The following is a 93,241-nucleotide window of genomic DNA, read 5'->3' as shown; positions in this document are numbered from 1 at the left end:
GAATTTGAAGTTCGTCCCGATAAATAAGCGAAAATAGTGGGCTGCGTGATCGGATTTCAGTGAACGAGATCCACCCCGCGCGGCAAACCGCCATCCAATCCCAATGTTTTTGAAAGGTTTTTTCGATGAATAAACTTCTGATCGCTGCAATCGCCGGCACGCTGGCCACGACGAGCGTCCTCGTCAGCGCCGACGCCTTCGCTGCGACGACGACCGATGCGAGCAAGACCAAGGCCACGTCCACGGCCAAGCGACCCGCTCCGGCTCGCCGCCTGATCAAGCGCAGCCCCAAGGCCGAAGCGGCTGCGGCGGCTAAGACTGATCCGATTCCAGAAGGTGCAGTGAAGTGGGCCTGTAAGGACGGTAACGCTTTCTATCTGAAAGGCGACATGAAGCGCGACGCCATCATCACCGTGAACTGGGCCAAGAAGGACTACAAGCTGCCGCGCCAGGACACGACGACCGGTGCGGACCGCTTCCACGATCCGGCCTCGGGCATGGATCTCGTCGTCATTCCGTCGAAGGCGATGCTGTTCTCGGACAAGGACTCGTCGCGCCTCGCCGATGAGTGCATGACGCCCGAAATGGCTGCGGGCGGCGCAGCGCCGACCCAATCGAACGCGCTGATCAAGAACGCGGAGTAAATTAGCTCAGCACTTAAATCAGGAATCGCTCGATGTCCGCACCGATCTCCAATGTCCGGCCCGATCCGGACAAGGTACTCGTCGAAATAGTCGACTACGTGCTCGGCTACAGCGTCGACAGCAAGCTTGCGCTCGAAACGGCGCGCAACTGTCTGATCGACACGCTCGGCTGCGGACTCGAAGCCCTCTCATACCCCGCCTGCACCAAGCTGCTGGGACCGATCGTGCCGGGCACGATCGTCCCCAACGGCGCGAAGGTGCCCGGCACCCGGTTTCAGCTCGACCCGGTTCAGGCCGCGTTCAACATCGGCGCGATGATCCGCTGGCTCGACTTCAACGACACCTGGCTCGCCGCCGAATGGGGCCATCCGTCGGACAACCTCGGCGGGATTCTTGCAACGGCCGACTGGCTTTCGCGCGATGCGATCGCGTCGGGCAAGCAACCGCTGAACATGAAAGACGTCTTGATCGCCATGGTCAAGGCGCACGAAATTCAAGGCTGCATCGCGATCGAGAACTCGTTCAACAAGGTCGGTCTCGATCACGTGCTGCTCGTAAAACTGGCTTCCACCGCGGTCGTCGGGCAAATGATCGGCCTCACGCGCGACGAGCTGATCAATGCGGTATCACTGGCTTTCGTCGACGGTCATGCGCTGCGCACGTATCGTCACGCCCCGAACACGGGTTCGCGCAAATCGTGGGCGGCCGGCGATGCGACCTCGCGCGCCGTACGTCTCGCGCTGATCGCGAAGACGGGCGAGATGGGCTATCCGTCGGTATTGACCGCCACGACCTGGGGCTTCTACGACGTGCTCTTCAAGGGCAACGCGTTCAGGTTTCAGCGCCCGTATGGCACGTACGTGATGGAAAACGTGCTGTTCAAGATCTCGTTCCCCGCGGAATTCCATGCGCAAACCGCGGTCGAAGCGGCCATGACGCTGCACGACACGCTGAAGCACGCCGGCAAGTCCGTCGATGACATCCGCAAGATCACGATCCGCACGCACGAAGCGGCGATTCGCATCATCGACAAGAAGGGGCCGCTCAATAATCCCGCGGACCGCGATCATTGCATTCAGTACATGATCGCCGTGCCGCTGATTTACGGCCGTCTCACCGCGGCGGATTATGAAGATTCCATCGCGCAGGACCCGCGCATCGACTTGCTGCGCGCGAAAATGACCTGCGTGGAAGACCCGCAATACACGAAGGATTATCACGATCCGGACAAGCGCTCGATCGCGAATGCATTGACCGTCGAATTCGAAGACGGATCGAAGCTCGACGAAATCGCGGTCGACTATCCGATCGGTCACAAGCGTCGGCGCGCGGACGGCATTCCTCTGCTCGTCGAGAAGTTCAGGACGAATCTGGCACGCCGGTTCCCGCAGAAGCAGCAGCAGGCTATTCTCGCGGTATCGCTCGATCAGGCAAAGCTCGAAGCGATGCCGGTCAATGAATACGTCGATCTGTACGTGATTTAAGCAGAGCAATTTCCTCGTCTTAGTCCAAGGAAAATAACCATGGCCCACAATCTCCACAACACGCTCAAGGAATTCGACAGCGGTTCCGGCAAAGGCAAGTTCTACTCGCTGCCGCAACTCGGCGACGCGTTGAAGGTCAAGATCCAGCGCCTGCCGGTCTCGATTCGTCTGGTGCTGGAATCGGTGCTGCGCAACTACGACGGAAAGAAGATTTCCGAGGAGCACATCGAGCAACTCGCGAACTGGAAGCCGAATGCCGCTCGCGTCGATGAAATTCCGTTCGTCGTCGCTCGTGTCGTGCTGCAGGATTTCACGGGTGTGCCGCTGCTTGCCGACATCGCGGCGATGCGTGGCGTCGCGAAGCGCGCGGGCAAGGATCCGAAGGCGATCGAGCCGCTCGTGCCGGTCGACCTGGTCGTCGATCATTCGGTGCAGATCGACCACTTCCGCGAGCCGAACGCGCTCGACCTGAACATGAAGCTGGAATTCCAGCGCAACAACGAGCGCTACCAGTTCATGAAGTGGGGCATGCAGGCGTTCGACACGTTCAAGGTCGTGCCGCCGGGCATCGGCATCGTGCACCAGGTGAATCTGGAATACCTCGCGCGCGGCGTGCACAAGAAGACCGAAGGCAAGGACACGGTCTACTACCCGGACACGCTCGTCGGCACGGACTCGCACACGACGATGATCAACGGCATCGGCGTGGTGGGCTGGGGCGTCGGCGGCATCGAGGCGGAAGCGGGCATGCTCGGCCAGCCGGTGTACTTCCTGACGCCGGACGTCGTCGGCGTCGAGCTGAAGGGCAAGCTGCGCGAAGGCTGCACGGCGACCGACCTCGTGCTGACCATCACCGAAATGCTGCGCAAGGAGAAGGTCGTCGGCAAGTTCGTCGAGTTCTTCGGCGAAGGCACGGCGTCGATCGGCGTGCCGGACCGCGCGACCATCGGCAACATGGCGCCCGAGTACGGCGCGACCATGGGCTTTTTCCCGGTCGATGAAAAGACCATCGACTACTTCAAGGGCACGGGCCGCACCGACGCCGAAATCGCCGCGTTCGAGCAGTATTTCAAGGCGCAAAAGCTGTGGGGCGTGCCGAAGGCCGGCGAGATCGACTACACCAAGACGCTCACGCTGGATCTGGGCACGGTCGCGCCCTCGCTCGCGGGCCCGAAGCGTCCGCAGGACCGCATCGAAATCGGCAACGTGAAGAGCACGTTCGTCGACCTGTTCTCGAAGCCGGTCGGCGAAAACGGCTTCAACAAGAAGGCCGCCGAGCTCGAAACGAACTACACGACGGCCGATGGCGTGAACCTGAAAAACGGCGATGTGCTGATCGCCGCGATCACGTCCTGCACGAACACGTCGAACCCGAGCGTGCTGCTCGCCGCCGGCCTGCTCGCGAAGAAGGCGGTCGAAGCGGGTTTGACGGTTGCGCCGCACATCAAGACGTCGCTCGCGCCGGGATCGCGCATCGTCACCGAGTATCTGACGAAGACCGGTCTCCTGCCCTACCTCGACAAGCTCGGCTTCACGCTCGCCGCTTATGGCTGCACGACGTGTATCGGCAACGCGGGCGATCTGACGCCGGAACTGAACGACGCGATCACGAAGAACGACGTCGTCGCGGCAGCGGTGCTGTCGGGCAACCGCAACTTCGAGGCGCGCATTCACCCGAACATCCGCGCGAACTTCCTGGCATCGCCGCCGCTGGTCGTCGCCTACGCGATCGCGGGCAATATCACGCGCGATCTGATGACCGAGCCGGTGGGAAAAGGCACGGACGGCCACGACGTCTATCTCGGCGACATCTGGCCGACGAGCGACGAAGTCCACGCGCTGCTCAAGTTCGCGCTCGACGCGAAGGCGTTCCGCGAGAACTACGCGCATCTCACCAAGGACGGCGACCTGTGGAGCAAGATCGCGGGCGAAAGCGGTCAGGTCTATGACTGGCCGAAGTCGACCTACATCGCCGAGCCGCCGTTCTTCGGCAGCGATTTCTCGATGCAGCCGGCAGACTCGATTCCGGCGGTCAAGGACGCGCGCGCGCTCGGCATCTTCGGCGACTCGGTGACGACCGACCACATCAGCCCGGCGGGCTCGATCAAGGAAACGTCGCCGGCGGGCGTGTGGCTGAAGGCGAACGGCGTGCAGAAGGCCGACTTCAACAGCTACGGCTCGCGCCGCGGCAACCACGACGTGATGATGCGCGGCACCTTCGCGAACGTGCGCATAAAGAACCTGATGATCCCGGCGAAGGAAGACGGCACGCGCGTCGAAGGCGGCCTGACGATCCATCAGCCGAGCGGCGAACAACTGTCGATCTACGACGCCGCAATGAAGTACATCGACGCCGGTACGCCGACCATCGTGTTCGCGGGCGAAGAGTACGGCACCGGCTCGTCGCGCGACTGGGCGGCGAAGGGCACGCAACTGCTCGGCGTGAAGGCCGTGGTCGCGCGCAGCTTCGAGCGTATCCATCGCTCGAACCTCGTCGGCATGGGCGTGCTGCCGCTGCAGTTCAAGGGCTCGGACAGCGTGCAGTCGCTGAACATCACGGGTGAAGAGACCTATGACATCGAAGGTCTCGGCGACAACTTCAAGCCGCAGCAGGAAGTCACGCTCGTGATTCATCGCAAGGACGGCAAGGAAGATCGCGTGCAGGTGCTGCTGCGTATCGACACGCCGATCGAAGTCGACTACTACAAGCACGGCGGAATTCTGCCGTTCGTGCTGCGCTCGCTGCTCGCGGCGTAAGACGACTTCGGTAATTTTGCAGGTGACCGCGCTCGCGAGAGCGCGGGAACATTGGACCCGGCCACGGCCGGGTTTTTTTTCGCCCTTACGCCTTGAACGTCGCGATGCGCAGCGGCGCCGTGGCGCGGCGCGCGAACCATGCGCGCGCGATTTCGCCCAGTCTGCGTGCGCCGGCTCGCGACGAATCGGATGACAGCGAAAACCAGCTTGCGTCTGCCGTCGCGCTGACCCAGATCGTCGTGTAAGGCTTCAGTTCGACGGACGCGCCCGCGTCCAGCCAATAGTCGTCGGCCGCCCCTTCGACGGTCAGCCAGATCCGCCCGCGCGTCACGCGCAGGGTCTGGGGCCGATCGATCACCCAGCGCGTCGGCGCGTCGTGCCCATCGAGTTCGAATGTCCGGATTTCACGCATGATGCCGCTCCTTCAGATCGTCTAACTGGAAGGCCGCCCGATGCAAAGGCAAAAGCAGCCGTTGATCCTATTATTCGACCGTTTCCGAACAGCTTGAATGAACACTTGTGAACACTTCCACCGAAACTGTTAAGCTGAATCGACCGAACAGTTCATCCCGATCTGACACTTGAAAAACACTTCGTCTAGCCGTTCGGCCAGTCTTGACGCGGCTTTTCAGATGCGTTCGAATGACAAGACGACACTGGCGAACAGCGAAATCCAACTGTTCGCCGGAATTCACCGAACAGTTCCGAACATCATGAACGCACTTCCGCTCCATATCGACGGTGGCACCGGCGTGCCGCTGACCGAGCAGATCGTCAGTCAGATCGAGGCGATGATCCGCTCGCGTCGCGTGCTCGCGGGCGCGAAGCTGCCGTCGATTCGCCAGCTCGCCGCCGAGCAGCGCATCAGCCGCTTTCCGGTGATCGAAGCCTACGATCGCCTCGCCTCGCGCGGGCTGATTCAGCCGAAGCACGGTTCCGGCTTCTATGTGGCGAATCACGTCGATGAGCGCGACAGCAACGCCGGCAATTGCGACCCGCGCCTCGCGGAAGAGGAATCGAACCAGATCCTCCAGCAGTTCAACTACCCCGGCGAGACGCTGAAGCTGTCGAGCGGCTTCATCCCCGAGGCGTGGCGCGACGTCGATGGCCTCACGCAGGCGATCCGCCAGGCGTCGCGCGTCGACGTGTCGAGCGTGATCGATTACGCGATTCCACACGGCGACACCGATCTGCGCCAGCAAGTCGCAATGCGCATCAACGCGCTCGGCATCGACGCCGATCTGCCGAACGTGATGATCACGAACGGCGCGAGCCAGGCGCTCGATCTGGTGGTGCGCTACATGCTGAAGCCGGGCGATACGGTATTCGTCGAGGACCCCGGTTATTACAACCTCTTCGGGCTTCTGAAGCTGCAGGGCGTGCGGCTCGTCGGCGTGCCGCGGCTCGCGAACGGGCCCGATATTGACGTCGCGGAAGAATTGCTCAAGCATCATCAGCCGAAGCTCTTCTTCATCAATACCGTGTTCCAGAACCCGACCGCGACGAACGTCGCGCCGCAGGTCGCGTTCAGGCTGCTGCAACTCGCGACGCAACACGGCTTCGGCATCGTCGAAGACGATATCTACGCAGACTTCCAGGCCGTGCCGACGCAGCGGCTCGCGTCGCTCGATCAGCTCGATCGGGTGATTTACGTGGGCGGACTGTCGAAGACCTTGTCGTCGTCGCTGCGTATCGGCTATCTCGCGGCGAATCGCGAACTCGTGAAAAATCTCGTCGACGTCAAGGTGCTGACGAGCCTGGGCGGCACGCGCTTCGCGGAGAGCGTCGCGGCGAGCCTGCTGGAACGCGGCACGTATCGCAAGTATCTGGAACGCTTGCGCAAGCGCGTACGCGATTCGCTGTCGAGCGCGGTGCAGACACTCGAAAGCTATGGCTGGGACGTATTCGACGAACCGAGCGGCGGCAACTTCGTGTGGGCCAAGGTACCGGGCATCGACGATTCGTCCGTCCTCGTCGACGAAGCCGTGAAGTTCGGCGTGACGCTCGCGCCCGGCAACTACTATCGCCCGAGCGGCGAGCCGTGTCCGTGGGTGCGCATCAATTCGGCGTATGCGGGCGACCGGCGCGCGGCGCGCTTTTTCGAGTTCATGACGGAAGCCGCGGCCGCGCGCGCCTAGCGCCGTGCGTCGAAGAAGCGTTCGAGCGCGTCCGTCGCGGCCTTGTCGTCGGCAAGCCGCGCGTAAAGTCCTGCCGCGCCTTCATAGATGCGATGCTCGGCAAAATCATCGCCGATGAACTCCGCGATTTCTTCCATCTCCGCGACCCAGCGATACGCCTTCGGCGGCATGCGCGGCACATTGCTCGCGAGCCACGCGGTCAGCACGGGCTGACTCTCGGCGAGTTCGCTCAGCAGCGCGTCGCCCGCGCCGTTGCGCATCGCGGCGAGCGCCATGGCTGAGCCGAGCGCCGTTAGCCCCTTCGTGATGCCCGCATACGACATCTTGAGCGCCGACGCGGCGCCGAGCGGCCCATCCAGCACGCGCACGACGAGACCGTGACCGGCGAGCGGCAGCGCGTGCGCGGCATGCGGCCCCGACATGTAGAACTTCGGCGACGAAGGCTGCCCGATAATCGACGCATCGACGAACGGCGCGCCTGAGGACTCGAGTACGCGTCCGATCTCCCCGACGGTATCGGGATTGATCGCATTGCAGTCGATATAGAGCGGCAGCACGCTCGCGCGTTCGAGCACAGGCGCGAGGCGTCGCGCGGTATCGACGGCGACCGATGGCGGCACGATAGAAAGAATGAAGCCGCACGCCACGAGATTCTCGAGGCTTGCGTCTTCCATGCCGGCGTCGCGCGCCCGCGCCGCGCTGGCTGCGCTGCGGCCTTCGAGCGATGTCAGCACGCGCGCCCCGCCCTGCTTCAACGTGCGAGCGATGGCCGAGCCCATGCTGCCCGCGCCCAGAATCGCGATCGTCGATTGTTTCGATTGAGTCACTTGCCGGCTCCGTGTTTTCGCGAACGAAACACAGAATACGCTTGCGAGCGTCAACGCGCTCGGCCTATTCGCTGGCTTCGGCTTCGTTCGAGCGCAGCTTCCACAGCGCGTCGAGTCGTTTCAGCACGTCTTGTCCCTTTTGCGTGAGAAGCGGCATCGGCACGCCTGTCGGCAGCCGCGTGATCTCGACGAGCGCCTCCTGCCGCAAGCGCGCCGCAAGCTGACCGAAGACTTCGACCTGATGAGGCGAGCGCTGGACCAGCAACAGCGTGGAAATTTCGTGTGGACTCAGCATTCGATTCTCCATGCGTCGGATGATCAGAATCACATGCTAGACAGGCAAGCTGGCAATTCGGCTACGGCCATTTTTCCGCGTGTTACCGAGTTACATTCTTGAAACGGTCCCTATTACGCCCTGATTTCAAGCGTCTTTCGAACCATTTATTCGGTTTCCTTATTATTTATTGAAGCGGACAAACGGCCCTTAGAAGGGCCGCTTGCCGCACTAGCCTTCCGACTCGCGAATCAACGATGCTCGGTCACGAACTTCGTGACGAGATACGCTTCCATCGCCTCGCTGCCGCCCTCGGAACCGTAGCCCGAATCCTTCACGCCGCCGAACGGCGTCTCCGGCAAGGCGAGTCCGTGATGATTGATGGAGAGCATGCCGCTTTCGATATCGTCCGACACCGCCGCCGACGTCGCCGCCGAGCGCGTGTAAGCGTAAGCCGCGAGCCCGTAAGGCAGGCGATTCGCCTCCGCGATCACCTCGTCGTACGATTTGAACGACGCGATCGGCGCGATCGGGCCGAACGGCTCTTCGGTCATGATGCGCGCTGCGAGCGGCACATCGGTAAGCACGGTCGGTGCGAAGAAGTAGCCTTCGCGTCCGATGCGCTCGCCGCCCGTCAACACTTTCGCCCCATGCTCGCGCGCATCGGCGACGAGGCGTTCCATCGCTTCGAGACGGCGGCCGTTCGCGAGCGGACCCATCTGCACGCCATCGTCGAGGCCGTTGCCGACCTTCACGGCGTTCGCGGTGGCGACGAAGTGCTGCACGAACTCGTCGTATGCGGCTTCTTCGACGAGAAAGCGCGTCGGCGAAATGCACACCTGACCCGCATTGCGGAATTTCGCCGACGCGAGCATCTTCGCGGCGCGAGGAATGTCGGCGTCCTTGAACACGATGGCCGGCGCGTGGCCGCCCAGCTCCATCGTGACGCGCTTCATGTGCTCGCCCGCGAGCGACGCGAGCAGCTTGCCGACCGGCGTCGAACCGGTGAACGAAATCTTGCGGATCGCGGGATGCGCGATCAGATACTTCGAGACATCGGCGGGCACGCCGAAAACCAGATTCAGCACGCCGGCGGGCAAACCCGCATCGGCATAGGCCTGCACGAGCGCCGCGCAGCTCGCGGGCGTTTCTTCGGGGCCTTTCAGCACGACCGAGCAGCCCGACGCGAGCGCGGCCGAAACCTTGCGCACTGCCTGATTGATGGGGAAATTCCACGGTGTGAAGGCGGCGACCGGACCGACCGGCTCACGCGTGACGATCTGGCGCACTGCATCCGTGCGCGACGGAATCACACGGCCATACGTGCGGCGCCCTTCTTCCGCGAACCATTCGATGATGTCCGCGGCCGACAGCGTTTCGATGCGCGCCTCGCCGAACGGCTTGCCCTGTTCCATCGTCATGATGGCGGCGATCTGCTCCGCGCGTTCGCGGATATTCTGCGCCGCGCGGCGCATCAGCTTGCTGCGCTCGTAGGGCGAAACCTTGCGCCATTCCTTGAAACCGCGTGCGGCGGCCTCGGCTGCGAGCGAAAGCTCGGCTTCGCCCGCGAGCGCGAGACGGCCGATCTCGGCTTCGTTCGCCGGATTGATCACGGCGGTGTCGCGAGAGCCGTCGCGCCAGGCGCCGTCGATATAAAGCCGGGTATTCGGATAGGCGGGAAGGTCGGAACGAGTGATACTCATGCATGTCTCCTTACGAGGGGCGTGGCCTTACGTTACGTTGCGCACGGTCAACTGACGCAAACGGGCATGTTATCCCGAACGCGCACAATCTGCCGATACGCGATGTTCAATCGATACTCGCAGATCGAATGGCATGACATGATGGCAAGCCGTATGTTCGGGCACATCCGCAGGTCGCTGAAATGACGAAAGCCCGCGGTCGACGACCCGCGGGCGCGTGCATGGCTTCGCCGCGTTGCGCTTACATCGGCGGCGCGACGCCATCCTTCTCCACGACGATACGCTGCGCCGCGAAGTCCGACCCCGCCGGACTCGCGACGACGAACACCTTCTTGCCCGGCTTCAGGTCGTCATGCGTCGCGGGCGCGAAGGTCACGACGGGCACGTTTTCCGGCACCGTCACCGAGTTCGATCCGCCTTTGTACGACAGCTTCAGGTCGCGCCCGCTCGTGCCTTGCACGACCTGATCCACGTTCGCGTTGGTCATCGAGCTTGCCGGGCCGAGGTCCCACGCATAGTGGCCTTCGCCCGTGCCGCGCGCGGACTCCGGGAACACGAGCACTTCGGTCGCGGTGAGCTTGCCGTCCGTGCCAGTGGTCGCCGCCGTGCCGACGAACGAGCCCGGCTTGATGTCCTGCAGCTTGATGTTCCTCAACGCGGTGACGGGCGTGTCCGATTTGACCGCGATCTTCACGGTGTCGCCGCTGCGTCGATGGACGGTGAGCGTATCGCCCGACAGCGAAACGATATCGCCGCGAATGCGCGCGGGTTTGGCGGCGGGCGTCTGAGCCAGGGCCGCGGATGCGAGTACGAGCGTCATGACGCTCACGCCGAGTTTGATTCGAATCGACATGCAATCTCCTTCGAGTGATGAAAGCAAAGGCTCAGGACCCACCGAACCAGTTATAGCCCTGGTTCTCCCAATAGCCGCCGGGGTATTCGTTCGTCACGGTGATCGCGACGATGTGCTTCGGGTTCTTGTAGCCGAGCTTGGTCGGCATGCGCAGCTTCATCGGAAAGCCGTATTTCGGTGGCAGGATCTGGCCGTCATACGTGAGCGTGAGCAGCGTCTGTGCGTGCAGCGCGGTCGGCATGTCGATGCTCGTCGAGTAGTTGTCCGCGCAATGGAAGGCCACGTACTTCGCGCTCGTATCGGCGCCCGCGCGGGCGAGAAAATGCGCGAAGCGCACGCCGCCCCATTTGCCGATCGCGCTCCAGCCTTCGATGCAGATATGCCGTGTCACCTGGCTCTCCTGCGGCATCGCGTGCAACTCGTCGAGCGTCCAGACGCGCTTGCCCTTGACGAGTCCGCCGATCTCCAGCTTGTACGTCGACGGATCGACCTCGGGCACTTCATCGATGTCATAGAACGCGTTGAACGGAAACGGGCGCGTGATCATCGACTCGGGATACGTCGGCGCGAGCTTGTTCGGGTCGAACAGAAGCGCCTGCACATCGTCGTTGAAGAACGAGATGCGGCGCAACATGGCGTTGACCGATTTGTCGTCGGTGATGTTGCAGCCGGACAGCATCGCCAGGCCTCCGAGCGAAAGAATGCGCTTGCCGAATAAACGACGCGCAGGCGCCTTTAATTCCTTCGCCGCTTCCTTGATGATGAGATCGGCATCGGGTCTCGGTTTGAATAGCTTCAGCGACATGGCTCAACGACCTCGAATCATCAGCACGAGCGAGCGCGGCACGAGCGCGACCATCGCGACATGCACCACGAAGAACGCGGCCAGAAAGCTCATGCCGAAGAAATGCACGACGCGAGCGTTGTCGTAGCCGCCCATCAGCGTGCGAAACAACGGAAACTGCACCGACTTCCACACGGCGAGTCCCGACAGGATCACGATCACGATGTCCACGATCACCGCGAGATACGCGAGCTTCTGGACGGCGTTGTAATGCGTGAGATCGTCGTGCCCGAGCTTGCCGCGCAACGCGGCAAGAGCATCCGTGACGATGCTCCTGACGGAAAGCGGAAGCATGCGGCGGTGCAACCGGCCCGTCAGGAGATTCATCGCGACATACACGAAGAAGTTCGCGACCAGCAGCCACATCGCCGCGAAATGCCATTGCAGCGCGCCGCCGAGCCAGCCGCCCAGCGTGAGCGCGGACGAGAAAGTCAGGGACTTGAAAATCGGCGATGCGTTGTAGATCTGCCAGCCGCTCGTCACCATGATCAACACGGCGAGCGCGTTGAGCCAGTGCGTGATGCGCAGCCATAAAGGGTGTACTTGCACGTCGTCGAGCCTCGCGCTTCCGTTGAACATTTGCTCGGCATGGTAGCGACGCGCCGCTGATCGATCGATGACCTCTCGATGACTTTTTTGTCATCTTTGGCGAGGGACGCGCACGCTCTGGCTAGAATGTCGTCAATCCATCGAATGCAGCACCAGCATGACCATCCTCGTTATCGAAGACGATCGCAAGACCGGCGACTACCTGAAAAAAGGGCTCATCGAGTCCGGTTATCAGGTCGAGCTCGTGCGCAACGGCACGGACGGACTGCATCAGGCGCTCGCGAACCCCTACGAGCTGATCGTGCTCGACGTGATGCTGCCCGGCATCGACGGCTGGCAGGTGATGTCGGCGTTGCGCGCGAAGCGTGACCTGCCTGTCATTTTTCTCACCGCGCGCGATCACGTGACGGATCGCATTCACGGACTCGAACTCGGCGCGGACGATTATCTCGTCAAGCCGTTTTCCTTCACCGAACTCGTGCTGCGCATCCGCACGCTGCTGCGGCGCGGCGTGATGCGCGAATCGGACACGTTTCAGGTCGCGGACCTGCATGTCGACGTCCTGCGCCGCAAGGTGACGCGCAAGGGCATCGACATCGTGCTGACGAACAAGGAGTTCGCGCTTCTGCATCTCTTTTGCAAGCATCAGGGCGAGGCGCTGTCGCGCACGCTGATCGCGTCGGAAGTATGGGACATGAACTTCGACAGCGACACCAATGTCGTCGATGTCGCGGTGAAGCGGCTGCGCGCGAAGATCGACAACCCGTTCGATCTGAAGCTGATCCATACCGTGCGCAGCATCGGCTATTCGTTCGGGGAGAATCCTTGAACCGGGCTTCGCGTTCGCTGGCGGTACGTATTGCGCTTTCGTTCGCGGTGATCGTGTGCGTCGTGGTCGGCATGGTCGGCGCGTCGCTCTATCACGCGACGAATCGCGCGTTGTCCACGCGCGCGGACTATCAGTTGATAGGACGTGTCGAGCACTTCCGCTCGCTGCTGCACGATCTCTACACGATCAAGGAAATCGAAGCGCGCCCCAAGCTGTTCGAAACGATGCTCGGCGACCGTCAGGACGTCATTCTGTTTCGACGCGCCGGCGCCGCGCCGTTCATCAACGTCAATCCGGAACAGATGCCGCTACCGCCGCTGGAGATCGTGCCGGTCACGCGGCCCATCGGACTCGACGATCTCTACGAAGGCTCGCGTGCCGATGGCGTGCGCATGCGCTGGGTCGGCGCGCAGGCGCGCATCGGCGAGAACGGCGAAGTCGTGGAGATCATCGCGGCACACGTGATGACGCAGGAAGCGATCGTGCTGTCGGTGTATCTGCAACGCGTGTGGATCAACGTGATCGGCGCGGTGCTCGTCACGCTGGTGCTCGCTTACTGGGTCACGAGCCGCGGCCTCATGCCGCTCAGATCGATGGCCGACAAGGCCGCCGAAATCACGCCGAATCGATTGTCCGCGCGGCTCGATGTCGCGCAGGCGCCCGCCGAATTGCAGAGCCTCGCGGCATCGTTCAATGCGATGCTCGATCGATTGGAGCACGGCTACGAACGCCTGCTGCAATTCTCCGCCGACCTCGCGCATGAACTGCGCACGCCGATCGGCGTGTTGATCGGCGAAACGCAGGTCACGCTCGCGCACGAGCGCAGCGTCGCGGAGTATCGCAGCGTGCTCGAATCGAATCTCGAAGAACTGGAGCGGCTCGCGCGCATCGCGCAGAACATCCTGTTTCTGGCGCAGGCGGATCACGAGCGGCAACCCATCGAGCGCGAACGGCTCGATATTCGCGAGGAACTCGAGACCATCGGCGCTTACTTCGAAGGCATCGCCGATGAGCGCCGCATCACGTTCGATATCGACGCCGACGGCACGATGGCGGCGAACGCAATCATGTGCCGGAGGGCGATCGGCAATGTCGTCGTGAATGCGGTCCGCTATGCGACGGCGGGCACGGTGGTGCGACTCTCCGGACACGCGGATGAGCAAGGCGCGCGCATCGTCGTGGGCAATCGCGGCGCGCGCATCGAAGACGAAGAGCTCGCGAAGCTTTTCGACCGCTTCTATCGCGGCGATGCGGCGCGCAGCGAGTTCACCGAATCGAGCGGGCTCGGCCTGTCGATCGTTCACGCGATCATGCGTTTGCATGGCGGCAGCGCATCCGCCACCTGCACGCACGATGGATGGATCGAATTCACCTTGCGCTTTCCCGATGAGGCGCAGCCCGCTCGCGATCGCCGCACAACCACGCCCTGAATTCCGGCTGAAGCAGATAGTCGACGCACCATGCTCTCACCTTGCCGACACCGTCCGAACGATGCGCGAGGAAGAGGCGCGTCGCATGCTTCTGCTCCTGGATCGACTTACTGACGAGCTCTGCGTCGCCGAATGCCGCGCGGATGTGGGCAGGCACATAGCCGATCGCGACGTTGCGCGCGATGATTCTCACGGCCGTCGAGAAGTCCGGAACGAAGATCGGCTTCTGTCCTTCGAGAAGCCAAGCATGCATCGAATCGAGATCGATCGACGTGTCCTTGATGCATACCGCCGGGTACTTGCGCAGTTCCGCGCTTTGCAGGATATGTCGGGCGTCCGCGAGCGGATGACCCGTGCCCACGAGAAAGTCCCACGCGAGATTGCCGAGCGCAACGCTGGTGATGCCGTCTGTCTTCGGCACGAAGTGCGGCGCGCCGACGACGATATCCGCCTTGTTGGCGTAGAGCGCATCCCAGCATCCGTTGTAGACCTCCTGCCGGATCGTGACGCGCGTCGTCGGATACGCCTGCTCCAGATCGCACACAAACTGGATGAGCGCATCGCGCGGCACGATGTTGTTGACGGCTACCGTGAGCTCCGGCTCGATGCCGCCTTGAACGATGGCGAGATTGCATTTGAGCGCCTGCAGATCGTCGAGAATCGCCTTGCTGTGCGCGATGAAATACTCGCCGGCCTCGGTGAGCCGGATATAGCAGCCGCGGCGCTCGAACAGCTTCGCGCCGAACGACTCTTCGAGCTTTCTGACTGTGTAGCTGACCGCCGACGGCACCTTGTTCAAGCGTTCGGCAGCGGCCGTGATGCTTTGATGCTGCGCGACCAACCGGACTATCCGGATGCTTTCGTCCGAAGTGAACATCGAGCCTGATTCCACATGAATGTTTTTCTCCCGCACGAATCAGGCGCACGGCGACGCCGCGCGCCTCGCTCACGTCTTCGCGTCAATGGCCCGAGTGCTTGACCGTGCCGCTCGCCGGCGCGATCCGGCTCAGGATCATGTAGCCGATGCACGCAACGAGAATCGAATCGAGCGACGGTATCGACGTGACCGTGAACATGCCCTTCACCGTCGCGAAACCCGTCAGCGATCCGAGGATCCATGCAACGAACGTCATGAACTTGACCTGCGGCTCGCGAGCGAGCGCCGCGGCATCGTATCCGGCGCGTCGGTACATCACGAAATCCGCGATATAGATGCCCGCGACAGGCGGCGTCGCGATGCCGAGGAAAAGCAGGAACGGAATGAACCACGACATGATGTTCATGCTGCCGACGATCGCCGCCAGCACGCCCAGCGCAACCGTGATCTGCCACTTCGGAAAGCGCGTGAGCAGCGTCGATGTGACGAGCGTGCCCTGGAACATGTTTCCCGCATTGCCGGTGACGGTCGCGAAAATGAGCAGCAATGCCGCGGGCAAGGTCGCGCCGAACACGGCCATCGCGGTGAGCAGCGAGCTCTTGCCGGTCAGCACGCTTGGCGTCGCGCCGGCCCAGTAGAGCAGCGGATACGCGATCAGAAACGCGAGCAGCGCGCCGCCCACCGCATGCTTGCGGTCATGTGTGAAGCTGCCGAAGTCGGGCAAGGTCGCGACCAGCACGATGATCGTGCCGACGACCGTCGACACCGCCACGCCCATCGGCATGCCGGTCGTCATGTCGAAGCCCGGCGCCTGACCGGTGAGCGCGACGCGCACGATATAGCACAGCATCAGCGCGATGACCGGCACGGCGAACTGCGCGACCTTGCCGAGCACTTCGAAGCCGAACGCGGTGGACGCGACGAAGATCACGCAGCCGAGCGCGACGAGCAGCGGCACGGGCACATGCAGGCCATGTTGCGCAAGCAGATCGGCGACCGAATGGCCGAACATGTTCGCAGTGACGGCGATCCATCCGAACAGACTGATCGCCAGCAGCACGTTGATCGCGATCGCGCCCTTCTCGCCGAACGGATACTTCACGATGCCATACGTCGGCAGACGCGCCTTCTCGCCGACCGAAATCGTGACCGACGCGAGGATCGCGAGAATCAGGCTGCCGATGCCGACGACCTTGATGAGGTCGCCGTTCGACATCTGGTTGCCGAGACTCGACGAAGACAGCAACACCGGCGTGACGGCGATGCCGAGCAGAATCATCGCGATGCGGTAGCCCGGCGCGGTGCCGGACGCAGCGCTTGCCCGGCTCTCGTTTGAATTGCTCATGACAGTTCCTTTGACTGATGCCCGGACCGATTCAGGGCGAGTAGTAGTGACCGGTGTATTCGCGCCATCCGCCGGACGCGGTGATTTCCTTCTGTCCTTCGACGAGCCACGGTTCGGCGAGCACGCCGAGCACTTCGCTGCCGTCGGCGAGCACGACCTTGCCGATCGAAAGGCCCGCGGGTTCGCTCAACAGCAGCGCGCCGAGATTGGCCATCGGCAATTCCCAGACTTCGAGCGATACGGCCACGCCGCCGCTCTTCACGCGCAACATGCCGGGATGGCGATCGCCGATGCTCCAGATGCGATAGCACGCGTCCGTGCGGTCCTCGCGCACGAATTCACCTTGCGCGGCGATCATGTTGTGATTCAGCCCGAGACCGCGCATCAGCGTGCCGTTCACCGCGAGCAGGGTTTTATCGTTCATGTGAATCGTTCTCCTAAATTGTCTTTGGATTGTTGCGCGATCACGGCGTGATCCATGTTCCCGTGCGATGTTCGAGCGCCGGCTTGATCGCCGCCGGACTCGTGATGAGCCCTTCGCCCGTGTGCCCGTCCGGCCCTGTGTGCGATACGAAGCGCAGGATCGCCTCCACCTTCGGCAGCATGCTGCCCGCGCCGAACTGTCCTTGCGCGATGAGATCGCGCGCTTCGCTCACGCTCATCGTGTCGAGCCAGCGCTGCTGCGGCGTGCCGAAGTTCACCGCGACCTGCTCGACGCCGGTCGGAATGAGCAGGAGGTCCGCTTTCAGTTGCTGGGCCAGCAATGCCGACGCAAGATCCTTGTCGATCACCGCTTCGACGCCCGACAGCGTGCCATTCTTGCGCACCACCGGAATGCCGCCGCCGCCGCAGGCGATCACGATGCAGCCCTGCGCGAGCAAGTTCGCGATGACATCGCGCTCGATGATCTCGAGCGGCTCCGGCGACGGCACCGTGCGCCGCCAGCCCCGTCCCGCGTCTTCCATCAGGGTCCAGCCGAGCTCGTCCTCGCGCTTCCTCGCGGTCGCTTCGTCGAGAAACGCGCCGACCGGCTTGCTCGGATTGCCGAACGCGGGATCGTCGTCGCTGACGCGCGTCTGCGTCACCACGGCGACGACGCGCCGCGCGATCCCGCGCCGGCTCAGTTCGTTGGTGAGCGCCTTCTGGAACATGTAGCCGATCGCGCCTTGCGTATCGCCCACCGCATAGTCGAGCGGCACGGGCGCGACTTCCTGTGCGGCCAGTTCGGAGCGCCGCAGGATGAAGCCGACTTGCGGACCGTTGCCATGCGTGAGCACGACGTTCCATCCCGCCTCGATCATGTCCGCGATGTGCGTCGCGCTCTCGGTCACCGCTTCGTACTGGTCGGGAATGCTCAGATGACGATCGTCGCGAATGAGCGCATTGCCGCCCACGGCGACCACTGCCAGAGGTTTTCGATTTGTCATGATGCTTGTCCGCTGTGTTGTTTCACTGTTCCGGCCAGCGCGCGGATGGCTTCGACGAAGCACTCCATCGGCGCTGTCGTGATGCCCGCGCCGATCTGACCGACGCCCGCGTCCTTGTGCGCGATGCCCGTATTGATGACCGGCAGGATGCCGCGATCGGCCACCTTGCGCGCGTCGATGCCCGCGGCGGTCGGCGCGAAATTGAGCGCGGGCAGCGTGAACGCCGGATTGCCGCCGAGCGTGATGGCCTGCATGCGGCGGCTGTTCGCGGTCGCATCGGCGGGCGTGCCGCCGACGAACTTCACGATCGCCGGCGAGGACGCCATCGCGAAGCCGCCCACGCCGGCCGTCTCCGTGATCGCGCTGTCGCCGAGATCCGCGGCTGCATCGGCCACGCCATAGCCCGGGAAGAACAGGCCCTCGACAGGATTGGCCTTCGCCTGAAACCATTGATCGCCGGTGCCCGACACGCGGATACCGAAGTTCACGCCGTTGCGCGCCATCACCGTGACCATCGAGCTGAAGGGCACGCCGGCGGCGGCGTCCATCATGGCCTTGCACGCGGCCATCGAAATGTTGAGGAAGAAGTGATCGTTGGCGATGATCGCCGCGCTCACATCCCGGATCTGCGCGAGCGGCAACGGCGTGCCGAGCAGCGCCGGCACGATGCGCTTGATGAAGAGCCCGGTGGCCGCGCTGTTGCGGTTGTGGACTTCATCGCCCATGTGCAGCGCCTGCGCCATCAGCGGCTTCAGCTCGATCTCGCCGGAAACCGCGAGCGCCGCCTTCAGCGCGGGCGCGAGCGTCGACTTCATCCAGCGCAGGCGATCGAGCACTTCGGTACTGTTCGCGCCGAAGCGCAACACCTTGCCGAGGCCTTCGTTCAGGTTGCTGTATGTCCGATGCCCGCTGGTCTTGTTCTCGACGACGAAAAGCGGCATCGACGGGCTGATGATCCCGGCCATCGGACCGACCGCATGATGGTGATGGCACGGTTCCAGTTCGACCTTGCCGTCGAGAATCAGGCGCTCGGCCGCGCCGTGATCCGCCGCCCAGCCTTCGAGCATCACCGCGCCGATGATCGCGCCCTTCACCGGCCCGCACATGTTCGCCCACGCGATCGGCGGACCGGAGTGGAGAATCAGCTTGCGCGCGCTCATCGCGCTGATCGCATCGGACGCCGTGACGACATCGGCGAGCACGGGCTGCGCTTCGAGATAGCGCGCGAAGGCGGTTTCGTTGGCCTGCTCGACGAGCGGATGACGCATCAGCCAGGCGAGATCCAGTCCCGCGGCGACATCGCCGAGGGCGGGCGGCTGCCAGTTGACGTGACTGACCTCGCCGCCCGCGAGACGCAGATTGTCGGCGAAGCTCGCGAGCCCGCAGTTCACCACTTTCAGTGGCTGCCCAAACAATCGGTTCATTCTTTTGCTCCTTGTTTATGCGTGGCGTCGAGCCTGAAGGCTGGCGACGCGGCTCGCCCACAACGCGGCCTCGGCGTTGCAGCCGGCGACCATCACGCCGGCCTCGGAGAGCGCATCGATCTGTCGGCTTCTGACTTGCGGATCGGCCTGCGTGCCGCACACATGCGCGATGAGGAGCGGAAGATCGCGCCCCGGCGCCTGCGCGCGGACTTGCGCGAGCATCGAGATGAGGCCGTGCGCCGGTTCGTCCGCCGCGCCGTAGCCGAGCACGAGATCGAACAGGACGACGGCCGTCTCGGGGTCGAGCATCTCGGCCTGCACGCGCTCGTCGCGCAAGGTCGGATCGATCATCGGATGGGGACGGCCGCGCGTGAAATCGTCATCGCCCATGTCGACGATCGTGTGGCCCGTGCTCGTCCAGATATCCGCGAGCTTCGCGTTGCCTTTCACCGGCGTGTTCGAACTGGCGGCGAAGCCTTGCGCCTTGCACAGCAACTGGCTCTCGTAGCAGAACGTGCCGCCCGCGAATACGCCGCGAATGAACTTGCGGCGCGCACCGAGCGTTTCGCTTGCTTTGGCGAGCGCCGCCTCGTCTCGCGGGTCCACGCGCGCGATGCTCGCGGGCAGCGGCGCGCCGTTCAGCAACGCGACGGCGAATTGCGCGGCATCGGCGAGCGTGAACGCGGGCGTGATGCCCGGCACGCGCACGTCGTCTTCGGCGGCGCCCAGAAAATTCACGACGACGGGCTTGCCCGCCTTCTGCGCGCGCTCGAGAATGCGCTCCGCCACCGCGCGCGCCGGCGGCTTCGAGATGAGCACGATCACGCGCGTGTCCTGATCTTCCGCGAGCGCGTCGAGGCCGAATTGCATCGAGATGCCGCCGATGTCCTCGTGCAGATCGTGTCCGCCCGTGCCGAGCGCCTGCGAGATGCCCGCGCCGAGCTGGTCGATGCGGCAGGTGACTTCCTGCAGACCCGTGCCCGATGCGCCGACGACGCCGATGCCGCCGCGCCGCACCACGTTGGCGAAGCCGAGCGGCATGCCGTTGACGATGGCCGTGCCACAGTCCGGGCCCATCACGATGAGGCGCTTCTCGCGCGCGAGCGTCTTGATGGCCTTTTCCTGCTCCATACCGACGTTGTCGCTGAAAAGCATGACGTTCATGCCGAGTTGCAGCGCCTTGATGGCTTCGGCCGCCGCGTAATCGCCCGGCACCGAGATGAGCGCGAGGTTCGAAGCCGGCTCCTCTTCGCAGGCCATCGCGAGGCTGCTGGCCTTGAGCGCTTCGCTCGTCTGCGTGTCGGGGCTCGCCGCGCGCGCGCTCAGGCGCTCGTTCGCGAGCTTCAGCGCTTCCGCGCAGGCGGTGTCGTCGCCGCGCACGGCGATGACCAGATCGTTCGGGCTTGCCTTTACTTCGTCGCCGAGCCCGGCGTCCGCGAGCTGCGCAAGATTGGACGGCGTGCCCATGACGACGGACGCCTGTTCGACGCCGGGCAGCTTGCCGATTTGCGCCGAAATCTGCATCAGGGAAACCGAGTCCTGATACAGATTCTTGAATATTTCGATTTTGATGGCCATTGCGCCTCTCCATGCTTCAAATGTGATTCGACGCCTCGTCGGCGTCATTGCCGGCGCCTGAAAACGAAATCGCGATTACTGTCAGGCCGATGCGCCGAATAATCATTTCGCTTCGCGCATTCGAAACAATTCCTGCGATGCGCGCATGCCGTGCAAAATGCCGCCGGGACCATGCACGCCCAATGACGCGCGCGGGCGCATCACGGCATCGGCGGCTTTTTCGCTATCCGCTTTATCGTCCGCATTCGATGTCATCGCGATAATTCGATCGACCGGCACGGAGAAATGTCCGTCGAGCGTGCGTGACGAGATCGAGCGCGTGATTGAAACTGCCGCGCGCCGCGTACTTCCCGGCGCGCGATGAGCCCGGCTGCGTCAGATGGCCGATGCTCGGGCCCGCAGCACAATCGGGCTCATGCCCACGCTCAGCCGCGCAGCGCCTCGACGACCGCGCCGGCGTCGCTGACCCAGCCGAAAATCGCGCCTTGCGCCTTGATCATCTCCAGCGCGGACTTCTGGAACGCCGGGAAATACGAACCCACGCAGTCCTGCGGCACGATGCATTCGAAGCCGCGATCGTTGGCTTCGCGCACCGTCGTCGTCACGCACACTTCGGTCGTCACGCCGCACACGATCAGCGTGCGGATGCCGCGATTCTTCAGGATGAGATGCAGGTCGGTTTCATAGAATGCGCCCTTGCCCGGCTTGTCGATGACCGGCTCGCCCGCGACCGGATACAGTTCCGGAATCAGGTTGTGACCCTTCTCGCCGCGCACGAGGATCCGGCCCATCGGGCCGTCGGTGCCGATGAACGTCTTGCCGCCGCGCGTGAGCTTCGCCGGCGGGCAATCGGTCAGATCGGCGCGATGCCCCTCGCGGGTATGAATGACGAGCATGCCCGCTTCGCGCGCCGCCGCCAGCACGCGCTTGCATGGCTCGATCGCCGTGCGCACGAGCGATACGTCGTTGCCCAGCGCCTCGCCGAATCCGCCGGGCTCGACGAAGTCGCGTTGCATGTCGATCATGACGAGCGCAGTGCGCTGCGGCTCGAAAGCCAGATCGAAAGGTTCGGCACGAAAATGTTTTTGATTCACGGCATACTCCTCTTCTTCGTCAAATTAATCGAATCGATTCGCCATGCTAAATACGCGCGATCCCATGAGGAATTCGAAATAATCCAATTCCACCATTCAAACAATCATTGAATTTCCACTACCTGAAATCAGCCTGCGCCGGTATTCAACTGAGCTTCCAACCGATTATAGGCACGGGCAAGTCAAACACGACGAAATGATTGAATGCGGAGGGTCAAATTTCTTGAAGCTCAATAATGGCCGCCGAAAACACCAATACCGGCGCGGCTTTAAACACTATTTTGCAACTGAGGCGGAATGTCGCGCGAATCGCGAGACACCGGAAATAAAGACGGCCACTATCGAGTGGCCGCCTTCGTTCTCCGGCACATCGCGCATCTATCGCACCGGCACGCCCAACGCCTCGCGCTTCGCGAGCAACCCGTGAATCTGCGAGACGACCGCCGCGCCCTCGCCCACCGCCGCCGCGACGCGCTTGGTGGAACTCGAACGCACGTCGCCGATGGCGAACACGCCCGGCACGCTCGTTTCCAGCGCCATGACGCCCTCGGTGCGGCCTTCATGCGCCTCGGGCCCGGTCAGCACGAAGCCCTTGCCATCGACATTCACATTGCAGTTGCGCAGCCAGTCGGTATTCGGATCGGCGCCGGTGAAGAGAAACAGATGCCGTGAATCGATCTTGAGCGGCCCGTCGGGCGACTGGCAATTGACGGCGGTGAGCGCGCGGCCGTCGCCGTCGAGCGAGGTGATCTGCGTATGCGTGCGTACCGTGACGTTCGGCAACGAGCCGATGCGCTCGACCAGATAATGCGACATGCTCGCCGAGAGCCCCGCGCCGCGAATCAGCACGTGCACGTGCTTCGCATGCGTCGCGAGATACACGATTGCCTGCCCGGCGGAATTGCCGCCGCCCACGAGCACGACTTCCGAGTTCTTGCACAGCTTCGCCTCGACCGGCGAGGCCCAGTAATACGTGCCGTGCCCCTCGTAACGCTCGAGTCCGGCAATGCCCGGCCGCCGATACGCCGCGCCCGACGCGATCACGACCGTCTGCGACGTCACGCGCGTGCCGTTTTCGAGTTCGATCTGGATCGGACTGCAATCGCAATGCAGCGCCTTGATTTTGGTCGGAATCGCGATGTGCGCGCCGAATTTCTGCGCCTGCACGAACGCGCGACCGGCGAGCGCCTGACCGGAGATGCCGGTCGGAAAGCCGAGATAGTTTTCGATGCGCGAGCTCGCGCCCGCCTGCCCGCCCGGCGCGCGGCAATCGAACACGGCGACCGACAGGCCCTCGGACGCCGCGTACACCGCCGTCGCGAGACCGGCCGGTCCCGCGCCGACGATCGCGACATCGTAGACATGCGCCGGATCGAACTCGGGCAGCCAGCCGAGTTGCGTCGCGACCTGATTTTCGTCGGGGGCGCGCAGCACCGTGCCGTCCGGGCAGATCACGAGCGGGAAATCGGATGTCGATGCCGAAATGCGTTCGAGCAGCGAAATCGCATCGGGATCGGTGCAGGCGTCGATCACCGTGTGCGGATAACCATTGCGGCGCAAGAAGCCTTGCAGCGAAACGAGACGGCCATCGTCCGACTGGCCGAGCAGCACCGGCCCGCTGCCTTTTTCGATCAGCCCGACGCGCCGCAGAATCAGCGCGCGCATGATGCGCTCGCCCAGCTCCGCTTCGGCGACGAGCAATGCACGCAGACGCTCCGGCGGAATCACGATGCCGTCGACATCGTCGGCGGCGATGCCATCGACGAGACACGGCTTGCCCGAAAGCTGCGCCACTTCCGCGAGAAAATGCCCCGGCCCGTGCTCGACGACGAGATGCTCCTGCCCGAGCGCGTTGCGCCGCGTCACGCGAACGAGCCCTTTCAGGACGATGACCATGCCGCGCCCGGTCTCGCCCATGCGGAACATCCACTCGCCCCGACGCCAGTGGGCAGCCGTGCCGAAGCGGCTCATGCGCTCGATCTCGTTGTCCGTCAGGCGCGGAAACATCTGATGCGCACGCGTTTCCAGCGGGGAAAACGGCGCATTGTCGTCGCTCGTCACGGGCGCGGCGGCGGAGGTCGGCACCACGTTCGGATTCGGGTTCTCCAGCGGCTCGCGGGCGCTCCATGCGACGACATTCGGCATGCCTTGACCAGACTCGTTGAGCGGCGTTGTGCTCATGCGCGATCTCCGTGTGGAAAACCAGCTTCATGCAGGGATGCCGGACCCGCGGACGAAGCCGCCGCCGATTTCACGGGCCAGGGGCACATCGCCGCCATTTCCGCGACTTCCTCGGGCGAACTCGCCGCGAGCTCGCCGAATTCGGTCAGCGTCGTGACATGAAAACCGGCGAGCCGCCACGCGTCGAGTCCGCCGGTGAGCGGCACCACATCGCGAAAGCCCGCGTTGCGCATGGTCTTCGCCATCCATGCAGCCGACACTTCGTTCGGGCACGAGCAGTAGATGACGACCTTGCGCGACTTGTCGTAGTTCTCGATGATCTTCGCAAGATCGCGCTCGTCGGCGAAGAGCGACCCGGGAATCGCGGCCGGATCGAGCATGCGCTTTTCCGGCGAGCGGATATCGAAGATCACCGGAAGCGGCTCGTCGTTCATCAGCGCGTACAGCTCGTCCACGGTGATGCGCGCTTTCTCCAGCGTCGCCATGAGCGCGCGGCGGCGCCACCAGCGGTAGGTGACGTAGATCGCGAGCAGCACCGCGATGACGACCACCGCCTGCCGCCCGAGCTGCGAAATCATCGCGAAGACCATTTCGAGCTGCGCCGCGAAGATGACGCCGACCGTCAGCCCGACCGCGCTCCACAGTGCGATGCCCGCGCCGTCGTGCGCGACGAAGCTGCGCAGTTTCACGCCCATCGCGCCCGCGAGCGGCACGGAAACGAGCGAAAGGCCGGGGATGAACTTCGCGACGAGCAGAATGCGCACGCCCCAGCGTCCGAAAAAGCGCTCGGTCTTCTTCACGCAGGTATCGCGTGAAAGGGACAGCTTGCAGATGGTCTTGAGCGTCTTGTCGCCGTACCTGCGTCCGCCCTGGAACCAGACGAGATCGCCGAGCACGCCGCCCGCCACCGCGACGCACAGCACGCCCACGAGCGGCGGCCAGAACGCGCCGCCGTTGACGGCCATCAGCGCGATGGACGCGCCGACGATGATCATCGTCGGCATGGCGGGCACGGGCAGCCCGAGCGCCGAGCCCATCACGTTGACGAAAACGATCGCCGGGCCGAATCGATCGACTAGCTGATGCAACAACATGGGAATCTCCCGCGCGGGAAGGGATGGTCACGGGACGACGGACGCGCGCCGCGAAACCGGCGCTGCGAAGGCGCAAAAAGCACGAAAGCGAAGGAGATACGAGCTTGCGGCCGCTCGTGGTTCAACGCGGTGCACGCGGCGCCGGGCCGACGTTCGTCACATTTAAGAGATAAGTGTAGCCCGGAAATGCACATGTAAGCATGACAGGCTGGCGGGACGCGGGCATCGCGCGCGCGACGCCCGGTTGATGACACAGAGTGTGGGATTCAGCGGCGTCAGTCGGCGCGCGTTTCCTCGCGCGTTTCCTCGATATAGGCGCGGATCACGTCGGCGAAATTTTTGTCGCCCGAAAGCCCGAGCTGATCGGCGCGCGCCGTGTTCCACGCCCCCGGCCAGCTGCACACGATCTTTTCGATGCGCTCGTCGCGCTGCCAGTCGATGCGTTGCACGGCTTCCTCGCCCGCCACCTCGCGCAGCGCCGCGACCATCTCGTTCACGCTGACCGACAATCCCGGCAGATTGATCACCGGCCTCAATCCGAGCTTCTCGCGCTCGATCTCGCAGCCTGCGATCAGCGCTTCGACCGCGCTCTTCGGCGAAAGGAGCCACAGGCGCGTGTCGCCGTCGACGGGGCACGTCGAGCGCTCGCCGTTGAGCGGCTCCCGGATGATGCCGCTCGCGAACGACGAAGCCGCCGCGTTCGGCTTGCCCGGCCGCACGCTGATGGTCGGCAGGCGCAGCACGCGGCCATCGACGAAACCGCGCCGCGCGTAGTCCGATAGCAGCAGTTCGGCGATCGCCTTCTGCGTTCCGTAAGACGATTGCGGATTGAGGGCCGTGTCGTCCTGCACGACATCGGGCAGCGCGCCGCCGTACACCGCGACCGAGCTCGTGAACACGACGCGCGGCTTGTGGCCCGCCGCGCGGCACACTTCGAGCAGCGCGCGCGACGCATCGAGGTTGATCTTCATCCCGAGATCGAAGTCCGCCTCGGCCTGGCCGCTCACGATCGCCGCGAGATGGAAGATGGCTTCGGTCTGCGTGTCGATATGGCGTCGCAGCACGGCGGGATCGGAGATGTCGCCGGTTTCGGCGCGCACGCGCTCGTCGCTCAAAAGGCGTTCGTCGTGCGGACGCGCGACGTCGAGCAGCACCAGTTCAGTGACGGGCTTGCCGTTGAGTTCGTTGCGTTCGAGGAGACGCTTCGCGAGACGCTGACCGATGAAACCCGCGCCGCCGGTGATGAGAATCTTCATGGAGTCGCTTCCTTTCCTGTTCACAGATAGGGTTTGAGCCAGCCGAGGCCTTCGGACGTGCCTGCCTTCGGCTTGTATTCACAACCGATATAGCCTTCGTAGCCGAGCGAATCGATCAGCTCGAAGAGATACGGATAGTTGAGCTCGCCGATGCTCGGCTCGTGACGCTCCGGCACGCCCGCGATCTGGATGTGCCCGATGCCGGCGTTCGGGCGCTTCATGTCGCGCTTCAACTTCGTCGCGATATCGCCCTCGACGATCTGGCAGTGGTAGATGTCGAACTGCACCTGCAGGTTCGGCGCGCCGATTTCGTCGCAGATGGCTTGTGCGTCGTCCTGACGGTTCAGGAAGAAGCCGGGAATGTCGCGGGTGTTGATCGGCTCGATCACGATGCCCATGTTGGCTTTCTGCGCTTCTTTCGCTGCGTATTCGAGGTTCTTCAAATACACCGCGCGATGTCGCTCTCTCGGCTGATCCGGTGCGATCAGGCCGGCCATCACGTGCAGCTTCTTGTTGCCCAGCACGGCGGCGTATTCGAGGCCCTTTGCGACGCTCTCCTTGAACTCTGCTTCGCGTCCCGGCAGCGAGGCGATGCCGCGCTCGCCCTTGGACCAGTCGCCCGGCGGGGCGTTGAAAAGCGCTTGCGTCAGAGCGTTGTCGGTCAGGCGCTGCTCGATTTCGTTCGCTGAATAGTCGTAGGGGAACAGGAATTCCACCGCCTTGAAGCCGTCTTTCGCCGCGGCGGCGAAGCGGTCGAGGAACGCGTGTTCCGGGTACATCATCGTCAGGTTTGCGGCGAATTTTGGCATTTGCGGTTTGCTCCTGGTTTCTGTCGGGCTTCTGCGAAATCCTGTTTTCGTGTCGGTCTATTGGTGCTGCCCCTGTGCGGGGCGGCAGTCACTTTCTTTGCTGCTGCAAAGAAAGTAACCAAAGAAAGCAGCTATCCCCATCCAAAGTACTTCACACCGGCCCCGGCACAGGCGATTGGCCTAATGGTCCGCCTGTAGCGAGTGCCCCCGCAAGCAGAACAGGGCTTGGATCGCGCACGGTCTGACTCGCCTGTCACTTCAGGGCGCTGGTTCAGCAATCATTCATCCGGCACCGCGCTGCGCGCTGCCGTTCGGTGCTTTTTGTTTCTTGTTACCAGTTCGCGCCGAACGTCTTCCTCAAATCCTCGATCGCCTCCTCCGGCAGTGGCTCCGGGCGCGGCATCATCGACAGATATAGCTGCGCCGTCTCCTCCAGTTCCTCCAGCGCATAGCTCGCCTGCGACACCGACTTCTCCCAGACGACCGGCCCCAGGCGGTCCAGCAGCACCGCGCGCACCTTCGACGCCAGCGCCGCCACCTCCTCCGCGACTGCCGCATCGCCGGGACGGCGGTACGCGATCAGCGGCACATGGCCAACCTTCATCACGTAGTACGGGGTGATCGGCGGAAGCACGTCGTCGTTCTTCCAGACACCCGCGAGCGTCAGCGCGACGAGATGCGTCGAATGCGTATGCACCACGCCGCGCGCCTCGGCGTTGTTCTCGTAGATGCGGCGATGCAGCGCCAACGTCTTCGACGGCCGCGAGCCCGACACGTGATTGCCCTCGAGATCGACCTTCGCGATGTCGTTCGGATCGAGACGCCCGAGGCACGCGTCGGTCGGCGTGATCAGCCAGCCGTCATCGAGCCGCGCGCTGATGTTGCCCGCGCTGCCGACCGTGTAGCGGCGCGCGTAGAGGCTCTCGCCGGTGACGCAAATCTCTTCGCGAATGGAGTTTTCGTTCGATGCCATCACAGTGCCTTCAACGCCTTCTCGAAGAAATCGGTCGTGCCGAAGTTGCCGGACTTGAGCGCGAGGCCGAGCGGCGCTTCGTCTTTCGCACCGATCGATTGCGTCGCCGGCACGCCCGGATCGATCTGCGGGCCGATGCGCAAGCTGCGCACGTCGAGCGCCTGCACCACCGCGCCGGACGTCTCGCCTCCCGCCACGACGAACTTGCGCACGCCGTCATCGCGCAACGTCCGCGCGATCGATGCAAGCGCGTCTTCGACCAGATGCCCCGCCTTCTCGACGCCCAGTTCCTTCTGCACCGCCTTCACTTCGTCAGGCGATGAAGTCGCGTAGATCAGCACGGGCTCGTCATGTCGGCGCGCGAATTCGACGGCGCTCTGCACGACCGGCTCGCCGCGCGACAACGCCATCGGATCGATGCGAAAGCTCGGCTTCGACTCGCGCCACAACGCGACCTGCGCGTTCGTCGCCTTCGATGCGCTGCCCGCCAGCACAACCGATTTGCCTTCGATCTTCGGCAGATCGGCGGCGTGTTCCGCATGGGCGAGCAGGTTCGACGCGCGGAAATTCTGCGGCAAGCCGAGCGCGATGCCCGATCCGCCCGTGATGAGCTTCAGGTCGCGGCATGCATCGCCGAGCACGTACAAATCGGCATCCGACACCGCGTCCGCGATCGCGAGACGCACGCCCTCCCGCTTCAACTCGTCGATGCGCGCGCGGATCGCGTCGGCGCCCTTGGCAATCGTGTCGTAGCGAATCAGTCCGACTTTCGATCGGGTCTGACGCTGCAGCACGCGCACGAGGTTCGGATCGGACATCGGCGTGAGCGGATGATTCTCCATGCCCGATTCGTTCAGCAGCACGTCGCCGACGAACAGGTTGCCGCGAAAGATCGTGCGGCCGTTCTCGGGGAACGCGGGGCACGCGATCGTGAATTCGTCCTTCAGCGCATCGAGCAAGGCGTCCGCGACCGGCCCGATGTTGCCTTGGTCGGTGGAATCGAAGGTCGAGCAGTATTTGAAGAAGAACTGACGGCAACCCTGCGCACGCAGCCATTCGAGCGCGTCGAGCGACTGGCGCACGGCGTCATCCGCGGCAATCGTGCGCGACTTCAGCGCGACGACGATCGCGTCCGTGTCGATCCGCGTTCCCGCTTCCGGAATGCCGATGGTCTGCACCGTGCGCATGCCGCCGCGCACGAGCATGTTCGCGAGATCGGTCGCGCCGGTGAAATCGTCGGCGATACAGCCGAGCAGTGCCTGCGCCGCTTGCGTCATTCCTTCGCTCCCTTCGGGACTTCGATGCCCGGAAAAATCTTGATGACCGCGGAGTCGTCCTCGCCGCCGTGACCGGCGGTGGACGCCATCATGAACATCTGATGCGCCGCCGCCGACAGCGGCAACGGGAATTTCGACGTGCGCGCCGTGTCGAGCACGAGGCCCAGATCCTTCACGAAAATATCGACGGCCGAGAGCGGCGTGTAATCGCCCGCGAGAATATGCGGCACGCGGTTCTCGAACATCCACGAATTGCCCGCGCTGTGCGTGATGACCTCGTACAGCGCGTCCGGATCGACGCCTTCGCGCAAGCCGAGCGCCATCGCCTCGGCCGCCGCCGCGATATGCACGCCCGCGAGCAACTGGTTGATGATCTTGACCTTCGAGCCCGCGCCGTGCGCGTCGCCGAGCCGGTAGACCTTGCCCGCGATCGCATCGAGCACGTCCTCGCAGGCGGCGTACGCGTCGGCGGGACCGGAGGTCATCATCGTCATGTCGCCGGAACTGGCTTTCGCCGCGCCGCCGGACAAGGGCGCGTCGAGCATGTGCACGCCCTTCTCGCCGATGCGCTTGCCGAGATCGGCGGCGAATTGCGGCGACACGGTCGCGCACGCGAGCACGACGGCGCCGGGCTTCATCGCGGTCACGGCGCCGCTCTCGCCGAACAGCACGGTCTCCGTCTGCGCCGCATTGACGACGACCGTCAACACGACCTCGCACTTGCCGCCCAGTTCCGCCGGCGATGCGCACGCGATGCCGCCCTCGGCGGCGAACGCATCGAGCACGGGCTTCCTCACGTCGCACGCATGCACCGCGAAGCCCGCGCGCAACAACGAGCGCGCGACGCCCATGCCCATTGCGCCCAGGCCGATGACTCCCACGTTTCGTGTCATATCAGATCCTTAACAGATGCCCGCTTCCGCCAGACGGCGCGCGGCGTTGATGAGATGCGTCTGCGCGGCGCCGCGCGCGGCTTCGGGATCGCGCGCGCGGATCGCCTCGACGATCGCCGCGTGCTCCTCGCGCACCTGTCGCATGAAGTCTTCTCGAAGCGCTTCGTTGCCGCGCGTGACGAGCGTGCCGGCTTCGAGATATTGATTCAGAAAGGTGAGGGTTTTCAGGAAGTAGGGATTGCCGGTCGCATTCGCGATTTCCCGATGGAACGCGACATCCTCCTCGACGCCGTCCCGGCCCTCGCGCACGGCTTCGTCGATACGCGCGAGCGCGTCATCGATGGCGGCGAGGTGTTCGTCGGTGCGCCGCAGCGCGGCTTCGGACGCCACCTCGGCTTCGATCGCCCGGCGCAGCGCGAGAATCTGCACGACCGCGCCCGGCTCGACGGCCTGCGCGTAATCGATGCGCAACGGCCGGATACCCGCCCGCTCGACGATGAACACGCCGCTGCCCTGCCGCGGCTCGACCATGCCTTCGTTCTTCAGCCGCGAGACGGCCTCGCGGATCACCGTGCGGCTCACGCCGAATTCCTGCGCGAGCACGGCTTCGGTCGGCAGCTTGCCGGTCACGGCGAAACTGCCCTTCTCGATCAACTGCTGCAATCGCTGCGCGACGGTATCGCTCAACGCGCGCGACGGAATCTTTTCGAACATGTGACTCGATGAGACTCGTAAGGTCATCGGGTCATCATACAAATTTTGAGGTAGGCATTCACCGAGGAATAACCCTCGGTTCGGGGCTTACTGCGCGAGCGGTTCGTCGATGAGCGCGAGCGCGTCGCGGATTTCGCCGACATCGCCGGGGCGCACGAGGCGCGCAACTTCCTTGCCGCCGAGCATGAAAACGAGCGTCGGCCAGAGCTTCACGCGGAACGAACGGCCGAGCGGGCGGCCGCTGCCGTCTTCGATCTTCATGTGCTTCACCGCGCGATGCCCCTGAAACGCCTGCGCGATCAGCGGTTGCGCGGCGCGGCAGAAGCCGCACCAGTCGGTGCCGAACTCGACGACCGTCGGGCCGCTCAGTGCGTCGATTTCCGCGCGCTCGGGCGCGGTCTTCGCGTATTCGATATTCATGCTCATGGCGTGCGTACCTTGCTCCTTTTCGGTGTCGACGAGTTCAGCAGAAACTCTGCCCGCCTGCCGCGACAGGCGGTGCGAGAACACAGATATTACGATCCGACCGCGATCGCCGTCACTTCGTGATGCAGTCCGCCGCTCACGGTCACCGCCATATTGGTCCGCAAAGCCATCATGAAAAGAACATTTCGATTGTCGAAGGTATCCTGGTTCGGCCACATGTTGACGCAGTAGCGCGCGCCGTCCTCCGTCTGGAGCACGTAAGTGATCGCGGCGCCCTGATTCTTGTCGACTATTCTCACCACCATTCCGGTGCGGCTGTCCTGGAGCTTCAAAAATCCGCAATTCAAGGACGGCAGCGGCGCATTGCTGCGCGCGACGGCCAGGCCGGTGATATTGCCGTTTTCATCGCCGGAGAGCGTAACGGGCAGGCCGTAATCGAATGCCATCATTAAAAGATTGTTTCTGTTTTCATAGACGGCGATATCCAGTTGACAGCAATACAAGGAACCGTCCTCGCATCTGAGAACGTAGTTGACCGCTTCGAATTCGTTGGAATCGATAATTCGAGTAAGAAACCCGCCTCTGACATCCTTGAGGAGCACGCCCCCGCGGACGAGCGGAACATTTGATGAAGCATTTTTTCTTTGCACGGGGCCTTCCTGTTTTTGAAAAAGATCACGACATCAATGCAGGCCGCTGTCACTGGCGAGCATATGAGGATCCATGCCGATGACCGCGGTTCGCACATAGCTATTGATTCCGCTGATCAGCATCACGGTCCGCCCGGATTCAAGCGCCATGCGCAAGAGCGCGTTTCTGTTGCGCCGCCGCCGCGCGTCCATCTGGGCGCAGTATCGGGGCCCTTCCCGCGTCTGAATGACGAAATTGACATACACCGATGCATCGGAATCCACGATCTTCATGACGGCGCCGATGCGAAGACCGTCGAGCGGAGTGCCCGGACATATGAGCGACGGAACCACCGACAAGCTTCCGATTTTCATTTCCTTGCTCCAGTTGCGGCATGACGCGACGCCTGAGTCAATGGGGACAGTTTCGCAAGAAAGGTAAAGGCCATTGAAAACATCTCCTCAGTTTCAACGCGCAGATATATCAGAGGATTTAGGCAGACTTTTAAAATTTCAGCAAAGAACCGATTTTTACCAAAAATAATAGTCATCCTAATTAGATTGGAAAACGATTAATCGATGTATTTTCTCCGAATGACAGGAGCGTAAATCTACGTAATCAAAATCCGATCAGTCAACAGCATGAATTGTCATATTTTGAGATCGGTATGACGAATGTCATTAGGACGGACGTCGGGATATTGTGAAAAAACGCAAAGCGCGCTTGTGCGAGGCCTATTGCCCGAAACCGGTCAATCCGACGAGCGCGCCGCCTGCGAGCAGCCACAGCGGATGCAGCCGCGTCTTATACGAGACCAGCGCGACGAGCACCGTGATGCCCGTCAAAGCCCAGGTTCCGTCCGACGCCTCCGCGATCAGCAGTGCGCTCGCGGCGACGAGGCCCGCCGTGATCGGCACGAGCCCGAGTTGGATGAAGCGCCGCCACGGACGATCCTTGAAGCGCTCCCACGCGTGCATCGCGCAGATGGTCACGAGCGACGACGGCCCGAACTTCGCCAGCGACGTGACGAGCACGCCGGGCCAGCCTGCCACATGCCAGCCGATCAGCGTGACGACCATCATGTTCGGACCGGGCGCGGCTTGCGCAAGCGCGAAGAGCGCCGAGAAATCCGCTTTCGACATCCATTCGTGAACCTGCACGACCTGGCGCTGCATCTCCGGCAGGATCGAATTGCCGCCGCCGAATGCGAGCAGCGACAGTTGGCTGAAGATCGCGGCGAGCGAAAGCAGATCGTTTTTCATCGGCGCATCTTCCACGCGATCAACACCGAAATCGGCGTGAAGACGAGCATCGTCGGCAGAAGCGGCGTGCGCAGAATCGCGATCGCCGCGAACATCAGCAGCGCGACCATCGCTGCTTCCGGCTTGCGGCGCAACGGCCACATGATCTTCACGGCCATTGCGACGAGCAGGCCCGCCGCCGCGGCCGCGAGCCCCGCGAACAGATGCGCGACGCGCGGATCCTGATGCGTGCGTTGATAGATCACGCCGAGCCCGATCACGACCAGCGACGGCCCGACGAGCAGCCCGAGCAGCCCCGCGAGCGCGCCCGGCACGCCGCGAAAACGCATGCCGATAGCCACCGACAGATTGATCACGTTGCCGCCGGGCAGAAATTGACAGAGACCGAGGAGATCGGTGAACGCGTCGGCGTCGAGCCATTTGCGGCGCTCGACGATCTCGCGCCGCGCGAGCGGCAGCGCGCCGCCGAACGCCGTCAGCCCGAGCGTCAGAAAGCCGATGAAGATTTCGGCGACCGTGGGCCGGGGCGCTTGATCGCTGGACATGTCGCTCAGGCCCGCGCCCGGCGCGCTTCGTAAGCCTTCAGATGCGTGTAGGCCACCGCCAGCGCCGACACGCCCTGGATCGGCGTGCGCCGCCGCGACAGCAAATCGCCGACAATATGATCCGCCTCGATCGGCGCGCCATTCTCCAGGTCGCGCAGCATCGACGCGGTCATCAGCGAGCCGCGCTCCGAGAAGAACGCCCGCGCTCGCGCGATGACCGCCTCGCCGGGCGCGTGCGCGTGGTCGCCGGCGATGCCGCAGCATTCGTCGAAAAGCTGAAAGAGCAGCGCCTCGCCGCCCGGCGCCGCGAGAATATCGCCGATGGGCGCGCGCATCAGGCACGTGCCCGTCGCGAGTGTCGCGAGAAACACCCATTTGTCCCACATCGACTGCAGGATGTTCTCGCTCACATTCAGCTCGAAGCCCGCGCCGCCGAGTCGCGCAGCGATCGCCTCGATGCGCGGCGAGCGGCCGCCCGCGCGCTCGCCGATGGTTATCGAATGCAGGTTGTTCAGGTGCAGGATCTCGCCTTCGGCGTCGAGCGTCGCGGCGATCACGCATTGGCCGCCGAGCACGTTCGCCGGGTCGAAGCGCGCGTCGAGCGCGTCCAGATGGCCCATGCCGTTCAGGAGCGGCAGGATCGCGGTGTCGGGACCGACGGCCGGCGCGAACGAATCGATCGCGCCTTGCAGGTCGTAGGCCTTGCAGCTCAGCAGCACGAGATCGTAAGGACGGTCGATGTCCTTCGCGAGCACCATCGGCGGACACGCGAATGCGAGATCGCCTTCCGGGCTCTTCACTTTCAGGCCGCACTGGCGCAGCCGCTCGGCCCGACGCTCGCGCACGAGAAAGGTGACGTCCCGGCCCGCTTCGAGCAGCCGCGCACCGAAATATCCGCCGATGGCCCCCGCGCCCACTACCAGAATCCGCATGTCCAGCTCCCTTTGATTGAATGCACCTTTGCACGCCTGCTCAAGACTTGCTTCACGCCTGCCAGACGCCGTAGCCCGCTTCCCGCAAGCCGATGGCGAGTTCGACTTCCATGTCGCGCGCGCCGTCGTAGGGCATCGGGTTGTACATCTCGTACAGATTCGGCAAGAGCCGCAACCCGAACTCGCGCACATAGCGATTCGACTGAATGCCTGCCTTGTGCTTGTCGAACCGCACGTCGGGATCGATGCCCGTCATGCCCACATAGACGAACGGCATGCCGGGCACGTAGTCCGGATTCGCGCGCCGGAAACGCGCCTGGTTCCAGACCGTGCCCGACAGTTCGACCACGTAGACGGAGTAATGATGGCTGCGCGCGCGCCGGGCGGACGGCATGTTTCGGATGGCCTTCGCGGCGTGCTCGTTGCGGGCGTCCATTCTATGACGGCGACGCGCTCAGCGCTCGATCGCACGGCGTGCCCCCTGCCGGATGCGCCTCAAAGTGGTAAATTCGGGCGGTCTGCGCTCGCGCAAAACGATCGGACTACGGCACGGCCCATCGCGCCGCCGATCGAATCCGGAGACGATCTCTCGCGCGCGGGCGCCGCCCCATCGACACGTTTTCATCCCGAAGCCGCGCGCCACGAGCCGCGCGACGCTTCGGTCATCCGGAGATCAAGCATGAGCAAACAAGCTATCGGCGTGGTAGGCCTCGCCGTCATGGGCCGCAATCTGGCCTTGAACATCGAGAGCCGCGGTCACGCCGTTTCGGTCTATAACCGCAGCCGCGCCAAAACCGACGAACTGATGGCCGAGCATCCCGACAAGAAGCTCGTGCCGACCTACACGCTCGAAGAGTTCGTCGCGTCGCTCGAAAAGCCGCGCCGCATTCTGATGATGGTGAAGGCCGGCGCCGGCACCGACGACACCATCGCTTCGCTGCGTCCGCTGCTGGAAAAGGGCGACATTCTCATCGACGGTGGCAACACGCATTTCACCGACACCATCCGCCGCAACCAGGATCTCGCGAAGTCGGGCCTGCATTTCATCGGCACGGGCGTGTCGGGCGGCGAGGAAGGCGCGCTGAAGGGCCCGTCGATCATGCCGGGCGGTCAGAAGGAAGCCTACGAGCTCGTCGCGCCGATCCTGACCGAGATCGCCGCGAAGGCGCCGGACGGCGAGCCGTGCGTCGCGTACATGGGCCCGGACGGCGCGGGCCATTTCGTGAAGATGGTGCACAACGGCATCGAGTACGGCGACATGCAACTGATCGCCGAGAGCTATGACGTGCTGAAGCGCGTCGCCGGTCTGTCGAACGAAGAGCTGGGCAAGGTCTATGTCGAGTGGAATCAGGGCGAACTGGATAGCTACCTGATCGAGATCACGTCGAAGATCTTTTCGAAGAAAGACGAAGAAACCGGCAAGGATCTCGTCGATGTGATTCTCGATCGCGCCGCGCAAAAAGGCACGGGCAAGTGGACGAGCCAGAACGCGCTCGATCTCGGCGCGCCGCTGCCTTTGATCACCGAAGCGGTGTTCGCGCGCGTGCTGTCGTCGCTGAAGGATCAGCGCGTGGCGGCGAGCAAGGTGTTGAGCGGCCCGACGCCGAAGTTCGACGGCGACCGCGCGGCGTTCGTCGAGTCGGTGCGGCGCGCGTTGTATCTGTCGAAGATCGTGTCGTATGCGCAGGGTTTCGCGCAACTGCGCGCGGCGTCGGAAGAGTACAAGTGGGATCTGCATTACGGCGAGATCGCGAAGATCTTCCGGGCGGGCTGCATCATCCGCGCGCGCTTCCTGCAGAAGATCACCGATGCGTACAAGACGAATCCGCAGCTCGCGAATCTGCTGCTCGATCCGTATTTCAGCGACATCGCGGCGAAGTATCAGGATGCATTGCGCGATGTCGTCGTCGCAGCGGTGAAGGCGGGCATTCCGGTGCCGGCGTTCTCGTCGGCGATCGCTTATTTCGACGCGTATCGGTCGGAGCGGCTGCCCGCGAATCTCGTGCAGGCGCAGCGCGATTTCTTCGGCGCGCATACGTTCGAGCGCACGGACAAGGCGGGAAGCTTTCACGCGAACTGGGCGTGAGGATTCGAGCGGATTCGATCTGGTAGTGAGAGACGCGGCTCCTGTGGGAGCCGCGTTTTTTATTGCCGCCGGGCCGCGACAAGTCTGCTTAATCGCAAGCGTCGATTGATTAGTTATACGAAATATAATATTTCGATGTTTCGAATGACCTGCGGATAAATATGACCAATCGCTATACATACGGCTTACACACGGCTCTGGAACCCGCCGAACTATTCCTTCTGATCACGGTCGATGAAACCTATAGGCAAACCGGCCTGGACGATCTGACGGGAATTGCGATGGTCCTGCTCGGGCAGCCATTCGTTCCGACTCGCGGGAAATTCAGAGACGCGGTCAAGGGCACGTCGGTCGCATCGATCGTCTCAAGAACGATGCTCCCTATCGATATCAAATACAGGATTTTGCCGACTGTAACGTCGATCTCGAGCCTCTTCATGCTGCGCATCAAGTTCACTCGTAACTTAGGCGCATTCGTTGGACGAGCGATTCCCGGCGTTGGTTGGGTGCTTCTCGCCTCGGATGTGTCGACGATTCTGTTTCGCTCCGTACATCTCTATAACGACATAGTGGAACCGGAGGATCGTCTATAAATGGTCGCCAAATCGCAAGACTGGGAGCGGCTCGTCGACTACTTTGAAGCCAGGATCGGCAAGCCGCTCTTGGGCCGGAATCGCTTCACGCCCGAGACCGACCTGTATCACGACCTCGACTTGAATCCACCCGAGATTTCGGCGCTGCTCAACGACTGGGGAACGACGTTCGGCGTCGACATGAGCGAGTTCGAGATCGGCCATTACTATCCCTTCATCCGGCTCAACAGGCCCGCGTTTCTATGGGCGCTGCTCACATCGCCCTTCAGCCGAAAAGCCCGGGAAACACTCGGCGGCTGGCAACTGACCCTTGGCATGCTCGAGGATGCGATGACGCGAGGAAAGTGGGTGATCGACTAACGCATCCGCTTCAATCCACGCCCACCCACTCCCCATTCCTCCCGCTGCTCCTCAACACCGCCGCGACGAACCTCAACCCCGCGACTCCGTCCTCGACGGTCGTCAGCCAGTCATCCCCCTGTGTCGTCCCGCTCGCGATACACGCCGCCGCATCCGTATAAACCTGCGCGAACGCTTCGAGATACCCTTCCGGATGCCCCGCCGGCACGCGCGTCGCGTGCAGCGCTTCGGCACTCTGCACGCGGCCGCGCGTGATGCGCTCCGACGCGCCGCCTATCGGCGTGAACCACAATTCGTTCGGCTTCTGCTGATCGAATGCGATACCCGCCTTCGTCCCATACACGCGCAGCCGCAACGCGTTCTCTTCACCAGCGGCGACCTGACTCGCCCACAACATGCCGCGCGCGCCGCTCTCGTAGCGCAACATCGCCTGCACGTGATCGTCCACGCGACGGTTCGGCACGAAGGTCGTCACCTCCGCCGATAACTCCGCGGGCCGCATTCCCGTCACGTACTCGGCGAGCTGATACGCATGCGTGCCGATATCGCCGAGACAGCCCGCGGGGCCCGCCAGAGCCGGATCGGTGCGCCACGCCGCTTGCCGGTTGTCCTGCGTCTCCACTGGCAACGACAGCCAGTCCTGCGCGTACTCGACCTGCACGACGCGAATGTCGCCGAGCAGGCCGCGCCGCACCATGCCGCGCGCGTGCCGCACGAGCGGATAGCCCGTATAGGTATAAGTCACCGCGAACACGCGATCCTTCTCGCGCGCGAGTTTCGCGAGCGCCTCGCCTTCATCGAGCGACACCGCCAGCGGCTTGTCGCAGATCACGTGGATGCCCGCCTCGAGGAACGCGGTGGCGATCGGCGCATGCAGATGATTCGGCGTGACGATCACCACGGCCTCGATGCCGTCCGAGCGTCCCGCCTCGACGCGCGCCATCTCGCGATAATCGTCGTAGCTGCGCGCGAGGCCGATCGCCGCCGCGCTCGATGCCGCGCGCCGCGCATCCGAAGACAACGCGCCCGCGACCAGCTCATACCGGTCATCGAGACGCGCCGCGATCCGATGCACCGCGCCGATGAACGCGCCCTCGCCGCCGCCGACCATGCCGAGCCGCACACGATTCATCGCTTCTCTCCGATGCCGAGCACGCCGCGCATCTGCTCGCGGCTCGCGCCGCTGCCGGCGAAGTCATCGAAGGCGCGCTCAGCCACGCGGATGATGTGATCGCGGATGAACACCGCGCCTTCTCGCGCGCCGTCTTCCGGATGCTTCAACGCGCATTCCCATTCGAGCACGGCCCAGCCGGGGAAATCGTATTGCGCCATCTTCGAGAAGATCGCCTTGAAGTCGATCTGGCCATCGCCGAGCGAACGGAAGCGTCCCGCGCGATCGACCCATCCGGAATAGCTGCCGTACACGCCCTGCCTCCCGTTCGGCCGGAACTCCGCGTCCTTCACATGAAACGCCTTGATGCGCGAATGATAGATATCGATGAACGCGAGGTAATCGAGCTGCTGCAGCACGAAGTGGCTCGGATCGAACAGGATGTTCGCGCGCGGATGATCGTCCACCGCCGCGAGAAAGCGCTCGAACGTGACGCCGTCGTGCAGATCTTCGCCCGGATGAAGTTCGTAGCACACGTCGATGCCCGCGCGATCGAACTCGTCGAGAATCGGACGCCAGCGCTTCGCGAGTTCGTCGAACGCGGCTTCGACGAGGCCCGCCGGACGCTGCGGCCACGGATAGATATAAGGCCACGCGAGCGCGCCCGAGAACGTCACGTGCGCGGCGAGGCCCAGCCGCTTCGACGCGGCCGCCGCGAGCTTCAACTGCGCGATCGCCCACCCGGTGCGCGCCGCGGGATCGCCGCGCACATGCGGCGCGGCGAAGCCATCGAACAGCGTGTCGTAAGCGGGATGCACCGCGATCAACTGGCCTTGCAGATGCGTCGACAACTCGGTGATCGCGACGCCCGCATCGTCGACGGTGCGCAGGATGTCATCGCAATACGCATCGCTCGATGCGGCCTTTTCCAGATCGATCAGACGCGGATCGGCCGGCACCTGAATGCCCTCATAGCCGAGCGAAGCCGCCCATGACGCGAGATTTTCGAGCGTATCGAACGGCGCCTGATCGCCCATGAACTGCGCGAGGAATATCGCCGGGCCTTTGATGGTTTTCATCTTTCGCCTCTAGGGAAGGAAGGCCGGATGAACGGCCTTCGCACATCAGAACGGCGAGTTCGGGAAATAGAACTGCTTGGCGTTGTCCTTCGTGATGAGCACCGACGGGATGATCGTCGTCGGCGGCAGCTTGTCGCCCTTGAGGCGCGCTTCGGCGGTGAGCTTGATCGCGTCGTAGATGAACTTCGGCGAATACGAGACATCGGCCTTCACGCGCGGATCGTCGTCGATGATGCGCTTCACCGCTTCCTTCGATCCCGCGCCGCCGAAGACGATCTTCACGTCCGTGCGCTTCGCCTGATCGATGGCCTTCAGCACGCCGACCATCATGTCGTCATCGGCGGCCCACACGGCATCGATATGCTTGAAGCGCGTCAGATAGTCCTGCATCACCTTGAAGGCGTCGTCGCGATTCCAGTTGGCGTATTTCGCATCGAGAATCTTGATGTCGGGATATTGCTTCATCACGCCTTCGAACGCGTTCCAGCGCTCGTTGTCGAGCGTCGTCGGAATGCCGCGCAGCGCGACGATATCGCCCTTGCCGTTCAGCGCCTTCGCGAGATATTCGGCAGGTATCTTGCCGAACGCAGTGTTGTCGCCGGCGACGTAAGCATCTTGCGCGCTGGTGTCGGTCAGGCCGCGATCGACCACCGTCACGTAGACGCCCTTCTTCTTCACCTGCGCGACAGGTTGCGTAAGCGACGCCGATTCCTGCGGGAAGATCACGAGCGCGTTGATCTTGTTGACGGTCACGAGATCCTGCAACTGATTTGCCTGTTCGGGCGCGGTGCCCGCTGTCTTCACGATCACCTTCAGGTCCGGATGCGCCTTCTCCAGTTCCTTCTTCGCTTCGTTGGCCCACCACACGATGCCGCCCGTGAAGCCGTGATCCGCGGTCGGAATGGCGACGCCCAGCACGACCTTGTCGGCGGCGAAGGCGGACGACGAAGCAGCGGCGAGCGCACTGGCCGCGAGCGTGAGCGCGCCGAGCGCGCGAAGCATGTTCTTCATGACACTGTCTCCTTAGTCTTGTGAAATGACCGGCTAACGACGACCGCGCTGCAAGAAAGCGACGAGGATGATCACGGCGCCCTGCACCGCCGCGTTCAGATACACGCTGATGATGCTCGTGAGATTCAGGATGTTGTTGATGACCGAAAGCAGAATCGCACCGATGACCGTGCCGATCACGCGCCCTTCGCCGCCTTTCAGCGCGGTGCCGCCGACCACGACCGACGCGATCGCTTCGAGCTCCCACAGGAGACCCGTCGTCGGCGTGGCCGACCCTAAACGCGGCACATACAGGATCGTCGCAACGGCGACGCACAGACCGAGCAACACATACGTGACGATCTTCACGCGATCCACGCGAATCGCCGCATAGCGCGCGACTTGTTCGCTCGAACCGATCGCCTGGACATGTCGTCCATACACGGTGCGATTCAGCACGAGCGCGCCGCCCGCCGCGACGATGAGAAAGATCCAGATCGGCACCGGCACATGCAGCAGGCTTGCGTAGTACACCGGTCCATACAGGTCGACGAGCGAGTTGTCGAGCGTGAGCGCGCCGCCATCCGCGAGCCATGTGAGCAGCGCACGAAAGATGCCGAGCGTGCCGAGCGTCACGATGAACGGCTCGATGCGCCCTTTGGTCACCAGCACGCCGTGCGCGAAGCCGAACAGCGCACCGAGCACGAGCGCGAGCACGATGCCGAACGCGATGATCAGAAGCGGCGGCACCGCGTGGCCATGAAAGCCCTGCATGAGCGCGTTCATCATGTAGATCATGCTGCCCGCGATCAGCGCGGCCATCGAGCCGACCGACAGATCGATGCCGCCGGAGATGATCACGAAGGTCATTCCCACCGCGATGATGCCGATGAACGACGTGCGCGTGAGCACGTTCATCGCGTTGTCGACGGTGGCGAAGTCGCTGTTGAGCAAGGTGCCGCCGATACACAGCGCGATCAGCCCGATCAGTGGCCCGACGCCGAACAGAAAGCGCGCGAACGCGGAGAGTCGGCTCTCGCTTTCGGTGTCTTCAGTGTGTGCCGGTCGCATGCGCGATCAACCTCTCTTCGGTCAAAAGATCCATGCCGAGCGTCGCGACCAGTTCGCCGGCGCGCATCACCGCGACGCGATGACACAAGCCGATCAGCTCGATCAGTTCGGACGAAATCACGATCACCGCGCGGCCTTGCGCGGCCAGCCGATGAATCAGGAAATAGATATCGCGTTTCGCGCCGACATCGACGCCGCGTGTCGGTTCATCGAGCACGATCACGCGCGGATCGGGATCGAGAAACTTCGCGAGCGCGAGCTTCTGCTGATTGCCGCCCGATAACATGCGCGCGCGAATCGACGTGTTGCCCGTGCGAATGCCGAAATCCTTCACCGCGCTCTTCAACGCGTCGCGTTCCGCGCGCACATCGATGAGCGGATGCGCGTAGCGCTCCAGCGTCATCATCGTGAGGTTGTCCTTGAGCGCCATGTCGACGTGCAGGCCACGGCCTTTCCTGTCCTCGCTCAGGTACGTGAGGCCGTGCTTCATCGCTTCGCGCGGACTTTTGAGCCTGACCGTTTCGCCGTCGATCGCGACGCGCCCGGCGCTCAACGGACGCAAGCCGACGAGCGCTTCGAAGAGCTCCGTGCGCCCCGCGCCGACGAGTCCCGCGAAGCCGAACACTTCGCCCTTGCGCACCGAAAAGCCGATGCCGTCCGCCCAGCCGGGAACCGATGCGCCTTCTACTTCGAACGCGACCGGCGCGTCGTCGGGCAACAGGGGTTTGTCGGGGAACATGTCCGAGACTTCGCGGCCGACCATCAGATTCGCCATCTGCTGGCGCGTGAGTTCGTCGGTCGGCGCGCGCGCGACGAAGCGGCCGTCGCGCATCACGATCACTTCGTCGGTCACGCGCTCCACTTCGTCGAGCTTGTGCGAGATGTAGACGATGGTCGTGCCCGCAGCCTTCAGACGCGCCATCAGACCGAAGAGCCGCTGCGTCTCGGAAGGCGTCAGCGTCGCGGTCGGCTCGTCCATGATGAGCAGGCGCGCGTCGCGCAGCATCGCTTTCGCGATCTCGACGAGCTGCTTCTCCGCGACGATCAGATCGCGCACCTTCGTGTCCGGATTCTTGTGCAGTCCGACTTCGGTCAGTCGCGCGCGCGCGGCGTCGCGCATCGCGGGTTCATCGAGAAAGAAGCCCTTCTGCAACTCGTGCCCGAGGAACATGTTCTGCGTGATGCTCAGGTGATCCGCGAGATTCAGTTCCTGGTGAATCAGCACGATGCCCGCATGTTCGGCGTCGCGCGAACTCGTGAAGCCGCGCTCACGCTCGTCGATGAAAATCTCGCCCGCGTTCGCGCGTTCATAGCCCGCGAGAATCTTCATCAGCGTGGACTTGCCCGCGCCGTTCTCGCCGAGCAATCCATAGATGCGGCCCGGCGCGAGATCGAAGGTGACGCCGTGCAGCACGCGCACCGGCCCGAACTGCTTTTCGATGCCCTGAAAGCGCACGGCGAGGCTCATCGTCACGCGCTCCTTCGGCATATCAGCCGATGCGGCAGCAGCACGCCCGGCACATGCGCGCGCGGATCGCGCAGGCGCTTGAGCAGCAGGTCGGCGGCGGTTTCGCCGAGCAGTTGCATCGGCTGGGAGACGGTCGTGAGCGGCGGATCGACGTGCGCGGCCACGGCAATATCGTCGAAGCCGACGACGGCGACATCGTCCGGCACGGCGAAGCCCGCGCCGCGAAAGCCGTTCATCACGCCGATGGCGAGCGTGTCGGAGACGGCGAAGGCGGCGGTCGGGCGCGCATCGCCCAGCGAAGCGAGTTGCGCGGCTGCGCGCTCTCCGGCGTCGTAGTCGAGACTGTCGAGCTCGATCAGCCACTCGGAACGCGGCTCGATGCCCGCGTGCATCAGCGCATCGCGATAGCCCGCGAGCCGCTGACGTCCATACAGATAGCCCTGCCCCGAGTTGATCAGCGCGATGCGCCGATGCCCCTTGCCAACCAGATAGCGCACCACGTCGCCCGCCGCGAGATGGTTGTCGATGCCGACGTAGGGCACGCCCGCCGCCGGATCGAACTCGCAGCACGCGACCCACGGCAGCGTCGAGGCTTCTTCGGCGAGCGCCTTTTGCACGGCGGCGGGATCGAGACAGATGGCGCCGTCGGCGCGGCGTCCGCGCAGAAGATCGAAATAGCTTCGCTCGCGCAGCGGGTCCGCGCCGGTATCGCACAGCAGCATGAAGTAGCCGTTCTGACGCGCGACGCTGTCGATGCCGCGCACGATCGCCGCATAGAACGGATTGCCGAAGTCGGGGACCATCGTGAGCAGCAGGCGGCTTTCCGCCGTGCGCAGATTGCGCGCAAGCTCGTTGATGCGATAGCCGCTCGTCGCGACCGCTTCGAGCACTCTTTCGCGCGTGGTCTCGCGAACGTTCGTGTGCCCGTTGAGCACGCGCGAAACCGTGGCGACCGACACGCCCGCGCGCTCGGCGACGTCGGCAATCGATACTTCATCGCGTGATCGAACCGTATCTGACATCGCCTGGTCGCTTGCCGCGATCGAGATGTAATGGATTACATTATTTGGTCGTACGGGTCGCGAAGGCAACAGCAATCGACTAGGGAGAAACGCTTAAGGGCGGGCATGTCGATCTCGTGTCATGTTGCTCGTCGTGAGGTGTGAGCGTACCGATCACGCTCGATAAATACACGAACTTCAAGGAGCAATCCACATGCGATTCATGATGCTGATGATCCCGCGCGGCTACGAGAGCGCGGAACCGGGCGCGATGCCGAGCGCGGAGGCCGTCGCCTCGATGATGAAATACAACGAGGAACTGCAGAAGGCCGGCGTGCTGCTCGCGCTCGACGGACTGCATCCGCCGTCGATGGGCGCGCGCGTCACCTTCGAAGGTGGCAAGCCGCGCGTCACCGACGGACCGTTCGCCGAAGCGAAGGAAGTGCTCGGCGGCTACTGGATGCTCCAGGTGAAATCGCGCGAGGAGGCGATCGAATGGGCGAAGCGCTGCCCGGCATCTGACACGGAGATGATCGAGGTGAGGCAGGTCATGGAGATGGACGACTTCCCGCCGGACGTGCAGCAGGCCGCGGCGGGATTCGATGAAATGCAGAAGGCGTCGAAGAACTGACGCGAACGTCTACGCGAGCGCCTCCAGCGCGAGCGCGATCCCCTGTCCGCCGCCGATGCACAGCGTCACGATGGCGCGCTTCACGCCGTCGCGGCGCATCGCGTGAGCGAGGCGCGTCGTGAGGACCGCGCCGGTCGCGCCGATCGGATGCCCGTGCGCGATCGCGCCGCCCTCCACGTTGACGATCTCCTCGGGCACGCCGAGCGATTTCGCCACCGCGATCGGCACCGCCGCGAACGCTTCGTTGATCTCGAAGCGCTCGACATCGCCGAGCGACCATCCCGCGCGCTGCAACGCCTGCTGGACGGCGGGCACCGGACCGAGGCCGAACATGCCCGGCTCGACCGCCGCGACGCCGAACGCCGCCAGCCGCACGAACGGCTCGATGCCGCGCGCGTCCGCCTCCTTGCGGCTCGTCACCAGCATCGCCGACGCGCCGCTGTTCAGCCCCGGCGCATTGCCGGCCGTGATCGTGCCGTCGGGACGGAACGCCGGACGCAGCTTCGCGAGCGTGGCGAGCGTGGTATCGGGACGCGGCTGTTCGTCACGCGCGAACGCGACGGTTTCCCTGCCCTGCTTCACATCGATGCCGACGATTTCCGCATCGAACACGCCATCTCGCTGCGCCGCCGAAAAGAGCTGCTGCGAACGCTCGGCCCAGCGGTCCTGCGCTTCGCGCGTGATGTCGAGCTTCGTCACGAGATCTTCCGTGTGCCAGCCCGAATGCTCGCCGGAAAACGCATCGACGAGACCGTCGCGCAGCATGCTGTCGTAGATCTGCGCGTTGCCCATTCGATAACCGCGCCGGCCGCCATCGAGCAGATACGGCGCGCGATCCATGTTCTCCATGCCGCCCGCGATGGCGAGTCGCGCCACGCCCGCCGCGATGTCGGTGGCCGCCGTCGCGATGGCCTGCGCGCCCGAGCCGCACACGCGATTGACCGCCATCGCGGGCACCGAAACCGGCACGCCGCCGCCGACCGACGCCTGCCGCGCGGGATTCATGCGGTTGCCCGCCTGGATCACGTTGCCGAACACGACGGAATCGATCGAGGCCGGATCGAGCGCCGAGCCCGCGCGCGCCAACGTCCCGGCGATGGCCGCCGCGCCCAGATCGACCGCCGGCGTATCCTTCAGCGAGCCGCCGAACGCGCCGATCGCCGTGCGCACCGGATGACACAATACGATTTCTTGCGCAAACATCACTTCCCTCCCGATCAGCGCGGAATGCCGGTGAGATACAGCGGCTTTTCAGTGGACAGCGACTGCTTGACGGCGCGGCCGGTGTCGTCGACGAGCACTTCTTCCTGATTCTTCTCCACCGCCGCGAGCACTTCGCTCACGACATGCGCAGGCGTCGATTTCGGCGCGGTGACCTGCGCGGTCATGTCGGTATCGATGTAGCCGGGGTGCGCCGCCACGACGAGTGTGCCCTGCTCGCGCAGTTCCTCGCGCAGCGCGTTGGTGGCCGCCCACGCCGCCGCCTTCGAGATGTGATACGCGCCGCCCGCGGGCAGCGAAATCCAGCTCAGCACCGAGAGAATGTTGATCACCGCGCCGCCGCCGTTCTGCTTCAGCACGGGCGCGAACGCCTGCGTCAGCGCGATCGGGCCGAAGGTGTTGATCTCGAGCAGATCGCGGATGCCTTGCGTCGATGCCGGATCGACGAGCAGGCCGCGCGTCGTCACCCCTGCGTTGTTGACGATCACTTGCACGTCGGTGTAGGTCGCGGCCGCTTCCGCGATATCGGCGGGGCTCGTCACGTCCAGCCGGATCGCTTCGACGCCGGGAATGTCGACGCTGCCGGGTTCGCGCGCGGCGGCATAGACCTTCGACGCACCCGCTTCGAGCAACGACTTCGCGAATTGTCTGCCGAGACCGCGATTCGCGCCGGTGACAAGTACCACTTTTCCTTTGATCTGCATGAACTGCTCCGACTAATTGTGCATATACACTAATATCCATGAACAAAAGGCCCGCGCGCGGCGAGCCTGCCCGATGCCGCTCACTCCATCGTCGTCAGTTCGAATAGCGACTGGCGCAACGCCTTAGCGCGCTTTTCGCCGAACTTCGCTTCGAATTCCGCCTGCGCCACGCGCCATTGCGCCGATGCCTTCACGAGCGTTTCCTTGCCGGATGCCGTGAGACGCAGCCCGACGGCGCGCGAACTGGCCGATTCCTGCGCCGCTTCGACGAGGCCATCGCGCTGCAAAGGCTTGAGCGCACGAACGAGCGTGGTGCGGTCCATCACCATGTAGTCGGAGAGTTCGATCATCTGCACGCCGGGCTTGCGCCCGATCGCCGCGAGAATGGTGAACTGCGCCGCCGTGATGCCGACCACGTTCAAATGCCGCTCGTACAGTTGCGACACATAACGCGCCGCCTGACGAATCGCGAAACAGTTGCAGTCGAGAGGAGAAGAGCTGGAAGTCATGCTTCGAAGGATATTTGTGCATATGCACTTTGTCAAGCGAGGGATTTCGATCGACCGGCAGGCGCGGCCCGGAGATGGTCGTGAATCGTCGCGCGCGGCGTCGCGGCGAAACGCGCAAAGCCGCCCCGGACGGGCGATCGCGGCTTTTCGGGCCTATGCCGAAATCCGCATCGGACGCGCAACTAAACACCAAGACGCGGAGAAATTGGTTTTCTACATTGCGCATGTCCGCTGCTGTGCCGGCTGCGCGCGAAGCGGCTGTTTTCATCGGCCCGACTTGCCGGCACGGAACCGGTCTCGTTCCATTCGATTGCCAAATGAAAAAGGAGAGGAAAACCATGCGCTTCCGTACCAGACCTCTGGCATGGCTCGTGGCGTGCGCCACGGTCACCTTCGGCGCCGTGCCCTTTGCCGCGAGCGCCGACGAACTCCCGGTCAAGGTGGGTTTTGCCGCGCCGCTGACCGGCGCGAACGCGGGATACGGAAAGGATCTCCAGAACGGCGTGCAGCTCGCGCTCGACGAAGCCAACGCAAAGAAGATCACGATTGGCGGCAAGACGGCCAAGTTCGAGATTCGCGCGGAAGACGATCAGGCCGACCCGCGCGTCGGCGTGCAGGCGGCGCAGAAGCTCGTCGACGATGGCGTGGTCGTCGTCGTCGGGCATTTCAACTCGGGCACGACGCTGCCCGCCTCGCCGATCTACAACAGCGCCGGCATCCCGACGATCGACCCCGCCGCGACCAATCCGACCATCACGACGCGCGGACTGGAGAACATGTTCACGGTCATTTCGAGCGACGCGCAGAACGCGGGCAACGCCGGCGTCTATGCGGTGACGACGACGAAGGCGAAGCGCATCGCGATCATCGACGACCGCACGGCCTTCGGTCAGGGCGAGGCCGACGAGTTCGAGAAGGCGGTGAAAGCGAAGGGCGGCACGATCGTCACGCGCGAATACAGCGACAACCAGACCGTCGACTTCAGCGCGCAACTCACCCGCATCAAGGCGACCAATGCGGACCTGATTTTCTTCGGAGGCCTCGACCGGCAAGCGGCGGCGGTCGTCAAGCGGATGAAGCAGCTCGGCATGAACGCGCAGTTCGTGGGCGGCGGCGGCGTGATGGACGCCGACTTCCTGAAACTCGCCGGCGACGCCGCCGAGGGTGCGCAGGCGTGGGAATACGGCAGCCCGCTCGACAAGCTTCCCGAAGGCAAGGCGTTCAGCGACAAGTTCCAGAAGCGCTTCGGCGTCGCGATTCTTTCGTATGCGCCGTTCGGCTACGACGCCGCGTGGGCCGCGATCAACGCGATGCAGAAGGCGAACTCCACCGATCCGAAGGTTTATCGGCCGGTATTGAAGACGAACAAGTTCGATGGCATCACCGGGCCGATCGCCTTTGACAGCAACGGCGCGCTGAAGAATGCATCCTCCACGCTGTATCAGGTGAAGAACGGACAGTGGGAATCGGTCGTCACCAAGCACGGCATGTGATCGAAACGCTTCGCGCGGCTGACCGCGCGAAGCGTTTCAATGGGCTGGCTCTTCGTCCGGGCGCATCAGCGTTGCGAGAAACCTCCCGAGATGCTCGTTGCATTCGATGACCGCCGAGAGCCGCACTTCTCGCAGTTGCCTGTCGTGTTCGTTGATCACCGCGATGAGACGGGACGTCGCCGCCGCGGGCAAACGCCAGTCGCCCGTGCTCAGGCCCCGGTCGAGCAGACCGAGCATTTCGCCCTCCACTTCGTCGAGGAGCGCCGCGTCCAGCTTGCCGAAGCCCGACTCCGTCAAGAGTCCGGTGAGCAGCACGGCCTGGGCGATGCTCTGCACCTCGGTCAGCCCCGCCCGTTCATTCCTGATCGACTCGAGCGCAACGCGGCATTGCAGGATGACCTTGTCCGCCTCGCCGCGCGGCATCGGCAGCCAGTAGATTTTGGCGTTGCGGTCTCGGGACGCTTTCGCGAGCCGTCGAATTTTTGTGTTCGGCATCGTCTGAAGTCTCCGTGCTGTTCAGTCGAGAAGAAGAAGGGCGATCAACGAACCGAAACAAAGCACTGCGCTGAGGTAGAAAAGGTAGTCGGATCGCCACGAGGATCCGGTGGAAGTCATAGGGCCATGCTTGTCGTCCCGCATGATTCTCAGGACCATGACGTACTCCGCCAGAGTGCAGCACAGCATCGTGACCGCGGCGAACAGAAAGACGACTATCAGAAGATGGATGGACATGTTCCGGGCAGCCCGCAGGGTGGTTGAGCTTGATTGTCGCGACATGCTCGAAAGCGAAACGCAGGTCGCGACAGGCGCGCGCACGACGAACGATTGTTCCGGTCGACGAAATGCCCGAGCCCGCACCGGAACATGTCAGGCATCTTAGCCATGCGAATCCTTCATCGCGCTATCACACTTCCTTGGTATATCTAAGCAATAACACCAGTCTCGCCAGATTGCCACTTATTCGTCGCGCGCGCGCAGAACGTAGCCGAGACCGCGCAACGTCATGATCTGCGCGCTCGAACCGGCGAGCCGCTTGCGCAGGCGGTGAAGATAGATGTCGATGGCATCGGCGCTCGCCACATCGTCGAGACTGAAGATGCATTCCATCAACATCGACTTCGACACGGTCTTGCCTTGCCGCAATATGAGCGCTTCGAGAATCGCGTGCTCGCGGCGCCGCAGCGAAAGGGCCGCGCCGCGGCAGCTGAACTCGCGCGTATCGAATTCGTAGCGCAGGTCGCCGCAGATCAGCGCGAGGCCCTTATGCGCGCTCTGCCGGCGCACCAGCGCCTTGATGCGCGCGACCAGCTCGCGCGCGTCGAAAGGCTTGACGACGAAATCGTCCGCACCCGCGGCAAAGCATCCCACCTTGTCCTCGATCGAACCGTGCGCGGTCAGCATCAGCACCGGCACGGTATCGCCGCGGCGTCGAAGCCGGGCGAGCAGCTCCTTGCCGCTCATCGAGGGCAGGCGCATGTCCAGCAGGACGACATCGTAAGCGCGGTGATTCAGGATCGACGTTGCGCTTTCCGCATCGCCGACATGATCGACGATGAACGATTCCGCCTTCAGCAAACTCACGATCCAGTGCGCCAGCTCCGTGTTGTCCTCGACGAGCAGCAGTTTCATCGCGCGTCCCCGCCGCTCCACGCCGGCAGCCGGACCGACACGGACAATCCGGCCGGCTCGTAGCCCGCGCCGAGCGTGACGGTGCCGCCGTGCCGCAGCGCGATCTCCCGCACGATCGACAGGCCGAGCCCCGTGCCCTCGGCCGCCGCCGACGCGCGATAGAAGCGCTCGAACACATGCGCGCGCGCGTCGGCGGAAAGGCCCGGACCGTTGTCGATCACTTGCAGCAAGATCTCCTCGCGCGAGCGCCTGACGATTACCGTGACGCGCCCGCCCGGCTGCGTGTAGCGGATCGCGTTGTCGACGAGGTTCGATACGAGCGCGCAAAGCAGCGCCGGATTGCCCGCCACCATGGCGCCCGTTTCGCATTCCGCGCCGAGATCGATATCGCGCCGCTGTGCCGCAACGACCAGTTCCTCCAGCACGGACTCCACGACCTCCGCCATGTCCGTCATCTTGCGCAAGGGTTCGGGCGCGGACTCGGCCTGAGCGAGCATCAGCAGTTGTCTGGTCATCGCTTTCATTTTTCTCATGCTCCGGCGCGCGCCTTGAAGCGCGGTCTCGCATGCGCTTTCGCCACGGCAGTTCAGGCAGGCGCATTGGATCTGGGTGTCGAGCAGCGTCAGCGGCGTGCTGAGCTGATGCGCCGCGCCCGCCACGAAATCGCGCTGTGTCTGCGTGTGGAGCCTGATTTGCGCGATGCATTGATCGATGGCATCGACGATCGGACGGAGCTCGCGCGGCAGCCCTTCCGCGCGCATCGGACCGATTTGCAAAGGCGTGCGCCCGGCGACGTCGTTCTTCAGCCTCATCAACGGACGCAATTCGGCCGCGAGGCCGAGTGGAACGAGCGCGGCGACCAGCGCGAGCATCAGGCACTCGCGGATCAGTTGCGGCAACCACAATTGATCGCGTATGGCCTGTCGCGAATTCCGCGTCTTGGCGACCACGACCGTGACCGGCACGACCTTGCCGTCGGCATAGAGGAAACGCGAATAGGCCACGGCGCGAACCTTGGCGCCATCGATCACGGCGTCGTAGTGAACGGGCTGAGAGACGTTGCCCGGGGGCATGGCGAGTCGGGGCGTTCCGCCGATCAGCCGGTCGCGGCCGAGCACCACCTTGTAATAGACGCGATCCCGATGCGGCGACTCGAAGATCTCCAGGGCCGCCGGCAGGATCGTCACGGTGGGACCGCTATCCGACCATACGACGACCTCGCCGATGGTCCGCGCGGAAGCGAGCAGCGCCGCGTCCTCCGTCATGTCCGCGATGCGGCACGCGGAATGATAGGACGCGATCGAGGTCACCAGCACGAAGAGCACGAGCGGCACGAGCAGCCAAAGGAGCAGGCGCGCGCGCAGGCTCATGCGCATGCAGCCGGCGGCCCGGGCGCCGCCGCGATCGGCTTGTACTTCAGCGTCATGCCCGCGCATAGGCACTCGCGGTCACGCCGCATGAAAGAAGGATCTGAGTCTCACTCAGGAATCTCCGTCAGTTCGCCGCGATGACGCAGCTTGCTATCTCTGCGGATTGTATTGGGAGGAATCCTTCGCAGTCCTTTCGCGAAATCCTATTCTTAATACGGGATTTCCATGAGTCGCTGAAACCTGCGCGGCGATCGTGTCGGAGAACGGTCGATGCTTCCAGTTCGCCGAATTCGAGGATCAGGAATCCACCGGCAGCGTCGCGCGCGTTTGCGCTGCCTCGTCGCCCAGCCATTGCGCGAATTGCAGCAATGCGGATGACGGTGCGGGCCGCTCAGGATAGACGAGGTAGTACGCCGCGCCGCTTCGCACGCGCAGCGGAAACGGCGCGATCACGCGCTTCGCGCGCAAGTCTTCCTCGATCAGCGAGACATCGCCGATGGTCACGCCCAGCCCCTGCATCGCGGAGGAGATCGCCAGATCGAGCGTGTCGAAGTGCTGCGCTTTCGTCGACGGCAAGCCCGCATAGCCGAATGCGCCGAGCCACAGCAGCCAGTCGCGGCGGTCGCGCGTCGGATGCAGAAGCGTCTTGCCGGCGAGATCGTCGGGCGTCGGCGCGGCGTTTTTCCTCGGCTTCCAAAGCTCGGGCGCGCAGACGGGCGTCAACACTTCGTCGAAAAGATGATGCGCGCTCACGCCTTTCAGCGATGGCTCAGCGCCGAAGACGATGGCCGCGTCGAACTGCTCCGCGCTGAACTCGACGCCGTGCGACACCGACGCCGTCACTTCCACGACCAGTTCCGGCCGCTCATTCTGCAGACGGATCACACGCGGCAGCACCCAGCGCATCGCGCACGTCGGGCACTTCACGCGCAAAATGCCCGATTGCGCGCCGCCTTTCGCGAGCGCATCGTCGATCTGCGCGAAAGCCTGCTGCAAGGGCGCGATAAGTAACGCGCCGTGATGGGTCAGCGCGAGCCCCCGCGCCTGGCGGGTGAAGAGTGCGTAGCCCAGATGCGTCTCCAGTCCGGCAATCTGGCGGCTGACCGCGCCCTGCGTCACGTTCAGCACCTCGGCCGCGCGCGTGAAATTCAGCTTCCGGGCGACCACCAGAAAGGTTTTCAGCACATCGAGCGAGGGAAGCGGTTTCATCGGGTTTTTGGCCTATAGCCATGATCTGCAAGCATGGCTAGTATGACAAAGTTTCGATTGTCCGCGCTTTATTGCTGCGGTTGAATCATCGGCAGCCATCGCCGAACCGCAATTCCGGAGACACCCCGTGCAAAGCGCCTGCATCCCCGAATCAAAGCTGCCGAATGTCGGCACGACCATTTTCACCGTCATCGGCCAGTTGGCCGAGGAACATCATGCGCTCAATCTGTCGCAAGGCGCGCCGAACTTCGCGTGCGATCCGAAGCTTATCGAAGGCGTCGAGCGAGCCATGCGGGCCGGACATAACCAGTACTCGCCGATGTCCGGCGTGCTCGCGTTGCGCGAGGCGATTGCCGTGAAGACGCAGAAGCTGTACGGCGCAAGCTACGATCCGGGCACGGAAATCACCGTGGTCGCGAGCGCGAGCGAAGGCCTGTACGCGACCATCAGCGCGCTGGTGCATCCCGGCGACGAGGTCATCTATTTCGAGCCGTCGTTCGACAGCTACGCGCCGATCGTGCAGTTGCAGGGCGCGAAGCCCGTCGCGATCAAACTGTCGCCGGAGAATTTTCGTATCGACTGGGACGAGGTCGCCGCCGCGATCACGCCGAGGACGCGCATGATCCTCGTCAACACGCCGCACAATCCGACAGGCAGCGCGTTCACGTCCGCCGACATCGAGCGGCTCACCGCCCTCACGCGCGACACGAAGATCATCGTGCTGTCCGATGAGGTCTACGAGCACGTCGTGTTCGACGGCGCGCCGCATCACGGCATGGCGCGCTATCCGGAACTGGCCGAGCGCAGCGTGATCGTGTCGTCGTTCGGCAAGTCGTATCACGTGACGGGCTGGCGCGTCGGCTACTGTCTCGCGCCCGCGGCGCTGACGGCCGAGATTCGCAAGATCCACCAGTTCATGACGTTCTCCGCCGATACGCCGATGCAGATGGCCTTCGCCGAAGCGCTCGCGGACGAAGCGAGTTATCTGAATCTCGGGCCGTTTTATCAACACAAACGCGACCTGCTCGCCGAATCGCTGAAGGGATCGCGATTCGAGCTGTTGCCGAGCGCGGGCAGTTTCTTCATGCTGGCGCGTTATGACGCGATTTCCGATCAAGGCGACAGCGACTTCGTGCTGCGCCTGATTCGCGAGGCGCGCGTCGCGACGATTCCGCTGTCGGCGTTCTACACCGACGGCACCGACAACCACCTGATTCGTCTTTCCTTCGCGAAGGACGACGATACGCTCATCGAAGGCGCGCGCCGCCTTTGCTCGATCTGACGATTTCTCTGGAGACCAACACGATGAAACTCAAACATCTCGCCGGCGCCGTGTTCTTCGCGTGCACCTTCGCAAGCGGTGCGGCGCTTGCCGCCGATACGCTGCGCTTCGGGCTCGAAGCGCAATATCCGCCGTTCGAATCGAAGTCGTCGACGGGCGAACTGCAAGGGCTCGACATCGACGTCGGCAATGCGGTGTGCGCCGCCGCGAAGATGCAGTGCAAGTGGGTCGAAACGTCGTTCGACGGCCTGATTCCCGCGTTGCAGGGCCGCAAGTTCGACGCGATCAACTCGGCGATGAACGCGACCGAGCAGCGCCGCCAGGCGATCGATTTCACGACGGTCGTGTATCGCGTGCCGACGCAGCTCATCGCGAAGAAAGGCAGCGGTCTGGAGCCGACGTCGGCATCCCTTAAGGGCAAGAGCGTGGGCGTGCTGCAAGGCTCGATTCAGGAGACGTTCGCGAAGGCGCACTGGGAAAACGAAGGCGTGAAGGTCGTGCCGTATCAGGATCAGAACCAGGTGTACGCGGATCTGAAGTCGGGCCGTCTCGATGGGACGCTCGTGCTCGCGCCCGCTGGACAGAGCGGCTTCCTGTCGAAGCCGGACGGCGAAGGGTTCGCGTTCGCCGGCGCGCCGGTGCGCGACGACAAGATTCTCGGCAGCGGCATCGCGTACGGCGTGCGCAAGGGCGACGATGCGCTCAAGGCCAAGCTCAACGCCGCGATCGAGAAGGTCAAGTCGGACGGGACCATCGACAAGTATGCGAAGAAGTATCTCGGCAATATCGATATCTCCGCGAAGTAAGAGACGCGCGCGGCGGCGGCTTCAGCAGCTTTTTTTGAGCGCAGGCACACTGGCGGCTTGACCTTCTTCGGCCGCCGCGCGTTCATCGCGGGATGGCGGCCTCGAGCACGGGAGCCGCATGAGCACGCCGACGATGTCCCGATCCGCCGCCGCACCGTCAACGCCCCCGCCGCTCGAAGGCGGCCAGCTCGTCCTCGCCACGTTCGCCGTGGCGCTCGCGACTTTCATGAACGTGCTGGATTCGTCGATCGCCAACGTCGCGATTCCGACGATCTCCGGCAACCTCGGCGTGTCCGTCAACGAAGGCACGTGGGTCATCACCGTGTTCGCGGCGTCGAACGCGGTGTCCATTCCGCTCACGGGATGGCTCACGCAGCGGCTCGGGCAAGTGCGTCTGTTCGTCGGCGCGATTCTCATGTTCGTGTTGTCGTCGTGGCTGTGCGGCCTCGCGCCGAACCTGCCGGTGCTTCTGTTCGCGCGCGTGTTGCAGGGCGCCGTCGCCGGGCCGCTGATACCGCTGTCGCAGGCAATCCTGCTCGGCTCGTACCCGAAAGAAAAGGCGTCGATGGCGCTCTCGCTCTGGGCGATGACCGCGACCGTCGGCCCGATCGCCGGGCCCGCGCTCGGCGGCTGGATCACCGACAGCTATTCGTGGTCGTGGATCTTCTATATCAACATTCCGGTGGGCATCTTCGCGGCGGGCGTCACGTGGCTCATCTACCGCGAGCGCGAATCTCCGACACGCAAGGCGCCGATCGACGTGGTCGGACTTCTGCTGCTGGTCTCGTGGGTCGCATCGCTGCAGATCATGCTCGACAAGGGCCGCGATCTCGACTGGTTTTCGTCGCCGCTGATCGTCGTGCTGGCGATCGTCGCGGTCATCGCGTTTGCGTTCTTCGTCGTATGGGAATTGACGGACCCGAATCCCGTCGTCGACTTGCGGCTGTTCGCCGGGCGCAATTTCTTCGGCGGCACGGTGGCGATTTCGGTCGCATACGGCGTGTTCTTCGGCAATCTGGTGCTGCTGCCGCAATGGATGCAGCAGTATCTGAACTACCGGTCCATCGATGCCGGGCTCGTCACTGCGCCGCTCGGCATCTTCGCCGTGATTCTCGCGCCGATCATGGGCAAGGTGCTGCCGCGCAGCGACGCGCGCATCATCGCGACGGCGGCGTTCGTCGGCTTCGCGTTCGTGTTCTGGCTGCGCTCGAAATACGTGATCGAGATCGACACGTGGCATCTCGTGCTGCCGACGCTCCTGCAAGGCATCCCGATGGCGATGTTCTTCGTGCCGCTCACGGCGATCGTGCTGTCCGGCTTGCCGCCGTCGAAGATTCCGGCGGCGGCGGGTTTGTCGAACTTCGCGCGGGTGTTCTGCGGCGCGGTGGGAACGTCGCTCGCGGGCAACGCTTGGGATAACCGCATCGCGCTGCATCACGAGCGGCTCACCGAGCAGGCGAATGTCTATAACCCGGCGTTCCTGCAGTCGCTCGGCTTATCGCGATCGACGCTCGATGTGAGCGAGGCGCAGGCGCGCGGAATGTTCAATTTCACCGTGAACTCCCAGGCCGCGATGATGGGGCTCAACGATATCTTTCTGATCTCGGCGGTGATCTTCATTCTGATCATTCCGCTGATCTGGATTACGAAAGTGGCGAAGGGCGGGGGCGGCGGAGCGGCGTCGGGGGCGCATTGAGCTAAACGCACGCCGCTCTCGGTGGATCAGTTCTGAGGCGTCAGAAAGTAAATGGGCGTCAGCGGCAGTCGACTGCGCGCTTTGTCGTCGAGCTTGCCGTAAAGCTCGATCCAAAGTTCGATCAGACGTTCCGAGTCGATGAGCGTAATCTTGCGACGTTCCTGATTGCGCGCGAATGATTCCGCGTCTCGCGTGAAGCCGCCCGTCGAGACGAACAGACCGACGTCATCCTCATTGATGATTGCGATGAAGGACTTGAGGCCATCAGTGTCGACGCGTTGCCCGACTCGCTTGACCTGCACCTTGATACGAGGCGGACGCGTTGCAAGCGGATCGGTATTGGCAATGATGTCGACGCCACCGTCCTTGCCGGGCGGCGACACCCAGCCTATGTGATAGCCCATGGCACGCAGAAGGTCTGCGACCAGTCCCTGAACGTCGAAGGGCGGCATCTTGCGCAGATGCTGTTCGAGCTCTCCCGTTCGTTGTGTTGTCACTTCAGCCATGCAATTCTTCTCTTATTTACGCGAAGGGGCGCGGGAAACGGCGATTATTGCAATCGCTGTACAGGAATCAAAGGCGCAAGCGCAAAACTCGGAATTTTCAGACGCTTGGTCGAAGATACTGCCGCCTACCCCGGCAGAAAATCCGCATCGAGAACCTGCGACATCGACCACGGGCAGACTTCCGGCACACCGCTGAATCCGCTTTGCATTTCGTTCGCCGCTTGCTGCCGCGCGTCGCCCCACATGTCGCCTATCCAGTCCGCGTCGTCCAGCATGGGCTTCAGACTCGGCGTTCTCCGCAAGCGACGCCCGATCGCCTCGCGCTGGACTCCGATCGTGGTTCGCCAACTCGCACCACGTCGCTCCGGCTGCCATTTCCACTTCAGCAAATGCGCCAGCAGCACGGCCATCCTGCTCGCGAATTCCCTCTGTTCACTCTTGCCCACGTCCTCGATTTCCTCAGCGATATGCTCGATATCGATGGACGCAAGCTTCCCTGCACGCAGCAGCGCGGCCTGTTCCTCGGCCCACGCCACCACGTCCTTCTCATAAGGTGTTCCCATCGGCTGACTCCCGTTCTCTTCCTGATTCCCGGTGTCGCCGATATTAGTTTGCATTCCTTTGTTCATCCAGATCGTCCGTTCGGCCAACGCACCTCACTTCAGGCCCAGTTCCACGCGCGAACCGGCGCCCTTGTCCTTGATGTCGTCCGCGTTCATCTTCGGCGCGACGACGAAAATCCGCTCGCTGTCGATCTTCCCGTCAAAGTACTCCTGCACCGCCTGCGCGCGCCGCTGCGCGAGATCGCGCAACGATCCCTCGTCCACCGGCGCGTTTTTCGTCAGCGCCGCTTTCATGTCGGCGTCGGGCACCGATTTCGTCATGCCGATGAAGTTGGTCGGCTTCTTGAAGTCCGCCGACTTGTACGCCTTCGTCAGATACTTGTCGTAGTCCGCATCCGATATCTTGATCGCGTTCCAGTCCACGTTCTCGCCGTTGCTCGACATATCGCGCACCTTCGCGCGCTTGACCTGCTGATCCAGCCACGCGGTGCGCAACGCCGGCTCGTCCGTTTTCGGATCGACGCGGCCCGTCACGTCCACACGGATAGACGGCTTGTCCGCCAGCGCCTTCGCGATCGTTTCCAGCTTCTTCTGCGCGGCGTCGTTCAAGGTGGCCGAGCCCGCGTCGAATTCGATGTAGTTGAGATCCTCGCCGCCGCCACCGCCGAACGCATGCGCGAGCAGCGTGAACGGCGCGGTCACCGCCTTCTGCACGAGGTTCACGATGGCCTGCCACACGAGACCACCGATCGAAAACTCCGGGTTGTCCAGCGAGCCGGAAATCGGAATGTTGACATCGATCTCGCCGCGCGAATTCTTCAGCAGCGATACCGCGAGCCGCACCGGCAGCTTCGTCGCCGTCGGATTGTCGACGTGATCGCCGAACGTCAACTGATCGATGAACAGATGATTGTTCGCCGTGAGCTTGTTGTCGGCGAGCATGTAATGCAGGTCGACATTGAGCTTGCCCTTCGTGATCGGATAGCCCGCATACTTCGACGAGTACGGCGTGAGGTTCGTCAGTTCGACGCCATGCGCGCTCGCGGTCAGGTCGAGCGCGGGTTTGTCGATCAGCGGATTGACCTGCCCCTTGATCGACACCGGCCCGTTCGCCGCGAGCTTCGCCGATACATCGACGGGCGCGGGCGTCGTCGAATGCGTGCCGAACGCGCCGATCGTGCCGTTGATCGCGACGAGATTCGCCGTGTAGTTCGGCTTGATGAAATTGTCGGTGTAGGTCACGCGGCCATCCTGCAACACCAGTTGGCCGAAACGCATGTTCACCGGCGGCCCGGACTTATCCGCGGCTTTCACCGGCACCGTCGCGCTCGCGCTCGCCGCCGCCGGCGCGGACGCGCCCTCTTCCTGGCTCTTGTCGCGCGTCAACGACTGCGGCCCGTTCTCGCCCGCGACCACGCTCTTCAGGTTCAGCTTGCCCTGCGCGTCGAGCAGCACGCGGCCGTAGAAGTTCGCGAAGGTCACGCGCGCCGCGTCGACATCGGTGCCGCGCTCGCCGTAGTTCACCTTCACGTTGGTCAGGCCGAGCAGCTTCCAGCCGGCGAAGCGGTCGGACGTGGCCTTGTCGAGCATGCGCACGTCCGACAGCGACACGTCGCCCTTATAGGACGCCGCGAGCGTCTTGCCGCTGCCGGACATCGCGACATCGCCGTTCGCGTTCAGATACGCGCTCGTCACTTCGATGTTGAGCTTGTCGCCGAAATACGGTTCGAACGCGGAGGCCTCGACCTGATTGCCCTTCACGTGCAGCGCGAGCTTGAGCGGCGTCACCGTGACATTGCCGCCGATCGCGAGCGCGCCCTTGCCATTCAGCGTGAGCTTTCCGTCGACGGCGAGCGGCTTCGTCAGGTCGTCGCTGAACTGCTTCACGTTGATCGCGAGCGGCGCGATGCGCAGCTTGACCGGCCGCGCCGTCGTTTCGTCGGTGATGTTGGCCGATGCATCCGCCAGCGATATCTCGCCGATCTGATAGCGCCACGCCGGCCCGGCCGCCTGCGCCTTCTGGATCTTGCGCGCCGCCGTCTGCTCGGGCGCGGCCTCGTGCGGTTGCGCGAGCGCGGCGAGATCGATGCTGCCGTCCTTGCGGCGCTTCAAATCGAGCGCGAGGCCGCTCAACTGCACGCTATCGAGCGCCGCGTTGCGCGCGGACACGTCGACCTTGCCGATCTTCGCCGTCGCCGACGCGAGCTTGACCGGCGCGCCGCCGCCCGCATTGGGGGCGAACGCGAGCGCAGTGAGCTTCACGTCGCCCGCGCCGACCTGCACGCCGCCGTCCGGCTTGCTCCAGTCGACCGACACCGGCAGGTTCACGTCCAGCGTGCCGCTCGTCACGCGCGCGGCAACCATGTTCGCGAGATACGGCTGCAGCGGCGGCAGCGCGAACGCGCTCAACGCGAGCTTCGCGTCCGCCGTCTTTCCGACGAGCGACACGTTGCCGGACGCATCGAGCGCGCCGCCCTTGTCGAACGCCGTCTTGAGCGTGTATTTCGCGGGCGTCTTCGCAAGCGTCGAGAAATCGTCGAGCGTCACGGCGAAGCCCGTCAGCGCGCCCTGCACCCGCTCTTTCAGCAAGTGGTCGTCGAGCGAGATACGGCCGTCGTCGATCGCGAGATGGCGGATCGCCAGATCGAGTGGGGGCGCTTCCTTCTTCGCCTCCGCGCCGGCGGGCTTCTTTTCCTCCGGCTTCGGCGCGGGACCGGCCAGCTTCTGCACGTTCAACTGCCCGGCCGAATCGCGCGCGAGATGCACGTCCGGATTCGACAGCGTCACTTCGTCGAGGTGATAGATATCGCGCAGCGGCTCGGCGTTCGCGATCTTCACGTGCAGCGCGCGGGCCGCGAGGAGCGGCGCGCTCGCCTTGTCCGTCACGGCGAGATCGGCGAGATCGGCGGTGCCGTCGATGCGGATCGTCGGCGTATCGCCCGCGATCGCGAAGCGCACGTTCAGGTCCGTCGACAGCCTGCCGCTCTGCACCGCGACGGGCACCGAATTCGGCGCGTAGGACGCCATCTTCGGCACGTCGAGGCCGTCGAGCGTGAGCGCGATCTCCGATTCGCGCGACTGGGCGAACGGCTTCGTGCGGCCCTTCACGACAAGCGGCGAGCCGTCGATGCGCGCCTGTAACAGCGGTGTCACGAAGATGTCGGCGGCGGACGGCAGCGTTGCGATGAACGGAATGCCGAGCGCGAAGCGATCGATTACGTGCTTCGCCTTCAGAAGCCTGTCATCGAGCGTGATCTGACCGTTTTCGACCCGGATGTTGGACACGGAAAAGCGCGCGGGCTTGTCCGAAGGCGGCGAAGATGGCTTCGAGAATTTCGCGATCAGATCGGAGAAGTTGAAATGCTCGCCGTCGAAGCGCACGACGTTGATGCGCGGCGAATCGATCTTGAGTTCGTTGACGACCGGCGCGAGCCTGAGCACCGACGCCCATGACGTGCGCACGACGAGCCGCGACACATCGACGAATTCGGCGGACGCGTCCGGCGCCTTCGCGAGATTCGCGGGCGATTCGCCGATATGCACGTTATCGGCTTCGAAATCGAGCGTGTAGGGATTGAGCGAAATGCGGCCGATGCTGACGGGCCGGTCGAGCTGCTGTGCGAGTTGCTGCGCGGCGATATGCCGGATGACCGGCGGCGCGACGAAAAACCCGAGCACGCCGATCACGAGTAACGCGATCAGCAAGCCGATGAAGATGCGGCGCGTGCGCCGCGCATGAACGACGCCCCGCAGCGTCTGGCCAGCGGAAGCGAGAGAAGACTTGGTGATGCTCGACATTCGATGCGCGGCGACGAGCCGCCCGTATGAGCGCCGCCCGAGCTCGCCGTCCCCGGAAAGATGATGTTCGAGTATACGACGTTGCGGCCCGCAAACGTTGGCCAAAGCGTGCGTCAAATGCATGAAGGCCGCGAAAAAATCGCGGCCTTCATGCTTCGGCCTAATTGCCTTCGCGCCTGATTTACTGCCGCTCGACAGGCGGCGGCGCCCACGAGCCGTCGCTCGCCTGCGGCTTGGGCGCGTAAAGCCGCATCGCGAGCTGGAATTCGCCTTCGGGCGCGGGCAGCCAGTTCGCATCGCGCGCGCGTCCCGGCGACTTCGTCGACACGATCACGTCGACGGAGCCATCGCGATTCTTCCTGAGCCGGTCGCGATCGCTCAGCGACAGGCGCGGCAGCTTGGCATCCGCGAGCGCTCCGTCCTTCGTGTAGGCGGTGATCGTCCAGAAGCCGCGCACCGGCGGCAGTTGCTCCGGCGTGAAGTGCAATGTGTACTCGTTCGCGCCGTTGAGCGCGTGGCCTTCGCTGTCCACGTGCGTCATCGGCTTCACTTCGCCCTCCTTCGTGCCCGTCGCGGTCTGACGGCGTGCGAGATAGGCGCGCAGCGTGTAGTCCGTTCCGTAGATCCCGACGCCATCGCCGAACCACGTCCAGCCGTTCTTCGTGATCGCGTTAGGCGGCGCCGTCGCGAGGCGGTCGCGCGCATCGGCGAGACCGGAATCGAGCAGCGGCGCATCGGTCTTTTTGAACTGCACCGGCTCGCCCGGCTTCACGCCGAGATCGGCGAGCTGGCTCATCGCGTGGCTGTCGTCGGCGGCGGCGGGGTTGTCGTCGAGCGAGCGGGCGAGGCGCGCGAAGAACGCGTTCGCATCGAGCGCCTCGGCCTGCGCGCCGGGTGCGACCGTCGCCAGCGCGGAAGGCAGCGGCGGCACGGCCGGCTGCTGCGCGCCGTTGGCCGGCCACGCGCCCGCGACGGCCGGCGTCGGATCGGAGACCGAGCCTTTCGCGGGCGTCAGCGTATCGATGCGCATCGCGGCCTGAAGCTTGCGCGCATCGCGCACGTCGCGCGGGCCGTTCACGCGCACGCGCACCGACAGCCACACGTAACGTGTGCGCGTTTCCACGCGCGTCGCGTTGGCGGGCAGCGTGCCGGTCCAGCCGGCCGGCACGAACGCGATCAGTTGGATCTTCGGATACGGCGTCGTGTCGGCGCTGGAATAGAGCGCGTTGGTCCACGCATCGAATGCACGGGCGTCGAGATAGCGGCCGCGCGGCGCGGCGGGCAGAGAGACGATCACGGGATCGGCGGAAATATCAAGCCAGGCCGTCGAATCCAGCGTGTCGACGCTAGGCCAGCCCGTCGCGCCCGCCGGCGGCAGCGCGCTCGCGTGACGGAATGCGTTGAGCGGCGTCCGACCCGGCTGCCCCGCGCGGCCGCTCGCCCGCTCACGCGCGATATCGGTTGCGACGAGCGGGAAGCCGAACGTGTAGGCATCGGCGACCTGATTTTTCACCCAGCCCGTGCTGGTCGGTTTCGACTCGGGCTGCCTGGTCGCGCAGCCAGCCAGGACCGCCATGCCGGCGAGACTCACGCTCATCCAGATTGCGGTGTTGAGCGGAAACGTCCAGCGTCGGTTGTTCTTCATTCGAATGGAAATCCAGTTCTTCTTTCGATTTGGGTATTCGCGCGGACCAATCCGGGATCGATCCGCGGCACGCTCGCGAGCGCATCGACGCCGCCTCGAATCCCCGCGCGGCGCGCCACGAGCAATATCTCGAAATTCGGGTTTTAACTTATCCGCTGACGATAGGCAAGAACAAGCACGCAAAAGCGCGCCGGCATGTCGAAGAATGCACCAGATGCCGGCTAAAAGCACTGAATGACGCGGGTTTCGTCCTTCGAATACGATTTTTTCGCAGCATCCAATGATCCGGCCTCGCCGAGTCCGCCGACTATAAACACGTATTTTTGCCCGGCCGGTTTCGGTATCGTACGTCGCAAATCACTGCCTACTTGACCTTCCAATCATTGGAAGGTCGATACTCGTCTCGTGAGGGATCTTCGTGGTCCCAGCCAGACCGGAGTGTTTCATTATGTCCACAGCATCATCCGAGCATCCGCGAACCGCGGAATTGGCCGTCAGCGGCATGACGTGTGCGTCGTGTGTCGCGCGCGTCGAGAAAGTGCTCAAGCGCGTGCCGGGCGTCGAGAGCGTCGCTGTCAACCTCGCGACCGAAAAGGCGACCGTGCACGCGAGCCGCGCCGTCACCGACGATCAGCTCGTCGCCGCTGTCGCGAAGGCCGGCTACGAAGCCGCGCCGATTCTGCCGGAAGCCGCGCCCGCCGTCGCCGTGCCGCCCGCGTTCGATCGCGAGCTCGCGGCGACGCTCGCGTCCGCCGTGCTCACCATGCCGCTGCTTGCGCCGATGTTCGGCGCGGCGCTGAACCCGTGGCTGCAGCTCGCGCTCGCGAGCGTCGTGCAATTCGGCTTCGGCGCGCGCTTCTATGCCGGCGGCTATCGCGCGGTGCGTGCGTTCGCGGGCAACATGGACTTGCTCGTCGCGCTCGGCACGTCGGCGGCGTGGGGCTTGTCCGTCTATCAGATGCTCGCGCACGGCGGCATGACGGAGCATCTGTTCTTCGAGGCGTCGGCGGTCGTCATCACGCTGGTGCGCTTCGGCAAGTGGCTGGAAGCGCGCGCGCGACGCCAGACCACCGACGCGATCCGCGCGCTCAATGCGCTGCGGCCCGACAAGGCCCGCGTGCGCGACCGCGACGATCCGGCGCGCGAACGCGAAGTGACGCTCGCCGAGGTGCGCATCGGCGATATCGCCGTCGTGCGACCGGGCGAGCGCGTGCCGGTCGACGGCATCGTGCGCGAGGGCCGCACGCACATCGACGAATCGCTGATCACGGGCGAAAGTCTGCCTGTCGCGAAGGAGCCCGGCGCGCGCGCGACCGGCGGCTCGATCAACGGCGAAGGCGTGATTGCGATCGAAACCACTGCGATCGGCGCGGAAACGACGCTCGCGCGCATCATCCGGCTCGTCGAATCGGCACAGGCCGAAAAGGCGCCGATCCAGCGGCTCGTCGATCGCGTGTCGGCGGTGTTCGTGCCGGCGATCCTCGCGATCGCGCTCGTCACGCTCGCCGGATGGTTCTGGCACGGCGCGGACGCCGAAACGGCGCTGCTGAACGCCGTCGCGGTGCTCGTGATCGCGTGCCCGTGCGCGCTCGGCCTCGCGACGCCGACCGCGATCATGGCCGGCACCGGCGTCGCGGCACGCCAGGGCATTCTGATCAAGGACGCGCAGGCGCTCGAACAGGCGCATGCGATCCGCATCGTCGCATTCGACAAGACCGGCACGCTGACGGCCGGCAAGCCGGGTCTCGTCGCGTTCGAGGCGGCGCCCGGGCAGGATCGCGACGAAGCGCTCGGACTCGCCGCCGCCGTGCAGCGCCTGAGCGAACATCCGCTGGCGAAGGCGGTTGTCGCCGCCGCGAACGACGCCCCGCATTTCGATGCGAGCGCGGCGCGCGCGGTCGCCGGACGCGGCGTACAGGCGCGCGTCGGCGCGCGGCGCATCGCGATCGGCAGCGCGCGCTGGGTTTCGGAATTGCGGGCAGAGGTGCCTTCCGCGCTTGCAGAGCGCGCGCGCGCACTCGAATCGCAGGGCGACACGGTGTCGTGGCTGATCGAAGAGACGGCAAGCGGCCATGTCGCGCTCGCGCTGCTCGCGTTCGGCGATACCGTCAAGCCGACCGCGCGCGCCGCCGTCGAACGGCTCGCGGCCATGGGCGTGACGAGCGCGCTCGTCACCGGCGACAACGAAGGCAGCGCGCGAGCCGTCGCGCGCGCGCTGGGCATTGCGCCGGATCTCGTGTTCGCGCAGACCTTGCCGGACGACAAGGCGCGTGTCGTCGCGCAACTTAAGACGACGAGCCAGGGCGTCGTGGCGATGGCCGGCGACGGCATCAACGATGCGCCCGCGCTCGCGGCCGCCGATATCGGCATCGCGATGGCGAGCGGCACCGACGTGGCGATGGAAGCGGCAGGCATCACGCTGATGCGCGGCGATCCGGCCCTCGTCGCGGACGCGATCGATATTTCGCGGCGCACGTATCGCAAGATTCAGCAGAATCTTTTCTGGGCGTTCGTCTACAACCTGATCGGCATTCCGCTCGCGGCATTCGGGCTGCTCGACCCGATGTTCGCGGGCGCGGCGATGGCGTTCTCGAGCGTGAGCGTCGTGACCAACGCGCTGTTGCTGAGAACGTGGCGCGCTCAGGCCGGCGCAGGTGCCGACGACGCGCGCGCGGGCAAGCCGATCACGCGGCCGGCGTAACGCGCGTCCTGCAGCGCGACGGCCGGTTCGGCGGCGATGCGCGCGGCGATGTCCTCATCCAACGATGCGGACTTCGGCGCGCCGCTCGAATCGATATGCATCAACATCTGCTCGCACGCGGACACCGGTTCGGCGGCATCGCCCTCGAACATCTCCATGTAGAGATGCACGCGCTTTCTGTCATGGGCGACGACCCGCGCCTCGACCCGCACCGGCGCGCCCTCCTTGATCTCGCGCAGATAGCTGATGTGCGCTTCGAGCGTGTAGAGGGTGCGCTGCCGCGCGCGGCGGCCCGCGTCGTCGAGACCGATGCGGTCCATGAACGCATCGGTCGCGAGGCTGTAGATCAGCATGTAGAACGCATCGCGCAGATGGCCGTTGTAGTCGACCCATTCGGGTTTGACCGTGTCGCGATAGATCATCGTGGTTCCTTTAATCTTCGATGCCGTGACGCGCCTTCGCGGCGGCGATCGCTTCGATCACGCTCGCGATGCAGTCGTCGCGATAACGCTCCAGTTCCTTGATGCCGCGGCCGTTCGTCTGCTGCGATGTGCCGTCGACCACGCGGTCGATGAGCGCGTCGGTCAGCGTCGGCGCGACGAGCTTCGTCCACGGCAATTCGAGCGCGGGGCCGAACTGCTGCATGAAGTGTCGCATGCCCGCCTCGCCGCCCGCCAGCGTATAGGTCAGGAACGTGCCCATGAACGACCAGCGGATGCCCGCGCCGTAGCGGATCGCGTCGTCGATTTCGCCGGTCGTCGCGACGCCGTCGTTCACGAGATGCAGCGCCTCGCGCCACAGCGCTTCGAGCAGCCGGTCCGCGATGAAGCCCGGCACTTCCTTTCTGACGCGCAACGGCCGCATGCCGATGGACGCATAAAAGCTCATCGCCGCGTCGATCGCTTCGCCCGAGGTCTGCTTGCCGCCGAGCACTTCGACGAGCGGCAGCAGATAGACCGGATTGAACGGATGCCCGACGACGCAGCGCTGCGGGTTGACGGCGCGCGCATAGAAATCGCTCGGCAAGAGGCCGGACGTCGACGATGCGATGATCGCATCGGGTTTCGCCGCGCGGCTCACGCGCTCGTGCAGCGCGAGCTTCAGTTCCTCGCGCTCGGGCGCGCTTTCCTGGATGAAGTCGGCATCGGCGACGCATTCCTCGACGGTCTGGACGAAGCGCAATCTTTGCTGCGACGCGCCCGGCGCCAGGCCGACGCGTTCGAGCGCGGGCCACGCATTGGCGACATTCGCGCGCAGTTGCGCTTCGGCGCCGGGCGCCGGGTCCCACGCGGTGACGTCGAGTCCCGCGCCGAGCGCGCGCGCCACCCAGCCGCTGCCGATCACACCCGCGCCGAGCGCGGCGAATTGCTTGACTTGCATGTCGTCGTGTCCTTGTCAGTTCAGGCGAATTGTCCGGCGATGCGCTTTTCCAGCGGGCGTTCGCCGCGCGCCGGCAGGCCGAGTTTCCTGCGGCCTTCGGCGGGTGTCAGCGCGCGTGCGCCGAGCCGTTCGATGATTTCGACCGCGCGCTGCACGAGCGCGCCGTTGGTCGCATGCACGCCGCGATCGAGCCACAGGTTGTCTTCCAGACCGACGCGCACGTGACCGCCGAGCAGCATCGCCTGCGCGACCATCGGCATCTGCATGCGTCCGATGCCGAAGCCGGCCCAGTGCGCGCCGGGCGGCAGGTTGTCGACCATCGCTTTCATCGTGCCGGTGTCGGGCGGCGCGCCCCACGGAATGCCCATGCACAGTTGGAAGAGCGGCGGGTTGTCGAGCAGGCCTTCTTTCAGCAACTGATTGGCGAACCACAAATGACCCGTGTCGAAAATTTCCAGTTCTGGCTTCACGCCGAGTTCCTGGATGCGCTTTGCGCCGGCTCGCAGTTGCGCGGGCGTCGATACGTAGATGTAGTCGCCATCGCCGAAATTGAGCGTGCCGCAGTCGAGCGTGCAGATTTCGGGCAGCAGCTCTTCGACGTGGGCGAGGCGCGTCAATCCGCCGACGAGGTCGGTGCCCTTGCCGAAGCGCATCGGATCTTCGCCCGGGCCGATTTCGAGGTCGCCGCCCATGCCCGCCGTCAGGTTGATGATGACGTCGGTGTCGGATGAGCGGATGCGGTCGACGACTTCGCGGTATAGCGCGGGGTCGCGGCTGCCTCGGCCTGTCTTCGGATCGCGGACGTGGCAGTGAGCGACGGTGGCGCCCGCGCGGGCCGCTTCTATCGCTGCTTCTGCTATCTGCTTTGGCGTTACCGGGATGGCGGGGTGTCTGGCGGTCGTGTCGCCAGCGCCGGTTACCGCGCACGTTACTATCACTTCGTAGTTCATGGCTCTTTGCTTTCCTTCTGTTCTGTTAGGGTTCCTTTGTTTTTTTTTACTAACTTCCTTCTTGCGTTTTTTTCCTGCGCTTCTATGAGATTCTGCTTCTATGAAATCTTGCTTTCGTGTCGGTCTATTCGCACTGCCCCTGTGCGGGGCGGCAGTCACTTTCTTTGCAGCAGCAAAGAAAGTGACTGCCGCCCCGCACAGGGGCAACGCCAATAGACCACTAAAAAATCGGGATCCGGCGAAACCCAAACCCAAACCCATCAAAGCCCAAGATACTGCCGAACCGCCGGCAATCCCTCCTTCCCATCCACCGTCTTCACGCCTGCCAGCCAGGCGTCCAACACCTGCGGATTCTGCTTGAGATAAGCCTTGGCCGCTTCCTGAGGCCGCTCCTTGTTCATCACCGGCTGCATCAGCCGATTCTCGAGATCGGTCGTGAAGCGCAAATTGGAAACGAACTTCCCCGCATTGGGACAACGCGTCAGAAAGTCCGTATTCGTCAGCGTATACACACGCGCTTCGCCGTAATTCGGGCCGAACACATCATCCCCGCCCGACAGGTAGTTGATCTTCATCTGGATGTTCATCGGATGCGGCTCCCAGCCGAGAAACACCACCGGCTTCTTCTCGCGGATCGCGCGCTCGACCGTCACCAGCATCCCCGCCTCGCTCGACTGCACGAGCTTGAATCCACCCAGCCCGAACTGGTTGGTGTCGATCATCTTCTGGATCTTCGCGTTCGCGCTGCTGCCAGGCTCGATGCCATAGATCGTGCCGCCCAGCTCGTCCCGATGCTTCGCGATATCCGCGAACGTCTTGATGCCCGCCTCGTACGCATAGCTCGGCACCGCGAGCGTCGCCTTCGCGCCCGACAGATTCGGCGGCTCGAGCTTCTCGATGCTCTTCGCCTCCAGGAACGGCTCGACCGCCTTCTGCTGCACCGGCCACCAATAGCCGAGCGACACATCGATCTGTTTGCTCTTCAGGCCCGCGAGCGAAATCGGCACCGACGCGACCGTCGTCCGCGGCGCATATCCGAGCCCCTCAAAGACGACCGATGCGAGCGCCGTCGTCGACGTGATGTCGGTCCAGCCGATATCGACGAAGCGCACCGTCCGGCAGCTCGCGTCTTCCGCGTGCGCAGACGGCGCAGCGGCGAACGCGGCGCACGCGCCGGCAAAAAACAGAGTGGGGATCAGACGTTGTCTCATGGCGAGCCTTCCGTTGAGGGTTGAAACGATGCGCCGGTTCGAGTGCCGGCGTGCATTTAAAGTACCGCCGCATAAAAGCGCCCGAACGCCCGCGTGCGACCGCGACTTGACTGTTTGCGACCTCGTCGCGCACGCGATTCGGGTACGCCCGTTCGAGAGCGGCATCGCCGCAACGCACGCCCTAATGAAAGCTGATTGCAATGAACGGCTGTTGCTCATATTCGAGAATTTCGCACCATGGTGTTAACGCGCATTGAGATGAACAGTGCGCGCAAAAGGCGTAGTTATTTCCGCGATTCGGCATCCGAAGCATGCGTGTCGTCCTTGTGCAAGATCAATCTTTGCCGAAACGCCACGGTCTCTGTGGTTGGTCGCACATAGCCCGGAGTTCCGGCCGGGTATCGTTCGGGAAAGAGATAGCTTGTCTCGGCAATGGCGCGGCTGAAAGAAACACGTGGATCTTTCTTCAACGGGTTGCGCGCAACGTTTGCCGGCCAGATAGCTGTTTATTACACGTCGTCCAAAACAAAGGTGCCTGGATAATGGACCGTCAAGACGCCATCCGAGAAAGCGCGCGGCTCTACGCGCGCGAACCGCTTTTTTCGCCTTCACCCGATCAGGTCGCCGGATCGCGCATGACAGCCTTTGCACAGGCTTTCGAAAAAGCGACCGGCAGCCAGTTCGCCGATTACTCGGAATTACATGCTTATTCGGTTCGTGAATATCGCCAATTCTGGAAATGCTTTCTCGAATCGGCGCGCGGGCTCGAATGGTCGGGATCCGACGAACCGGTCTGCATCGGCAATCAATGCGAAACGGCGCGGTTTTTCCCCAACGTCGAACTGAACTACGCCGAGAACCTGCTCGGCAAACGCATCGCCCCCGATGACGCGCCCGCGATCACCTCATGCTTCGCCGACGGCCGCCGCGTCACTTACACGCGCGGCGAGTTGCGCGAGCGCGTCGTGCGTCTCGCGCAGACGCTTTCGGCGCTCGGTCTCAAAGAAGGCGACCGCGTCGTCGCGATCATGCGCAACGACTGCGACGCGATCACCGCGGCGCTCGCCGTGACCGCGCTCGGCGCGACGCTCTCGACAGCCGCGCCGGAAAACGGCGTGCAGGCGATTCTCGACCGCTTCGCCCCGCTCGACCCGAAATTTCTCTTCGCGCACACGATGCAGCGCCCGTTCGATACGGGCGGCTCGCTCTCGGGGCACGTCGCCGCGGTGGCCGCGCAACTGCCGTCGCTCACGGACATCGTCTGCCTCGACGATACGGAGCTGCCGAGCACGGTGACGCAGCGCCAGCACGAACTGCGCGCGCTGATCGCTCGTGGCGACGCGATGCGCTTCGCATGGAAGCGGTTCCCGTTCAATCATCCGCTCTTCATCATGTTTTCGTCGGGCACGACCGGCAAGCCGAAATGCATCGTGCACGGCGCGGGCGGCACGCTGCTCGAACATGTGAAGGAGCATCGGCTGCACAGCAACTTCGGTCCGGGCGACAAGCTCTTCTTCCACACGAGCTGCTCGTGGATGATGTGGAACTGGCAGATGTCGGTGCTCGCGTCGGGCGTCGAAATCATCACCTACGATGGCCCCGTCGCCGCCGTCGATACGCTCTGGCGTCTCATCGCCAACGAGCGCGCGACCGTGTTCGGCACGAGTCCCGCCTATCTCAAGATGAGCGAGGATGCGGGCATCGAGCCGGCCCGGCAATTCGATCTCTCCGCGTTGCGCGCGATGATGTCCACCGGCGCCGTGCTCTACGACTCGCAGTTCCTGTGGGTCTACCGGCACGTGAAGCAGTTGCAGTTGCAATCGATTTCGGGCGGCACCGACATCATCGGCTGCTTCGTGCTCGGCAATCCGAATCTGCCCGTCTATGCGGGCGAAGCGCAGTGCAGGAGCCTCGGTCTCGACGTGCAGGCGTTCGATCAGGGGGCGAGCACGATCATGCCGGGCGAGCTCGTCTGCACGAACCCGTTTCCGTCGCGGCCGCTCGGCTTCTTCGGCGACGACGACGGCTCGCGCTTTCACAAGGCGTATTTCGCCGCCAACGAAGGCGTGTGGACGCACGGCGACGTGATCGAGTTCTCGCCCGAAGGCTCCGCGCGCCTGCACGGCCGCAGCGACGGCGTGCTCAATGTGCGCGGCATCAATGTGAGCCCGGGCGAGATCTATCGCATCCTGAGCGAGATCCACGAGATTCGTCATGCGATGGTCGTCGCCCAGACCGGCGCCAACGCGGGCGATGCGGGCCAGCGCATCGTGCTCCTGCTCGTGCTGCGGCCGGGCGCGCAACTGAACGCGGCGCTCGCCGCGCGCGTGCGCCGCGACCTGACGCGCCAGGGCTCTGCCGCGCTCGTGCCCGACGTCATCGTGCAGGTCGACGGGCTGCCCGTCACGCACAACAACAAGCCGTCGGAAGCGGCCGCGCGCGATGCGGTGAACGGCCTGCCCGCGCGCAACGTGTCGTCGCTCGCCAATCCGGAGTGCCTCGACCAGATTCGCGAGCATCCGTCGCTCACGCGCGTGAAACGCGAGTTGCCCGCGCCGGGCGAATCGATCGCGGAGATCGAAGCGTACCTGTGCGCGCTCTGGGAGCAGCATTTCAGCTTCTCGCCGATCGGCCGCGACGACAATTTCTTCGAACTGGGCGGCCATTCGCTGCTCGCCGCGCGCATGCTCGCCGAGGTGCAGCGCGCGACCGGGCGCACGCTGCCGCTCGCGACGATGATCCTCGCGCCGACCATCGCGCGTCTCGCGACCGTCCTCGCCGCCGATCCGAACCTGCGCACCGGAGACTCGACGCTCGTGCAGATGCGCGCGGGCAGCGGCCGGCCGCTCTTCATGGTGCACAGCATCACCGGTTCGGTGATGGAGTGTCTGACGCTCGCGGGCATGTTGCAGAACGAACGGCCCGTCTACGGCCTGCAGGCGCTCGGCCTGGACGGCGACGAAGCCCCGCAGCGCAGCGTCGAAGAGATGGCGCGCGGCTATGTGCTGCGCATGCGCGAACTGCAGCCGAGCGGGCCGTACGCGCTCGTCGGCTATTCGTTCGGCGGCCTCGTCGCGTTCGAGATCGCGCAGCAGCTCGTCGCGGCGGGCGAAAAAATCGAGATGCTCTGCCTGCTCGATACCTACGTGCACACGCAGTGCCTCCCTTTCACGCTTTGGACGCGTTATCAGGCGAGCGTGGTCGTCGATCGTCTGCGCGAATTGCGTTCGCTCGAAGCCGGCCAGCGCATCGGCTACATGCGCGGCAAGGCGGCGGTGATCACCGACCGCGTGCGCGTGCGCATGGGCAAGCAGGCGCACAGGCCCGCGACCGACGATACGGCCGACCTGCCGCCGGTGCTCCAGCGCGTGCGCGAATCGATGCAGGTCGCGATGGCGACCTACAAACCGCGCCGCTATGAAGGGGGACCGATCGTCTACGTGCGCGCGACCCTGCTCGACGAATCGCGCAGCGATCCTCTGCCGGTCTGGCAGCGCGTCGCGAAGCACGGCGTGCGCGTCATGCCGGTCATCGGCAGGCACACCGACCTCGTGGTCGAGCCGCATCTCGCCACGGTCGCGGAGACCCTCACGAACGCGCTCGCGGGCGCCTAGACCCGCATTCGCTTCGGCACCGGTCCGGCCGCCCTACGGGGCGTGCCGGATTGCGCGCGCTTCATGCGCTTGCTAGCGTGGACGGCTTGCTCATCGACCAGACTTTATCGATCGATCCGATGTCCGCCCCCCACGATTTCCATTTTCTGTTGCTGCCCGAATTCTCGTCGATCGGATTCATGTCCGCGATCGAGCCGCTACGCGTCGCCAATCGCTTCGCGGGTGAACTCTACCGATGGCATATCCTGAGCGTCGACGGCGGCCCCGTCGCGGCGAGCAACGGCATCACGCTCAATGCCGAAAGCGCGTTCGATCGGGTGAGCGACGCGCGCACCGTGTTCGTCGTGTCCGGCTTCGAGCCGCTTTCGGGCTACACGCGCGCGATCGGCGACTGGCTGAGACGGCTCGACCGCGCGGGCGCGACGCTCGGCGGCATCGACACCGGCAGCTTCATCCTCGCGGAAGCGGGCCTGCTCGCGGGCAAGCGCGCGACGCTGCACTGGGAAGCCGCCGCCGCGTTCGCCGAGCGCTATCCGGGCATCGGGACGAGTCAGGAGCTTTTCGAGATCGACGCGCGGCGCATCACCTGCGCCGGCGGCACGGCGTCGATCGACCTGATGCTCGACCTGATCGCGCGCGAGCACGGCGCGAGCCTAGCCGCGCAGGTGTCGGAGCAGTTCGTGCTGGGGCGCATCAGGCAGCGCTCGGATCACCAGCGTTTGCAGATCGCCGCGCGCTACGGCATCCACAATCGCAAGCTGATTCAGGTGATCGAGCTGATGGAAGAGCACATGGAAGAGCCGCTGTCGCCGGATGCGCTGGCCGAATCCATCGGCGTGACGCGGCGTCAGCTGGAACGGCTCTTCTGCGCGTCGCTGAAAGACACGCCGACGCACTTCTATCTCGGCCTGCGGCTCGTGCGCGCGCGCGAGCTGCTGCAGCAGACCGACATGTCCATTCTCGCGGTATGCGTCGCGTGCGGCTTCGAGTCACCGTCGCATTTCTCGCGCACCTATCGCGCGCGCTTTCACACGAGCCCGAGGCAGGACCGCAGCGCATTGCGTGCCGTCCCGCCCGTGCGACGCGCCGCAGCCTAGAACGAATGCCGCATGCCGACGCGCACATCGGCCTGCGTATTCGACGACGACGGCGTGAAGCTATAACCGATCACCGCATCGATGGGGCCGGACGCGCGCAGATAGTCGCCGGAGACATACAGGTCCGTGCGCTTCGAGAGCAGATAGTGCAGCCCGAGCGAGCCCTGATTCCAGTGATTGCCTTCGAAGCGCGTGTGCTGATAGCCGCCGTAGAGATTCAGGTCGGGCATGAAGCTGTATGACGCGCCGCCTTCGTACACCTGCATGTGCGAGGTCTGTCCGAGTCCCTTGATCGTGGTGTACGTGAAGTTGCCCGACAGCATCAGGTTGCCGATGGTCCACGCCGCGCCCACCGCGAACGCGCCCTGCTTGTCGACCGGGAACGGCGTCGAGCTATAGAGATCGGTGACTGCGCCCGTCGCCGGATCGACCGAGACGGTCGGCTGGCCCAGGAAGGTGCGCGCGCCGATCATCGCGTAGGGATCGAACGCATAGATGCCGTTCGGGTTGTTCAGTTGCGTGTACGCCGCGCCGACATTGAAGGTGTTGGCGGCATAGTGCGCGCCCACGCTCCACGCGCTGTTGCGATGGAAGTCGCCCGCCTGATTGCCGAACGAATACATGCCGCCGAACGTGAAGCCGCCGAAGTCGTTCGACAGGAACTTGATCGAGTTCGGCAGGCGGTCGCCGTTCATGCGGTCGAAGTCGCCCTGGTGAATCGCATAACCGCTCGCCCACGCCGAGATGTTGTAGAGATAGACGAACTCCTCGGTCATGTCGAGCTGATTGCCGAGCGACACCGTGCCCCACTGATTCTTCAGGCCCACATACGCCTGCCGGCCGAATTCCGCGCCGCCGAATCCGAGCTGACCATTGCCGAGATGGAATCCCGATTCGAGCACGAAGACCGCCTGCAAGCCGCCGCCCAGATCTTCGGTGCCACGAAAACCGATGCGGTTGCCGTAGGAAATGCCGTCGTCGAACTTCACCACGTGCGAGCCGCCGGTGTTGCTTACCCAAGTGACACCTGCATCGAGAATGCCATAGAGCGTCACGCTGCTTTGCGCATGCGCCGCCATCGGCGTGTTCGCCGCGCCCGCTGCGAACGCGAGGCCCGCGATTCTTGCGGCATGTCCTTTTCTCATGTGCTGGTCCTTTGCTCGTCCTGATCGATGTTGCGTTGGAAAAAGCGATGCCCTGCCTCACGCACGAGGCGTGAAGGCATATCGCAAGCTGACGTTGCCGGGAACTGCCGAAGACTGCGTTCGATTCGTTATCGCCCGCGTTGAAGCGTCGTGTCGACGTTGTAAAAATAAGGTTCCATATATGTCGCCGCGCGACCCGGTGCGACGAAAATCTGTCCAGTTGCGACTACTGCACTACAGCGTTTCGTTTCAAAGGAACGGCCTCGATTTCAGACATGCCCGATATGCGCGGCGGGCACGGCTCCTCATACTCCGAATCTGTAAAAAAACAGCATCGCCAGCCCTGTTTCCCATTCGATCGACATGATTACCCGCTGCCTGAGCGTCCTCCAAGCCGACGCCCCCGAAGTTCTCGTCAATCACAAGCACTACGCCGCCCGCCTGGGCTACGAACACGCCAGCATCTCGATGGCGGGCATCCCGTGCAACGCGCAACGTCTGCTGCTCAAGTACGAAGCCATCCTGCATCACTTGCGCCAAATGCCCGACATGGGGCTGCTCGTCTGCATGAGCGAGGACTGCATCGTGCTCAACATGCATCCGGTCGAGCCCATTGCCGAAGGCAGGCAACACGTGTTGATGGCGGTGTCCGGCCCTGAAGAAGGGCGTCAGACGGCCGTGCAGATCTGGCGCAACACGGCGGAGATCCGAAAGCTGATCGTGTCGTTCATCGGGGAGTGCAAGCTCGGCGGCTCGCCGCGCAACGAAGTGGACATGCTCAGCGGGCTCGACTTCATCGAAGCGCACGGCGAGCGCGGCGGCATCATGGCCACGATGCATTGCGGCCCACGCTTCGAACCAGTCTGGGCGCAGTATCCGAACCTCTGGACCATCGTGCTCAACGAGCACGCCGCGTACGGCCTCATCCCTTCCGGCTTTCGCAACGCGCTCGCGGAACATATCAACGACTGCCAGCAGAAGGGCGCGCCCCTGCTTCAATTTCCGGCATGGAATCCGACGCCGGATGAGGACTACAGCGTCTACAACCCCGGCCGAGCCATCGCGCTCGTCACCTACTACACGCCGAACGTGCGCGCGTACGGCGCGATCGCCGAGCAGAACATGCGGCGTTATTGCGAGCGCCACGGCTACACGCTCTATGTGTATCGCCAGACGCCTGCCGAAGTCGGGCCGGGCACATCCGGTACGTGGCTCAAACCGTGGTTCCTGCGCAAGCATCTGCCGCATCACGAATGGGCGATCTGGATCGATGCGGACATCCTGTTCTTCGATCAACGCAAGCCGCTCGAACCGCTGCTCGCGGGGCGCGACATCCTTGCCGCGCACGACATCGGTCCGTGGGTCATCAATGCGGGCGTGCTGGGCTTCAGGCAAAAGCCCGCGACCATCGCATTCGTCGACGAGATTCACGAGCATGTCAGCGCCGCGCCCGACAAATCGAGCACCTATGCGAACGGCGGCGATCAGACCATCATTGCGAACCTGCTGACGGACCGTCTCGGCTGGAAGCTCGAGCACGGTCTCGACTGCATGACGATCAACACGCCTTGGTACTTCCAGCAGAAGGACAGCCTGATGGTGCATTTCGTCGCGATTCAGACACCGATGCGCGCCGTGCTGATGGCCGCACAGGATCGCGCGAGCATGCAACTCGGCTGAGCGCGGTCTTCTCGCGCTCGTCTCCTCACTTCACGCCGAGCGCGGTCTGAACGGCTTCCAGCCCGTTGCCGCCGCTCGCCGTGGTCACGCCGTCGAGCCACGACTTCAGCAGTTCCGGATGACGCTTCAGCGCATCCGTGGCGGCGGCATCGACATTGGTTTTCTTTTCCAACACGTCGGTGATCACGCCGTTTTCCAGATCGACGTTGAACGCCATCTGCCTGAATAGCCGGCTCACGTTGGGGCATTGCCGTTCGTAGCCGCTGCGCGCCACCGTGTTCACCGTCGCGCCGCCGTAGTTCGGGCCGAAGTACTTGTCGCCGCCATCGAGATAGGCGAGCTTGAACTTCGTGTTCATCAGATGCGGTTCCCACGCGAGAAACACGATCCACTTCTTGTCGCGCACCGCGCGCTCCACTTGCGTGAGCATCGCGGTCTCGCTCGATTCGACCAGCTTCCAGTCGCCGAGGCCGAAGGCCTTGTCATCCACCATGTGCTTGATGTTCTGATTTGCGGGCGCGCCCGGCTCGATGCCGTAGATGCGGCTGTCGAACTTGTCGGCGTTCTTCGCGAGATCCGCGAACGAATGCACGCCGGCCGCCGCCACGTAGTCCGGCACGGCGAGCGTGAACTTCGCGTTCGAGAGATTCGGGCGCACCACGTCGATCGACTTCTCCTCGAAGAAGGGCTTCACGAGCGGCGCCTGCGCGGGCATCCAGTTGCCGAGGAACACGTCGATCTGCCCTTTCTTCATGCCTTGGTAAGTGATCGGCACCGACAGGTTCGCGATGTTCTGCCGATAGCCGAGCGCCTTGAGCACGATGCCGCTCATTGCGTTGGTCGCGTCGATGTCGGTCCAGCCCGGCCCCGCCATGCGCACCTGGGCGCAGGACTGCGGTTCGGCGGCAAACGCATGAGAGGCCGCGCAAGCCAGCGCGGCGGCGAAGAGCGCGTGAATGAAGCCCTTTTTCATGGTGCGGTCCTGTCGTGTATGTGGGAAAGTGCCGTCGATGGATCAGCGCGCGACGGCGGGAAAGCGGGCCATCGCTTCGAGATCGTCGAGATCGATGTGATTGCGCATGTAGCGCTGGCTCGCATCGACATGCGGCTGCCAGTCCCATGACTGAATCGCGCCTTGCGTCGTCGCGGCGAAATGGAAATGACGGCGTCGCTGGCTCTTCACGACGTCCTGATGCAGCGCGTCGAGATTCCAGCGGCGAGCGATTTCCGCGCGGAATTCGGTCACGCGACCGGCGTGACGCTCATCGCCCGCGAGATTCTCGCGCTCGAACGGATCGGCTTGCAGATCGTAGAGCTGATCGGGATCGACGCTCGTGTGAATGAACTTGAAGCGCCCGCGCCGGATCATCACGATGGGCGCGATCGCGCCTTCCGCGAGATATTCGCCGATCGCTTCGTCATGGCCGCCGCGCTCGCGCAGATGCGGCACGAGACTCTGACCGTCGATGCTGTCGGGCCATGAATGCGGCGCCGCGCCGCGCGCGAGTTCGACGAGCGTCGGCAGCACGTCGAGATGCGAGACCGAGTCCTTCACGCGATGCGCGCGGAACTGCTTCGGCGCATGCACGATCAGCGGCACGCGGCAGCCGCCTTCGAAGAACGTCATCTTGTACCAAAGGCCGCGCTCGCCGAGCATCTCGCCGTGATCGGACGTGACGACGATGATCGTATCGTCCGCGAGTCCGGCTTGTTCGAGCGCTTCGAGGATCGCGGCGAACTGGTCGTCGACGTAGGACACCGCGCCGTAGTATGCGCGCCGCGCGTCGCGGATCTGGCGCTCGGTCGGCGGCGTGCGGTCTGCCTCATATACGTGCCGAAGGCGCTTCGAATGCGGATCGCAGGCATCGAGCGAATCGCGATATGACGGCATGTCGATCTCTTCATCGCGGTACAGGTTCCAGTACTTGTCCGGAATCGCATACGGATCGTGCGGATGCGTGAGCGACGCGACCATCATGAAAGGACGCGCGTCCCTGCCCGCGTTGCGCTCGCGCGCGATATCGAAGAGCTTCTGACGCGTCGTGAAGGTCACTTCGTCGTCGAAATCGAGTTGATTGGTGCGCACACACGGGCCCGCGTCGATCACGGAGCTCATGTTGTGATACCACGTGGGGCGCGCGTCGAAGTTCTGCCAGTCGGGCGTCCAGCCGAAATCGGCGGGATAGATGTCGGTCGTGAGACGTTCCTCGAATCCGTGCAACTGGTCCGCGCCGCAGAAATGCATCTTGCCCGAGAGGATCGTGCGATAGCCTTCGGCGCGCAGATAGTGCGCGAAGGTCAGCGTTTCGGACGGGAATTCGGCGGCGTTGTCGTATGCGCCGATGTTCGAGGGCAGCTTGCCCGCGAGAAGCGAGAAGCGCGACGGCGCGCACAGCGGACTCGCGCAGTACGCGGATTCGAACACGACGCCTTCGCGTGCGAGCGCGTCGATGCGCGGCGTCTTCGTCACGCGGTTGCCGTATGCGGAAAGCGCGAAGGGCGTGAGTTGATCGGCCATCAGCACAAGGATATTGTGTTTCGTCTCAAGCATGAATACGTGCCTCGAAGAGAATCGTTGACTGAGCGTTTCATGTCACTATTGCCGTTCAAATCGCGGCTGTGAAGACAGCAAAACGTTATGCGTTCATAAGGGGGAGTTATGCCGCGGCCGGACCGCCTGCCACCGATGCAGGCGTTACTGATGTTCGAATCCGCCGCGCGTCTCGCGAGTTTCACGGCCGCCGCGCGCGAGCTCGGCTCGACGCAGCCCGCGGTCAGCCAGCGCGTCGTGCAACTGGAGGAATCGCTCGGCGCGGCGTTGTTCGAGCGCGGGCATCGCGGGGTGACGCTCACGGAAGACGGCGCGCGTCTTTTCGATGCGGTGCGTCAGGGACTCGCCACCATACGCGCGGCGACGTCGGATATTCGCGCGCGTCATGCGCAGCGCACGCTCACGCTGTCGACCGATTTCGGCTTCGCCACTTACTGGCTGATGCCGCGCCTGCCGCAATTCAAGGCGCTGATGCCCGATGTCGACGTGAAGATCATCACGTCGCAGAGCTTGCCGAGCGCGTCGGGCGATCATGCCGACGTGGTCATCGTATTCGGCGACACGCAAGCCGAATGGATCGGCAAGCATGCCGTGAAGCTTTTTCCCGAGCGGGTGACGCCGGTGTGCAGCCCTGCGCTGCTCGCGGGCAGAATCGAAGCGGTTTCGGCCGGCGATCTGCTCGGGCTGCCGCTGCTGCATCTCGAACCGACCTTCCCCGAACGCTGGCTTTCATGGAGCGCATGGTTCGAAGCACACGGCCTCGCCGCGCCGCCGACGCAAGGCGGCTTCACGTTCAACAGCTACGCGCTCGTCACGCACGCGGCGGTGATGGGCCAGGGCGTCGCGCTCGGCTGGGCGCCGCTCATCGACGAACTGATAGCGACGGGCCAGCTCGTCGCGCTCGCCGATGCGCCGCTCGTCACCGATCGCGGCTACGTGCTGGTCACGCCGCGCGAGCCGACCGCGGCGGTACGGGCGTTCAGCGAGTGGCTGCTCGACGAATGCGACATCGTCGGCTGACGCTTTCGTACTATTGCCACGGCGGTTCGCTTCTATCCCGTGAACGGCCGCGTTTGCTCTACTAGCGCGTACGCTCGCCGCATTTCGCGGCGCGGCGACCATTCGAATGTGGAGCATGCATGGCAGCCGATTCCCGCTTTGATCAACTGGTGCTGACCGTCTCGTGCCCGAGCGCGGCGGGTCAGGTCGCCGCCATCGTCGGCTTTCTGGAGCGGCATCACGGTTATATCGACGAACTCACCGTTTTCGATGACGATCTCTCGGAGCGTTTTTTCGTGCGCTGCGTGTTTCATGGCGCGCGGCCCGAGGAAGCGCTCGATCTCGCGATGCTGAAGCGCGAATTCGAGCCGATCGCGGAGCGCTTCTCGATGTCCTGGGCGATGCACGATCTCGCTGTTCGGCCGAAGGTGCTGCTCATGGTGTCGAAGCTCGAGCACTGCCTCGCCGATTTGCTGTTCCGCTGGCGCATGGGCGAGCTGAAGATGGATATCGTCGGGATCGGGTCGAATCATACGGATCTCGCGCATCTGGCCGAACAGCATGGCTTGCCGTTCCATCATCTGCCGATTACCGCCGATACCAAGCCGCAGCAGGAAGCGCGCTTGCTCGATCTGTTCGATAGCTCAGGCGCCGAGTTGATGGTGCTCGCGCGTTATATGCAGATTCTTTCGGGTGAGACGAGCCGCAAGCTCGCGGGGCGCGCGATCAATATTCATCATTCGTTTTTGCCGGGGTTCAAGGGGGCGAAACCTTATCACCAGGCGCATACGCGCGGGGTCAAGCTGATTGGCGCGACGGCGCATTTCGTCACCGATGATCTCGATGAAGGGCCGATCATCGAGCAGGAAGTCGAGCGCGTCGATCATTCTTATGGTCCGGAGCGGTTGTTGACTACCGGGCGGGATGTGGAATGCATCACGCTTGCGCGGGCTGTGAAGGCGTTTATCGAGCGGCGGGTTTTTATTAATGGGGAGAGGACGGTGGTTTTGCGGTGAGCTTGTTCGGGGGTTCGGCTGGTTTTGGTTTTGGTTTTGGTTTTTGCTTTCGCGTTTGCATTTGATTTCGCCGGATCCCGTTTTCGTGTCGGTCTATTGGCACTGCCCCTGTGCGGGGCGGCAGTCACTTTCTTTGCTGCTGCAAAGAAAGTAACCAAAGAAAGCAGCTAGCCCCATCCAAAGTACTTCACACCGGCCCCGGCACAGGCGATTGGCCTAATGGCCCGCCCGTAGCAAGTGCCCCCGCCAGCGGAACCGGGCTTGGATCGCGCACGATCCGCCTCATCGCACCGCAATCCTTGCGGGTTCAGCACAAAATAGCTCCGGCCCGCTTCGCGGCCGATGGGTCCATCGGGTCGGTCCGTGCTTCTCTACTAACACCTCCATCTCACCGCAATTGCCTAAGGTTGGTTTCCCTTGTGGACCCGGCGGCAGCGCGTAGCGCTGTGCCGATGCTCTTTTGTGCTGAACCAGCGCCCTCAAAGTAGTGGTTCGTCGGACCGTGCGCGGTCCAAGCCGTGTTCTGCTTGTGAGGGCACTTGCTACGGGCGGGCCATTAGGCCAATCGCCTGTGCCGCGGCCGGCGTGAAGTACTTTGGATGGGAGAAGCTGCTTTCTTTGGTTACTTTCTTTGCAGCAGCAAAGAAAGTGACTGCCGCCCCGCACAGGGGCAGTGCTAATAGACCGACACGAATACGGGATCCGGCGAAAAAAAAAAGCGCCGCAGGCTTCCCACCCCACGGCGCTCAGCGTTTGCCCAAACGCTCGAAGAAACTTTACTTGGTCCAGGAATCCACCCGATCCCCATGCGCGCTGATCCACGCATCAGCGGCCGCCTGCGGCTTCTCGCCATTCTGCGTCGCGAGCATCACGCTATCGATCTCGCCCGGCTTCCACTGAAATTTCTTGAGGAATGCCACCACCTGCGGCGCCTTCTTCTCGAGGTCCGGATTGATCACGTTATCCACGTGCTCGGACTCGCCAAACACCTTCTTCGGATCATCGAGGAATTTCAGCTTGTACTTCGCGAACATCCAGTGCGGCTTCCAGCCCGTCACAATGATCGGCTTGTTGGCCGCTTCCGAACGCGCAAGCTCAGCCGTCATCGCCGAACCCGAACTCGGCAGCAATTTGTAGTCGAGGTTATAAGCCTTGATCGCCTCGCTCGTCTTCTGCATCACGCCCGCGCCCGCATCGATGCCGACGATGCGCGAATCGAATTCCGCCTTCTTCGCTTCGAGATCCGACAGGCTGTTGACGTCGACACTCTCCGGCACGATCAAGCCAATCTTCGCGTCCTGGAAGTTCGGACCGAGATTCACGACCTTCGACTTGAAGTTGTTCCAGTACGCGCCGTGCGTGACCGGCAGCCACGCCGACAGCGTCGCATCCAGATCGCCGCGCGCGACGCCCTGCCACATCACGCCCGCCGCCACCGGCACGAGTTGAACCGGATAACCCAGCTTCTTCTCGATGACGCGCGCAGCGACGTTCGACGTCGCGACACTGTCGTCCCAACCTTCGACATAACCAATCTTGATCGTCGGCTTGTCCGCGGCGCTCGCCACAAAGCTCGCGGCAAGGGCGGCGCTCATCGCCCCCAGAACGAGCATTCTTCTCATCGGTTTCATTCGGTTTCCCCTTAGCGGCCCCACGCCGTGTAGCGATCAGAATCACCAGCCAGAATTGGTCCGTAACGCACTTTTCCGACACTCAGTTGTCAAGAAACGACGCACCCCGCTCCGGCCTTCACTTGTCGACGACAAGATCGCTCAAAGGCTTGCTGCAACACAGCAGGACCATGCCCTGATCGATCTCGCGCTGACGAATGCCGCCCGCATGTTTCATGCTCACCTCGCCCGACACGAGCTTGACCTTGCATGTGCCGCACATGCCCTGCGTGCACGAAGAAGGCAGACGCACGCCCGCCTTCTTCGCCGCGTCGAGCACGTGCTCGTTGCTGCCGCATTCGATGTCACGCCGGCTTTTCGCGAAGTTCACCTTGAACCTCGCTTCGATCGGCGCGGCTTCGATCGTTTCAATCGTTTCGATCGTCTCCGTCGGCGCGGGCGCGAAGCCGACCGCTTCCTCACGCGCTGCGGCGAAATCGGTCTGCGTCGCGAGCGCTTCGCCGACATGCGCCGTCGTCAGTGCAGCCGCGACTTCTTCCACGACGCCGAACGAGAAGCTCTCCTCGTGATAATGCTTGCGATCGAAACCACCCGCGTCGAGCAGATCGCGCACTGCCTTCATGTAGGGCGCGGGACCGCACGTGAAGACCTCGCGCTCGAGAAAGTCAGGCGCGATCAGCTTCAGCAGCGGCAGGCTCAGAAAGCCCGTCACGCCCGGCCAGTTGGTGCGCGCACCCACACGCTCGCACACGAACGCCGTGCGGAAGTTCTTCTGATTCGATGCGATCAGATCGAGCTCGCGCGGGAAGATGATGTCGTCCGGTGTGCGCGCGCTATGCACGAACACGATATCGGCGTCGTCGCCGAGCTCGTGATGCGCGCGGCTCATCGACATGAGCGGCGTGATGCCCGAACCCGCGGAAAGAAACAGATACTTGCGCGCCGGATGACGCGCGCACGTGAACTCGCCCGACGGCCCGAGCACGCGCACCGTCGATCCCGCGGCAACGTTATCGTGGAGCCAGTTTGAGACCTTGCCGCCCGGCACGCGCTTCACGGTGATGGAGATCGTGTGCGGGCGCGTCGGCGCGGACGAGATCGTGTAGCAACGATTGATCTGCTCGCCATCGATATCGAGTTCGAGCGTGATGAACTGTCCCGGCTCGAAGACGAACGTGCGTTCGCCGGGCGCCTTGAAGAAGAAACTCTTTACGTCGTGCGTTTCCTGCCGGACGTGACAGCAGACGAGCGTCTCGTCGGTGTCGCAATCCCAGCGCACGGGCAGCGTCCCCCAGAATTTCGGCTGGGTGACACGGCTGTCGGCCGGTTCGAACGTAGCCTGATCGCGCATCATGTTCTACTCCCGCATCGACTGCTTCAGCGCATGAAGGAAACGACTTTCTCGCCGTGCGACGCATCGACGCCGTGCTCCGGCGTGTCGGCGTAATCGGCAAGACGTCCGATGTACCACTCGCAAAACTTCTCGACGAGTCCTTCCGTGAACGGCGAGTACGGACCGGGCTCGTAGGCGTTGCTCGCGACGCCGAGCTGCGAATACTCGACGAGCGTGCGGTCCTGATCGTTCGTCGCGCGCCACACGGCTGTGAGATTGTCGGCGTCGTAATCGATGCCTTCGCGCGCATCCTTGTGCACGAGCCATTTCGTGCGCACGAGCGTTTCGCCCGATGCGAGCGGAATCACGCAGAAGGTCACGATGTGATCGCTCATGAAGTGATGCCACGAGTTCGGCTGCGTCCAGAACGACAATCCGCCGAGGTCCGCGCGCTCGAAACCGCCGAGCAGCTTTTTCGATGCGACCTTCGCGTCGAGGGTCTGCGATTCGCCGTCGCGATCGAGCGGCAGGCGTTGTGTGCGAAAGCCGGTGACGAGATCGGCGAGGCGCTCGATCTCGGCGGACGGCAGGCACATCGCTTCCCATTGCTTGGTGCGCTCCGCGACGGTCTTCTCGAACGCCGCCATGCCTTCTTCATTCGCGGGCGAGCGCTGATAGCCGAAGCCGTATTCGTAGAGCGAAATCGTCAGCTCGGGATGGTTCGCCACGCAGTGATAGCACTCGCGATTGTTCTCCATCGTGAGCTTCCAGTTGCCCTTCTCGACGATGTCGATGCTCGCCGCGATCTTGCAATCCTTCAGGCCATGCGGCGCGAGATACGGCTCCATCGCCTCGCGCATCACCGCGAAGTCGGCGGGCGGTTCATCGGCGAGGCAAATGAAAATGAGGCCGGCGAGATTCTGCACATGCACCTTCTTCAGGCTGTGCTTGCAGCGGTCGAACTGGTCGCCCATGTGCTCGGCGAACATGAGGTCGCCTGCGAGGTTGTAGGTCCAGCTGTGATACGGGCACACGATATTGCCGAGCGAGCCCTTCTCCTGATTGCACAGGCGCGCGCCGCGATGGCGGCACACGTTGTAGAAGGCGCGGATTTCCATGTCGTCGTCGCGCACGATCAGGATCGAGTCGTTGCCGATCTCGACCGTCGTGTAATCGCCCGGCTCGGGAATGTCCGGTTCGACGGCGACCTGGATCCAGGTCTTGCGGAAAATGGCATCGAGGTCGAGCGCGTGAATCTCTTCGCTCGTGTAGAACGGCGCCTCGAGCGTATGGACCTTTTTGCGGCGTTCGATCATTGCGCGAACGTCTGCCGAAACTTTCATCGTGTGCTCCGTTGTGCGTCACGTCTGGTGCCCCGCCAAACACCTTTGAACGCGGGCTGCTGCATGCGTATGTGGGTCAAAAAACTTAGTAATCGACGAGTTGATGCTCGCGCAAATACGCCAGGATCACTTGTGCTTTTTCGACGGAACTCCCTTCAATTACGACGCTGCCGCCGCGGCTCTCGGTCGTCGTCGCGCCGAGCATGCGCGCGTGCCCCGAGCGCTTCTCGGGTGCGGCGAGTCTCTTCGGCTTCGCCGCGACCGGGCCGATGCGCCACGCCGTGCTTTCCTTGTCGACCGGCGCACTGGCCGCGACCGGCGCGACGTGGCCTTCCCGCATGCGCGCATAGGCGTAGCGCGGCGCGGCGTTGGCGAGCGGATGCACGGCGACGAGCGCGGGCAACGGCGCGCGCACGCGGCGGCGCAATCCCTTCGGCATGAACTGGCGCACTTCCACGCCGTCTTTCGTCACGCTGACATCCACAGCCGCGCCGACGAGCGGAACGTTCAGCGCGTCCGCGAGCTTGTAAGGCAGCGTGCCGCTGTCGTAAGCGCCTTCCGCGCGCGTGCCGGTGAACACGAGGTCATAGCCCGCGAGTCGAGCGCCGAGGGCCGCGCACGCATCGCCTTGCGTGTTGAGCACTTCGACTTTCGGCGCGCCGAGCGCGAGATATTCGGCCAGCGCCGGATTTCCCGGATCGCCCGCATGAAGCACGTCGAGCTGCGCGCCGTGCGTTTTGGCGATGTCGATGGCGATCGTCAGCGCGGCGGCGTCGTTGCGGCTATAGCGCGCGGTGCCGCTGACGGGGTGACGTCCCGTCGAAACCAGAACGGCGATCTTCATGCCGGCTCTCATACATAAGCTCCCTCGGCAACGTGCGCCGTTTTCGCGATCGATCCGCCATTGGCACGCGCGGCGCGTGCGGCGGTGGCGGCATCGGTCAGCGCCTTGATCGTTTCCTGCGTGTCCGCGACGATCGTCAGATTCGCGCGCTTCGCGATCGGCGCGCTGGCATCGAGATTCACGGCGATCACGTGACGGCAATCCTTGATGCCCTGCAAATGCTGCACGGCGCCCGAAATGCCGAACGCGATATACACGCTCGCCTCGACGGTCTTGCCCGTCGCGCCGATCTGCTTGTCGCGGGTGAACTTGCCATCGTCGACCGCGACGCGGCTCGCGCCGATCGCGGCGCCCAACGTGCCCGCGAGCGTCTCGAACGCCGCGATGTCCGACACGCCGTTGCCCGCCGACACGATGAAGTCCGCTTCCTCCAGCGCGACCTGCGCGGCATCCATTTCCTCGATGCCGAGATCGACGTAAGCGCTCGCTTTCGATTCCGGCACGATGCCTTCCGCGTTCACGGCTTGGCCCACGCCGACGAAAGGCAGCTTCGCGTCGACGGCATTGGCTGCAAGCAGAACCACATCGGGCAGAGCGCGCGATGCGAACGCGCGGCCCGCGTGCGCATACGACGCGACATGCGCCGCATCGATTTCGACGACCTGCGTGGCGATCGACGCATCGGCGCGCGCGGCGTAGCGGCGGCCGAGATCGCCGTCGCCCGTTGCGTTGTCGGGCATGAAGATGTGCGCAGGCGCGAAAGCCGCGACGCAGGCCGTCAGCGCGCGCACTTCCTGATCGGGCGCGTAGTGGCGGCGATCGAATGCAGGCAGTTCGACATAGCGGTCCGCGCCCAGAAGCGCGGCGTCATCCTTGAACTCGCCGAACGCGACCAGCACGACTTCGGTCTGATCGTCCGCGAGCAATGCCGCGGCGGCGAGCGCCTGGCGCGCGTGATCGTCGAGCGCGCCGCGATCCGTGTGCGCCGCGACGAGCAGCGCGCGCGTCGCGGGGTTCGTCGTGCGGCGCGGTTTGGTCGCTTCCTTGTGGCCGCCGTGCATGAAGTTCAGCACGACGCCGTTGCCCACTTCGCCGAGCGTGATGCGCTTGAGCCCCGCCGCCGTGACGATGAACGGCCGGCGCGGATCGATTCGTTTGATGTCGTTCATGGCTTCACTCCAGCGCGGCGGCAACGAGCTCCGCCACGTCGAGCACTTCGGGACGAGGACCGACCACGCCTTCCAGCATCGCGGTGCATTGCGGGCAACCGACCGCGACGACTTCCGCGCCGATCGATTTCGCATCGGCGATGCGGATATCGGGAATGCGCTGCTTGCCGGGAATATCCGTCAGCGGCGCGCCGCCGCCACCGCCGCAGCACCGTGCGCGCATGCCATGACGTTCCATCTCGACGACCTTGATGCCGATGGTCTTCAAGAGCTTGCGCGGCGCTTCCGTTTCGCCGTTATAGCGGCCGAGATAGCACGGATCGTGATACGTGATCTTCTTGTCCGCGAGCACGGCGGCGGCCTTCGGCGTGAGCTTGCCGCTCGCGACGAGTTCGGCCATGAACGCGGTGTGATGCTGCACTTCGTAATAGCCGCCGAGCGCGCGATATTCATTGCGCAGGCTGTGCAGCACGTGCGGATCGGCGGTGACGATGCGACGGAACTGGTATTGCGACAGCGTGTTCATCAGCTTCGATGCGCACTGCTGGAACGTGGCTTCATCGCCGAGACGCCGCGCCGTATCGCCGGTGTCCGTTTCGACGCCGCCGAGCACCGCATAATCGACGCCCGCCTTGTTCATCACCTTGGCCAATGCGCGCAGCGTGCGCTGATAGCGCATGTCGAACGCACCTTCGCCTGCGATCAGCAGCACATCGACAGGACGCCCCGGCTGCGCGACCTGCACTTGCAGATCCACCGACCAGTCGTAGCGTGCGCCGATGTCATACCCGTTCTGGCTGCCGGTCTCGCGAAGGTTCGCGAGCGTGATCGGGCCTTTGCCGGGCACATCGCCTTCGACGAGCGTCTGGTTGCGGCGCATGTCGACGATCGCATCGACATGCTCGATCAACATCGGGCACTCCTGCACGCAGGCGCGGCATGTGGTGCAGGACCAGATCGTGTCCGCTTCGATCATCTGCGAAATGAGCGGCCTGGCCGGACCGCCCGAATGCTTGCCGACCGGAATGCCGGGCGTCGGGCTGCCCGCGTATTGCGAATCCGAGCCGCCGACCATGCCGACGACCAGATCCTGAATCAGCTTCTTCGGATTCAGCGGCTGACCCGACGCGAACGCCGGGCACGCGGCTTCGCACTTGCCGCACTGCACGCAGGCATCGAAGCTCAGAAGCTGATTCCAGCGGAACTCCACCGGCTTGCCGACGCCGTATTCCTTCGCGTCCAGCACGGGTTTTTTCAGCGCCGTGGGCGGCACGACTTCGCGTTCGTTCTGGCTCTTCGCGTGAAACCGTTCCTGACGCGGATGGAACGCGAGATGCAACAGACCGGCCATCGCGTGCTTCATCGGGCCGCCTTGCGCCGCGCCGAAGGTCATCGTGTAGGCGCCCGCCGCGATCAGCAATGCGACGATGATCGCGAGCGCGCCGGACATCCACGATGCGGGCAGCAACATGAACAGCGCGAGACCGAGCGCGAACGAGCCGAGCAGAAGCGGCAGACTGTCCCACGGCCCATGCGACAGACGCGCGGGCACGTCCTTCGCGCGACGGCGTCTGTACACGAACACCGCGCCGACGAGCATGATGATCGCCGCGAGGAAGATGGCCCGGTCGAGCCACGGCGAGTAGATCGCGAGACCATAGTTGATGAAGACGAGCGCCATCGCGAGGATTGCGCCGCCGGCGGTCGCGACGTGCGTCTTCGCGATATACGGATCGCGCGCCACGACATGATGCAGATCGACGAAATAGCGCTTCGGAATGGTCAGCAGATTCGCCCATCCGTACGCGCCGGCGGCCGTTGCGCGGCCTTCACGCCAGTAGGCCGCGCGTTTCAACAAGGCGAACGCGAGGCCCGCCATCGAAAGCCACAGCAACGCGGTGATGACAAACACGGGGTTCATCGTCCAGTACCCTCGTCAGAAGTCTTTGCAGAGGCGCAGCGAATCGTAGATCGCGCTGTGGATGTTGTGCATCGAGATGCAGTCGCCGACGCGGAACAGCAGGAAGCGTCCGTTGCCCAGCTCTTCGCTCAGGGACGGCTGAGGCTCCGATGCGAAAAGCTTGTGCACGTCGACTTGCCCGCGATTGAGCGACTCGGGCTTGAGCTTCCAGTAGAGTGCGTCGTTCGGCGTGATGCCGTTCTCGATGATCACCTGATCCACCGCGCGCTCTTCCTGCTCTTCTGTGTACTCGTTGCGGATCACGGCGATCTTCTTGCCGTCTTCCTCGTACACCTTGTCGAGCCAGTAGTTCGGCGTATGGATCACGCCCTGTGCATAGAGCCGGCGATAGAAGATCGGGAACGTGGTGCCGCCGGTATCGTCGGCGACCTTCACGTCCGGCGTGACGATCTCGACGTTGTTGCCCCGCGACGCGATGAAGTCCGCGACGCCCGCGCCCGCATGCGTGGACACGCCGTCGTAGACGAGCACGTTCTTGCCCGGCTCGACCTTGCCCGACAGGATGTCCCACGAGCTCACCGCGAGACCCTGCTCGACGCCCCACGCCGGCACCTGATTCGTGAACGACGAGCCGCCTGTCGCGAGCACGACGATGTCCGGCTTCTCGGCCATGATCATCTTGTCGTCGGCTGCGACACCGAGACGGCGATCGACGCCGAGGCGCTTCGTTTCCATGTCGAACCAGCGCACGATGCCGGCCATCTGCTCGCGCTGCGGCGCTTTCGCGGCGAGCATGATCTGGCCGCCGACATAATCGTTCTTCTCGAACAACACGACATCATGTCCACGCGAACGTGCGACGCGCGCGGCTTCGAGTCCGGCGGGACCCGCGCCGACCACGACGACCTTGCGCTTCGGCCCGCGCGTCTTTTCGATGACATGAGGCATCGTCTGTTCGCGCGAGGTCGCCGCGTTCTGCACGCACAGCACGTCGAGACCGTTGTACTGGCGGTCGATGCAATAGTTCGCGCCGACGCACTGCTTGATTTCATCTTCACGGCCATCGCGGATCTTGATGACCATGTGCGGATCGGCGATCTGCGCGCGCGTCATGCCGACGAGATCGACCATGCCGTTCGCGAGCAGGCGTTCCGCCTGACCGGCATCGCGAATGCTTTGCGCATGCATGATCGGCAGCTTCACCACCGACTTGATGCCCGCCGCGAGATGCACGAACGGCTCGGGCGGCAGCGCCATCGGCGGCATGCAGTTGGCGAGCGTGTTGTGCGTGTCCGCGCCGGAACCGATCACGCCGACATAATCGATCAGACCGCTTTCGGACATTGCCTGCGCGATCTCCTTCAGGTTCTCGTGCGAGAGGCCGTCTTCGTGGAACTCGTCGCCGCACATGCGCAGGCCGACGCAAAAGTCCGCGCCCACTTCTTCACGCACGGCCTTCAGCACTTCCACGCCGAAGCGCAGACGGTTTTCGAGCGAGCCGCCCCATTCGTCCGTGCGGAAGTTGGTGCGCGGACTCCAGAACTGATCGATCAGATGCTGATGCGCCGCCGAGATCTCGATGCCGTCCATGCCCGCATCCTTCACGCGCTTCGCGGCCGCGGCGAAGTCCTGGATGATGCGCTTGATCTCTTCCACTTCGATGATCTTCGCGTTGCCGCGATGGACCGGCTCGCGCACGCCCGAGGGCGACATCAGATGCGGCCAGTGCTCGCCGTGCCAGGCGGAACGGCGGCCCATGTGCGTCGCCTGGATCATGATGAAGGCGCCGTGCCGATGCATTGCTTCGGCGAGACGCGAGAGCGGATCGATGACCTTGTCGGTCGCGAGATTCACCGACTTCCACCAGCCTTGCGGGCTGTCGATCGAAACCGGGCTCGAACCGCCGCACACGGCGAGGCCGACGCCGCCCTTCGCCTTCTCCTCGTAATAGCGGATATAGCGGTCGCCGGGCAGGCCGCCCGGTTCGGCATAGACCTCCGCGTGCGCGGTGCTGACGATGCGGTTACGCAGCGTCAGCTTGTTCAGCTGGAGAGGCTTGAAAAGGTTCGGGTAACGCATTGCGATCGACCTCGGAATGGATGTGCTTTAACGCTTACGCTGCGAGCGGCGACACTTCGAATACGCAGTGCTCATGTCCTTCGGCCGCGCATTGCGTCTCGATCGACTTCGAGCGGGGGCCCTTCGTCGCGCTGTCGGGCGCGGTGTCGTTGACCCAGTCCATCGCGCCGGCGAACCAGCCCGCGAACATGTAGCAGAGCTTGCCCTGCTTGCCGGGCTGCGCGAGCACGAACGACGAGTGATGCAGATGGATGCGCGCATGCGAGGTCGACGGATCGGCTTCGACGATGCTGAACAAGCCCCATCCGCGCTGCGACAGGCGCTTCAGGTAATGCTCGAACACGGCCATGCCGGTGATGCCGTGCTTCTCGGCTTCCTTGTCGCACCAGTGATACGCGGACTTGTAGCCGGCCTTGTAGAGAATTTCGGCGTAGGTCTCGCGGCCGAGCGCTTCCTCGACGGCGACATGATTGTTCGTGAAGAAGTGGCGCGGCACGTAGAGCATCGGCAGCGCGTCGGTGGTCCAGACGCCGGTTTGCGGATCGACATCGATAGGCAGTTGCGGTTGCATCGCGGGGTTCCCTTGTAGTTGTCGTTGATGTTCAGACGTTCCACACTTCGCCGAAGAAGCGCATCCAGTTCTCGCCCATCACCTTCCTGATGCGCGCTTCGCTCCAGCCTGCCTTC

At 63.9% G+C, this 93,241-nt stretch carries 81 protein-coding genes; 20 read left to right on the top strand and 61 right to left on the bottom strand.

Features of this window, described 5'->3' with window-relative positions; all coding sequences use genetic code 11:
• Positions 1 to 125: 125 nt before the first annotated feature.
• Genes U4Y90_RS29500 through acnA form a run of 3 tightly spaced genes read left to right on the top strand, consistent with a single transcriptional unit; the run spans position 126 to position 4,885 of the window.
• Positions 126 to 644: a hypothetical protein gene (locus U4Y90_RS29500; RefSeq protein WP_321799934.1), complete on the top strand. Its 519-nt coding sequence runs from the start codon at positions 126 to 128 to the stop codon at positions 642 to 644.
• 32 nt (positions 645 to 676) lie between these two features.
• Complete coding sequence (locus U4Y90_RS29495) at positions 677 to 2,128, top strand: bifunctional 2-methylcitrate dehydratase/aconitate hydratase (RefSeq protein WP_321799933.1); 1,452 nt, start codon at positions 677 to 679, stop codon at positions 2,126 to 2,128.
• A gap of 39 nt (positions 2,129 to 2,167) precedes the next feature.
• Complete coding sequence (gene acnA, locus U4Y90_RS29490; protein ID WP_321799932.1) at positions 2,168 to 4,885, top strand: aconitate hydratase AcnA; 2,718 nt, start codon at positions 2,168 to 2,170, stop codon at positions 4,883 to 4,885.
• An 85-nt stretch (positions 4,886 to 4,970) separates the two neighbouring features.
• On the opposite strand, the gene U4Y90_RS29485 is transcribed toward acnA, so the two are convergent.
• Positions 4,971 to 5,297, bottom strand: a complete 327-nt coding sequence (locus U4Y90_RS29485; RefSeq protein WP_321799930.1) for a DUF2917 domain-containing protein — start codon at positions 5,295 to 5,297, stop codon at positions 4,971 to 4,973.
• A 301-nt stretch (positions 5,298 to 5,598) separates the two neighbouring features.
• On the opposite strand from U4Y90_RS29485, the gene U4Y90_RS29480 reads away from it, so the two are divergent.
• A complete protein-coding gene (locus U4Y90_RS29480) occupies positions 5,599 to 7,023 on the top strand; it encodes a PLP-dependent aminotransferase family protein (protein WP_321799928.1) in 1,425 nt (474 codons plus the stop codon).
• On the opposite strand, the gene U4Y90_RS29475 is transcribed toward U4Y90_RS29480, so the two are convergent.
• From U4Y90_RS29475 to U4Y90_RS29450, 6 genes are all read right to left on the bottom strand, one after another.
• On the bottom strand, positions 7,020 to 7,850 hold the full coding sequence (locus U4Y90_RS29475; protein WP_321799926.1) for an NAD(P)-dependent oxidoreductase: 831 nt from the start codon (positions 7,848 to 7,850) through the stop codon (positions 7,020 to 7,022). The genes U4Y90_RS29480 and U4Y90_RS29475 overlap by 4 nt on opposite strands.
• Positions 7,851 to 7,914: 64 nt before the next feature.
• A complete protein-coding gene (locus U4Y90_RS29470) occupies positions 7,915 to 8,145 on the bottom strand; it encodes a hypothetical protein (protein WP_321799925.1) in 231 nt (76 codons plus the stop codon).
• Between the two features lie 230 nt (positions 8,146 to 8,375).
• The gene (locus U4Y90_RS29465; RefSeq protein ID WP_321799924.1) at positions 8,376 to 9,827 is read right to left on the bottom strand and encodes an NAD-dependent succinate-semialdehyde dehydrogenase; all 1,452 of its coding nucleotides are present in this window, start codon (positions 9,825 to 9,827) and stop codon (positions 8,376 to 8,378) included.
• A gap of 241 nt (positions 9,828 to 10,068) precedes the next feature.
• Entirely contained in the window at positions 10,069 to 10,680 is a 612-nt protein-coding gene (locus U4Y90_RS29460; protein WP_321799923.1) for a hypothetical protein, read from the bottom strand.
• A gap of 31 nt (positions 10,681 to 10,711) precedes the next feature.
• Positions 10,712 to 11,485: a molybdopterin-dependent oxidoreductase gene (locus U4Y90_RS29455; RefSeq protein WP_321799922.1), complete on the bottom strand. Its 774-nt coding sequence runs from the start codon at positions 11,483 to 11,485 to the stop codon at positions 10,712 to 10,714.
• A gap of 3 nt (positions 11,486 to 11,488) precedes the next feature.
• The gene (locus tag U4Y90_RS29450) at positions 11,489 to 12,103 is read right to left on the bottom strand and encodes a cytochrome b/b6 domain-containing protein (RefSeq protein WP_321799920.1); all 615 of its coding nucleotides are present in this window, start codon (positions 12,101 to 12,103) and stop codon (positions 11,489 to 11,491) included.
• Positions 12,104 to 12,230: 127 nt separating this feature from the next.
• Between U4Y90_RS29450 and U4Y90_RS29445 the strand changes: the two genes are divergently transcribed.
• On the top strand, positions 12,231 to 12,902 hold the full coding sequence (locus U4Y90_RS29445; protein ID WP_321799919.1) for a heavy metal response regulator transcription factor: 672 nt from the start codon (positions 12,231 to 12,233) through the stop codon (positions 12,900 to 12,902).
• The gene (locus U4Y90_RS29440; protein ID WP_321799917.1) at positions 12,899 to 14,332 is read left to right on the top strand and encodes a heavy metal sensor histidine kinase; all 1,434 of its coding nucleotides are present in this window, start codon (positions 12,899 to 12,901) and stop codon (positions 14,330 to 14,332) included. The genes U4Y90_RS29445 and U4Y90_RS29440 overlap by 4 nt, the downstream gene beginning before the upstream one ends.
• Here the strand turns inward: U4Y90_RS29440 and U4Y90_RS29435 are convergent.
• From U4Y90_RS29435 to U4Y90_RS29330, 22 genes are all read right to left on the bottom strand, one after another.
• Positions 14,271 to 15,209 carry a LysR substrate-binding domain-containing protein gene (locus U4Y90_RS29435; RefSeq protein WP_321799915.1) on the bottom strand — a complete coding sequence of 313 codons (939 nt, stop codon included), beginning with the start codon at positions 15,207 to 15,209 and terminating at the stop codon, positions 14,271 to 14,273. The two genes, U4Y90_RS29440 and U4Y90_RS29435, sit on opposite strands and share 62 nt — an antisense overlap.
• A gap of 82 nt (positions 15,210 to 15,291) precedes the next feature.
• A complete protein-coding gene (locus tag U4Y90_RS29430; protein ID WP_321799914.1) occupies positions 15,292 to 16,554 on the bottom strand; it encodes a cytosine permease in 1,263 nt (420 codons plus the stop codon).
• A gap of 31 nt (positions 16,555 to 16,585) precedes the next feature.
• A complete protein-coding gene (locus tag U4Y90_RS29425; protein ID WP_321799913.1) occupies positions 16,586 to 16,978 on the bottom strand; it encodes a glutamyl-tRNA amidotransferase in 393 nt (130 codons plus the stop codon).
• Between the two features lie 40 nt (positions 16,979 to 17,018).
• Positions 17,019 to 17,981, bottom strand: a complete 963-nt coding sequence (gene arcC, locus U4Y90_RS29420) for a carbamate kinase (RefSeq protein ID WP_321799912.1) — start codon at positions 17,979 to 17,981, stop codon at positions 17,019 to 17,021.
• Entirely contained in the window at positions 17,978 to 19,405 is a 1,428-nt protein-coding gene (locus U4Y90_RS29415) for a DUF1116 domain-containing protein (RefSeq protein WP_321799911.1), read from the bottom strand. The genes arcC and U4Y90_RS29415 overlap by 4 nt, the downstream gene beginning before the upstream one ends.
• 15 nt (positions 19,406 to 19,420) lie before the next feature.
• The gene (fdrA, locus tag U4Y90_RS29410; protein ID WP_321799909.1) at positions 19,421 to 20,983 is read right to left on the bottom strand and encodes an acyl-CoA synthetase FdrA; all 1,563 of its coding nucleotides are present in this window, start codon (positions 20,981 to 20,983) and stop codon (positions 19,421 to 19,423) included.
• 425 nt (positions 20,984 to 21,408) lie between these two features.
• Complete coding sequence (locus tag U4Y90_RS29405) at positions 21,409 to 22,077, bottom strand: cysteine hydrolase (protein ID WP_321799908.1); 669 nt, start codon at positions 22,075 to 22,077, stop codon at positions 21,409 to 21,411.
• A 378-nt stretch (positions 22,078 to 22,455) separates the two neighbouring features.
• Positions 22,456 to 24,222: an FAD-dependent oxidoreductase gene (locus U4Y90_RS29400; RefSeq protein ID WP_415749426.1), complete on the bottom strand. Its 1,767-nt coding sequence runs from the start codon at positions 24,220 to 24,222 to the stop codon at positions 22,456 to 22,458.
• Positions 24,223 to 24,254: 32 nt separating this feature from the next.
• Entirely contained in the window at positions 24,255 to 25,349 is a 1,095-nt protein-coding gene (locus U4Y90_RS29395; RefSeq protein ID WP_415749425.1) for a DedA family protein/thiosulfate sulfurtransferase GlpE, read from the bottom strand.
• Positions 25,350 to 25,627: 278 nt separating this feature from the next.
• A complete protein-coding gene (denD, locus tag U4Y90_RS29390) occupies positions 25,628 to 26,608 on the bottom strand; it encodes a D-erythronate dehydrogenase (RefSeq protein ID WP_321799904.1) in 981 nt (326 codons plus the stop codon).
• Positions 26,609 to 26,628: 20 nt separating this feature from the next.
• Positions 26,629 to 27,417, bottom strand: coding sequence for a 2-oxo-tetronate isomerase (gene otnI, locus U4Y90_RS29385; RefSeq protein ID WP_321799903.1), 789 nt, complete (start codon positions 27,415 to 27,417; stop codon positions 26,629 to 26,631).
• 331 nt (positions 27,418 to 27,748) lie between these two features.
• Complete coding sequence (locus U4Y90_RS29380; protein ID WP_321799902.1) at positions 27,749 to 28,390, bottom strand: aldolase; 642 nt, start codon at positions 28,388 to 28,390, stop codon at positions 27,749 to 27,751.
• The gene (gene otnK / locus U4Y90_RS29375) at positions 28,390 to 29,667 is read right to left on the bottom strand and encodes a 3-oxo-tetronate kinase (RefSeq protein ID WP_321799900.1); all 1,278 of its coding nucleotides are present in this window, start codon (positions 29,665 to 29,667) and stop codon (positions 28,390 to 28,392) included. The genes U4Y90_RS29380 and otnK overlap by 1 nt, the downstream gene beginning before the upstream one ends.
• A complete protein-coding gene (ltnD, locus tag U4Y90_RS29370; RefSeq protein WP_321799899.1) occupies positions 29,664 to 30,560 on the bottom strand; it encodes an L-threonate dehydrogenase in 897 nt (298 codons plus the stop codon). Before ltnD ends, otnK begins: the two co-directional genes overlap by 4 nt.
• 9 nt (positions 30,561 to 30,569) lie before the next feature.
• On the bottom strand, positions 30,570 to 31,274 hold the full coding sequence (locus tag U4Y90_RS29365) for a FadR/GntR family transcriptional regulator (RefSeq protein WP_321799897.1): 705 nt from the start codon (positions 31,272 to 31,274) through the stop codon (positions 30,570 to 30,572).
• A gap of 87 nt (positions 31,275 to 31,361) precedes the next feature.
• On the bottom strand, positions 31,362 to 31,700 hold the full coding sequence (locus U4Y90_RS29360; protein ID WP_321799895.1) for a thioredoxin family protein: 339 nt from the start codon (positions 31,698 to 31,700) through the stop codon (positions 31,362 to 31,364).
• A gap of 89 nt (positions 31,701 to 31,789) precedes the next feature.
• Positions 31,790 to 32,350: a hypothetical protein gene (locus U4Y90_RS29355; protein WP_321799894.1), complete on the bottom strand. Its 561-nt coding sequence runs from the start codon at positions 32,348 to 32,350 to the stop codon at positions 31,790 to 31,792.
• Between the two features lie 33 nt (positions 32,351 to 32,383).
• Positions 32,384 to 32,623 (bottom strand): hypothetical protein, encoded by a 240-nt coding sequence (locus U4Y90_RS29350; protein ID WP_321799892.1) that lies wholly within the window; start codon positions 32,621 to 32,623, stop codon positions 32,384 to 32,386.
• 441 nt (positions 32,624 to 33,064) lie between these two features.
• Entirely contained in the window at positions 33,065 to 33,592 is a 528-nt protein-coding gene (locus tag U4Y90_RS29345) for a chromate transporter (RefSeq protein WP_321799890.1), read from the bottom strand.
• On the bottom strand, positions 33,589 to 34,137 hold the full coding sequence (locus tag U4Y90_RS29340; protein WP_321799889.1) for a chromate transporter: 549 nt from the start codon (positions 34,135 to 34,137) through the stop codon (positions 33,589 to 33,591). The genes U4Y90_RS29345 and U4Y90_RS29340 overlap by 4 nt, the downstream gene beginning before the upstream one ends.
• Before the next feature lie 5 nt (positions 34,138 to 34,142).
• Positions 34,143 to 35,069: a 2-dehydropantoate 2-reductase gene (gene panE / locus U4Y90_RS29335; protein WP_321799887.1), complete on the bottom strand. Its 927-nt coding sequence runs from the start codon at positions 35,067 to 35,069 to the stop codon at positions 34,143 to 34,145.
• A gap of 52 nt (positions 35,070 to 35,121) precedes the next feature.
• Positions 35,122 to 35,463, bottom strand: a complete 342-nt coding sequence (locus U4Y90_RS29330; RefSeq protein WP_321799937.1) for a hypothetical protein — start codon at positions 35,461 to 35,463, stop codon at positions 35,122 to 35,124.
• Positions 35,464 to 35,748: 285 nt separating this feature from the next.
• Between U4Y90_RS29330 and gndA the strand changes: the two genes are divergently transcribed.
• The 3 genes from gndA (at position 35,749) to U4Y90_RS29315 (ending at position 38,108) form a co-directional block, all read left to right on the top strand.
• Entirely contained in the window at positions 35,749 to 37,155 is a 1,407-nt protein-coding gene (gene gndA, locus U4Y90_RS29325; RefSeq protein WP_321799885.1) for an NADP-dependent phosphogluconate dehydrogenase, read from the top strand.
• A 161-nt stretch (positions 37,156 to 37,316) separates the two neighbouring features.
• On the top strand, positions 37,317 to 37,748 hold the full coding sequence (locus tag U4Y90_RS29320) for an STM2901 family protein (protein ID WP_321799884.1): 432 nt from the start codon (positions 37,317 to 37,319) through the stop codon (positions 37,746 to 37,748).
• Positions 37,749 to 38,108, top strand: coding sequence for a DUF1493 family protein (locus U4Y90_RS29315; protein ID WP_321799882.1), 360 nt, complete (start codon positions 37,749 to 37,751; stop codon positions 38,106 to 38,108).
• A gap of 10 nt (positions 38,109 to 38,118) precedes the next feature.
• On the opposite strand, the gene U4Y90_RS29310 is transcribed toward U4Y90_RS29315, so the two are convergent.
• From U4Y90_RS29310 to U4Y90_RS29285, 6 genes are read right to left on the bottom strand one after another with little or no spacing between them, the layout of a single operon-like run.
• Positions 38,119 to 39,240, bottom strand: a complete 1,122-nt coding sequence (locus U4Y90_RS29310; RefSeq protein WP_321799881.1) for a Gfo/Idh/MocA family oxidoreductase — start codon at positions 39,238 to 39,240, stop codon at positions 38,119 to 38,121.
• Positions 39,237 to 40,298 (bottom strand): sugar phosphate isomerase/epimerase family protein, encoded by a 1,062-nt coding sequence (locus U4Y90_RS29305; protein WP_321799880.1) that lies wholly within the window; start codon positions 40,296 to 40,298, stop codon positions 39,237 to 39,239. The genes U4Y90_RS29310 and U4Y90_RS29305 overlap by 4 nt, the downstream gene beginning before the upstream one ends.
• Positions 40,299 to 40,343: 45 nt before the next feature.
• Positions 40,344 to 41,309 (bottom strand): substrate-binding domain-containing protein, encoded by a 966-nt coding sequence (locus tag U4Y90_RS29300; protein WP_321799879.1) that lies wholly within the window; start codon positions 41,307 to 41,309, stop codon positions 40,344 to 40,346.
• Between the two features lie 33 nt (positions 41,310 to 41,342).
• Positions 41,343 to 42,359 carry an ABC transporter permease gene (locus U4Y90_RS29295; protein WP_321799877.1) on the bottom strand — a complete coding sequence of 339 codons (1,017 nt, stop codon included), beginning with the start codon at positions 42,357 to 42,359 and terminating at the stop codon, positions 41,343 to 41,345.
• Positions 42,340 to 43,827 (bottom strand): sugar ABC transporter ATP-binding protein, encoded by a 1,488-nt coding sequence (locus U4Y90_RS29290; protein ID WP_321799875.1) that lies wholly within the window; start codon positions 43,825 to 43,827, stop codon positions 42,340 to 42,342. The genes U4Y90_RS29295 and U4Y90_RS29290 overlap by 20 nt, the downstream gene beginning before the upstream one ends.
• Before the next feature lie 2 nt (positions 43,828 to 43,829).
• Positions 43,830 to 44,849 (bottom strand): LacI family DNA-binding transcriptional regulator, encoded by a 1,020-nt coding sequence (locus U4Y90_RS29285; RefSeq protein ID WP_321799874.1) that lies wholly within the window; start codon positions 44,847 to 44,849, stop codon positions 43,830 to 43,832.
• A 193-nt stretch (positions 44,850 to 45,042) separates the two neighbouring features.
• Between U4Y90_RS29285 and U4Y90_RS29280 the strand changes: the two genes are divergently transcribed.
• Positions 45,043 to 45,459, top strand: coding sequence for a YciI family protein (locus U4Y90_RS29280; protein WP_321799872.1), 417 nt, complete (start codon positions 45,043 to 45,045; stop codon positions 45,457 to 45,459).
• Positions 45,460 to 45,468: 9 nt separating this feature from the next.
• On the opposite strand, the gene U4Y90_RS29275 is transcribed toward U4Y90_RS29280, so the two are convergent.
• From U4Y90_RS29275 to U4Y90_RS29265, 3 genes are all read right to left on the bottom strand, one after another.
• On the bottom strand, positions 45,469 to 46,662 hold the full coding sequence (locus tag U4Y90_RS29275; RefSeq protein ID WP_321799870.1) for an acetyl-CoA C-acyltransferase: 1,194 nt from the start codon (positions 46,660 to 46,662) through the stop codon (positions 45,469 to 45,471).
• A 14-nt stretch (positions 46,663 to 46,676) separates the two neighbouring features.
• Positions 46,677 to 47,384, bottom strand: a complete 708-nt coding sequence (locus tag U4Y90_RS29270) for an SDR family oxidoreductase (RefSeq protein ID WP_321799868.1) — start codon at positions 47,382 to 47,384, stop codon at positions 46,677 to 46,679.
• An 80-nt stretch (positions 47,385 to 47,464) separates the two neighbouring features.
• Entirely contained in the window at positions 47,465 to 47,893 is a 429-nt protein-coding gene (locus tag U4Y90_RS29265) for a MarR family winged helix-turn-helix transcriptional regulator (RefSeq protein WP_321799866.1), read from the bottom strand.
• Positions 47,894 to 48,231: 338 nt separating this feature from the next.
• Between U4Y90_RS29265 and U4Y90_RS29260 the strand changes: the two genes are divergently transcribed.
• A complete protein-coding gene (locus tag U4Y90_RS29260; protein WP_321799865.1) occupies positions 48,232 to 49,386 on the top strand; it encodes a branched-chain amino acid ABC transporter substrate-binding protein in 1,155 nt (384 codons plus the stop codon).
• A 36-nt stretch (positions 49,387 to 49,422) separates the two neighbouring features.
• Here U4Y90_RS29260 and U4Y90_RS29255 read toward each other — a convergent pair whose 3' ends face one another.
• From U4Y90_RS29255 to U4Y90_RS29240, 4 genes are all read right to left on the bottom strand, one after another.
• On the bottom strand, positions 49,423 to 49,881 hold the full coding sequence (locus U4Y90_RS29255) for a Fis family transcriptional regulator (RefSeq protein ID WP_321799864.1): 459 nt from the start codon (positions 49,879 to 49,881) through the stop codon (positions 49,423 to 49,425).
• A gap of 462 nt (positions 49,882 to 50,343) precedes the next feature.
• The gene (locus U4Y90_RS29250; RefSeq protein WP_321799863.1) at positions 50,344 to 51,015 is read right to left on the bottom strand and encodes a response regulator; all 672 of its coding nucleotides are present in this window, start codon (positions 51,013 to 51,015) and stop codon (positions 50,344 to 50,346) included.
• Entirely contained in the window at positions 51,012 to 52,391 is a 1,380-nt protein-coding gene (locus U4Y90_RS29245) for a sensor histidine kinase (RefSeq protein WP_321799936.1), read from the bottom strand. Before U4Y90_RS29245 ends, U4Y90_RS29250 begins: the two co-directional genes overlap by 4 nt.
• Before the next feature lie 291 nt (positions 52,392 to 52,682).
• Positions 52,683 to 53,594 (bottom strand): LysR substrate-binding domain-containing protein, encoded by a 912-nt coding sequence (locus tag U4Y90_RS29240; protein ID WP_321799861.1) that lies wholly within the window; start codon positions 53,592 to 53,594, stop codon positions 52,683 to 52,685.
• A 127-nt stretch (positions 53,595 to 53,721) separates the two neighbouring features.
• On the opposite strand from U4Y90_RS29240, the gene U4Y90_RS29235 reads away from it, so the two are divergent.
• From U4Y90_RS29235 to U4Y90_RS29225, 3 genes are all read left to right on the top strand, one after another.
• Positions 53,722 to 54,876, top strand: a complete 1,155-nt coding sequence (locus tag U4Y90_RS29235) for a methionine aminotransferase (protein ID WP_321799859.1) — start codon at positions 53,722 to 53,724, stop codon at positions 54,874 to 54,876.
• A gap of 23 nt (positions 54,877 to 54,899) precedes the next feature.
• Entirely contained in the window at positions 54,900 to 55,682 is a 783-nt protein-coding gene (locus U4Y90_RS29230; protein ID WP_321799858.1) for an ABC transporter substrate-binding protein, read from the top strand.
• A 118-nt stretch (positions 55,683 to 55,800) separates the two neighbouring features.
• The gene (locus U4Y90_RS29225; protein WP_321799857.1) at positions 55,801 to 57,378 is read left to right on the top strand and encodes a DHA2 family efflux MFS transporter permease subunit; all 1,578 of its coding nucleotides are present in this window, start codon (positions 55,801 to 55,803) and stop codon (positions 57,376 to 57,378) included.
• 26 nt (positions 57,379 to 57,404) lie between these two features.
• Here the strand turns inward: U4Y90_RS29225 and U4Y90_RS29220 are convergent, their stop codons facing one another.
• From U4Y90_RS29220 to U4Y90_RS29205, 4 genes are all read right to left on the bottom strand, one after another.
• Entirely contained in the window at positions 57,405 to 57,884 is a 480-nt protein-coding gene (locus U4Y90_RS29220; protein ID WP_321799855.1) for a restriction endonuclease, read from the bottom strand.
• Between the two features lie 125 nt (positions 57,885 to 58,009).
• Positions 58,010 to 58,447: a DUF29 domain-containing protein gene (locus U4Y90_RS29215; protein WP_321799935.1), complete on the bottom strand. Its 438-nt coding sequence runs from the start codon at positions 58,445 to 58,447 to the stop codon at positions 58,010 to 58,012.
• A gap of 93 nt (positions 58,448 to 58,540) precedes the next feature.
• Positions 58,541 to 62,245, bottom strand: coding sequence for a DUF748 domain-containing protein (locus U4Y90_RS29210; protein ID WP_321799854.1), 3,705 nt, complete (start codon positions 62,243 to 62,245; stop codon positions 58,541 to 58,543).
• Positions 62,246 to 62,426: 181 nt separating this feature from the next.
• Positions 62,427 to 63,890 (bottom strand): DUF1254 domain-containing protein, encoded by a 1,464-nt coding sequence (locus U4Y90_RS29205; protein WP_321799853.1) that lies wholly within the window; start codon positions 63,888 to 63,890, stop codon positions 62,427 to 62,429.
• A 502-nt stretch (positions 63,891 to 64,392) separates the two neighbouring features.
• Here U4Y90_RS29205 and U4Y90_RS29200 point away from each other — a divergent pair.
• Positions 64,393 to 66,591: a heavy metal translocating P-type ATPase gene (locus U4Y90_RS29200; RefSeq protein WP_415749424.1), complete on the top strand. Its 2,199-nt coding sequence runs from the start codon at positions 64,393 to 64,395 to the stop codon at positions 66,589 to 66,591.
• On the opposite strand, the gene U4Y90_RS29195 is transcribed toward U4Y90_RS29200, so the two are convergent.
• From U4Y90_RS29195 to U4Y90_RS29180, 4 genes are all read right to left on the bottom strand, one after another.
• Positions 66,531 to 67,013: a thioesterase family protein gene (locus U4Y90_RS29195; RefSeq protein WP_321799850.1), complete on the bottom strand. Its 483-nt coding sequence runs from the start codon at positions 67,011 to 67,013 to the stop codon at positions 66,531 to 66,533. The genes U4Y90_RS29200 and U4Y90_RS29195 overlap by 61 nt on opposite strands.
• A gap of 10 nt (positions 67,014 to 67,023) precedes the next feature.
• The gene (locus tag U4Y90_RS29190; RefSeq protein ID WP_321799849.1) at positions 67,024 to 67,971 is read right to left on the bottom strand and encodes an L-carnitine dehydrogenase; all 948 of its coding nucleotides are present in this window, start codon (positions 67,969 to 67,971) and stop codon (positions 67,024 to 67,026) included.
• Positions 67,972 to 67,991: 20 nt separating this feature from the next.
• On the bottom strand, positions 67,992 to 68,921 hold the full coding sequence (locus tag U4Y90_RS29185) for a 3-keto-5-aminohexanoate cleavage protein (RefSeq protein WP_321799847.1): 930 nt from the start codon (positions 68,919 to 68,921) through the stop codon (positions 67,992 to 67,994).
• 260 nt (positions 68,922 to 69,181) lie between these two features.
• Complete coding sequence (locus U4Y90_RS29180; RefSeq protein ID WP_321799845.1) at positions 69,182 to 70,132, bottom strand: choline ABC transporter substrate-binding protein; 951 nt, start codon at positions 70,130 to 70,132, stop codon at positions 69,182 to 69,184.
• Between the two features lie 542 nt (positions 70,133 to 70,674).
• On the opposite strand from U4Y90_RS29180, the gene U4Y90_RS29175 reads away from it, so the two are divergent.
• Both U4Y90_RS29175 and U4Y90_RS29170 read left to right on the top strand, forming a co-directional pair.
• Entirely contained in the window at positions 70,675 to 73,746 is a 3,072-nt protein-coding gene (locus U4Y90_RS29175) for an acetoacetate--CoA ligase (protein ID WP_321799844.1), read from the top strand.
• Positions 73,747 to 73,865: 119 nt separating this feature from the next.
• Positions 73,866 to 74,843, top strand: coding sequence for a GlxA family transcriptional regulator (locus U4Y90_RS29170; protein WP_321799843.1), 978 nt, complete (start codon positions 73,866 to 73,868; stop codon positions 74,841 to 74,843).
• Here U4Y90_RS29170 and U4Y90_RS29165 read toward each other — a convergent pair.
• Entirely contained in the window at positions 74,840 to 75,988 is a 1,149-nt protein-coding gene (locus tag U4Y90_RS29165; protein WP_321799842.1) for a porin, read from the bottom strand. The two genes, U4Y90_RS29170 and U4Y90_RS29165, sit on opposite strands and share 4 nt — an antisense overlap.
• A 363-nt stretch (positions 75,989 to 76,351) precedes the next feature.
• Here U4Y90_RS29165 and U4Y90_RS29160 point away from each other — a divergent pair, with 363 nt between their 5' ends.
• Positions 76,352 to 77,668 (top strand): hypothetical protein, encoded by a 1,317-nt coding sequence (locus U4Y90_RS29160; RefSeq protein WP_321799841.1) that lies wholly within the window; start codon positions 76,352 to 76,354, stop codon positions 77,666 to 77,668.
• A 25-nt stretch (positions 77,669 to 77,693) separates the two neighbouring features.
• Here the strand turns inward: U4Y90_RS29160 and U4Y90_RS29155 are convergent, their stop codons facing one another.
• Together U4Y90_RS29155 and betC are read right to left on the bottom strand one after the other, a co-directional pair.
• Positions 77,694 to 78,641 carry a choline ABC transporter substrate-binding protein gene (locus tag U4Y90_RS29155; RefSeq protein WP_321799839.1) on the bottom strand — a complete coding sequence of 316 codons (948 nt, stop codon included), beginning with the start codon at positions 78,639 to 78,641 and terminating at the stop codon, positions 77,694 to 77,696.
• Between the two features lie 42 nt (positions 78,642 to 78,683).
• Positions 78,684 to 80,219 carry a choline-sulfatase gene (betC, locus tag U4Y90_RS29150; RefSeq protein ID WP_321799838.1) on the bottom strand — a complete coding sequence of 512 codons (1,536 nt, stop codon included), beginning with the start codon at positions 80,217 to 80,219 and terminating at the stop codon, positions 78,684 to 78,686.
• A 108-nt stretch (positions 80,220 to 80,327) separates the two neighbouring features.
• On the opposite strand from betC, the gene U4Y90_RS29145 reads away from it, so the two are divergent.
• Positions 80,328 to 81,239: a choline sulfate utilization transcriptional regulator gene (locus U4Y90_RS29145; RefSeq protein WP_321799837.1), complete on the top strand. Its 912-nt coding sequence runs from the start codon at positions 80,328 to 80,330 to the stop codon at positions 81,237 to 81,239.
• 119 nt (positions 81,240 to 81,358) lie between these two features.
• Positions 81,359 to 82,234, top strand: a complete 876-nt coding sequence (gene purU / locus U4Y90_RS29140) for a formyltetrahydrofolate deformylase (RefSeq protein WP_321799836.1) — start codon at positions 81,359 to 81,361, stop codon at positions 82,232 to 82,234.
• Positions 82,235 to 83,010: 776 nt separating this feature from the next.
• Here the strand turns inward: purU and U4Y90_RS29135 are convergent.
• The 8 genes from U4Y90_RS29135 to U4Y90_RS29100 all read right to left on the bottom strand — a co-directional run bounded on the left by U4Y90_RS29135 (position 83,011) and on the right by U4Y90_RS29100 (position 93,125).
• Positions 83,011 to 83,865 carry a glycine betaine ABC transporter substrate-binding protein gene (locus U4Y90_RS29135; RefSeq protein ID WP_321799834.1) on the bottom strand — a complete coding sequence of 285 codons (855 nt, stop codon included), beginning with the start codon at positions 83,863 to 83,865 and terminating at the stop codon, positions 83,011 to 83,013.
• Between the two features lie 118 nt (positions 83,866 to 83,983).
• Positions 83,984 to 85,219 carry a hybrid-cluster NAD(P)-dependent oxidoreductase gene (locus tag U4Y90_RS29130; RefSeq protein ID WP_321799833.1) on the bottom strand — a complete coding sequence of 412 codons (1,236 nt, stop codon included), beginning with the start codon at positions 85,217 to 85,219 and terminating at the stop codon, positions 83,984 to 83,986.
• A 23-nt stretch (positions 85,220 to 85,242) separates the two neighbouring features.
• Positions 85,243 to 86,541, bottom strand: coding sequence for an aromatic ring-hydroxylating dioxygenase subunit alpha (locus U4Y90_RS29125; RefSeq protein ID WP_321799832.1), 1,299 nt, complete (start codon positions 86,539 to 86,541; stop codon positions 85,243 to 85,245).
• Positions 86,542 to 86,626: 85 nt separating this feature from the next.
• The gene (locus tag U4Y90_RS29120) at positions 86,627 to 87,385 is read right to left on the bottom strand and encodes an electron transfer flavoprotein subunit beta/FixA family protein (RefSeq protein WP_321799831.1); all 759 of its coding nucleotides are present in this window, start codon (positions 87,383 to 87,385) and stop codon (positions 86,627 to 86,629) included.
• Between the two features lie 8 nt (positions 87,386 to 87,393).
• On the bottom strand, positions 87,394 to 88,554 hold the full coding sequence (locus U4Y90_RS29115; protein ID WP_321799830.1) for an electron transfer flavoprotein subunit alpha/FixB family protein: 1,161 nt from the start codon (positions 88,552 to 88,554) through the stop codon (positions 87,394 to 87,396).
• Between the two features lie 4 nt (positions 88,555 to 88,558).
• The gene (locus U4Y90_RS29110) at positions 88,559 to 90,475 is read right to left on the bottom strand and encodes a (Fe-S)-binding protein (RefSeq protein WP_321799829.1); all 1,917 of its coding nucleotides are present in this window, start codon (positions 90,473 to 90,475) and stop codon (positions 88,559 to 88,561) included.
• Positions 90,476 to 90,490: 15 nt separating this feature from the next.
• Positions 90,491 to 92,554 (bottom strand): NADH:flavin oxidoreductase, encoded by a 2,064-nt coding sequence (locus U4Y90_RS29105; RefSeq protein WP_321799827.1) that lies wholly within the window; start codon positions 92,552 to 92,554, stop codon positions 90,491 to 90,493.
• Between the two features lie 34 nt (positions 92,555 to 92,588).
• Positions 92,589 to 93,125 carry a DUF5943 domain-containing protein gene (locus U4Y90_RS29100; RefSeq protein ID WP_321799825.1) on the bottom strand — a complete coding sequence of 179 codons (537 nt, stop codon included), beginning with the start codon at positions 93,123 to 93,125 and terminating at the stop codon, positions 92,589 to 92,591.
• Positions 93,126 to 93,241 lie beyond the last annotated feature (116 nt).

The organism is Caballeronia sp. J97, assembly GCF_905220305.1.
In the GTDB taxonomy this organism is placed as follows: Bacteria; Pseudomonadota; Gammaproteobacteria; order Burkholderiales; family Burkholderiaceae; genus Caballeronia.
The sequence above is the reverse complement of the archived record's forward strand: the minus strand, read 5'-3'. Positions and strand labels throughout refer to the sequence as shown.

What these genes read in the sequence shown, in the direction of transcription:
- U4Y90_RS29500 (WP_321799934.1), top strand. Translation starts at nt 126, where the DNA reads ATGAATAAACTTCTGATCGCTGCAATCGCCGGCACGCTGGCCACGACG.
- U4Y90_RS29495 (WP_321799933.1), top strand. Translation starts at nt 677, where the DNA reads ATGTCCGCACCGATCTCCAATGTCCGGCCCGATCCGGACAAGGTACTC.
- acnA (WP_321799932.1), top strand. Translation starts at nt 2,168, where the DNA reads ATGGCCCACAATCTCCACAACACGCTCAAGGAATTCGACAGCGGTTCC.
- U4Y90_RS29485 (WP_321799930.1), bottom strand. Translation starts at nt 5,297, where the DNA reads ATGCGTGAAATCCGGACATTCGAACTCGATGGGCACGACGCGCCGACG.
- U4Y90_RS29480 (WP_321799928.1), top strand. Translation starts at nt 5,599, where the DNA reads ATGAACGCACTTCCGCTCCATATCGACGGTGGCACCGGCGTGCCGCTG.
- U4Y90_RS29470 (WP_321799925.1), bottom strand. Translation starts at nt 8,145, where the DNA reads ATGCTGAGTCCACACGAAATTTCCACGCTGTTGCTGGTCCAGCGCTCG.
- U4Y90_RS29465 (WP_321799924.1), bottom strand. Translation starts at nt 9,827, where the DNA reads ATGAGTATCACTCGTTCCGACCTTCCCGCCTATCCGAATACCCGGCTT.
- U4Y90_RS29460 (WP_321799923.1), bottom strand. Translation starts at nt 10,680, where the DNA reads ATGTCGATTCGAATCAAACTCGGCGTGAGCGTCATGACGCTCGTACTC.
- U4Y90_RS29455 (WP_321799922.1), bottom strand. Translation starts at nt 11,485, where the DNA reads ATGTCGCTGAAGCTATTCAAACCGAGACCCGATGCCGATCTCATCATC.
- U4Y90_RS29450 (WP_321799920.1), bottom strand. Translation starts at nt 12,103, where the DNA reads ATGTTCAACGGAAGCGCGAGGCTCGACGACGTGCAAGTACACCCTTTA.
- U4Y90_RS29445 (WP_321799919.1), top strand. Translation starts at nt 12,231, where the DNA reads ATGACCATCCTCGTTATCGAAGACGATCGCAAGACCGGCGACTACCTG.
- U4Y90_RS29435 (WP_321799915.1), bottom strand. Translation starts at nt 15,209, where the DNA reads ATGTTCACTTCGGACGAAAGCATCCGGATAGTCCGGTTGGTCGCGCAG.
- U4Y90_RS29430 (WP_321799914.1), bottom strand. Translation starts at nt 16,554, where the DNA reads ATGAGCAATTCAAACGAGAGCCGGGCAAGCGCTGCGTCCGGCACCGCG.
- U4Y90_RS29425 (WP_321799913.1), bottom strand. Translation starts at nt 16,978, where the DNA reads ATGAACGATAAAACCCTGCTCGCGGTGAACGGCACGCTGATGCGCGGT.
- arcC (WP_321799912.1), bottom strand. Translation starts at nt 17,981, where the DNA reads ATGACAAATCGAAAACCTCTGGCAGTGGTCGCCGTGGGCGGCAATGCG.
- U4Y90_RS29415 (WP_321799911.1), bottom strand. Translation starts at nt 19,405, where the DNA reads ATGAACCGATTGTTTGGGCAGCCACTGAAAGTGGTGAACTGCGGGCTC.
- fdrA (WP_321799909.1), bottom strand. Translation starts at nt 20,983, where the DNA reads ATGGCCATCAAAATCGAAATATTCAAGAATCTGTATCAGGACTCGGTT.
- U4Y90_RS29400 (WP_415749426.1), bottom strand. Translation starts at nt 24,222, where the DNA reads ATGCCGAATGTCGTCGCATGGAGCGCCCGCGAGCCGCTGGAGAACCCG.
- denD (WP_321799904.1), bottom strand. Translation starts at nt 26,608, where the DNA reads ATGAAGATTCTCATCACCGGCGGCGCGGGTTTCATCGGTCAGCGTCTC.
- otnI (WP_321799903.1), bottom strand. Translation starts at nt 27,417, where the DNA reads ATGCCAAAATTCGCCGCAAACCTGACGATGATGTACCCGGAACACGCG.
- U4Y90_RS29380 (WP_321799902.1), bottom strand. Translation starts at nt 28,390, where the DNA reads ATGGCATCGAACGAAAACTCCATTCGCGAAGAGATTTGCGTCACCGGC.
- otnK (WP_321799900.1), bottom strand. Translation starts at nt 29,667, where the DNA reads ATGACGCAAGCGGCGCAGGCACTGCTCGGCTGTATCGCCGACGATTTC.
- ltnD (WP_321799899.1), bottom strand. Translation starts at nt 30,560, where the DNA reads ATGACACGAAACGTGGGAGTCATCGGCCTGGGCGCAATGGGCATGGGC.
- U4Y90_RS29365 (WP_321799897.1), bottom strand. Translation starts at nt 31,274, where the DNA reads ATGTTCGAAAAGATTCCGTCGCGCGCGTTGAGCGATACCGTCGCGCAG.
- U4Y90_RS29360 (WP_321799895.1), bottom strand. Translation starts at nt 31,700, where the DNA reads ATGAGCATGAATATCGAATACGCGAAGACCGCGCCCGAGCGCGCGGAA.
- U4Y90_RS29350 (WP_321799892.1), bottom strand. Translation starts at nt 32,623, where the DNA reads ATGAAGATCGTGGATTCCGATGCATCGGTGTATGTCAATTTCGTCATT.
- U4Y90_RS29345 (WP_321799890.1), bottom strand. Translation starts at nt 33,592, where the DNA reads ATGAAAAACGATCTGCTTTCGCTCGCCGCGATCTTCAGCCAACTGTCG.
- U4Y90_RS29340 (WP_321799889.1), bottom strand. Translation starts at nt 34,137, where the DNA reads ATGTCCAGCGATCAAGCGCCCCGGCCCACGGTCGCCGAAATCTTCATC.
- panE (WP_321799887.1), bottom strand. Translation starts at nt 35,069, where the DNA reads ATGCGGATTCTGGTAGTGGGCGCGGGGGCCATCGGCGGATATTTCGGT.
- U4Y90_RS29330 (WP_321799937.1), bottom strand. Translation starts at nt 35,463, where the DNA reads ATGCCGTCCGCCCGGCGCGCGCGCAGCCATCATTACTCCGTCTACGTG.
- gndA (WP_321799885.1), top strand. Translation starts at nt 35,749, where the DNA reads ATGAGCAAACAAGCTATCGGCGTGGTAGGCCTCGCCGTCATGGGCCGC.
- U4Y90_RS29320 (WP_321799884.1), top strand. Translation starts at nt 37,317, where the DNA reads ATGACCAATCGCTATACATACGGCTTACACACGGCTCTGGAACCCGCC.
- U4Y90_RS29315 (WP_321799882.1), top strand. Translation starts at nt 37,749, where the DNA reads ATGGTCGCCAAATCGCAAGACTGGGAGCGGCTCGTCGACTACTTTGAA.
- U4Y90_RS29310 (WP_321799881.1), bottom strand. Translation starts at nt 39,240, where the DNA reads ATGAATCGTGTGCGGCTCGGCATGGTCGGCGGCGGCGAGGGCGCGTTC.
- U4Y90_RS29305 (WP_321799880.1), bottom strand. Translation starts at nt 40,298, where the DNA reads ATGAAAACCATCAAAGGCCCGGCGATATTCCTCGCGCAGTTCATGGGC.
- U4Y90_RS29300 (WP_321799879.1), bottom strand. Translation starts at nt 41,309, where the DNA reads ATGAAGAACATGCTTCGCGCGCTCGGCGCGCTCACGCTCGCGGCCAGT.
- U4Y90_RS29295 (WP_321799877.1), bottom strand. Translation starts at nt 42,359, where the DNA reads ATGCGACCGGCACACACTGAAGACACCGAAAGCGAGAGCCGACTCTCC.
- U4Y90_RS29290 (WP_321799875.1), bottom strand. Translation starts at nt 43,827, where the DNA reads ATGAGCCTCGCCGTGCGCTTTCAGGGCATCGAAAAGCAGTTCGGGCCG.
- U4Y90_RS29285 (WP_321799874.1), bottom strand. Translation starts at nt 44,849, where the DNA reads ATGTCAGATACGGTTCGATCACGCGATGAAGTATCGATTGCCGACGTC.
- U4Y90_RS29280 (WP_321799872.1), top strand. Translation starts at nt 45,043, where the DNA reads ATGCGATTCATGATGCTGATGATCCCGCGCGGCTACGAGAGCGCGGAA.
- U4Y90_RS29275 (WP_321799870.1), bottom strand. Translation starts at nt 46,662, where the DNA reads ATGTTTGCGCAAGAAATCGTATTGTGTCATCCGGTGCGCACGGCGATC.
- U4Y90_RS29270 (WP_321799868.1), bottom strand. Translation starts at nt 47,384, where the DNA reads ATGCAGATCAAAGGAAAAGTGGTACTTGTCACCGGCGCGAATCGCGGT.
- U4Y90_RS29265 (WP_321799866.1), bottom strand. Translation starts at nt 47,893, where the DNA reads ATGACTTCCAGCTCTTCTCCTCTCGACTGCAACTGTTTCGCGATTCGT.
- U4Y90_RS29260 (WP_321799865.1), top strand. Translation starts at nt 48,232, where the DNA reads ATGCGCTTCCGTACCAGACCTCTGGCATGGCTCGTGGCGTGCGCCACG.
- U4Y90_RS29255 (WP_321799864.1), bottom strand. Translation starts at nt 49,881, where the DNA reads ATGCCGAACACAAAAATTCGACGGCTCGCGAAAGCGTCCCGAGACCGC.
- U4Y90_RS29250 (WP_321799863.1), bottom strand. Translation starts at nt 51,015, where the DNA reads ATGAAACTGCTGCTCGTCGAGGACAACACGGAGCTGGCGCACTGGATC.
- U4Y90_RS29245 (WP_321799936.1), bottom strand. Translation starts at nt 52,391, where the DNA reads ATGCGCATGAGCCTGCGCGCGCGCCTGCTCCTTTGGCTGCTCGTGCCG.
- U4Y90_RS29240 (WP_321799861.1), bottom strand. Translation starts at nt 53,594, where the DNA reads ATGAAACCGCTTCCCTCGCTCGATGTGCTGAAAACCTTTCTGGTGGTC.
- U4Y90_RS29230 (WP_321799858.1), top strand. Translation starts at nt 54,900, where the DNA reads ATGAAACTCAAACATCTCGCCGGCGCCGTGTTCTTCGCGTGCACCTTC.
- U4Y90_RS29225 (WP_321799857.1), top strand. Translation starts at nt 55,801, where the DNA reads ATGAGCACGCCGACGATGTCCCGATCCGCCGCCGCACCGTCAACGCCC.
- U4Y90_RS29220 (WP_321799855.1), bottom strand. Translation starts at nt 57,884, where the DNA reads ATGGCTGAAGTGACAACACAACGAACGGGAGAGCTCGAACAGCATCTG.
- U4Y90_RS29215 (WP_321799935.1), bottom strand. Translation starts at nt 58,447, where the DNA reads ATGGGAACACCTTATGAGAAGGACGTGGTGGCGTGGGCCGAGGAACAG.
- U4Y90_RS29210 (WP_321799854.1), bottom strand. Translation starts at nt 62,245, where the DNA reads ATGTCGAGCATCACCAAGTCTTCTCTCGCTTCCGCTGGCCAGACGCTG.
- U4Y90_RS29205 (WP_321799853.1), bottom strand. Translation starts at nt 63,890, where the DNA reads ATGAAGAACAACCGACGCTGGACGTTTCCGCTCAACACCGCAATCTGG.
- U4Y90_RS29200 (WP_415749424.1), top strand. Translation starts at nt 64,393, where the DNA reads ATGACGTGTGCGTCGTGTGTCGCGCGCGTCGAGAAAGTGCTCAAGCGC.
- U4Y90_RS29195 (WP_321799850.1), bottom strand. Translation starts at nt 67,013, where the DNA reads ATGATCTATCGCGACACGGTCAAACCCGAATGGGTCGACTACAACGGC.
- U4Y90_RS29190 (WP_321799849.1), bottom strand. Translation starts at nt 67,971, where the DNA reads ATGCAAGTCAAGCAATTCGCCGCGCTCGGCGCGGGTGTGATCGGCAGC.
- U4Y90_RS29185 (WP_321799847.1), bottom strand. Translation starts at nt 68,921, where the DNA reads ATGAACTACGAAGTGATAGTAACGTGCGCGGTAACCGGCGCTGGCGAC.
- U4Y90_RS29180 (WP_321799845.1), bottom strand. Translation starts at nt 70,132, where the DNA reads ATGAGACAACGTCTGATCCCCACTCTGTTTTTTGCCGGCGCGTGCGCC.
- U4Y90_RS29175 (WP_321799844.1), top strand. Translation starts at nt 70,675, where the DNA reads ATGGACCGTCAAGACGCCATCCGAGAAAGCGCGCGGCTCTACGCGCGC.
- U4Y90_RS29170 (WP_321799843.1), top strand. Translation starts at nt 73,866, where the DNA reads ATGTCCGCCCCCCACGATTTCCATTTTCTGTTGCTGCCCGAATTCTCG.
- U4Y90_RS29165 (WP_321799842.1), bottom strand. Translation starts at nt 75,988, where the DNA reads ATGAGAAAAGGACATGCCGCAAGAATCGCGGGCCTCGCGTTCGCAGCG.
- U4Y90_RS29160 (WP_321799841.1), top strand. Translation starts at nt 76,352, where the DNA reads ATGATTACCCGCTGCCTGAGCGTCCTCCAAGCCGACGCCCCCGAAGTT.
- U4Y90_RS29155 (WP_321799839.1), bottom strand. Translation starts at nt 78,641, where the DNA reads ATGAAAAAGGGCTTCATTCACGCGCTCTTCGCCGCCGCGCTGGCTTGC.
- betC (WP_321799838.1), bottom strand. Translation starts at nt 80,219, where the DNA reads ATGCTTGAGACGAAACACAATATCCTTGTGCTGATGGCCGATCAACTC.
- U4Y90_RS29145 (WP_321799837.1), top strand. Translation starts at nt 80,328, where the DNA reads ATGCCGCGGCCGGACCGCCTGCCACCGATGCAGGCGTTACTGATGTTC.
- purU (WP_321799836.1), top strand. Translation starts at nt 81,359, where the DNA reads ATGGCAGCCGATTCCCGCTTTGATCAACTGGTGCTGACCGTCTCGTGC.
- U4Y90_RS29135 (WP_321799834.1), bottom strand. Translation starts at nt 83,865, where the DNA reads ATGAAACCGATGAGAAGAATGCTCGTTCTGGGGGCGATGAGCGCCGCC.
- U4Y90_RS29130 (WP_321799833.1), bottom strand. Translation starts at nt 85,219, where the DNA reads ATGATGCGCGATCAGGCTACGTTCGAACCGGCCGACAGCCGTGTCACC.
- U4Y90_RS29125 (WP_321799832.1), bottom strand. Translation starts at nt 86,541, where the DNA reads ATGAAAGTTTCGGCAGACGTTCGCGCAATGATCGAACGCCGCAAAAAG.
- U4Y90_RS29120 (WP_321799831.1), bottom strand. Translation starts at nt 87,385, where the DNA reads ATGAAGATCGCCGTTCTGGTTTCGACGGGACGTCACCCCGTCAGCGGC.
- U4Y90_RS29115 (WP_321799830.1), bottom strand. Translation starts at nt 88,554, where the DNA reads ATGAACGACATCAAACGAATCGATCCGCGCCGGCCGTTCATCGTCACG.
- U4Y90_RS29110 (WP_321799829.1), bottom strand. Translation starts at nt 90,475, where the DNA reads ATGAACCCCGTGTTTGTCATCACCGCGTTGCTGTGGCTTTCGATGGCG.
- U4Y90_RS29105 (WP_321799827.1), bottom strand. Translation starts at nt 92,554, where the DNA reads ATGCGTTACCCGAACCTTTTCAAGCCTCTCCAGCTGAACAAGCTGACG.
- U4Y90_RS29100 (WP_321799825.1), bottom strand. Translation starts at nt 93,125, where the DNA reads ATGCAACCGCAACTGCCTATCGATGTCGATCCGCAAACCGGCGTCTGG.